The organism is Mycobacterium sp. NGS48, assembly GCF_059812585.1.
On record NZ_JCALCY010000014.1, the window covers coordinates 1 to 98,775 of the forward strand.

89 protein-coding genes and 3 pseudogenes are annotated in these 98,775 nt (G+C 66.4%); 48 read left to right on the top strand and 44 right to left on the bottom strand.

Going from position 1 to position 98,775, the window contains the following annotated elements:
- Positions 1-55 precede the first annotated feature (55 nt).
- Entirely contained in the window at positions 56-448 is a 393-nt protein-coding gene (locus AC5Y42_RS19320; RefSeq protein ID WP_499900182.1) for a VOC family protein, read from the top strand.
- Positions 449-523: 75 nt separating this feature from the next.
- On the opposite strand, the gene AC5Y42_RS19325 is transcribed toward AC5Y42_RS19320, so the two are convergent.
- The 5 genes from AC5Y42_RS19325 to AC5Y42_RS19345 all read right to left on the bottom strand — a co-directional run bounded on the left by AC5Y42_RS19325 (position 524) and on the right by AC5Y42_RS19345 (position 5,184).
- Positions 524-1,006, bottom strand: coding sequence for an Rrf2 family transcriptional regulator (locus AC5Y42_RS19325; RefSeq protein ID WP_499900183.1), 483 nt, complete (start codon positions 1,004-1,006; stop codon positions 524-526).
- Between the two features lie 27 nt (positions 1,007-1,033).
- On the bottom strand, positions 1,034-1,762 hold the full coding sequence (locus AC5Y42_RS19330; RefSeq protein WP_499900184.1) for a 3'(2'),5'-bisphosphate nucleotidase CysQ: 729 nt from the start codon (positions 1,760-1,762) through the stop codon (positions 1,034-1,036).
- Complete coding sequence (gene cysC / locus AC5Y42_RS19335) at positions 1,759-3,603, bottom strand: adenylyl-sulfate kinase (protein ID WP_499900185.1); 1,845 nt, start codon at positions 3,601-3,603, stop codon at positions 1,759-1,761. The genes AC5Y42_RS19330 and cysC overlap by 4 nt, the downstream gene beginning before the upstream one ends.
- Positions 3,603-4,559, bottom strand: coding sequence for a sulfate adenylyltransferase subunit CysD (gene cysD / locus AC5Y42_RS19340; protein WP_499900186.1), 957 nt, complete (start codon positions 4,557-4,559; stop codon positions 3,603-3,605). The genes cysC and cysD overlap by 1 nt, the downstream gene beginning before the upstream one ends.
- Positions 4,560-4,692: 133 nt before the next feature.
- Positions 4,693-5,184 (bottom strand): beta-class carbonic anhydrase, encoded by a 492-nt coding sequence (locus AC5Y42_RS19345; RefSeq protein WP_499900187.1) that lies wholly within the window; start codon positions 5,182-5,184, stop codon positions 4,693-4,695.
- A gap of 167 nt (positions 5,185-5,351) precedes the next feature.
- On the opposite strand from AC5Y42_RS19345, the gene AC5Y42_RS19350 reads away from it, so the two are divergent.
- Genes AC5Y42_RS19350 through AC5Y42_RS19365 form a run of 4 tightly spaced genes read left to right on the top strand, consistent with a single transcriptional unit; the run spans position 5,352 to position 10,774 of the window.
- Entirely contained in the window at positions 5,352-6,329 is a 978-nt protein-coding gene (locus tag AC5Y42_RS19350; protein ID WP_499900188.1) for an ABC transporter permease, read from the top strand.
- A gap of 26 nt (positions 6,330-6,355) precedes the next feature.
- Entirely contained in the window at positions 6,356-7,264 is a 909-nt protein-coding gene (locus AC5Y42_RS19355; protein ID WP_499900262.1) for an ABC transporter permease, read from the top strand.
- Positions 7,261-9,105: a dipeptide ABC transporter ATP-binding protein gene (locus AC5Y42_RS19360; RefSeq protein ID WP_499900189.1), complete on the top strand. Its 1,845-nt coding sequence runs from the start codon at positions 7,261-7,263 to the stop codon at positions 9,103-9,105. The genes AC5Y42_RS19355 and AC5Y42_RS19360 overlap by 4 nt, the downstream gene beginning before the upstream one ends.
- On the top strand, positions 9,095-10,774 hold the full coding sequence (locus tag AC5Y42_RS19365) for an ABC transporter family substrate-binding protein (RefSeq protein ID WP_499900190.1): 1,680 nt from the start codon (positions 9,095-9,097) through the stop codon (positions 10,772-10,774). Before AC5Y42_RS19360 ends, AC5Y42_RS19365 begins: the two co-directional genes overlap by 11 nt.
- Before the next feature lie 82 nt (positions 10,775-10,856).
- On the opposite strand, the gene AC5Y42_RS19370 is transcribed toward AC5Y42_RS19365, so the two are convergent.
- The 3 genes from AC5Y42_RS19370 to AC5Y42_RS19380 are packed head-to-tail and all read right to left on the bottom strand — an operon-like array spanning position 10,857 to position 16,250.
- Positions 10,857-12,440: a GMC family oxidoreductase gene (locus tag AC5Y42_RS19370; RefSeq protein ID WP_499900191.1), complete on the bottom strand. Its 1,584-nt coding sequence runs from the start codon at positions 12,438-12,440 to the stop codon at positions 10,857-10,859.
- A 43-nt stretch (positions 12,441-12,483) separates the two neighbouring features.
- Positions 12,484-15,102, bottom strand: coding sequence for an AAA family ATPase (locus tag AC5Y42_RS19375; RefSeq protein WP_499900192.1), 2,619 nt, complete (start codon positions 15,100-15,102; stop codon positions 12,484-12,486).
- Positions 15,099-16,250 (bottom strand): metallophosphoesterase family protein, encoded by a 1,152-nt coding sequence (locus AC5Y42_RS19380; RefSeq protein ID WP_499900193.1) that lies wholly within the window; start codon positions 16,248-16,250, stop codon positions 15,099-15,101. Before AC5Y42_RS19380 ends, AC5Y42_RS19375 begins: the two co-directional genes overlap by 4 nt.
- Before the next feature lie 127 nt (positions 16,251-16,377).
- Here AC5Y42_RS19380 and AC5Y42_RS19385 point away from each other — a divergent pair, with 127 nt between their 5' ends.
- On the top strand, positions 16,378-16,884 hold the full coding sequence (locus tag AC5Y42_RS19385; RefSeq protein ID WP_499900194.1) for a SixA phosphatase family protein: 507 nt from the start codon (positions 16,378-16,380) through the stop codon (positions 16,882-16,884).
- Between the two features lie 152 nt (positions 16,885-17,036).
- Positions 17,037-17,405, top strand: a complete 369-nt coding sequence (locus tag AC5Y42_RS19390; RefSeq protein WP_499900195.1) for a hypothetical protein — start codon at positions 17,037-17,039, stop codon at positions 17,403-17,405.
- Between the two features lie 6 nt (positions 17,406-17,411).
- Here the strand turns inward: AC5Y42_RS19390 and AC5Y42_RS19395 are convergent, their stop codons facing one another.
- A complete protein-coding gene (locus AC5Y42_RS19395; RefSeq protein WP_499900196.1) occupies positions 17,412-17,957 on the bottom strand; it encodes a DUF3558 domain-containing protein in 546 nt (181 codons plus the stop codon).
- 8 nt (positions 17,958-17,965) lie between these two features.
- A complete protein-coding gene (locus AC5Y42_RS19400; protein WP_499900263.1) occupies positions 17,966-18,514 on the bottom strand; it encodes a DUF3558 domain-containing protein in 549 nt (182 codons plus the stop codon).
- Positions 18,515-18,687: 173 nt separating this feature from the next.
- Between AC5Y42_RS19400 and AC5Y42_RS19405 the strand changes: the two genes are divergently transcribed.
- Both AC5Y42_RS19405 and AC5Y42_RS19410 read left to right on the top strand, forming a co-directional pair.
- Positions 18,688-20,442 (top strand): ABC transporter ATP-binding protein, encoded by a 1,755-nt coding sequence (locus AC5Y42_RS19405; RefSeq protein ID WP_499900197.1) that lies wholly within the window; start codon positions 18,688-18,690, stop codon positions 20,440-20,442.
- Positions 20,439-22,349 carry an ABC transporter ATP-binding protein gene (locus AC5Y42_RS19410; RefSeq protein ID WP_499900198.1) on the top strand — a complete coding sequence of 637 codons (1,911 nt, stop codon included), beginning with the start codon at positions 20,439-20,441 and terminating at the stop codon, positions 22,347-22,349. Before AC5Y42_RS19405 ends, AC5Y42_RS19410 begins: the two co-directional genes overlap by 4 nt.
- 14 nt (positions 22,350-22,363) lie before the next feature.
- On the opposite strand, the gene abmR is transcribed toward AC5Y42_RS19410, so the two are convergent.
- The gene (gene abmR, locus AC5Y42_RS19415) at positions 22,364-22,924 is read right to left on the bottom strand and encodes an ATP-binding transcription factor AbmR (protein ID WP_499900199.1); all 561 of its coding nucleotides are present in this window, start codon (positions 22,922-22,924) and stop codon (positions 22,364-22,366) included.
- A 304-nt stretch (positions 22,925-23,228) separates the two neighbouring features.
- Positions 23,229-24,353 carry an adenylate/guanylate cyclase domain-containing protein gene (locus tag AC5Y42_RS19420; RefSeq protein WP_499900200.1) on the bottom strand — a complete coding sequence of 375 codons (1,125 nt, stop codon included), beginning with the start codon at positions 24,351-24,353 and terminating at the stop codon, positions 23,229-23,231.
- 41 nt (positions 24,354-24,394) lie between these two features.
- Between AC5Y42_RS19420 and AC5Y42_RS19425 the strand changes: the two genes are divergently transcribed.
- Positions 24,395-24,889, top strand: a complete 495-nt coding sequence (locus tag AC5Y42_RS19425) for a DNA-deoxyinosine glycosylase (RefSeq protein WP_499900201.1) — start codon at positions 24,395-24,397, stop codon at positions 24,887-24,889.
- Here the strand turns inward: AC5Y42_RS19425 and AC5Y42_RS19430 are convergent.
- Complete coding sequence (locus tag AC5Y42_RS19430) at positions 24,884-26,275, bottom strand: amidase (RefSeq protein WP_499900202.1); 1,392 nt, start codon at positions 26,273-26,275, stop codon at positions 24,884-24,886. The genes AC5Y42_RS19425 and AC5Y42_RS19430 overlap by 6 nt on opposite strands.
- Before the next feature lie 19 nt (positions 26,276-26,294).
- On the opposite strand from AC5Y42_RS19430, the gene AC5Y42_RS19435 reads away from it, so the two are divergent.
- From AC5Y42_RS19435 to AC5Y42_RS19445, 3 genes are read left to right on the top strand one after another with little or no spacing between them, the layout of a single operon-like run.
- The gene (locus AC5Y42_RS19435) at positions 26,295-27,458 is read left to right on the top strand and encodes a MalY/PatB family protein (RefSeq protein WP_499900203.1); all 1,164 of its coding nucleotides are present in this window, start codon (positions 26,295-26,297) and stop codon (positions 27,456-27,458) included.
- 20 nt (positions 27,459-27,478) lie between these two features.
- The gene (locus AC5Y42_RS19440) at positions 27,479-27,913 is read left to right on the top strand and encodes an HIT family protein (RefSeq protein ID WP_499900204.1); all 435 of its coding nucleotides are present in this window, start codon (positions 27,479-27,481) and stop codon (positions 27,911-27,913) included.
- Between the two features lie 4 nt (positions 27,914-27,917).
- On the top strand, positions 27,918-28,364 hold the full coding sequence (locus AC5Y42_RS19445) for a nitroreductase family deazaflavin-dependent oxidoreductase (protein WP_499900205.1): 447 nt from the start codon (positions 27,918-27,920) through the stop codon (positions 28,362-28,364).
- On the opposite strand, the gene AC5Y42_RS19450 is transcribed toward AC5Y42_RS19445, so the two are convergent.
- Together AC5Y42_RS19450 and AC5Y42_RS19455 are read right to left on the bottom strand one after the other, a co-directional pair.
- Positions 28,361-29,398 carry an LLM class flavin-dependent oxidoreductase gene (locus tag AC5Y42_RS19450; protein WP_499900264.1) on the bottom strand — a complete coding sequence of 346 codons (1,038 nt, stop codon included), beginning with the start codon at positions 29,396-29,398 and terminating at the stop codon, positions 28,361-28,363. The genes AC5Y42_RS19445 and AC5Y42_RS19450 overlap by 4 nt on opposite strands.
- Before the next feature lie 20 nt (positions 29,399-29,418).
- The gene (locus AC5Y42_RS19455; RefSeq protein ID WP_499900206.1) at positions 29,419-30,267 is read right to left on the bottom strand and encodes a uracil-DNA glycosylase; all 849 of its coding nucleotides are present in this window, start codon (positions 30,265-30,267) and stop codon (positions 29,419-29,421) included.
- 109 nt (positions 30,268-30,376) lie between these two features.
- On the opposite strand from AC5Y42_RS19455, the gene AC5Y42_RS19460 reads away from it, so the two are divergent.
- The 5 genes from AC5Y42_RS19460 to AC5Y42_RS19480 are packed head-to-tail and all read left to right on the top strand — an operon-like array spanning position 30,377 to position 36,792.
- Complete coding sequence (locus AC5Y42_RS19460; RefSeq protein ID WP_499900207.1) at positions 30,377-31,954, top strand: succinic semialdehyde dehydrogenase; 1,578 nt, start codon at positions 30,377-30,379, stop codon at positions 31,952-31,954.
- 24 nt (positions 31,955-31,978) lie between these two features.
- Positions 31,979-33,346, top strand: coding sequence for an FAD-binding oxidoreductase (locus AC5Y42_RS19465; RefSeq protein WP_499900208.1), 1,368 nt, complete (start codon positions 31,979-31,981; stop codon positions 33,344-33,346).
- Positions 33,343-34,938, top strand: coding sequence for an FAD-binding oxidoreductase (locus tag AC5Y42_RS19470; protein ID WP_499900209.1), 1,596 nt, complete (start codon positions 33,343-33,345; stop codon positions 34,936-34,938). Before AC5Y42_RS19465 ends, AC5Y42_RS19470 begins: the two co-directional genes overlap by 4 nt.
- Before the next feature lie 31 nt (positions 34,939-34,969).
- Entirely contained in the window at positions 34,970-36,193 is a 1,224-nt protein-coding gene (locus AC5Y42_RS19475; RefSeq protein WP_499900210.1) for a cytochrome P450, read from the top strand.
- Positions 36,193-36,792, top strand: a complete 600-nt coding sequence (locus tag AC5Y42_RS19480; RefSeq protein WP_499900211.1) for a TetR/AcrR family transcriptional regulator — start codon at positions 36,193-36,195, stop codon at positions 36,790-36,792. Before AC5Y42_RS19475 ends, AC5Y42_RS19480 begins: the two co-directional genes overlap by 1 nt.
- Here the strand turns inward: AC5Y42_RS19480 and AC5Y42_RS19485 are convergent.
- From AC5Y42_RS19485 to AC5Y42_RS19495, 3 genes are read right to left on the bottom strand one after another with little or no spacing between them, the layout of a single operon-like run.
- A complete protein-coding gene (locus tag AC5Y42_RS19485; RefSeq protein WP_499900212.1) occupies positions 36,762-37,493 on the bottom strand; it encodes a siderophore-interacting protein in 732 nt (243 codons plus the stop codon). The two genes, AC5Y42_RS19480 and AC5Y42_RS19485, sit on opposite strands and share 31 nt — an antisense overlap.
- Positions 37,494-37,548: 55 nt before the next feature.
- The gene (locus AC5Y42_RS19490; RefSeq protein ID WP_499900213.1) at positions 37,549-38,688 is read right to left on the bottom strand and encodes an acyltransferase family protein; all 1,140 of its coding nucleotides are present in this window, start codon (positions 38,686-38,688) and stop codon (positions 37,549-37,551) included.
- Positions 38,685-40,370, bottom strand: a complete 1,686-nt coding sequence (locus AC5Y42_RS19495; RefSeq protein ID WP_499900214.1) for a DEAD/DEAH box helicase — start codon at positions 40,368-40,370, stop codon at positions 38,685-38,687. Before AC5Y42_RS19495 ends, AC5Y42_RS19490 begins: the two co-directional genes overlap by 4 nt.
- A gap of 71 nt (positions 40,371-40,441) precedes the next feature.
- On the opposite strand from AC5Y42_RS19495, the gene AC5Y42_RS19500 reads away from it, so the two are divergent.
- Together AC5Y42_RS19500 and AC5Y42_RS19505 are read left to right on the top strand one after the other, a co-directional pair.
- On the top strand, positions 40,442-41,026 hold the full coding sequence (locus tag AC5Y42_RS19500) for an LppP/LprE family lipoprotein (RefSeq protein ID WP_499900215.1): 585 nt from the start codon (positions 40,442-40,444) through the stop codon (positions 41,024-41,026).
- Positions 41,027-41,166: 140 nt separating this feature from the next.
- Positions 41,167-44,583, top strand: coding sequence for a TM0106 family RecB-like putative nuclease (locus AC5Y42_RS19505; protein ID WP_499900216.1), 3,417 nt, complete (start codon positions 41,167-41,169; stop codon positions 44,581-44,583).
- Here AC5Y42_RS19505 and AC5Y42_RS19510 read toward each other — a convergent pair.
- A complete protein-coding gene (locus AC5Y42_RS19510; RefSeq protein WP_499900217.1) occupies positions 44,580-46,571 on the bottom strand; it encodes an MFS transporter in 1,992 nt (663 codons plus the stop codon). The two genes, AC5Y42_RS19505 and AC5Y42_RS19510, sit on opposite strands and share 4 nt — an antisense overlap.
- Positions 46,568-47,173, bottom strand: a complete 606-nt coding sequence (locus tag AC5Y42_RS19515) for a PadR family transcriptional regulator (protein WP_499900218.1) — start codon at positions 47,171-47,173, stop codon at positions 46,568-46,570. The genes AC5Y42_RS19510 and AC5Y42_RS19515 overlap by 4 nt, the downstream gene beginning before the upstream one ends.
- A 181-nt stretch (positions 47,174-47,354) precedes the next feature.
- Between AC5Y42_RS19515 and AC5Y42_RS19520 the strand changes: the two genes are divergently transcribed.
- Together AC5Y42_RS19520 and AC5Y42_RS19525 are read left to right on the top strand one after the other, a co-directional pair.
- The gene (locus AC5Y42_RS19520; protein WP_499900219.1) at positions 47,355-48,110 is read left to right on the top strand and encodes a hypothetical protein; all 756 of its coding nucleotides are present in this window, start codon (positions 47,355-47,357) and stop codon (positions 48,108-48,110) included.
- A gap of 186 nt (positions 48,111-48,296) precedes the next feature.
- Positions 48,297-51,998: a multifunctional oxoglutarate decarboxylase/oxoglutarate dehydrogenase thiamine pyrophosphate-binding subunit/dihydrolipoyllysine-residue succinyltransferase subunit gene (locus AC5Y42_RS19525; RefSeq protein WP_499900220.1), complete on the top strand. Its 3,702-nt coding sequence runs from the start codon at positions 48,297-48,299 to the stop codon at positions 51,996-51,998.
- Positions 51,999-52,068: 70 nt separating this feature from the next.
- Here the strand turns inward: AC5Y42_RS19525 and AC5Y42_RS19530 are convergent, their stop codons facing one another.
- The gene (locus tag AC5Y42_RS19530; RefSeq protein WP_499900265.1) at positions 52,069-53,799 is read right to left on the bottom strand and encodes an MOSC domain-containing protein; all 1,731 of its coding nucleotides are present in this window, start codon (positions 53,797-53,799) and stop codon (positions 52,069-52,071) included.
- A 234-nt stretch (positions 53,800-54,033) separates the two neighbouring features.
- Here AC5Y42_RS19530 and AC5Y42_RS19535 point away from each other — a divergent pair, with 234 nt between their 5' ends.
- The 9 genes and pseudogenes from AC5Y42_RS19535 to AC5Y42_RS19575 all read left to right on the top strand — a co-directional run bounded on the left by AC5Y42_RS19535 (position 54,034) and on the right by AC5Y42_RS19575 (position 60,865).
- Positions 54,034-54,906 (top strand): alpha/beta fold hydrolase, encoded by an 873-nt coding sequence (locus AC5Y42_RS19535; RefSeq protein WP_499900221.1) that lies wholly within the window; start codon positions 54,034-54,036, stop codon positions 54,904-54,906.
- A 68-nt stretch (positions 54,907-54,974) separates the two neighbouring features.
- Positions 54,975-55,661 carry a TetR/AcrR family transcriptional regulator gene (locus AC5Y42_RS19540; RefSeq protein ID WP_499900222.1) on the top strand — a complete coding sequence of 229 codons (687 nt, stop codon included), beginning with the start codon at positions 54,975-54,977 and terminating at the stop codon, positions 55,659-55,661.
- A gap of 109 nt (positions 55,662-55,770) precedes the next feature.
- Positions 55,771-56,424: a TetR/AcrR family transcriptional regulator gene (locus tag AC5Y42_RS19545; protein ID WP_499900223.1), complete on the top strand. Its 654-nt coding sequence runs from the start codon at positions 55,771-55,773 to the stop codon at positions 56,422-56,424.
- A 229-nt stretch (positions 56,425-56,653) separates the two neighbouring features.
- Complete coding sequence (locus AC5Y42_RS19550) at positions 56,654-57,523, top strand: DUF427 domain-containing protein (protein WP_499900224.1); 870 nt, start codon at positions 56,654-56,656, stop codon at positions 57,521-57,523.
- A 10-nt stretch (positions 57,524-57,533) separates the two neighbouring features.
- A complete protein-coding gene (locus AC5Y42_RS19555) occupies positions 57,534-57,965 on the top strand; it encodes a VOC family protein (protein ID WP_499900225.1) in 432 nt (143 codons plus the stop codon).
- On the top strand, positions 57,962-58,225 hold the full coding sequence (locus tag AC5Y42_RS19560; protein ID WP_499900226.1) for a hypothetical protein: 264 nt from the start codon (positions 57,962-57,964) through the stop codon (positions 58,223-58,225). Before AC5Y42_RS19555 ends, AC5Y42_RS19560 begins: the two co-directional genes overlap by 4 nt.
- Before the next feature lie 14 nt (positions 58,226-58,239).
- Positions 58,240-58,509, top strand: a pseudogene (locus tag AC5Y42_RS19565) (TMEM175 family protein); the annotation flags it as partial.
- Positions 58,510-58,842: 333 nt separating this feature from the next.
- Complete coding sequence (locus AC5Y42_RS19570; RefSeq protein ID WP_499900266.1) at positions 58,843-59,928, top strand: zinc-binding alcohol dehydrogenase family protein; 1,086 nt, start codon at positions 58,843-58,845, stop codon at positions 59,926-59,928.
- A gap of 106 nt (positions 59,929-60,034) precedes the next feature.
- Complete coding sequence (locus tag AC5Y42_RS19575) at positions 60,035-60,865, top strand: SDR family NAD(P)-dependent oxidoreductase (RefSeq protein ID WP_499900227.1); 831 nt, start codon at positions 60,035-60,037, stop codon at positions 60,863-60,865.
- A 94-nt stretch (positions 60,866-60,959) separates the two neighbouring features.
- Here AC5Y42_RS19575 and AC5Y42_RS19580 read toward each other — a convergent pair whose 3' ends face one another.
- Genes AC5Y42_RS19580 through AC5Y42_RS19590 form a run of 3 tightly spaced genes read right to left on the bottom strand, consistent with a single transcriptional unit; the run spans position 60,960 to position 64,014 of the window.
- Positions 60,960-61,775: a glycine betaine ABC transporter substrate-binding protein gene (locus tag AC5Y42_RS19580; RefSeq protein ID WP_499900267.1), complete on the bottom strand. Its 816-nt coding sequence runs from the start codon at positions 61,773-61,775 to the stop codon at positions 60,960-60,962.
- A 47-nt stretch (positions 61,776-61,822) separates the two neighbouring features.
- The gene (locus AC5Y42_RS19585) at positions 61,823-63,004 is read right to left on the bottom strand and encodes an NAD(P)-dependent malic enzyme (protein ID WP_499900228.1); all 1,182 of its coding nucleotides are present in this window, start codon (positions 63,002-63,004) and stop codon (positions 61,823-61,825) included.
- A 20-nt stretch (positions 63,005-63,024) separates the two neighbouring features.
- The gene (locus AC5Y42_RS19590; protein WP_499900229.1) at positions 63,025-64,014 is read right to left on the bottom strand and encodes a malate dehydrogenase; all 990 of its coding nucleotides are present in this window, start codon (positions 64,012-64,014) and stop codon (positions 63,025-63,027) included.
- Between the two features lie 154 nt (positions 64,015-64,168).
- On the opposite strand from AC5Y42_RS19590, the gene corA reads away from it, so the two are divergent.
- A complete protein-coding gene (gene corA, locus AC5Y42_RS19595; protein WP_499900230.1) occupies positions 64,169-65,260 on the top strand; it encodes a magnesium/cobalt transporter CorA in 1,092 nt (363 codons plus the stop codon).
- A 106-nt stretch (positions 65,261-65,366) separates the two neighbouring features.
- On the opposite strand, the gene AC5Y42_RS19600 is transcribed toward corA, so the two are convergent.
- The 6 genes from AC5Y42_RS19600 to AC5Y42_RS19625 form a co-directional block, all read right to left on the bottom strand.
- Positions 65,367-65,975, bottom strand: a complete 609-nt coding sequence (locus AC5Y42_RS19600; RefSeq protein ID WP_499900231.1) for a suppressor of fused domain protein — start codon at positions 65,973-65,975, stop codon at positions 65,367-65,369.
- Positions 65,972-67,153, bottom strand: a complete 1,182-nt coding sequence (locus AC5Y42_RS19605) for an ABC transporter ATP-binding protein (protein ID WP_499900232.1) — start codon at positions 67,151-67,153, stop codon at positions 65,972-65,974. Before AC5Y42_RS19605 ends, AC5Y42_RS19600 begins: the two co-directional genes overlap by 4 nt.
- A 4-nt stretch (positions 67,154-67,157) precedes the next feature.
- Positions 67,158-67,982, bottom strand: a complete 825-nt coding sequence (locus tag AC5Y42_RS19610; protein WP_499900268.1) for a carbohydrate ABC transporter permease — start codon at positions 67,980-67,982, stop codon at positions 67,158-67,160.
- A 4-nt stretch (positions 67,983-67,986) separates the two neighbouring features.
- Positions 67,987-68,886 carry a carbohydrate ABC transporter permease gene (locus AC5Y42_RS19615; RefSeq protein ID WP_499900233.1) on the bottom strand — a complete coding sequence of 300 codons (900 nt, stop codon included), beginning with the start codon at positions 68,884-68,886 and terminating at the stop codon, positions 67,987-67,989.
- Complete coding sequence (locus tag AC5Y42_RS19620; RefSeq protein ID WP_499900234.1) at positions 68,883-70,295, bottom strand: extracellular solute-binding protein; 1,413 nt, start codon at positions 70,293-70,295, stop codon at positions 68,883-68,885. The genes AC5Y42_RS19615 and AC5Y42_RS19620 overlap by 4 nt, the downstream gene beginning before the upstream one ends.
- Positions 70,296-70,448: 153 nt before the next feature.
- Positions 70,449-70,973: a YflT domain-containing protein gene (locus AC5Y42_RS19625; protein WP_499900235.1), complete on the bottom strand. Its 525-nt coding sequence runs from the start codon at positions 70,971-70,973 to the stop codon at positions 70,449-70,451.
- Between the two features lie 75 nt (positions 70,974-71,048).
- Here AC5Y42_RS19625 and AC5Y42_RS19630 point away from each other — a divergent pair, with 75 nt between their 5' ends.
- Together AC5Y42_RS19630 and AC5Y42_RS19635 are read left to right on the top strand one after the other, a co-directional pair.
- Complete coding sequence (locus AC5Y42_RS19630; RefSeq protein ID WP_499900236.1) at positions 71,049-71,447, top strand: DUF4190 domain-containing protein; 399 nt, start codon at positions 71,049-71,051, stop codon at positions 71,445-71,447.
- A 5-nt stretch (positions 71,448-71,452) separates the two neighbouring features.
- Positions 71,453-71,941, top strand: coding sequence for a DUF4190 domain-containing protein (locus AC5Y42_RS19635; RefSeq protein WP_499900237.1), 489 nt, complete (start codon positions 71,453-71,455; stop codon positions 71,939-71,941).
- Between the two features lie 12 nt (positions 71,942-71,953).
- Here the strand turns inward: AC5Y42_RS19635 and AC5Y42_RS19640 are convergent, their stop codons facing one another.
- Positions 71,954-72,925, bottom strand: coding sequence for an HpcH/HpaI aldolase/citrate lyase family protein (locus AC5Y42_RS19640; protein ID WP_499900238.1), 972 nt, complete (start codon positions 72,923-72,925; stop codon positions 71,954-71,956).
- 24 nt (positions 72,926-72,949) lie between these two features.
- Between AC5Y42_RS19640 and AC5Y42_RS19645 the strand changes: the two genes are divergently transcribed.
- The 4 genes from AC5Y42_RS19645 to AC5Y42_RS19660 all read left to right on the top strand — a co-directional run bounded on the left by AC5Y42_RS19645 (position 72,950) and on the right by AC5Y42_RS19660 (position 77,486).
- A complete protein-coding gene (locus AC5Y42_RS19645) occupies positions 72,950-74,245 on the top strand; it encodes a magnesium transporter MgtE N-terminal domain-containing protein (protein WP_499900239.1) in 1,296 nt (431 codons plus the stop codon).
- Positions 74,242-74,787 carry a DUF1003 domain-containing protein gene (locus AC5Y42_RS19650; RefSeq protein WP_499900240.1) on the top strand — a complete coding sequence of 182 codons (546 nt, stop codon included), beginning with the start codon at positions 74,242-74,244 and terminating at the stop codon, positions 74,785-74,787. The genes AC5Y42_RS19645 and AC5Y42_RS19650 overlap by 4 nt, the downstream gene beginning before the upstream one ends.
- A 133-nt stretch (positions 74,788-74,920) precedes the next feature.
- The gene (locus AC5Y42_RS19655; RefSeq protein ID WP_499900241.1) at positions 74,921-76,267 is read left to right on the top strand and encodes a lytic transglycosylase domain-containing protein; all 1,347 of its coding nucleotides are present in this window, start codon (positions 74,921-74,923) and stop codon (positions 76,265-76,267) included.
- 70 nt (positions 76,268-76,337) lie between these two features.
- Entirely contained in the window at positions 76,338-77,486 is a 1,149-nt protein-coding gene (locus tag AC5Y42_RS19660; protein ID WP_499900242.1) for an Mrp/NBP35 family ATP-binding protein, read from the top strand.
- 59 nt (positions 77,487-77,545) lie between these two features.
- Here the strand turns inward: AC5Y42_RS19660 and tatB are convergent, their stop codons facing one another.
- From tatB to sigE, 4 genes are all read right to left on the bottom strand, one after another.
- Positions 77,546-77,941 (bottom strand): Sec-independent protein translocase protein TatB, encoded by a 396-nt coding sequence (tatB, locus tag AC5Y42_RS19665; RefSeq protein ID WP_499900243.1) that lies wholly within the window; start codon positions 77,939-77,941, stop codon positions 77,546-77,548.
- The gene (htrA, locus tag AC5Y42_RS19670; protein WP_499900244.1) at positions 77,942-79,444 is read right to left on the bottom strand and encodes a serine protease HtrA; all 1,503 of its coding nucleotides are present in this window, start codon (positions 79,442-79,444) and stop codon (positions 77,942-77,944) included.
- Positions 79,445-79,533: 89 nt separating this feature from the next.
- Positions 79,534-79,926 carry an anti-sigma E factor RseA gene (gene rseA / locus AC5Y42_RS19675; RefSeq protein ID WP_499900245.1) on the bottom strand — a complete coding sequence of 131 codons (393 nt, stop codon included), beginning with the start codon at positions 79,924-79,926 and terminating at the stop codon, positions 79,534-79,536.
- 112 nt (positions 79,927-80,038) lie between these two features.
- Positions 80,039-80,800, bottom strand: coding sequence for an RNA polymerase sigma factor SigE (sigE, locus tag AC5Y42_RS19680; protein WP_499900246.1), 762 nt, complete (start codon positions 80,798-80,800; stop codon positions 80,039-80,041).
- A 212-nt stretch (positions 80,801-81,012) separates the two neighbouring features.
- Here sigE and AC5Y42_RS19685 point away from each other — a divergent pair, with 212 nt between their 5' ends.
- From AC5Y42_RS19685 to AC5Y42_RS19705, 5 genes are all read left to right on the top strand, one after another.
- Positions 81,013-81,681 (top strand): O-methyltransferase, encoded by a 669-nt coding sequence (locus AC5Y42_RS19685; protein ID WP_499900247.1) that lies wholly within the window; start codon positions 81,013-81,015, stop codon positions 81,679-81,681.
- 71 nt (positions 81,682-81,752) lie between these two features.
- Positions 81,753-82,391, top strand: a complete 639-nt coding sequence (locus AC5Y42_RS19690) for a TetR/AcrR family transcriptional regulator (protein WP_499900248.1) — start codon at positions 81,753-81,755, stop codon at positions 82,389-82,391.
- Positions 82,381-83,316, top strand: coding sequence for an ABC transporter ATP-binding protein (locus AC5Y42_RS19695; RefSeq protein ID WP_499900249.1), 936 nt, complete (start codon positions 82,381-82,383; stop codon positions 83,314-83,316). The genes AC5Y42_RS19690 and AC5Y42_RS19695 overlap by 11 nt, the downstream gene beginning before the upstream one ends.
- Positions 83,313-84,950 carry an ABC transporter permease gene (locus AC5Y42_RS19700; protein ID WP_499900250.1) on the top strand — a complete coding sequence of 546 codons (1,638 nt, stop codon included), beginning with the start codon at positions 83,313-83,315 and terminating at the stop codon, positions 84,948-84,950. Before AC5Y42_RS19695 ends, AC5Y42_RS19700 begins: the two co-directional genes overlap by 4 nt.
- 10 nt (positions 84,951-84,960) lie before the next feature.
- Positions 84,961-85,635, top strand: a complete 675-nt coding sequence (locus AC5Y42_RS19705) for a methyltransferase family protein (RefSeq protein ID WP_499900251.1) — start codon at positions 84,961-84,963, stop codon at positions 85,633-85,635.
- Positions 85,636-85,731: 96 nt separating this feature from the next.
- Here the strand turns inward: AC5Y42_RS19705 and glgC are convergent, their stop codons facing one another.
- The gene (gene glgC, locus AC5Y42_RS19710) at positions 85,732-86,946 is read right to left on the bottom strand and encodes a glucose-1-phosphate adenylyltransferase (protein WP_499900252.1); all 1,215 of its coding nucleotides are present in this window, start codon (positions 86,944-86,946) and stop codon (positions 85,732-85,734) included.
- A gap of 125 nt (positions 86,947-87,071) precedes the next feature.
- On the opposite strand from glgC, the gene glgA reads away from it, so the two are divergent.
- Entirely contained in the window at positions 87,072-88,235 is a 1,164-nt protein-coding gene (gene glgA / locus AC5Y42_RS19715; RefSeq protein ID WP_499900253.1) for a glycogen synthase, read from the top strand.
- 10 nt (positions 88,236-88,245) lie between these two features.
- Here glgA and AC5Y42_RS19720 read toward each other — a convergent pair whose 3' ends face one another.
- The 7 genes from AC5Y42_RS19720 to log all read right to left on the bottom strand — a co-directional run bounded on the left by AC5Y42_RS19720 (position 88,246) and on the right by log (position 93,816).
- The gene (locus tag AC5Y42_RS19720) at positions 88,246-88,413 is read right to left on the bottom strand and encodes a DUF3117 domain-containing protein (protein ID WP_003406247.1); all 168 of its coding nucleotides are present in this window, start codon (positions 88,411-88,413) and stop codon (positions 88,246-88,248) included.
- 104 nt (positions 88,414-88,517) lie between these two features.
- On the bottom strand, positions 88,518-89,093 hold the full coding sequence (locus tag AC5Y42_RS19725) for a DNA-3-methyladenine glycosylase I (RefSeq protein WP_499900254.1): 576 nt from the start codon (positions 89,091-89,093) through the stop codon (positions 88,518-88,520).
- Positions 89,090-89,404: a DivIVA domain-containing protein gene (locus AC5Y42_RS19730; protein WP_499900255.1), complete on the bottom strand. Its 315-nt coding sequence runs from the start codon at positions 89,402-89,404 to the stop codon at positions 89,090-89,092. Before AC5Y42_RS19730 ends, AC5Y42_RS19725 begins: the two co-directional genes overlap by 4 nt.
- Before the next feature lie 30 nt (positions 89,405-89,434).
- On the bottom strand, positions 89,435-90,385 hold the full coding sequence (locus AC5Y42_RS19735; protein WP_499900256.1) for a glucosyl-3-phosphoglycerate synthase: 951 nt from the start codon (positions 90,383-90,385) through the stop codon (positions 89,435-89,437).
- Positions 90,382-91,206: a dihydropteroate synthase gene (gene folP, locus AC5Y42_RS19740; RefSeq protein ID WP_499900269.1), complete on the bottom strand. Its 825-nt coding sequence runs from the start codon at positions 91,204-91,206 to the stop codon at positions 90,382-90,384. The genes AC5Y42_RS19735 and folP overlap by 4 nt, the downstream gene beginning before the upstream one ends.
- 170 nt (positions 91,207-91,376) lie before the next feature.
- On the bottom strand, positions 91,377-93,134 hold the full coding sequence (fadD6, locus tag AC5Y42_RS19745) for a long-chain-acyl-CoA synthetase FadD6 (RefSeq protein WP_499900257.1): 1,758 nt from the start codon (positions 93,132-93,134) through the stop codon (positions 91,377-91,379).
- A gap of 130 nt (positions 93,135-93,264) precedes the next feature.
- On the bottom strand, positions 93,265-93,816 hold the full coding sequence (log, locus tag AC5Y42_RS19750; protein ID WP_499900258.1) for a cytokinin riboside 5'-monophosphate phosphoribohydrolase: 552 nt from the start codon (positions 93,814-93,816) through the stop codon (positions 93,265-93,267).
- 46 nt (positions 93,817-93,862) lie between these two features.
- Here log and AC5Y42_RS19755 point away from each other — a divergent pair, with 46 nt between their 5' ends.
- The 3 genes and pseudogenes from AC5Y42_RS19755 to AC5Y42_RS19765 all read left to right on the top strand — a co-directional run bounded on the left by AC5Y42_RS19755 (position 93,863) and on the right by AC5Y42_RS19765 (position 96,706).
- Positions 93,863-96,007, top strand: a complete 2,145-nt coding sequence (locus AC5Y42_RS19755; protein ID WP_499900259.1) for an AAA family ATPase — start codon at positions 93,863-93,865, stop codon at positions 96,005-96,007.
- Between the two features lie 61 nt (positions 96,008-96,068).
- Positions 96,069-96,221: pseudogene (locus AC5Y42_RS19760) on the top strand (type II toxin-antitoxin system VapB family antitoxin); the annotation flags it as partial.
- A gap of 121 nt (positions 96,222-96,342) precedes the next feature.
- Positions 96,343-96,706 (top strand): annotated as a pseudogene (locus AC5Y42_RS19765) (PIN domain-containing protein).
- Here the strand turns inward: AC5Y42_RS19765 and dapE are convergent.
- Complete coding sequence (gene dapE / locus AC5Y42_RS19770) at positions 96,703-97,776, bottom strand: succinyl-diaminopimelate desuccinylase (RefSeq protein ID WP_499900260.1); 1,074 nt, start codon at positions 97,774-97,776, stop codon at positions 96,703-96,705. The pseudogene AC5Y42_RS19765 and the gene dapE sit on opposite strands and share 4 nt — an antisense overlap.
- A 17-nt stretch (positions 97,777-97,793) precedes the next feature.
- Here dapE and dapD point away from each other — a divergent pair, with 17 nt between their 5' ends.
- Positions 97,794-98,747, top strand: a complete 954-nt coding sequence (dapD, locus tag AC5Y42_RS19775) for a 2,3,4,5-tetrahydropyridine-2,6-dicarboxylate N-succinyltransferase (RefSeq protein WP_499900261.1) — start codon at positions 97,794-97,796, stop codon at positions 98,745-98,747.
- Positions 98,748-98,775 lie beyond the last annotated feature (28 nt).

Genomic DNA, 98,775 nt, shown 5'->3' on the forward strand with positions numbered 1-98,775 from the left:
GCGGAGACACGCACGTTCGCGCGGAACGGGACAGAGTGGTTGACTGGCAAGCACAATGCCGATTGCTTTCAACCACACCATCGTCGCGGCTCGCGACAAGCGGGAGTCGGCGACGTTTCTCACCGAATTGTTCGGCCTGCCGGATCCGGTGCCGTTCGGCCACTTTTTGAGCGTCCGACTCGAGCACGGCGCCGACCTCGACTACTCCGAGGCGCCGGACGGTGCGGAGATCCATCCACAGCACTACGCGTTCCTGGTTTCCGAAGACGACTTCGACGCGATCTACGGCAAAATCCAGTCGCGGGGGCTGCAGCACTGGGCGGATCCCCGAGGCCAGCGCCCGGGCGAGATCAACCACAACGACGGCGGTCGCGGCGTGTACTTCCGAGACCCCAGCGGCCATTTTCTGGAGATCATCACTCGGCCGTACGGTTCGGGCCAAAACTAATCGCCAGGTGCGCGAGCGTGCACAAACCCGGTTATTAATGCGGCGTGTCGACCGGGGACACGCGCGCTCGCGCGGTTAGCCGGCCGAGCGTGGACCGTGGCGCTGGCTTTCCTGGTCCCGATAGTCATCGGCAAGCTGCGCGACGTGTTTGGGCAGGTTGCTCGACGCCACGTCGGCCACCGTCGTTTCCTCCAGCACCGAGCGCATGCTGGCCCGCAACGCCCGCCAGACGTCGGTGAGCGCGGCGGTCGGACCGGAATAGGGCAGATCGCCGAGCCCAATGTCGCGGACGCTGGCCAGCGGCCCGTCGATGCAGCGCAACACGTCGCCGATGCTGATTTCGGTGCCGGGGCGCGCCAATTCATAGCCGCCGTCGCGGCCGCGGTGGCTGCGGACCAGGCGATCGGTGCGCAGGTCGGACAGAATGTCGACGAGAAACTGCGAGGGAATGCCCTGCGCTTGGGCCAGCTCGTCGGTCTTGACCAGTGCGCCGTCATCGACCGTTGCTAACTGCACCATCGCGCGCACCGCGTATTCCGCCTTGGCCGACATCCGCATGCTGTGGATTCTGCCACTGCTCTGCGGTTAGCCGGTCGCAGCCAGCACGGCCTCGGCGTATTCGGGACGGCATACCACCAGGTCGGGCAACAACGGATCGGCACGGTTGTACTCCAGTGGTGTCCCGTCGATCCGCGAGGTGTGCAGCCCGGCCGCCCGGGCCACCGCGACAGGTGCTGCGGAATCCCATTCGTATTGCCCGCCGGCGTGGACGTAGACATCGGCCACACCCTGCACGACGGCGGCCACCTTGGCCCCGGCCGATCCCATCGCCACCAGGGTGCCGTCGAGGTGGTCGCGGACCTGCAGGGCAATCGCCGGCGGCCGGGTGCGGGATACCACGATTCGCGGCGGACCGGAGTATGCCGGTGGGAACGCGACGTCAGGTGTGGCCAGCGTGGCACCTTGCGCGGGCAGCGCGACCGCCCCGGCAACGATTTCCCCGGATTCCCACAGTGCGACATGAACTGCCCAGTCATCGCGGCCGAGCTCAGAGAACTCCCGGGTGCCGTCCAATGGGTCGACGATCCACACCCGGCGGGCTTGCAACCGCACCGGATTGTCGGCGCCTTCTTCGGAAAGCACCGCATCGTCAGGCCGCGCACGCGCCAGAGCATCCATCAAGAAATCGTGGGAGCGCTTGTCCCCCGCGGCCTTTCGCTCGCCCTCCGTCGCTTGGGACAGCTCGTCTCGCACGGCAAGCAGCAGCTCACCGGCCTGGCCGGCTAGTTGCGCGGCCACCTCGTGATCGTTCACGCGCCGGGCTCGAGCAGGTCGATGACTTGCTGCGCCAACTCCTCGAGGCTGTGGTCCGACGCGAGCCGCAGATCCGGCTTCTTCGGCCGCTGATAAGGGCTGTCGATACCGGTGAAATGCGTGATCAATCCGGCGCGCGCCTTGGCGTAAAGGTTCTTGGGGTCCCGTTTCTCGCAGTCCTCCAGCGGCGTGTCACAGAACACCTCGAGGAATTCGAGGCCGGCCTCGACGTGGACCTGTCGGGCCAGTTCGCGGTGCTCGACAAGTGGGCTGATCGCCGGTACCAGCACGGTGTGGCCCGAATCGGCGAGCAAGGCCGCCACGTGCGCCAGCCGACGCAGATTCTCGGCCCGGTCGGCCATGGAAAAACCCAGATCGGCGTTCAGGCCGTGCCGCAAATTGTCACCGTCGAGAACATAAGCAGGCACGTCTTGTTCGAGTAGTTTGCGCTCGACCAGCATGGCCACTGACGACTTGCCCGACCCCGACAGACCGGTAAACCACACGGTGCGACCCCGCGCCATCCGGTCCTCGGCGGTCACCAGCGACTTGTGCTGCACCGTGTTCGGGCTCGAGGTGCGGGCCGAGACGTCGCGCAGCACCATGCCCGCCGCCACAGTGCCATTGGTGGCCGGATCGATGAGGATGAATGATCCGGTGCTGGCGTTACGGCTGTATTCGTCGAGCAGCAGCGGCACCTGGGTGCGCAGTGAGATGCGGCCAAGCTCGTTGAGCTGCAACGCTGTTGCGGACTTGTCGCGGTGCAGGGTGTTGACATCGAGCCGGTAGTCCAGCTCGGTGACCCGCACCCGAGTGGTGCGGGTGGTGTGTTTGATGATGTAGTCGCGGCCGGGCTCCAGGGCCGCGGAATCGGCCATCCAGCACACCGTCGCGTCGAACTCCTGAGCCACCCTGGGCTGGTTGGTGGGCCGGGCGATCATGTCGCCGCGGGATATGTCGATGTCGTCGGCGAGGCTCACCGAAACCGCCATCGGCGGAAAGGCTTCCTCCACCGGTCCGGTCGCCCCTTCGATCGCCGTGATGCGACTGGTTTTGCCGGTCGGCAGCACCGTCACTTCGTCGCCGGGACGCATGACCCCACTGGCCACGGTGCCGGCGTAGCTGCGGTGGTCTTGATGCTCGCGAGTCTGGGGCCGGATCACGTACTGGACCGGGAACCGCACGTCGACCATGTTGCGGTCGCCGGCGATATAGACCTCCTCGAGGTGCGACAACAGCGCCGGCCCGTCGTACCACGGCGTCTGGTCGGACTTGGTCACCACATTGTCGCCGTGCAGCGCCGACATCGGAATGGTGGTTACGTCATGCACGTCAAGACGCGTGGTGAAGGCGTGGAACTCGTCGCGAATCGCCTCGAAAACTTTCTGATCCCAGCCGATCAAGTCCATCTTGTTGACCGCGAGCACAATGTGCTGGATGCCCAACAGCGACGCCAGGAAGGTGTGCCGACGGGATTGCTCCAGCAGGCCGTGGCGGGCGTCGACCAGCACGATCGCCAACTGCGCGGTGGATGCGCCGGTCACCATGTTGCGGGTGTACTGGATGTGGCCGGGCGTGTCCGCGATGATGAATTTCCGCTTGGGCGTTGCGAAGTAGCGGTAGGCCACGTCGATCGTGATGCCCTGCTCGCGCTCGGCGCGCAGACCGTCGGTGACCAGCGCCAGGTCGGTGTAGTCGTGGCCGCGCTCTTTGGAAGTGCGCTCCACCGATGCCCACTGGTCTTCCATGACGGCCTTGGAGTCATACAGCAGCCGCCCGATCAGCGTGGACTTGCCGTCATCGACAGAGCCCGCCGTGGCGATGCGAAGCAGTGTCGCCATCAGAAGTACCCCTGCCGTTTGCGGTCTTCCATACCCGACTCGGAGATGCGGTCGTCGGCCCGGGTGGCGCCGCGTTCGGTCAGTCGTGACACCGCGGTCTCGGCGATGACCTCGGCCACGGTGGATGCGGTCGATTCCACGCAGCCGGTACAGGTGACGTCGCCGACGGTGCGGAATCGCACCGTCGTCTCGAACACCTCTTCCTCGGCGCGCGGCTGCATGTGCCGGTGGACGGCCAGCAGCATTCCGTCGCGCTCGAAGACCTGACGTCGGTGGGCGAAGTAGATCGACGGCAACATCACCTTCTCGGCGCCGATGTAGGACCAGATGTCGAACTCGGTCCAGTTCGACAGCGGGAACACCCGGATGTGCTCACCCTTGTGGTGTCGCCCGTTGTAGAGGTTCCACAGCTCCGGGCGCTGGGCCTTGGGGTCCCACTGGCCGAATTCGTCACGGAAACTGAACACCCGCTCTTTGGCCCGGGCCTTCTCCTCGTCGCGCCGCGCGCCGCCGAACGCCGCGTCGAAGCGGTTCTCCCGGATCGCACGCAGCAGGGTCACCGTCTGAATGGGGTTGCGCGACGGGATGGTCTCGACGACCCGCCCCGCATCGATGTCGTCTTGCACCGACGCCACCACCAGTCGCACGCCTGTCTGCGCGACCAGCTCGTCACGGGTGGCGATGACCTCGTCGAAGTTGTGCCCGGTGTCCACGTGCATCACTGGGAACGGCAGCCGGCCTGGGCGGAACGCCTTGAGCGCCAGATGCAGCATGACAATGGAGTCTTTGCCGCCGGAAAACAACAGAACCGGACGTTCGAACTCGGCGGCCACCTCGCGAATAATGTGGATGGCCTCGGCCTCCAGCAAACGCAGATGGCTGAGCTCGTATTGCCCGGGAACCGGGCGGCGATCATCGTGTCCGGCCGCTGGGCCGGCGGTCACATGGCTGGTCATGGGCCCCCGCATGATTCTGGGTAAAGTAGGCTGGATTGGCCATCTTTCTGAGCTTTACCACGTATAAAACCAGCGGTGACCGCGGCTTGTCAATCAACTGCCGCGCGAGCCAGGTCGGCGCCCTCGTTCGCGCCTAGACGGTGACCTCGTTGAGCTTGCCGGTGGCGACGTCGAAGACGAAGCCGCGCAGCGACTCGTGCTTGGTGACGAATGGGCTGGACTCGACGCGACGTAATGACTGCCGAACGTCTTCGGCCGAGTCGGGGAACGCCTCGGCGGCCCAGGACGGTCTGATACCGGTCTCGTCGGCAATGGCGCGTTTGAAATCGTCGTCGGTGAAGGTGAGCATCCCGCAGTCGGTGTGGTGAATCAGGATGATTTCGCGGGTGCCCAGCAACCGCTGGCTGATCGCCAGGGAGCGGATCGCATCGTCGGTGACCACGCCGCCGGCATTGCGAATGACGTGCGCCTCGCCCTCCTCGATCCCGAGCATGCGATAAACGTCCAGTCGTGCGTCCATACACGCGACGATTGCTACGTGTTTGCTTGGCGGCATCGGCAGCGGCCCGTTGAAGGAATTTGCGTATTCGGCGTTGTGAGCCAGGTAGTCATCAGTAACCGTCACGCCAATCTCCTTGATTTGTTTGCTGGATCGAGCATTCAAGTGGCCGATTTTAATTAGTCGGTAGCTGGTAGTCACCGGTACAAATCACGCGGATCGCATCCGTTCGCATGAACTGGCAAGCTCATCTCTTACCCTGTGCCCATGCGACACGGGCGAGGCCGGCGGGCATGATCCGCTTTCTGGCGCGTCGATTGCTGAACTACATCGTGCTGCTGGTGCTGGCGACGTTCTTGGCGTTCTCCCTGACCTCGGTGACGTTTCACCCGCTGGAGAGTTTCATCCAGCGCCACCCGCAGCCGCCACCGGAGGCCATCCACGCCAAAGCGGTTCAACTCGGCCTGGACAAACCGGTACCGATCCGGTACGCGCATTGGATTTCCGGCGCGGTGCGCGGTGACTTCGGCACCACGGTGACCGGTCACCCGGTCTCGGCGGAGCTGGGGCGACGGATCGGGGTCAGCCTGCGGCTGGTGGTGATCGGTTCGGTGCTGGGGACGGTGATCGGGGTCGTGGTGGGAGCCTGGGGGGCGGTCCGTCAGTACCGGCTGAGCGACCGGGTGATCACCGTGGTGTCGTTCCTCGTCCTGAGCATCCCGTCGTTCGTGATGGCCAGCCTGCTGATTCTGATCGGGTTGCGGGTGAACATGGTCACCGGGTTGCGGATCTTCCTGTACACCGGTGAGACGTCCCCGATTCCGTCCGGCGGGGTGTGGGACCAGTTCGTCGACCGGGTGCAGCACATCGTGTTGCCCACCCTCACGCTGGCCCTGGGCGCAATCGCCAGCTTCAGCCGCTACCAGCGCAACGCGATGCTCGACGTGCTGAGCGAGGATTTCATCCGGACCGCGCGCGCCAAGGGCCTGACCCGCCGGCGTGCGCTGTTCAAACACGGCCTGCGCACCGCGCTGATTCCGATGGCCACGTTGTTCGCCTATGGAATCAGTGGCCTGGTCGTCGGCGCGGTGTTCGTCGAGAAGATTTTCGGCTGGCACGGCATGGGCGACTGGGTGATACAAGGGATTTCGACGCAAGACACCAACGTCGTGGTCGCGATCACGACGTTTACCGGCGCGGCGATTCTGCTGGCCGGGCTGTTGTCAGACGTGTTCTATGCGGTGCTGGACCCCAGGGTGCGGGTGTCATGACGACCCAAGAGGCCGACGCCGAATCCATGCCGGTCCGCTCCGGTATCCACCAGGCTGCCTTCACCTCGCGGCGAAACCTGGTGGCGCGCCGGTTCGTCCGCAACAAGCCTGCGGTGGCGGCATTGATTCTGCTGGCGCTGCTGTTCGTCGGCTGCTACACGCTGCCGTCGCTGCTCCCCTACGGCTACACCGCTCTCGACTACCAGGCGCTGCTGCAGCCACCGTCACTGCAGCACTGGTTCGGCACCAATGCGTTAGGTCAAGACCTGCTGGCCAGGACGTTGCGCGGTATGCAGAAGTCGATGCTGATCGGTTTCTGTGTGGCGGCGATCTCGACCAGCATTGCCGCGGCCGTCGGATCGGTGGCCGGTTACTTCGGCGGCTGGCGCGATCGCGTGCTGATGTGGCTGGTGGACCTGCTGCTGGTGGTGCCGGCGTTCATCTTGATCGCTATCGTCACACCGCGCACCAAACAGTCGGGCAGCATTCTGTGGCTCGTCGTGTTGCTCGCCGTGTTCGGCTGGATGGTCAGCTCGCGGATGGTGCGCGGGTTGACGATGAGTCTCCGGGAACGCGAATTCGTGCGTGCCGCCCGGTATATGGGGGTGCCGAGCCGACGCATCATCATCCGTCATATCGTGCCGAACGTCGCCTCGATCCTGATCATCGACGCGACACTCAACGTCGGATTCGCGATTTTGGCCGAGACCGGTTTGAGCTTCCTTGGATTCGGTGTTCAACCACCCGACGTGTCGTTGGGCACGCTTATCGCGGACGGCACTCCTTCGGCCACCACGTTCCCGTGGGTCTTTTTGTTCCCGGCCGGAGCGCTGGTGCTGACCGTGTTGTGCGCCAACGTTGCCGGCGACGGCCTACGCGACGCACTGGATCCGGGCAGCGGATCGTCACGCCGCAAGAAGCGGCGCGTGAAATGAGCACGCTGCTGGAGGTGAACAACCTCAACGTCACCTTCGAAACCGCGGACGTCAACGTGCCCGCGGTGCGCGGCACGAGTTACCACATCGATCCGGGTGAAGTGGTCGCCATCATCGGCGAATCCGGTTGTGGCAAAACCACCGCCGCGATGGCCGTCGTCGGCTTGCTGCCCGACTACGCCGAGGTGTCCGGGTCGGTGCAATTGCAGGGCGAAGAGCTGCTTGGGATGCCTGACCACGCCATGTCTCGGATCCGCGGCAAGATGATCGGCACTGTGTTTCAAGACCCGATGTCGGCGTTGACGCCCGTCTACACCGTCGGCGACCAGATCGCCGAAGCCATCAAGGTGCATACCCGCAAAATCAGCCGAGCGGGTGCCCGCAAACGTGCCGTCGAACTGCTCGAGCTGGTCGGTGTCGCCCAACCGCACCGCCGCGCACGGGCTTTCCCGCACGAGCTGTCCGGCGGCGAGCGCCAGCGGGTAGTCATCGCCATCGCGATCGCCAACAATCCAGATCTGCTGATCTGCGACGAACCGACTACCGCGCTGGACGTCACCGTGCAGGCGCAGATCCTCGACGTGCTCAGAACCGCGCGCGACGTCACCGGCGCCGGCGTGCTGATCATCACCCATGACCTGGGGGTGGTATCCGAGTTTGCCGACCGGGCCCTGGTCATGTATGCCGGCCGTCCGGTCGAAATTGCCAGTGTCGATGAGCTTTACCGTGACCGACGGATGCCCTACACGGTCGGGCTGCTGGGTTCGGTGCCCCGACTGGACGCCCCGCAGGGCACCCGGTTGATTCCTATCCCGGGCGCACCGCCGACGATGACGTCGCTGTTGCCCGACGCCTGCCCATTCGTCCCGCGTTGTCCGCTGGCCGTTGACGAATGTAGCGCGGCCGAACCAGATCTCGTCACCATCGCCGACAGCCACTGGGCGGCGTGCATCCGCACCGGCGACGTCGCGGGGCGCAGTGCCGCTGAAATCTATGACGTCTCAACGCAGCCGGCGTCCATCGATACCGCTGTCGCTGAGCCGCCGACGATATTGCGGGTCACCGACCTTGCCAAGACCTACCGGCTGACCAAGGGTGTGATTTTGCGTAGGCAGGCCGGTGAGGTACGCGCCGTCTCTGGCGTCAGTTTCACCTTGGAACAGGGTCGCACGTTGGGCATTGTCGGCGAATCCGGTTCCGGTAAATCGACGACGCTGTCGCAGATTCTCGAGCTCACCGCACCGCAGGCCGGTCGCATCGAGGTTCTCGGCACCGACGTCGCGGTCCTCGACCCGGCCGCCCGACGCAAGCTGCGGACCGAGCTGCAAGTGGTGTTCCAGGACCCGGTGGCCGCCCTGGATCCTCGGCTACCGGTATTCGATGTCATTGCCGAGCCGTTGGCCGCCAACGGGTTCGACCGGGGCCGGAGCGAGGAACGGGTCGCCGAGCTGCTGGCAACCGTCGGGCTGGACCGCGCCGACGCGAGCCGCTATCCCGCCGAGTTCTCCGGTGGACAGAAGCAGCGCATTGGTATCGCGCGGGCGCTGGCCCTGCAACCGAAGATCCTGGTGCTCGACGAGCCGGTGTCGGCGCTTGACGTGTCGATTCAGGCTGGCATCATCAACCTGCTGCTGGATTTGCAGCGGCAGTTTGGGCTGTCCTATTTGTTTGTCTCGCATGACCTTTCGGTGGTCAAGCATCTGGCTCATCGGGTGGCGGTGATGCATCGGGGAATGATCGTCGAGCAGGGCGACGGCGACCAAATGTTCGCCAACCCCCGACACGAGTACACCCGGCAACTGCTGGCCGCGGTCCCCCGGACGCATCCCGATGCTCGTTAGGATCGACCGGGTGATCGTCCGCCGGCTTGCGCTGCTGGTGCTGATGATTTGTTTGATCACCACCGGATGCTCGGGCGGTTATCGGGATCTGCCGGAGGTGCACGCGGCCCGGGTCGGCACCACCAGCGACATCAATCCCCGAGACCCCGCGACGCTGCGCGACGGCGGCGATCTGCGACTCGCCCTGACGTCCTTCCCGCCGAACTTCAACGAATTGCACATCGACGGCAACACGGCCGACGTCGGTTCGATCGTCTCGCCGACACTGCCCGGCGCGTTTATCACCCAGGCCGACGGTTCGCTGAAACTCAACACCGATTACTTCACCAGTGTCGAGTTGACCGGCACCGACCCGCAGGTCGTCACTTACACGATCAATCCGAAAGCGGTGTGGAGCGACGGCACTCCGCTCACCTGGGAAGACCTCAAATCACAGGTCGAGGCGTGCAGCGGCCGCGACAAGCGGTACTTAATCGCCAGCAGAGCCGGGTTCGAACAGGTGAAGTCGGTGACCAGAGGCGTCGACGACCGCCAGGCGGTCATTACGTTCGCCAAGCCGTACGCGGAGTGGCGCGGCATGTTCGCCGGCGGCATGCAACCCCGCAGCATGACCTCGGATCCCGATGTCTTCAACAACGGCCAACTTGACGCCCCCGGCCCGTCGGCGGGGCCGTTCATCGTGTCCACCATTGACCGGACCGCGCAGCGCATTGTGCTGACCCGCAATCCGAGTTGGTGGGGCGCCAAGCCGCGGCTGAACTCCATCACATTTTTGGTGCTCGACTCCACCGCCGTCATCCCCGCCCTACAAAACAACGCGATCGATGCCGCCGGCCTGGGCACCCTCGACGACATGGTCACCGCTCAGCGCACCCCGGGAATCGCGATCCGGCGTGCCCCGGCGCCGACCTGGTATCACTTCACGTTCAACGGCGCACCGGGATCCATTGTGGCTGAAGAAAAGCTGCGGCTGGCGATCTGCAAAGGCATCGACCGCCAGGCCATCGTCGATGTCGTCCAGCACGGCTTGACCAACCATCCGGTGCCGCTGGACAACCACATTTTCGTCGTCGGCCAGGTTGGTTACCAAAACAACAGCGCCCCAGCGGCTTACGATCCCGACCAGGCGCGTCATGACCTCGATGCGCTGGGCTGGAAGCTCAACGGAACAGTGCGCGAAAGGGACGGCAAGCCGCTGGTCATCCGGGATGTGTTTTACGACTCGCCAGCTGCTCGCCAGATCGCTCTGGTCGCTCAGCAGAACCTGGCACAAATAGGCGTCAAACTAGTGCTCGACGTCAAACCGGGCACCGGATTCTTCAATCAGTACGTGAGCGTCGGCGACTTCGATATCGTTCAATTCGGCTGGGTGGGCAACGCTTTCCCGATGTCTGCGCTGCCCCAGATATACAAGTCGGACGGTGACAGCAATTTCGGCCGGATCGGCAATCGGGACATCGACGACAAGATCGACGAAACGCTGTCTGAGTTGAACCAGGATAAGGCACTCGCGCTGGCCAACCAGGTAGACGCAATGATCTGGCAGGAAGGCTTCAGCCTGCCGCTGTTCCAGTCCCCCGGCGACATCGCGGTGCGCAGCGATCTGGCCAACTACGGCGCGCCCGGGCTGGCCGACGTGGTGTACACCGCGATCGGTTTCACGCGCTGACCCGTTCTGGCGCGGCCCAGTGGCCACTTGTTACACGTGTCCAGTGAAAAAGCGTGTCATAACTGGTCACTGGGCGCGATGACTAACCGCGGATCAAGTCCGCCGCCTTCTCCCCGATCAGAATCGACGGCGCGTGAGTATGCCCGCGGATGATGCTCGGCATCACCGATGCGTCGGCAACCCGGAGCGCGCCGACGCCGCGGACCCGCAGTTGCGGGTCCACCACGCTGGTGTCGTCGCCGCCCATCCGGCAGGTGCCGACCGGGTGATACAGGGTGTGCGAACAGGTCTCGAGCGCCTCCTCGAGGGTGTCCTCGTTGAGTTCGGTGGCATTGCGCGGTCGCGCGATCGGGCCGAGGAGGCCCTTCAGCGCTGAGGCTTCGGCGATCTGCGCGCAGATTCGCAGGCCGGCCATCATGGCGGCGCGGTCCGCACCGGCGGGGTCGGACAGGTACCGCGGCTCGATGGTCGGCTTGGCGTGTGGATCGGCCGACCGCAGCAGGATTTGCCCGCGGCTTTCCGGTTTGACCAGGATCGGTCCGAACACGACGCCGTGCCCGGGCGGTGCGGGTAACAGGCCCTCGTCGTAAAACGGTGCGGGAGCGAAGATCAACTCGAGGTCGGGCAGGGCCAACTCGGGCCGGCTGCGGACAAAGCCATATGCCTCACCGACGTTGGAGGTGAGCATGCCCCGGTGGCGGAGCAGATAGTTGATCAGCTGTTTGGGCTTCTCGGCAGCGAACAGGCTGTCCTCGGCCACCTCGAACCCCAGCGGCGTGACCAGGTGGTCGCACAGGTTCTGCCCGACTTCGGGCGCATGGCACACGGTGTCGATGCCGTGGTCATCGAGGTGGTCGCGGGGGCCGATGCCGGAGAGCATCAGCAACTGGGGGCTGTTGATGGCACCGCCGCACAGCACCACCTCCCGGCGTGCGTGCGCGACACGTCGTTGGCCGTCCTGTTCGAATTCGACACCGACAGCGCGGCCAGCCTCGATGACGACACGGGTCGCGGTGGCCTCGGTGAGCACCCGCAGGTTCTTGCGCCTCATCGCCGGCTTGAGATACGCGTCGACGCTACTGCATCGACTGCCCTTACGCTGAGTGACGACGGTCTGGCAGAAGCCCTCCGGCTCAGCGGAATTCGGGCGCGCCGCACCGAATCCGCATTCGCGTGCCGCCGCCAGCCACGCTGCCGTCAACGGACGCGAGCTGCGCTGCGGCGACACATGCTGCGGACCGGTCACGCCGCTGTCGTCACCGCTGACGAATGGCCACGCCGCGGTGACGTTCTCGATGCGACGGAAGTAGCCCAGCGCCTCGGCGTAGCCCCACTCCGGCCCGGCGCGGTCGGCCCACTCGTCGTAGTCGGCCTGGAAACCGCGCACCCACATCATCGCGTTCATCGACGACGAGCCGCCGAGTACTTTGCCTCGCGGCCAATATATTTCGCGACCGCCCAGCTCTTTCTGTGGCTCGGTCAGGTAATCCCAGTCCACTTCGCTGCGGTATAGCTTGGAGAACGCCGCGGGGATACGGATGAACCTGTTTTTGTCCGGCGGTCCCGCCTCCAAAGCCAGCACCGTGGTCGCTGGATCGGCGCTGAGCCGGTTGGCGAGCACCGACCCCGCCGAGCCGGTTCCGACGATCACGTAGTCGGCATCCATATAAACACCCCTCTTTCCGGGGAGTTTAGGGCCAGCGCGAGCGTTAAGCGCTCAATTCGATACGGTGCGCGCCCTTGACGCCGTCGTAGCGGTCGGGAGTGCAGGTCAGCACGATCACCTGTCCGTCAGCCCCCAGGGTGTCGAAGACCTCGCCCATCTTCGCCAGCCGCGCCGGGTCGGTGAACCCGAGCGCGTCGTCGATGAGCACTGGGACGGTGTCCTCCTTGGCCACCAGTGCCGCTCCGGCCAATCGCGCCAGAATTCCGAGCTGTTCTTTGGCCCCGCCCGACAGCGACTCGTAGGGCACCGTGCACCCGTCGAGGGTGCGGCTACGGATGCACAAGGCGCTGTCGACGTCGACCTCGAAACTCTGACCGAACACCGGCCGGCCGAGCCGCTCCAACTCGACGCGGAACGGCTCGACATAGCGCAGCCGCGTGGTGTCGCGGTGACGCACCATCACCGACCGCAACAGCTGTGCAGCACGGGCTCGCCGGCCTACCCGGGTGTACTCGCTGTGGGCGTGTTCGCGCTTGATTTCGGCGGCGTCAAGCTTGCCCTGACGCCCTTCGGTGCCGAATACCGTGAGTTCGACCGTGATCTCGCGTAGCGCGCGATCCGCCTCGTCAAGGCGGGTCCGCAGTGCTTCGGCCCCTTCGGTGGCGTCGGCCAACTCGGCCGCCACCGCGTCGGGCGAGGCCGCGGCCAGCTGCTCGAACAGCTCGGCGACCCGTTGCTGCGCTGCTTGCGTCGCGCATTGATCGGCAGTGGCGGTAGCCGCCAGATCGTCGTCGGCGCAGGATGCCCGTTGCTGGTCCAGCCGGTCGGCGACCGCAGTCAGCTCCGCGCGTTGGGAGGCCAGCTTGTCACGCAGAACAGTTGCCTGCGTGGTGATCTCGGTGAGCTTATGGCGCGCTGCCGCCGCGACTCGTCGATGTGTTTCGCAGTCTTTAGTAGCTTGCGTGCTGGACGCGTCGGCCGCCTCGAGGTCGGCACGGGCCGCCGCACTATCCATCGCAGCGCCGACGGGATCGGGTTGATCGGCTCGCAGTTGCGCCAATTGCGAGCGCAGCTGGTCGATCTGGTCCTCGCCGCACAGCCCGACCAGAATGGCAGCGAGCCGGTCACGGCTGTGCTGCAACTCGCGGCGACGCTGGTCGGTGTTCCGCGCGGCTGCGAGGTCGGTGACCTGCCCCGCAGCCAGTACAGCTGCCAGTTCGTCTTGTGCCGCAGCGTAGGTGGCCTGGACCTCGGCTGCGGTTATTGCCGGGCTGAACCGTAGCGTCACGACGCCGGGCAGCTCGACCTCGGTTGCGGCACTGGCTGTCAGCGACCAGCTCTGACCGGCGGTCAGCGACACCCGTTGCTCATCGACGGAGAGGTCGAGGTCGGCGGCTGCAGTGAATTCCACTCTCGTCGAAATCAAGGTGAGTTGCCCGTCGGCCCGGTCGACGGCGGCAGCGGCTTGCTCGATGCGCTGCATCGTCTCGTCGCTCAGCGCGATCGCGGCCAACTCGCCGCAGATCTGGTCATGTTCGCGCTGGGCGGCGTCGACCTTGGCCAGCCGGGCCGCCAACCGCTCGGCTTCGGCGCGGCGGGACAGCTCGTCGACGATCCGCCGGGCCGAGCCGGCCCGCTGCTGGGCAGCCGCCAGGGCCTGCTCGGCCTGTTCGACAGCGGAGTCAGCGGCCGCGACGACCTCAACAGCCGTCGACTCCGCATCGGCGGCTTCGTGCACCTCGGCTTCCAGCGCAGCGATCGTTGCGGTGCGCGTGCCGGTTTCGTTGCCCAACCGCACCCGTTCGCTGTGGGCGGCCGCCGACGCGGTGCTGGTGGCGGCCGCGGCCGCAGCGATCAGCTCGGCTTCCCGCAACTGTTCGGTGAGCCGGTCGATGTGGTCTGCCGCGGCTTGAGCCGCGATGTGCCGCTCGCCCGCGGCTTGCTGCTGCTGCGACACGTCTGCCAACTCCGCGGTCAGGGCGGCATGCCGATGCAGGCGGTCGTCGATCTCGGCGACCGCGGCCGTGCATTGGTCTACTTCCTCCTCGGCTCCGCGCAGCGCGGACATCGCGGCCGCCCACTCCCCCGTCGGCCGACCGGTCGCGGTGAAGTAGCGGGCGTATTCGGTGTCGATCCGTTCGACGAGCACCGGTTCGGTGCCTGACAGCGTGACCGCGTCGCCCGCGGCAAGGTCGAGCGCCCGGGACAACGCGTCACAGCCGGACAGGTCGACCGCCGCCGTCGAGGCTGCCTGCAGCACTCGCTGGGCCTGCCACAATTCGGTGTCGACTGTCTCGGCCAGCATGGCCCGCACCCGCTCGTGCGCCTCGTCACCGGTCAGCTGTTCGCGGCGGGGCGCCAGCACCGTCAACTGCGTCTCGGGCCTTTTGTGGAAGCGCTTGTGATAGACGAAACGGTAAGGGCCGGTGCTGATCTCGGCGGTGATCTCGGCGCCGACGTCGGCGTGGGTGGGCTTGACCTGCTTGACGTCTTTCTTCGTCGAGCGGTCCTTGGATTCCAGCAGCAGATCCAGCGCCTCGATCATCGACGACTTGCCGACCTCGTTGGCGCCGCACACCACGACCACGCCATGGTCCGGAAAGTCGACTTCGCGGTGGCCAATGCCGCGGTAATTGGTCAGGACCAGCCGATGCAACTTCATGCCGCACCTCGGTCCGCGAGCCGTAGCAGCAGCGCCAGCGCCGCCTGGGCATCCTCGGCGGCTTGGGCATCGCCCGCACGTGCCGTCGCGACCAATTCCTCGACGGCCGCCGCGGCAAATCCCCCGATCCCGAGGTCGTCGAACTCGCCGTCGCCCGGGATCACCGCCAAATCGGTGTGACGATCCCAGCAGCCCAGCCAGGCGAACAACCGCGAATATCGGTCCAGGCAGGCATCCAGGGCAGCGCGGTCGGTGACGGTCAACGAACCCTCCAGGGCCAGTCGGATCACCGTGCGGTCCTTGTCGCCGATCTGGTCGAGGTTGAGGTCCAGATCGACGATGTCGCGGTTGTTGTCGAGTTGGTGGCGCAGGGTGAGAAACCGCCACCGGCCGACCCGGCGGGCGTCGACGGTGACCGGACGCTGCGGGTCCGCTTCGTCGATGTCGACGACCAGTACGTGTCCCGGTCGCGGTTCGATGTCGTCGAAGTTGGTGACTTCCGGCGACCCGGAATACCAGACCCGACCGCTGCTGCCCACGTCGGTGACCGAATGCTTGTCACCCAATGCGACGTAGTGGATGGCGCCGCGGGCCAGCGCGTCGTCGACCCCGGCCAGCCGAATCAAGGATGGCTTTCCGGGATCCGGGTCGAGCACATCCAGGCCGCCGTGCGCAACGAGCACCCGGGTGACGCCGTCGGCCGGCAGCGGCTCGAGCACCTCGCCGGTCAGGTCGGTGGTGGGTGCTTTCGACCGCCACGGGGCGGCCACGATCTGCAGACCCGGGCGCACGTCATGAATTCCGGCCCGGTCCAGGACGACCACGTTGTCTGGACATTCGGCGGTGAAAAGTGCGCTGGTGTAAACCGATGCCGCATCCAGTGGGTCATGGTTGCCCGGCAACAGGTAGACCGGAATACCGATGGCGCGCATGGCTTCCAGGGACTGGCTGACGACCTGCGGGGCGAGCTGGTTGTGTTCGAAGACGTCGCCGGCGACAACGACGAACTCGGCGTTGGCCTCGGCGGCCAGCGCGCCGAGGCCGACCACTACGTCGCGCCGCGCTGCCGAGTATCGGGGCTGGGCTTCCCCGGCAAGGAAGTGACGGGTCATGCCGAGCTGCCAGTCGGCAGTGTGTAAGAACCGCATGTCGACCCCGTCCCCTCTGCCCTTCGTGATCAGGCATCGCGAGTGTAGGACCGGGCCCCGACAAGTGTGGGGAGGCCGATCGGCAGGTCTGAGTTCAGTAGCGGCGCGGTGCCTTATCGTTGGTCGGGTGACTGGTCGACACCACATGCTGATGCTGCTGCGGCATGCGAAATCGGCGTACCCCAATGAGGTAGCCGACCACGACCGGCCGCTGGCGCCGCGCGGCGAAAGGGAGGCGGCGCTGGCCGGTGATTGGCTGCGAGCCCAGCTGCCCGCCGTCGACGCCGTGTTGTGCTCGACCGCCACCCGTGCCCGGCAAACGCTGGCGCGAACGGCCGTCGATGCGCCGGTGCAATTCGTCGAGCGGCTCTACGGCGCCAGCCCCGGGACGGTGATCGAGGAAATCAACGCGATCGACGACGAGATCGCCACGCTGCTCGTTGTCGGGCACGAGCCAACGATGTCTGCCGCGACGGTCATCCTGGCCGGCGCCGAGGGCACCAATGCGGCGGCTGTCGACGCGGTCACGACGAAGTTCCCGACGTCGGGCATCGCGGCGCTGCAGGTCGTCGGTTCGTGGAAGGATCTCGCGCCCGGCGGCGCCGCGCTGATCGACTTTCATGTGCCCCGCTGAGGCGAGTGGCACCCGCCGATGTTCGTCGATAAGGAGAACATTAACGAATACGCACGTCCCTCAGGTTTATCTCAGCTAGTCTCCGATAAGCCGAGCATCGCCCGAGAACGCGCCTCAACGCTGAGTAGCGACTGCCGTCAGAGGACATGGTCATGGAATCAGTCGTCCGCCCGTATGCGGTGGCGACCGTCCTGCTCATCGGTGCCGGCATCGTCATCGCCAACCCGGTGAGGCCGTCCTTACCCGAAGTGCAGACGCCCTCGACCGAACTCACCACCAATGAATCAGTGTTTTTCAATCCCAGCACTATCAGTGCCGACCACGAAGTTCTCGCTCCGGGAAGCGAGGCTCTGGGCGGATCGGAGACGGGCGGCGGCATCGGCCAGGTGCCGATCCTCGACGACTTCGACCCGCTCCCGATGCAGGTGGAGGTGTTCGGCAACTCGCCGGACTCGCCGCCGATAATCGGCGACGACGAGCCCGACGATCCCGGTGCCGGTCCAACCTCTGGTGACGAGTAGCTCCCGTCAGGAATTTGTCGACAGCGTCAGCTCCATGAGCTTGATCGCCTGCGCACACGCGTCGATACCGGGCGCCTGCGGGTTGACCCACCACCCCACGACGCCGGCAGCGTCGCTGGCCACACCGCATGAACCGTTCGGGTCGTTGGGCCGCATCACGATCGATGGCACACCGTTGATCGACCGGGTTTCGATCTGGTACTTCAACCCCTCGGCGACCTTGCGCTCGTTGTCGAGACTGCCCTGCTCGAACCAGAACCGGGTGATGTCGATCAGGCCGGCCGGGTTGGCCGCCTGCCAACGGCAGATCGCACCGACGAAAGTGCTCTGGATATCGAGCGGGTCGGCGCCGACGGTCTTGGCGAGGAGGTCGGTGGTCAGCACCTCACATTCCTTGAGCAGGTTCGGGTACTGCTGTTCGGAATTGTTGTTGCGCTGGACATCGCCCGAGCCCGCCTTGACCGCGGTGCCACCCACCGACCTGGTGCAACCGGTCAGTACAGCCAGCGCGGCGAGCACAACCGCCGCAGTGACAAGGAGATGGTGCCGCACCGACCGACTCATTTCGAGTTCGCAATCGATTGTCGCGTCAGCTCTTTGGCGACGTTGCACGGGTCGGGAAAAGGCTTCTGGTTGAAGCTGACCGACCATTCGATGAAGTCGTCCTGGAACTGGATTCCGATCTCGCACAAAGAGTCACCCAACGTCGGCTCGCTGCCGATAGCGATGAAACCGCCATGGCCATTGATGTTGATGTCCTCGACGCTCGACCGCGACAACTCCTCGGTTTTGCGTTCCCGCCCGATCGGGCTGCCGCGATACCAGGAGAAGGAGAAGTGTGGGCCGAGGATGCCGCCGCCCGCCAGCCACTGGCAGCCCACCGAGTTCTGGGCGGTATTGATCAGTCCGCTCATCTCGGTCAGCTGCCCAACCGTCTCGTCGCTGATACCACCACATTGCGGGAAGAACGGGCCGTGATGTCCCTGCGCGGAGGCCGGCCGCGAGGTATCGCTCGACTGCGGCTGGTCGGAGTTGGAATCGGAACATGCGGCCACCGTCGGGATCAAAGTCGCTACCGCCAGGGTCAGCGCTGCCACATTGCGTCGCACCACTACGCGCACCTTCTGCTGATCACACGATGCACTGTAGCGGCAGCGCCGGTGGTCAACCACCGACACGCGCGCTGACCTGGACTTTGTGATCCCATCACGGGTGCGAACCATGCACCGATCCAACCGGCGGTCGTCCCGAGTCGCGTTATCGGATGTGGGACAGTTACCACATGCTTCTGGCACTGCTGCGCCAGTACGTCCGGCCGTACCGATGGCTGGTCGCGGCGGTGATGACGTTGCAACTGATCAGCACGTTGGCGTCGCTGTATCTGCCGACGTTGAACGCATCGATCATCGACGACGGCGTCACCAAGGGCGACACCGGCGTCATCGTTCGGTTGGGCGCGGTGATGCTGGCAGTCACCGGACTGCAAGCGGTGTGCGCGATCGGTGCGGTCTACTTCGGCTCCCGTACCGGAATGGGGTTCGGGCGCGATCTGCGCTCGGCGATGTTCCATCACGTCACCACGTTCTCTGACCACGAGACGGCCCGGTTCGGTGCGCCGTCGCTGCTGACCCGGACCACCAACGACGTCCGCCAGATCCAGTTCCTGGTGCAGATGAGCTGCACGGTGCTGATCACCGCACCCATCATGTGCATCGGCGGAATCTTCATGGCCATTCATCAAGACGCCGGGCTGTCATGGTTGCTGCTGGTCAGCGTTCCAGTCTTAGCCGTGTCGAACTACTGGATCGTGTCGCACATGCTGCCGATCTTCCGCAGCATGCAAAAGCTGCTCGACAACATCAACCGGGTGATGCGCGAGCAGCTTTCCGGTGTGCGGGTGGTCCGGGCATTCGCGCGGGAGCCGTTCGAACGTCACCGATTCGACGGGGCCAACCTCGCCTTGTCGAACACAGCGCTGGCCGCCGGAAACTGGCAAGCGCTGATGATGCCGCTAACAACGCTGACCATCAACTGTTCCAGCGTCGCGCTGATCTGGTTCGGCGGCCTGCGTATCGACCAGGGCCAGATGCAGGTCGGCTCGCTGATCGCCTTTCTGGCGTATTTCACCCAGATCCTGATGTCGGTACTGATGGCGACGACGCTGGTGATGGCATTGCCGCGAGCCTCGGTGTGTGCGGAACGGATCACTGAGGTGTTGGGAACCCGTCCGGCAATCAGCAACCCGTCGAATCCCGCCCGACCACCGGCAGATCTGCGCGGCGTGGTGCAGCTCGACCGGGCAACGTTCTGCTATCCGGGTGCGGATCGTCCGGTGCTGCAGGATATCTCGTTGACCGCGACACCGGGCACCACGACCGCCATTGTCGGCAGCACCGGCTCCGGCAAGTCGACGCTGGTATCGCTGATCTGCCGCCTCTACGACGTCACCACCGGCTGCGTTCGGGTCGACGGTGTCGACGTGCGTGACCGCGACATCGAACAGCTGTGGGCAGGCATCGGCCTGGTGCCGCAGCGCGGCTATCTGTTCTCCGGCACCGTCGCCGACAATCTGCGGCTGGGCGCGACCCCAGGACAGGTCGTCACTGACGAACAGATGTGGGAAGCGCTGCGGGTAGCCGCCGCCGATGGATTCGTGCGGGCGCACGATGACGGCTTGGCGATGCGGGTTGCGCAGGGCGGCATCAACTTTTCCGGCGGGCAACGGCAGCGGCTGGCGATCGCTCGCGCGGTGATTCGCCGGCCGGCCATCTACCTGTTCGACGACGCGTTCTCGGCCCTCGACGTGCACACCGACGTACGGGTGCGCGCGTCGTTACGCGAGATTGCCGCGGACGCAACGGTGATCGTCGTCGCGCAACGTATCTCCACTGTCACCCAGGCCGATCAGGTAATCGTCGTCGACGACGGACGGGTAGTCGGCACCGGCACGCATGGATCGCTACTGGCCGACTGCGCGGCCTATGCGGACTTCGCGGAGTCGCAGTCGATGTCGGCCGGAGTGGGAGATACCCGATGACCGCCGCAATGAACCGGCCGATGCGCGGTGTGGTGCAGGCGCCGACGGAGCGGTCCCGCGACTTCTGGACTTCAGCCATCCGGCTGGTGAAACGCCTGGCGCCGCAACGCGGGTTGGCGTCGGCGGTCATCGCGCTGGGAGTCTGCGGCACCGCGATAGGAGTAGTGGTTCCGCGAATACTGGGTCACGCGACTGATCTGCTGTTCAACGGCGTGATCGGCCGACAGTTGCCGGCCGGTCTGAGCAAGGCAGAGGCCGTCGCGGCGGCCCGGGCGCGTGGCAACAATACCTTCGCCGATCTGCTGTCCGGGATGAATGTGGTGCCGGGTCAAGGGGTGAACTTCTCCGCTGTGGCCCGCACCCTGGCGCTGGCGCTGGCCTTGTACCTCGTTGCGGGCGTGATGATTTGGGCTCAAGCGCGACTGCTCAACGTCACGGTGCAGCGCACGCTGCGGGCGCTGCGCTCCGACGTCGAGGCGAAGGTCCACCGGTTGCCGCTGGCGTACTTCGACGGGCGGCAGCGCGGTGAGGTGCTCAGCCGGGTCACCAACGACATCGACAACGTGCAGACTTCGCTGTCGATGACGATCACCCAGTTGTTGAGCGCGGTGCTGACCATCACGACGGTGCTGGTGATGATGCTGACAATCTCGCCGCTGCTGACCGGGATCATCCTGCTGACCGTGCCGCTGTCACTGCTGGCCACCCGGGCGATCACCCGCCGCTCGCAGCGGCTGTTCGTCGCCCAGTGGGCCAACACCGGGCGGCTCAACGCTCACATCGAGGAGACCTACAGCGGCTTCACACTGGTCAAGACATTCGGCCACCGGGCCGAGGCCGAGGACCAGTTCTGCCGTCTCAACGACGACGTGTACCAGACCAGTTTCGGCGCCCAGTTCTTCTCTGGTCTGGTGTCACCGGCCACGATGCTCATCGGCAACCTGAGTTATGTCGCGGTGGCGGTGATCGGCGGGCTACAGGTGGCGACCGGCCAGATCACCGTGGGCAGCATCCAGGCGTTCATCCAATACGTGCGTCAATTCAACTGGCCGCTAACCCAGGTGGCCGCGATGTACAACACTCTGCAGTCCGGAGTGGCCAGTGCCGAGCGGGTATTCGACCTGCTCGACGAACCCGAAGAATCACCTGACCTTTCCGCCGAGCTGCCGTCACTTAATGGCCAAAGCCCCACCGGGCGAGTGAAATTCGAGCATGTGAGCTTCGCCTACCGCCCGGGAACACCAGTGATCGATGACCTGTCGCTCGTGGCGGAACCCGGCAGCACCGTGGCGATCGTCGGGGCGACCGGGGTAGGCAAGACCACGTTGGTGAATCTGTTGATGCGTTTCTACGACGTGGACTCGGGCCGGATCCTGATCGACGGTGTCGACATCGCCTCGGTGAGCCGGCATTCGCTGCGATCCCGTATCGGCATGGTGCTGCAGGACACCTGGCTGTTCGGCGGGACGATCGCCGAGAACATCGCCTATGGCCGGCCGGGCGCCACCGAGGACGAGGTGATCGAAGCCGCCAAAGCGGCCTATGTGGATCGGTTCGTGCACACGCTGCCGAACGGCTACCAGACCCGCGTCAGCGACGACGGCGGCAATATCAGCGCCGGCGAGAAACAGTTGATCACCATCGCGCGTGCTTTCCTGGCCCGTCCGCAACTGCTGATCCTCGACGAGGCGACCAGTTCGGTGGACACTCGCACCGAGCTGCTGGTCCAGCATGCCATGCGCGAGCTTCGCCGTGGCCGGACGAGTTTCCTTATTGCTCATCGGCTTTCGACGATCCGCGATGCCGACGTCATCCTGGTGATGGAGTCGGGCAAGATCATCGAGCGCGGCAGCCACGCCGAGCTGGTGGCGCGCCGGGGTGCCTACTACGAGATGACGCAGGCCTAGCGGCGATCGCAACGCTAGAGCTCGGGACCTTCTGCGCGGAGGTCGTCGACCGCCGACATAGCGTCACGCAGCTTGGCCAGCCAGTCCTCGGTGTGCTCACCGACCAGCTTGACCGCCCACGCCAGCGCATCCGATCGGGACCGGGCCACCCCGGCGTCGACCAGGGTGTCGAGCACCTGGCGCTCCGGTTGCTTGAGCCGGGTCATGACCGGAACCGCGACGTGGGTGAACAGGATCCGCTCGCCGGCAAGCTCCACGCCCCAGGAAACCTTGCGGCCGTAGCGATCCTGCGCCTCGTCGGCGATGTTCATGCGCTCCGCGCGGGTGTCTTCGCGGAACCGCGAGACGCGGCCGGAGGAACGCGCTTCGCTTTCTTGCGTATCGGACGCCGCGGGCAGTCTGCCAATGACCGTGATTTCTTCGCGGTCGACGATGACGGCGGGATCGCCGTCGAACCAGCCTTCGGGCAGCCGTCCGGCGAACCAGTCCGCGGCGTCGCCGGCGTCCGGTTGGTTGGCCTGCTGCCAGCCGCCGGGGCGGCCGTAGCGCCGCCCGTGTACATGATGATGTCGCATACTTACATGATTACACCGTTACAGAAATGGCGGAAGGGCGTTTCACTGCCGGCGAACGTCCGCGGTTGCGCACCTCAGGCGTCACCCGAAAGGCCCGCGTCAGAACCGGTCGGAAGGCCGATGCCGATGGGCAAAAACCGTTGATATGGCGCCTCGAGAGTTGTAGCTTTAAGGGCGAAGCAGGTCCGGAAGTGGCTAATCCGAAGTGCCGGCGTAAGGGGTGACAGAGCCGGCCGCGCGGCATAAGAGAGACGCAACCCCAGTGCCCTCCGGGCCTGCCTCATGTGGTCTGGTGACCGAGGCGCTACGCCCCGTCATCAACGCCGTCGCCGCGCCGGGCGCGATACAGCTTTACTTCGCCCTTGATGCCTTTGAGGTGGCGTGCCCCGGCGAATGACCAGCTGAAACCGTTGCCATCGCCGACCGCGGTCTGCACCGACTCGGCGACCAGGACGGCACCAGCGCGCGCCACCCCGGTCACTCGGCTCGCGGTATTCACCGGGCTCCCGAACCAGTCACCGGCCCGGCTCACCGCCTGCCCGCAGGCGACACCGGCACGCAGCCGGGGCAGGCCCTCGTCGGTGTCGGTGACCTCGACCAGCTTCAGCACCGCGTCCAGCAGCGGAACCGGATCCGGGCAGACGAGCATCACCGCGTCGCCGATGGTCTTGACGAACCGCACCGGCGGCACGGCCATGTCACGAGCGAGATCGGCCAGCCGGTTGGCGAGCTGCTCCAAATCCTCGGGTGGGACCGCCTCCCCCAGCCGGGTGAAGCCAACGAGATCGGCGAATGCGATCGTGACGTCTCGGGCGCCCGGCAACGCACGACCTGCTGCACGTTCACTGGAGTTGACGGCTTCGGTTTCCATCTGGTGGCGTAGATGCATGAACAGCATGTCCTCGATCCACGGACCCAGCAACGGGGCGATCTGGCTGACCAGCGCCTCAGATCCCTTGGCGATCTCCAGTTCGGTGGCGCCGGGTCGCAGGATGGCCGCAAGCGCGGTGTAGCGCATCACCTCGGCGGCATGCGAAAGCCCCTCGGCGAGCACCCGAACGACTTGTACCAGGTGGTCTGGATCCAGCCCGGTCTCGAGGAACCGTTGCACATGGGCGGCGGCCTCAGCGTCGGCCCGCATGTGCACAGCCGCGTCGGGATCCTCGACCCTGGCCAACCCGATGGCACGTTGCACGCGCTGTAACAGATCAAGGTCGATGCCGTAGCGTTCGCTGATTTCCCGCGTCGAGACGTAGACGCCGTCGTCGCCGACGACTCGGCGCGACGCCAGCAGCATGGGCGGATCGGCGGTCCTGATCTCGTCGACGGTGATCCCCTGGTCGAGCAGCCACTCGATCAGCTCCGCGCGCTCGCTGCGCGCGGTGCCGTCAAGGCCGTCGAGCAGCGGCTCGATGTTGGGATCGGACACAGTGGCCAAGGTATCTCGCCGGCAGGCCATCATGTGAGGTGATGGCCACCGCGCTGCTGACAGGGTTTCCGCCCGTCGTCGCCGACGGCGCCCGGCTGCTGATCCTGGGATCGTTCCCCAGTGTCCAATCCTTGAGTACGCGGCAGTACTACGCCAATCCGCGAAACGCGTTCTGGACGATCATGAGTGAACTCTTCGGCTTCGACGCGAGCGCTCCGTACCAAAACCGTGTGACCGCATTGCAATACCACCGGATAGCGCTGTGGGATGTGCTGCACCGGTGCCGCCGGGTCGGCAGCGCCGACGCCAAAATCGAGCCTAAGAGCGTGGTGCCTAACGACTTTGGCGCGTTCTTCGAAGCTCACCCCGGTATCACCAGGGTGTATTTCAACGGCCAGACAGCGGCCAACCTGTTCGGCAAGCTGACCGACATCGACGTGCCGCTCAGCTACCAGCTGCTGCCGTCCACCAGTCCGGCTCGCGCGATGCGGCACGGCGACAAACTCGCCGCCTGGCGAGTGGTTGCCGCGTCATGACACCGGTGGGCGGCGCTGCGTCCAGGGCCGCGCCGCTTCGATCTGGGCGCTGAGCGCCAGCAGCGTCGCCTCATCGTAGGGGCGGCCGATCAACTGGACCGACAACGGCAGGCCGGCGGCGTCGAGATCCCACGGCACTGCGGCGGCCGGCTGACCGGTCAGATTCCAGATTTCAAAGAACGGCACCCGGGCCGAAACCAGCAGCAACGACGAAATCGCCCCGCGGCGCTGATAGGCGCCGACACGCTGTGGCCCGGTGGCGTTGGAAGGAGTGACGAGCACGTCGACGTCGTCGAAAATCGACTGGATGCGCGCGGCCAGCGCCGCCTCGCCGGCACGCACCGTCGCCATTCGCCGGTCGGAGAACAAGCGCCCGATCCGCGCCATGTTGCGGGTGCGCGCCTCCAGCCGCTCGGGATGAGGCAATGACCGAAAGTCGTTGTAGACACCCCGGAAATAGCGCGGCAAATAGTTGCCATAGATCGCCGTCGGTGGATAGTCGGGGTCGCGGGCGATGACATGGTGACCCAAGTCGCGCAGCAACGCGCCCGCCTGCTCGACCGCCGCGCGCTGCTCCTTGCCGCATCGCACCATCAACGGTGGTGGAACCTTGGTGCTCAACGCGATTCGCAGCCGGCCGGGAGTTCGTGTCGCGGCCGCGACAAATTCGCCCTCGGGGCCCGGCAGCGTCGTCGTCGCATCCAGGAACAGTGCGGCGTCGGTCACCGACCGTGCAATCGGGCCGCTGACGCTCAGGCCGCACCAGGCGTCGTCGTGCGGCGCCAGCGAGACCCGGTCGCGCTGCGGTTTGAGACCGAACACACCGCACCAACTCGACGGGATGCGGATCGAGCCGCCACCGTCGGAACCCAATGCAAACGGGGCCAGCCCGGCGGCCACCGCCGCGCCGCTGCCGCCACTACTGCCGCCCGGTGTACGAGACACCTCCCAAGGGTTGCGGGTTGCACCGAACGTCACCGATTCGGTGTAAGGCATCATCATCAACTCCGGTACCGCGGTCTTGCCGAGGATCACCGCCCCGGCCGCGCGTAACGCACCGACCACCTCGGCGTCATGGGTTACCGGCGGGCCATGCGCGCTGGTGCCGTAAGTCGTTGTCTGCCCGGCGATGTCGACGTCGTCCTTGATCGCGACCGGCACCCCGAGCATCGGCAACCGTTCGCCGGCGTCGAGGCGGCCCTGCGCCGCCAGCGCCTCCTCACGGGCGGTGTCGGCCAGTACGGCGCGATACGACCGCAGCTGTGGGTCCAGCCGTGCGATGCGGTCCAGATAGACCTCGAGCAGCGCGGGAGCGGTGACCGTGCCCGCAGCCAACATGCGCGCCTGCTCGGCCGCCCCGGCGAAGGCGAGCTCGCGAGGGTCCATGTGCAGGCAGACTACTGGGATGCAGGACAAGATGTTCGATTTGTTGACCGAGGATCAGCTGCGCGGGCGCAACACCATCAAGTGGAACTTCTTCGAACCCGATGTGTTGGCGCTGTGGATCGCCGAGATGGACTTCCCCACCGCGCCGGCGGTGCGCGACGCGGTCCGCGCGTGCGTTGACAACGAGGAGTTCGGCTATCCGCCGTTCGGCGAGGACGAACTGCCGCGGGCGACCGCCGAGTGGTGCCGACAGCGCTACGGGTGGCAGGTGGCGCCCGAGTTTGTCCGCGTCGTTCCCGATGTGCTCAAAGGAATGGAAGTCGTCGTCAATTTCCTCACCCGGCCGGAGAGCCCGGTGGTGTTGCCCGTTCCGGCATACATGCCATTTTTCGACGTGCTGCGGGTCACCGGCCGGCAGCGAGTGGAAATCCCGATGAATCAAGGGCTTTCGGGTCGCTACGAGATGGATCTGGATGCGCTTGATGCGGCGTTCGCCAGTGGCGCCGGGTCGTTGATACTGTGCAATCCCAACAATCCGCTGGGCACCGCGTTCACCGCCGATGAGCTGCGCGCCATCGTCGACATCGCAGCCGCCCACAACGCGCGGGTCATCGCCGACGAGATCCATGCGCCACTGGTCTACGGGCGACCGCACGTGGCCGCCGCCTCGGTCTCCGAAACGGCCGCCGCCACCGTGGTCACGCTGTTGTCCGCATCCAAAGGGTGGAACCTGCCCGGCCTGATGTGCGCCCAGGTGGTGCTGTCCAATTCGCGTGACATCGACGAGTGGGACCGGATCAACATGCTGCACAAGATGGGCGCCTCCACCGTCGGTATCCGCGCCAACATCGCCGCCTACACCCACGGCGCGGCATGGTTGGACGAGGTGCTGGGCTATCTGCAGAACAATCGTGATCACCTGGCCCGGGCCCTGCCCGAGTTGGTTCCCGGAGTGCGGATCAACGCTCCGGAGGCGACCTACATGTCGTGGGTGGATTTTCGCGCGCTGAATCTGCCCACTGAGCCTGCGGACTACCTGTTGGCCAAGGCCAAGGTGGCGCTCAGTCCCGGCATTCCGTTCGGGCCCACGGTGAGCTCCGGATTCGCGCGGCTGAACTTCGCGACGCCGCGGGCAATCCTGGATCGCGCGCTCGCGGCGATGGCGGCCGCCTTGCCGGCGTGATCTGTCGCTACCGTGGCCTTATGTCCTGTGTGTTCTGCGCGATCGTCGCCGGAGAAGCCCCGGCCATCCGCATCTACGAAAACGACGGCTACCTGGCGATCCTCGACATCCGCCCATTCACGCGGGGCCACACGCTGGTGGTGCCCAAACGGCACACGGCCGATCTGACCGACACTGCGCCGCAGACACTGGCCGACATGGTGACAATCGGCCAGCGGATCGCCAAAGCGGCCCGCACAACCGAGTTGGCCGACGCCACCAACATCGCGATCAACGACGGGCGCGCCGCCTTCCAGACCGTTTCCCACATCCACTTGCATGTGCTGCCGCGCCGCAACGGCGACAAGCTGGCGGTGGCCAAGGGAATGCTGCTGCGCCGCGACTCCGACCGGGACGCCACCGGGCAGATGCTGCGTGACGCGCTGGCGCGAATCGACGCCCGGCAGTCAGACTGAAGGAATGAATATCTCCGGATGGGTCGAGCAACGCGTCGGACCGCTGCTGCTGCGGGCGCACGACGCGATCTACCAGGGCACCAGCGGCCGGATCGGACACCGGATCCCCGGAGTGCCACCGATGCTGCTGTTGCACACGGTCGGTGCCAAGACCGGAAAGCCGCGCACCACGTCGTTGAGCTATGCACGCGATGGTGACTCGTATCTGATCGTCGCATCGAAAGGCGGCGCTCCACGCTCCCCGGGCTGGTATCACAACCTCAAGGCGCATCCGAACGTCGAAATCAACGTTGGGCCAAGGCGATTCGGCGTCACCGCGCGGCCGGTGCTGCCCGATGACCCCGACTATGCCCGGCTCTGGCAGGTCGTCAACGAGAACAACTCCGATCGCTACGAGGCTTACCAACGCCAGACGTCGCGGCCAATTCCGGTGATCGTGCTGACGACTTAAAACAGCTCTTTGGCCAGCAGCTCCAGCGTGGTTTCCCGGCTGGGAGCGGTCGCCGGATCGGTGCCGCGGCGGGCCGCCGCCACCGGGTTGACCATCACTTCGTCGACGTCGAACCGCTCAGCCAGCGCACGCACTTGTTCGGCGGCCTCGGCCGGTGTGCCGACGACCGCGCGCCGCAGGCCGCTTTCGACGATGTGCTGCTGTTGCGGTGTCAGGGTCGTGTTGTCCGCATCCTCGACCAACTCCAGTGGTCCCAGCGGTTGGCCGGTGCGCAACCGCGCCATCATCTGCAGGTTCGGCAGCATCAATGCCGTTGCCTCGTCGCGGGTTTCGGCGACCACGGCGTTGACGGTCAGGAACGTGACCGGCTCGGCGGCCAGCTCGCTGGGCACGAATTGCGACCTGTACAGCGCCAGCGCCTCCTCGGTCCCCTTACCTGAGAAGTGGTGGGCGAACACGTAGGGCAGGCCCTTGGCCGCAGCCAGCCGCGCCGAATACATCGACGACCCCAGCAGCCACAACCGCGGCTCGGTGGCGGCGGCCGGAGTGGCTTTGAGCAGGTAGTCGCCGTCTCGCAGCTGCACCTGCACGCCGCGGCTGCTCATCATCGCCCGCACGTGGTCGAGATAGTCCGGGAACTGCTCGATATCGCGGTCGTCGCGGCCAGCGGCGCCGCGCAGCATGACCGATGTCACCGGGTCGGAGCCGGGTGCCCGCCCGATGCCGAGATCGATGCGGCCCGGCGCGGCCGCTTCCAGCAGCGCGAACTGTTCGGCCACGGCCAGCGGCGCGTGATTGGGCAACATGACACCGCCGGACCCGAGCCGCAGCCGGGTGGTCTGGGCGGCGAGGTAGGCGATCAGCACCGGCGGGCTGGTGGCGCCCACCGACGGCATGTTGTGATGCTCGGCGACCCAGTACCGGGTGTAACCCAGCCGGTCAGCGACCTGCGCCAGCCGTACCGTGGCCGCCAGCGCATCGGCGGTGGTCTGGTCGGTGCGCACCGGGACGAGATCGAGAACGGAAAGCCGCATGTTGCCCTCAACGCCGCCGGTCATCGGGATAGTCCGGCCAGCGCCGCGGCTCGGCTGAAAACGTCGTCGAGCATCGCGGTGGTCAGCTTGCCGGTGAAGGTGTTCTGCTGGCTGGGGTGGTAGCAGCCCACCAGCGCCACCTCGCCGTGGGCGGCCCGCACCGTCGCGGTGGCGCCGTGCCCGAACTTCGGTTGCGGCCGCGGAACCTGGCCGCCGCCGGAGCGGACCATGTCCAGCGCAGATCGCCAGCCGAAGCCGCCCAGTGCGACGATGACCCGCACGTCGTCGCCGGTCAGCCGCCACTCGGCGGTCAGCCACGGCGCGCAGGTCGCCCGCTCGGCCGGGGTGGGCGCGTTGGCCGGCGGTGCGCATCGCACCGCGGCCGCGATCCGCGTGCCATGCAGCGTCAACCCGTCGGCGGCGTCGACGCTGGTCGGCGAGCTCGCCAACCCGGCCCGATACAACGTCGCATACAGCACATCGCCGGAGCGGTCGCCGGTGAACATCCGACCGGTGCGATTGGCACCATTGGCGGCCGGAGCCAGCCCGACGATCATCACCCGCGGCCGCTCGACACCCCAACCCGGCACCGGCCTGCCCCAATACGGCTGATCGGCGAACGAGCGCCGTTTAGTCAGAGCCGCCTGTTCGCGCCACTCGACCAGTCGCGGGCAGGCCCGGCACACCGACACCTCCGCGTCGAGTTGGTCCGCCGTCTCGGCGGCCTCGGCCATCGCAGCAACCTGGGCCGCCGCGGAAGCCACCGCGGTGTGGGGGGTGGCGGGATCACCGGGCCAACCGGCCCCGGGCGGCACCGGCGAACCGAAGAGAGCGCCGGTCCGGGGATGGGCGAGTTGGGCAAGGCTCACGCGTCTACTGTGCACGCCGAACGAGAATCAACGGCCGACCGGGGTCGGCTTGTTTCCCCCACCACACGAACGGCTAGTCACCGGGGATGCCGCAGACGAGGATTGATCAATGAATGCACTTCGCTCACCCGAGCTGTCCGCCCGCGACGTCGGCCCGCTGCTCGAAACGTTGGCGCGGCACGTCGAAGCTGCCGATGACAGTCGGTACCGCCAGATCACCAATGCGATGACCGGCGAGCCGCTGGGCCGGGTGCCGCACTGCTCGGCAGCTGATGTAGCAGCCGCCGCATCGCGTGCCCGCGCCGTCCGACCGGACTGGGCGGCGCGCCCGATCGGCGAGCGGGCAGCGGTGCTGCTGCGTTTCCACGACCTGGTGTTGGCACGGCAGAACGGGGTGCTCGACCTGCTCCAGTTGGAGAACGGCAAGGCGCGCCGGCACGCCTTCGAGGAGGTCATCGACGTCTGCCTCACCGCCCGCTATTACGCGCACACCGCCGAGGAGTACCTGAAGCCCAAGCGGCGCCAGGGTGTGCAATTGGTGCTCACCGAAGTCTGGGAACACCACCACCCCAAGGGGCTGGTCGGCATCATCTCGCCGTGGAACTATCCGCTGACCCTCGGCATCAGCGACGCAATTCCGGCGATCGTCGCCGGCAACGCCGTGTTGGCCAAACCCGATGACAGGACGCCGTTTTCGGCGCTGTGGGCGGTGAGCCTGCTCGAGGAGGCCGGGATGCCGAAGGGTTTGGTCCAGCTGGTGACCGGACCTGGATCGGAGTTGGGCACCCCGATCATCGAGCACGCGGATTTCTTGATGTTCACCGGTTCCACCAGTACCGGACGCCACGTTGCCAAGCAGGCCGCTGAGCGACTCATCGACTGCTCGATGGAACTGGGCGGCAAGAACGCGCTCCTGGTCCTCGACGACGCCGACGTCTCGCGGGCGGCGGCCGGGGCGGTGCGGGCCGCGTTCTCCAACGCCGGCCAACTGTGCATCTCCATCGAGCGCATCTATGTGGCCAAGTCGCTGTGGGAGGACTTCGTCGGCGCGTTCGTCACGGCAACCAAGGCCATGACGTTGTCGAGCGCACTGGACTACTCAGCGGACATGGGATCGCTGATCAGCGAAACGCAACTGCGGACCGTCACCGATCACGTCGACGACGCGGTGGACAAGGGCGCCACCGTGCTGGCGGGCGGACGCCCCCGAGCCGACATCGGCCCCTACTTCTACGAGCCCACCATCCTGAGCGATGTGCGCGAGGGCATGGACGCCTTCGCCGACGAAACCTTCGGGCCCGTGGTCTCGCTCTATCCCGTCGAGTCGGAGCGCGAGGCCATCGAAAAGGCCAACGACAGCGATTACGGATTGAACTTCGCGGTGTGGACCAGCGATGCGGCCCGGGGCCGGCGGGTGGCCGCGCAACTGCAGGCTGGCACGGTGAACGTCAACGGGGCGTACGCCGCGGCCTGGGCGTCCGTCGACGCCCCGATGGGCGGCATGAAGGACTCCGGCGTCGGACGGCGCCACGGCGAACACGGGATCCTCAAGTACACCGAGTCCCAGACCATCGCGACCGAACGGTTGCTGCCGGTGGGCGCCCCGACCTGGGCACCGGCCGACCGGTATGCGCGGGTGATGACCACCGGTCTGCGGTTGCTGCGCCGGTTGCCCGGGGTGAAATAGGCCGCGGTCCGTAGGATCGCCTGCGTGAGTGCGGATGTGCTGGCGGGCCTGATCGCCGAATTGCCGGACGGGATGGTGGTCACCGATCCGGCCGTTACCGAGGGCTATCGGCAAGACCGCGCGTTCGACCCGTCGGCGGGTAAACCGCTGGCGGTGGTGCGGCCGCGTCGCACCGAAGAGGTGCAGATCGTCATGCGCTGGGCCAGCGAGCACCGGGTTGCGGTAGTGACCCGCGGCGCCGGCACCGGCTTGTCGGGCGGGGCCACCGCCGTCGACGACGGAATCGTGTTGTCGACGGAGAAGATGCGCGACATCGTCGTCGACCCGGTCACCCGGACCGCGGTGTGCCAGCCCGGTTTGCTCAACGCCGAGGTGAAGAAGACCGTCGCCGAGTACGGACTGTGGTATCCGCCCGACCCGTCGTCCTACGAAATCTGCAGCATCGGCGGCAATATCGCGACCAACGCCGGCGGGCTGTGCTGCGTGAAATACGGGGTCACCACCGACTATGTACTCGGCGTGCAGGTGGTACTGGCCGACGGCACCGCGGTGCGGCTGGGCGGTCCGCGGCTCAAGGACGTCGCCGGGCTTTCGCTGACCAAATTGTTCGTCGGCAGCGAGGGCACCCTGGGAGTGATCACCGAAGTGACGTTGCGGCTGGTTCCGCCGCAGCAGCCGTCGTGTGTGGTGGTGGCCAATTTCGCGTCGGTGGAGGCCGCCGCCGCTGCAGTGCTGGCGGTGAGTGGGCGAATCCGCCCCGCGATGCTGGAATTCATGGATTCCGTCGCGATCAACGCGGTGGAGGACAAGCTGCGGATGGGGCTCGACCGCGGTGCGGCCGCGATGCTGCTGGCCGGCTCCGATGAAAGGGGGCACGCGGGCGCTCAGGACGCCGAGTTCATGGCCGGCGTGTTCACCGAACACGGTGCCTCCGAAGTGTTTTCCACTGACGACCCGGAGGAGGGCGAGGCGTTCATCGCTGCGCGCCGGTTTGCGATTCCGGCGGTGGAGGCCAAAGGCCCGCTGCTGCTCGAAGACGTCGGTGTCCCGCTTCCCGCGCTGGCCGACCTGGTCGGCGGGATAGCCCGGATCGCCGCCGAGCGCGAGCTGATGATCTCGGTGATCGCGCACGCCGGCGACGGCAATACCCATCCGCTGATCGTCTACGACCCCGCCGACCCGGCGATGACCGATCGGGCGCAATTGGCCTACGGGGAGATCATGGACCTGGCCACCCGGCTGGGCGGCACGATCACCGGTGAACACGGTGTCGGCCGGTTGAAGCGGCCCTGGCTGGCCGACTATCTCGGCCCGGACGCGATGGCGCTGAACCGTCGCATCAAAGATGCGCTGGACCCGCAAGGAATCTTGAACCCCGGCGCCGGGGTATGACGGCGCCGGCGCGGTCCTGGTGGGGCTGGGGCGCCGCCGCAGACGAGTTGTCGCAGACCGAGTCCGCCGACCTGGTTGCCCGGACCGCGGCCATGTTGCCCGGCCATGACTTCACCGACCATCCCCCGCCCTACCCGGCGATGCTCGGTGTCGCCGCGGCCCGGGTCCGCCCCCCGGGTGCATTGGCGCAGCTCTGCAGCGACGACCCCGTCGACCGGCTGTCTCATGCCCGCGGCAAGGCGTTTCGAGACGTCGTGCGCAACCTGCTCGGGCAGCTCGATCATGTACCAGACCTCGTCGCCCGGCCCCGCACCGAGCACGACGTGATCGACCTGCTGGACTGGTGCTCGGCCACCGCCACACCCGTGATCCCTTATGGCGGCGGCAGTTCGGTGGTCGGCGGCGTCGAACCGCGGTTCGACGGACCGGCAGTCTCACTCGATCTCGGCCGCCTCGATGGCGTCTTGGACCTCGACCGGGTCAGTCGCACCGCGCGGATCCAAGCCGGCAGCTACGGACCCGCCCTGGAGAACGCGCTTCGCCCGCACGCGCTGACGTTGCGGCACTACCCGCAGTCGTTCGCCTACTCCACCCTGGGCGGCTGGTTGGCCACCCGCGCAGGCGGACACTTCGCCACGCTCTACACCCACATCGACGACCTCACCGAGTCGATGCGGATCATCACCCCGTCCGGCGTCGTCGAATCACGGCGACTGCCCGGCTCGGGCGCCGGCCCCTCGCCGGACCGGATGTTCCTCGGCTCCGAAGGGATCCTCGGCGTCATCACCGAAGCCTCGATGCGCCTCCAGCACCGGCCCCGCTGGCAAGTCACCGCGTCGATCACGTTCGAGCAGTACGAGCACGCGGTCGCAGCCACCCGGTCGATCGCCCAAGCCGGGCTCTACCCGTCGAACTGCCGGTTGCTCGACCCCGCCGAGGCCTTCATCAATGCCGGCGTCACCGTCGGCGGGGGTGTGTTACTGGTCGCGTTCGAATCCGCGGATCATCCGGTGGACGTCTGGCTGGACCGCGCGGTGCAGCTCGCCGCCGACCACGGCGGCACCGTCACCACCCGGCGAAGCAAAGACGCCGACCGCGATCCCGACGACTCGGCGTCGACGTGGCGCTCAGCCTTCCTGCGGATGCCCTACCAGCGCGACGCGCTGGCCCGCCGCTCGATGATCGTGGAAACATTCGAGACCGCATGCACCTGGGACCGTTTCGAGTCGTTGCACCAGGCCGTCACCGCGGCCGCGCATGCCGCCATCGCCGATGTCGCCGGCGCCGGGCTGGTGACCTGCCGGTTCACCCACGTCTACCCCGACGGGCCCGCGCCCTATTACGGCATTTATGCCGCCGGCCGCTGGGGCAGCACCGTCACACAGTGGGACGACATCAAGGCCGCCGTCTCGCAGGCCCTCCTCGACAACGGCGGCACCATCACTCACCACCACGCCGTCGGCCGCGATCACCGGCCCTGGTATGACCGCCAGCGCCCCGATCCGTTCGCGGCCGCACTCGCCGCCGCCAAAGCCGCGCTGGACCCAGCCGGAATCCTGAATCCCGGCGTGCTGATCCCCGCCCAGGGTTGACACATACTGTCCATTGTCGTACCAATGAGACATGACAGCTATAGTGTCTCATCAGCCGCGGTTCGAACTGGCCACCGCCGCGACCTGGCCGGACCCCTGGCCGATGTACCAAGCCCTGCGCGATCACGATCCGGTGCACCACGTCGTTCCGGACACCAGACCCGACGACGACTACTACGTACTGTCCCGGCACGCCGATATCTGGGCGGCCGCGCGCGACCACGAGACGTTCTCATCGGCCCAGGGCCTCACCGTCAACTACGGCGAACTGGAACTCATTGGGCTGCAGGACAACCCACCGATGGTGATGCAGGATCCCCCGGTGCACACCGAGTTTCGCAAGCTGGTGTCGCGCGGCTTCACTCCGCGCCAGGTCGAAGCGGTGGAGCCCAAGGTGCGCGAATTCGTCGTGCAGCGCATCGAGCGGTTGCGCGCCAACAGCGGTGGCGACATCGTCGCCGAGTTGTTCAAACCGTTGCCGTCGATGGTGGTCGCCCATTACCTGGGCGTTCCCGAAGAGGACCGGACCCAGTTCGACGGTTGGAGTCAGGCCATCGTCGCGGCCACCACCTCCGACGGTGGGGTGGTCAGCGCCGGTGACGCGGTGGGGTCGATGATGGCCTACTTCTCCGGGCTGATCGAACGACGCCGGACCGAACCCGAGGATGACACGGTTTCGCATCTGGTGGCCGCCGGCGTCGGGGCCGACGGCGACATCGCCGGGACGCTGTCGGTGCTGGCGTTCACCTTCACGATGGTCACCGGCGGTAACGACACCACCACCGGAATGCTCGGCGGATCAACTCAATTGCTGCATCAGCGCCCCGACCAGCGTCGGCTGCTCGTCGACAATCCCGAGCTGATTCCGGATGCGGTGGACGAACTGCTGCGGCTGACCTCGCCGGTGCAAGGCTTGGCCCGCACGACGACCCGCGACGTGACGATCGGCGACACCACGGTGCCGGCCGGCCGTAGGGTCCTGTTGCTCTACGGATCGGGCAACCGCGACGAGCGCCAGTACGGGCCGGACGCCGGTGAGCTCGATGTGCGCCGGTGTCCACGCAACATCTTGACGTTCAGTCACGGCGCCCACCACTGCCTGGGCGCCGCGGCGGCCCGCATGCAGTCGAGGGTGGCATTGACCGAATTGCTGGCCCGCTGCCCGGATTTCGACGTCGACGAGTCCGGCATCGTGTGGTCCGGAGGGAGTTATGTGCGGCGCCCGCTGTCGGTGCCGTTCCGGGTCAGGTCGTGATGGCGGGCAACGACTGGCTGGCGGCGCGTCGCAGCGAAGTGGCTGCCGACAAGATCCTCGACGCCGCCGAGGAACTTTTCACCCGCCAAGATCCCGCGTCGGTCGGCATGAACGAAATCGCCAAGGCCGCAGGGTGTTCCCGAGCGACCCTATACCGCTACTTCGAGAACCGCGAGGTGCTGCGGTCGGCCTACGTACACCGTGAGACCTATCGGCTCCACCACGCGATCAAATCGCACATCGGCGGCGTCGACGACCCACGCGAACGACTGGTCGCCAGCATCACCACCACATTGCGCCTGGTTCGCGAGAGTCCTGCGCTCGCCGCCTGGTTCGCGGCTACCCAGCCGCCACTCGGTGGCGAGATGGCCGAGCGGTCCGACGTGATCACCGGCCTGGCTGCTGCGTTCGTCACCTCGTTGGGCGCCGACGCTTCAGCGGCAACCGAACGCCGTGCGCGCTGGCTGGTTCGGGTGATCACGTCGCTGCTGATCTTTCCGGGCCGCGACGACGTTGACGAGCAGGCGATGATCGAGGAGTTCGTGGTCCCGATCGTGACGCCGGCGGCTCATTCCATTGAGCGTCCGACCATCCAATAAGCCCGCGACGCAATCGATTTGCGCGGGATACCGAAGTCCTCGCGGAGCACCTTGGCGACCGACCGGGTGGTGCGAGAGTCGCAGGCGACCCAACCGAAGTGCTCGCTGGCGTCGAAGGCCGCCGACCGCACCGTTTGCACCAACGCCTCGCCCGCATTCTTGCGGTCCACCCAGTTGACGTCGGCACCACGTGCCACCGGTAGGTCCTTGTCCTCGTCGTATCCCGCCTCGAGGAACACCTGCGCCGGGGCGTCCCCGATCGCCCCGAGCAGTGAGTTGATCGCCGGCAATGAAGCGGCGTCTCCGACGATGACGTACCCGGCCGGCGGCGGCTCTGGAATGGCGAACTTACTGCCCATCACGGTCGCCTCGATGGTGTCACCGGGCTCAGCATTCCGCGCCCACTGCGACGCTATCCCGCTGTGCAGCGCGAACTCGATATCGACCGTATCGGCGGCCGGGTCGGGGTCGACCAGCGTATAACCGCGCTGGTGGGCTTTGCCGCGGTCGGCGAACCACATCCGGATCCACATCGTCGGATGCACGGAGTGGTCGGCGAGCATGCCGCCGGCGTCGAAGCTCAGACGCAGGTAATACGGGCTGATCTCGCGCTTACCGGTCACGGTCAGCCGATAGTCACCAGCGCCCATCAACTTCAGCACCGCGCCCGCGAAACCACGGGACCCCTTCTGATCGGCCATTCGCCTCAACGTCCCTTCCGTGTGACTTAGGCGAGCCTATCCTATTATGGAGTGGTCAGCGCCGCACCCGGGTAAGCCGATGCAACAGCCACGCCAGCGGAATGGTGATCACCAGCGTCGCCACGAACAGGTTCACCGCCGACCCGGTGTAGATCCGATAGCGCACGATTTCAACCATCGCGATCTCCATCGTCACCAGATGGATCAAAAAAATCTCGTAGGAGATCTCGCCCAGCCACACCATCGGACGGCTCGCCAACAACGAGCTGTACCAACCGCGGTCACCCAGCGCCAGCGGCGCGACCGCCACGGTGGCGATGGCCGCATAAAACCCCGACTTGACCAGCGCCTCGGCCAACCCCTGCGGTGACGTGGTCGGTGCGCCGGCAATCGGCGTGGAGACGATGAAGTAGCTGATCACCGCCAGCGGTATCGCGACGACGGCGTAGCAGCGCGCGCCCATCGCCTGCAGCACCGCCAGCATCATGCCGCCGATGAACCAGGCCAGGTAGCCGGGCAGCCACACTCGGGCCCCGTTGGGCACCGAGGTGGCGACATGCACGAAGGCCAACCACGCCGGGGTGATCAACGCCAGTACCGCGAGCGCGACCAGCAATCGCACCGGCTGCCATTGGCGTTTGCACAGCACCACCAACAGCAGGTAGGCCAGCAGCGGGAGGACGGCGTAGAAGGCGACTTCCACTGCCAGGCTCCACATTTGGGTGAGCCCTTGATGCAGATACGACGTCAGGTAGTTGCCGGTGTAGATCTGCGTCAGGGTGAGGTTGCGAAACAGCCCCAACCAGGTGTGCCCGGGGTTCGGACCGGCGGTGCGGAACTGATAGACCAGGTAGGCGGCCAGCACCGCGACGATGTAGGCAGGCATGATGCGCCGAACCCGATGCCACGCATAACGACTGACCGACGGTGCGGGCGCGCCTGTGGCGACCGACTGCACCCATGGACGAAACAGCAGAAAGCCGGACAGCACAAAGAAGATCGGCACACCGATCTCCATCCGCGCACCGACCAAACCGAAATAGCCCTGGACGTACTTTCCGGTGGTGTAGGCGGCGTGGGTGCCGAGCACCAGCAGCGCGGCGACCGCGCGGATGCCGGTGAGGGACGCGACCCGGTCCGGCCCGGAAGTCTGTTCCAGCCCACCCTGGGCGGTGGTGGATTCTGAGACGGTCATCCGGTCTTTTTCCGGCGTGTTTTGCCGGCACTGGGTCCACTATGGCGGTGATCGGGTCGCAGATTGATGAGCACTCCCGAAATACGGGTGCGTTCAAGGGCTTTGAGCGCTGCACGGGGTAACTTCGCGGGAAGCTCTACCAGCGAGAAGTCCGGCCCGATGGTGATGTGGCCGAAATCGCTGCGGTGCAGTCCGCCTTCGTTGGCGATGGCGCCCACGATGGCGCCGGGACCGACCTTGTGCCGCTTGCCCACTGCGATGCGGTAGGTGGCGAATCCCTCCTTCGGCCCCTGGCCCCGTTTGGATTTGGCCGGCCGGTCCCGATGTTCTTTAGCGCGCCGCTCGGCCGGTGGTTCGGGAGCCATCAGGAACGCGTCGCCGTCGCGTGACTGCAGCGCCAGCGCCGCTGCGATGTCTGCCATCGGGACGTCGTGTTCGCGTTCGTAATCCTCGACCAGACTGCGGAACAACTCGATTCCCGGCGAGCCAAGCGTGTCGGTGATGGAATCACCGAACTTCGCCACCCGCTGCGCGTTGACGTCCTCGACGGTGGGTAGTTCGGCTTCGGCGAGCTTTTGCCTGGTCGCCTTCTCGATCGCCTTGAGCAGGTGGCGCTCTCGCGGGGAGACGAACAGCAACGCCGCGCCCGACCTCCCGGCCCTGCCGGTACGGCCGATCCGGTGCACGTACGACTCGGTGTCATGCGGGATGTCGTAGTTGAGCACATGCGAGATGCGCTCCACGTCCAGTCCACGGGCGGCCACATCGGTGGCGACCAGAATGTCCAGGCTGCCGTCCCGCAGCGCGGTGATGGTCCGCTCGCGCTGGGCCTGCGGAATGTCGCCGTTGATGGCTGCGGCGGAAAATCCTCGGGCACGGAGCTTTTCGGCGACTTCCTCGGTGGCCTGCTTGGTGCGGACGAAGACGATCATCGCCTCGAACGACTCCACCTCGAGGACCCGGGTCAGCGCGTTCATCTTACGAGGGCCGGCGACCTGGATGTAACGCTGCGAAATATTCTCTGCCGTCGCGGTTTTCGTTTCGACGGTAACCTCGAGCGGCTCATGCAGGTACTTGGCCGTCAGTTTGCGGATCGCTGGCGGCATCGTCGCCGAAAACAGGGCGACCTGCTTGTATTCCGGGGTATCCGACAAGATGCGCTCGACGTCTTCGGCAAATCCCATGGTGAGCATCTCGTCGGCCTCGTCGAGCACCAGGTAGTCGACCCGGGACAGATCCAGCGTTCCCCGTTCGAGGTGGTCGATGACTCGGCCCGGAGTGCCGACCACGACCTGTGCGCCGCGTTTGAGCCCGGCCAACTGCACGGCATAGGACGACCCGCCGTAAATCGGCAACACATTGATCCTCGGCAGATGCGCGGCGTAGCGGCTGAAGGCCTCGGCCACTTGCAGCGCGAGTTCGCGGGTCGGCGCCAGCACCAGCGCCTGCGTCGCTTTGCTGCTGGTGTCGATCTTGGACAGAATCGGGATCGCGAAGGCGGCCGTTTTGCCGGTACCGGTCTGCGCCAGGCCCACCACGTCGGACCCCGCCAGTAGCGCCGGGATCGTCGCTGCCTGGATCGCCGACGGCGACTCGTAGCCGACGTCGACGACGGCCTGCAGCACCGAAGGGTGAATCTGCAGGTCGGCAAACGTCGTCGTCGCGGTGTCTGGGGAGGTCATCGGACCTGCAGTCTAGTGGTCGCGACGCGACGGGACCGCTCTCAGCCGCGCCTGCAACGCCCGCATGTCTCGTGGCGGTACGGTGCAGCGTTGTGTACAGGCATGCCGGAGGCGTAGCGGTTGTGCTGTTCGCAGCGGTGCTGGCCGGCTGCAGTCCGGGCGACTCGACGGTGTCCAAGACGCCGCAGGCGTCCACGCCGCCTGCTACTGCGCCCGCCGGCAAGCCCGGCGCCCCGGCCCGGACCGTCCCGACCAGCACCTCCGCCGGGCCGGCCGACCCGTGCGCGATCGATCTCGCCGATCCCGCGATCGCCCGGGCGGTCTCTGAGTTGCCCCGCGACCCGCGCAGCCAGCAGCCCTGGAACCCCGAGCCGCTGGCAGGCAACTACAACGCGTGCGCCCAGCTGTCCGCAGTGATTGTCAAGGCCAATACGAACGCCACCAATCCCAATACCAGAGCGGTGATGTTTCATCTCGGCAAATACATCCCGCAGGGGGTGCCCGACACGTTCGGTTTCAACGGCTTGGACACGGCGCAAAGCACCGGCGACACAGTGGCGCTGACATACTCCAGCGGCATCACCGGCTTGGCCAGCGTGGTGAAGTTCCGCTGGAACGGCAATGGGGTGGAGTTGATCGGCAACACCCCCGGCTGACCTCTGCCTCCGCGCGGGGGTCCCCCCGCTTGCGGGGGATGTGCGTGTCCCAGTGGCATGCGGAAATTTCCCGGGTTTGCGCACCCTCGGGGCGAGTTGACGGCCCGATTCTGTCGGTGGCCTCACCTACAGTTGCTGCTGTGTTCGTTACCGGCGGGGATGTCATCTACAGCGCGTCGGACCTTGCTGCGGCCTCACAATGCGAATACGCGCTGCTGCGCAACTTCGACGCAAAGCTCGGCCGCGGTCCCAAACTGGCCGTCGAGGACGAAATGCTGGCACGCACCGCCCGCCTCGGCGACGCGCACGAACGACGCCGACTCGAGCGGTTTCGTAGCCAATTCGGCGCCGGGGTCGCCGTCATCGGCCGTCCGGCATACACCGCCGCCGGGCTGACCGCCGCGGCCGAGGCCACCAAACGTGCCATCGTCGACGGCGCACCGGTGGTGTATCAGGCGGCGATGTTCGACGGGCGTTTCGTCGGGTTCGCCGACTTCCTGGTGCGTGACGGCGAACGGTACCGGGTCGCCGACACCAAGCTGGCCCGCTCGGCCAAAGTCACCGCGCTGCTGCAACTGGCCGCCTATGCCGACACGCTGGCCCGCTCGGGTGTTCCGGTGGCGCCGGAAGCCGAATTGATCCTCGGCGATGACACTGTGCTGCGCTACCGCGTCGACGAACTGATCCCCGTCTACCACGCTCAGCGTGTGTCGGTGCAGCGGTTGCTCGACGAGCACTACGCCGCCGACGGGCCGGTGCGCTGGGACGACGACCGGGTACGGGCATGTTTCCGCTGCCCGGAGTGCACCGAGCAAGTCCGCGCCGCCGATGATTTGCTGTTGGTCGCCGGGCTGCGCGTCAGCCAGCGGGCCAAGCTGCTCGACGCCGGCATCGACACACTGGCCGACCTCGCCGACCACACCGGACCGGTGCCGGACTTGGCGACGCGGACGCTCGACAACCTGACCGCGCAAGCTAAACTCCAAGTGCGGCAACGCGATACCGGTATCCCGCAGTACGAAGTCGTCGATGCTAAGCCGTTGGCGCTGCTGCCCGAACCGGACACTGGCGACCTGTTCTTCGACTTCGAGGGCGATCCGCTCTGGACGGCAGACGGGACCGAATGGGGACTGGAGTATCTGTTCGGTGTCCTGGAAGCCAACGGCGCATTCTGCCCACTGTGGGCGCACGACCGGGTCGATGAGCGGAAGGCGCTGGCGGATTTCCTCGCAATGGTGACCGACCGCCGCAAGCGTCACCCCAACATGCATATCTACCATTACGCGTCGTACGAGAAGACCGCGCTGCTGCGCCTGGCCGGACGGTACGGCGTCGGCGAGGACGACGCCGACGACCTGCTGCGCAGCGGAACCCTCGTCGACTTGTATCCCCTTGTGCGCAAGAGTATCCGGGTAGGCGCCGAGTCTTTCAGCCTCAAGGCGCTGGAGCCGCTGTTCATGGGACGCGAGCTGCGCTCCGGCGATGTCACCACGGCCACCGATTCGATCACCCAGTACGCCCGATTCTGCGACCTGCGGGCGCAGGGCCGCGCCGACGAAGCGGCAACCGTGCTGAAGGAGATCGAGGACTACAACCACTACGACTGCCGTTCAACTCGTGCGCTACGCGACTGGCTGTTGAGGCGGGCATCCGAATCCGGTATCACACCGGTTGGCGCCCAACCGGTGTCGGACGGCGAAGACATAGCACCACACGATCCGCTGACGACGGCCCTGGCGGAGTTCACCGGCGATGCCGCCGCCGCCGACCGCAGTCCGGAGCAGACCGCGGTTGCCCTGATGGCCGCAGCCCGCGGTTACCACCGTCGCGAGGACAAACCCTTCTGGTGGGCACACTTCGACCGCTTGAACTACCCGGTCGACGAATGGGCGGACGATTCCGACGTTTTCATCGTCGACGGCGGTTCGGTGGCGGTCGACTGGCATACGCCGCCACGCGCGCACAAGCCGCAGCGGCGAGTGCGGCTGACCGGCGCACTGGCGCGCGGCGAACTCAAAACGTCGGTGTTCGCACTCTACGAGGCGCCGGCGCCGGCCGGCATGGCCGAAGATCCGGATCGCCGCGCCGCCGGCAAGGCGGCGGTCATCGAGACCGACGACCCCACAGTCCCCACCGAAGTGACGATTTTCGAGCGAACGCCTAAGAACGGCGATACGTTTCACCAGCTTCCGTTCGCACTTACCCCGAGCCAGCCCATTCCGACGAAGAATCTGCGGGAATCGATCGAATCCGCGGCCGCCGGCCTTGGCGCCGCATTACCCGGACTTCCCCGCACCGCCGTCTTCGACATCCTGTTGCGTAGCGCGCCGCGAACCCGCAGTGGCGCCGCGCTGCCGCGCAGCACTGACGCGGCGGCAGATATCGCAACAGCGGTGCTGGACCTGGACGCGTCATACATCGCAGTGCATGGGCCACCCGGTACCGGCAAGACCTATACCGCCGCCCGGGTCATTACCGGCCTCGTCGCCGAACACGGTTGGCGCATCGGGGTTGTCGCACAATCACACGCCGTGGTGGAAAACCTGCTGGACTGCGCGGTCTCCGCGGGAATCGACCCACAGCGGGTCGCCAAGAAACGACACGGCCATAACGAGCCGGAATGGCAGCACATCGACGAGAGCCAATATCCCGGATTCATCGACAACATCGCCGGCTGCCTGATCGGTGGCACGGCATGGGACTTCGCCAACCGCAATCGTGTCCCGCCGGCGAGCCTGGACCTGCTGGTGATCGACGAGGCCGGCCAATTCTGTTTGGCGAACACCATCGCGGTGGCGCAAGCAGCCAAAAACTTGCTGCTGCTTGGTGATCCACAGCAGCTGCCTCAGGTCAGCCAAGGCACTCATCCCGAACCGGTCGATGCCTCTGCGTTGGGCTGGCTGGTCGACGGGCAGCGCACGCTGTCGGCCGAACGCGGATACTTCCTCGATCGCTCATACCGAATGCATCCCGCGGTCTGCGGGCCGGTCTCGAGGCTGTCGTACGAAGGCCGACTGGAGTCGTATGCCGAGCGCACCGCCGCACGCCACCTCGACGGGTATGCGCCCGGAATTCATGTCGTGGCGGTCCGCCATGAGAACAATTCGATCGAGAGCCCACAGGAAGCCGAAGCTATCGTCGCCGAGATCGCGCGACTGCTCGGCTCGTCGTGGACCGATGAGGACGGCACGCGTCGGCTGCAAGCCACGGATGTGCTGGTGCTGGCGCCCTACAACGCTCAAGTGGTGCTGCTGCGACGGCACTTGGGCGCCGCGCGTCTCGGCGACGTCAAGGTCGGAACCGTCGACAAGTTTCAGGGCGCGGAGGCGCCGGTGGTTTTCATCTCGATGACGGCGTCGTCGATCGAGGATATTCCGCGCGGAGTTCCATTCCTGCTCAACCGGAACCGGTTGAACGTAGCAGTCAGCCGTGCGCAATACGCGGCGGTGATCGTGCGGTCTGAAACGCTCACCGACTACCTGCCGACTACTCCGGGCGGCCTGGTGGATCTGGGTGCGTTCCTGGCGCTGACATCTACCGGCGCGCCGACGAGCTAATCGTCGCGGAACGAATGCCTTCCAAATCCCGGCGGCCTTTCGGGATCGGCACGGTCGGGATCGGCCCGGTAATGCTTGTTCCGCGGGGGTTCATCGTCGACGAATCGGTGGCGGGCGACGTCGCGGCGGTGATTCGGCGGCGATGAGAGCTGCGCGATCGACCGCAGGCGCCGCTCGTCGTCGACGTGGAAGCCGTTGTGGGCGAATCCAATAGGACCGGCGGTGTCGGCGAGTGAATATCGGCGATCTCCGGTGGCGGCTCTGAGCGGCGCCGTGTCGCTCTCGTCAGCATCCGGCTGTCGGGCCGGTCGCCGCGGCGCACTGGGAGCACGCGGCACCAAGTACTCCACGTAATCGTCGAAATCGTCTGAGATGTTCGGCATCGCGCGTAGCCGGCCGGCTCGAGCAGCGAAACGATCGCCGGAAACGTCGTCGGCGGCATCGCTTTGCCGAGAATCACGTCGGCTGCCAAGGGCCGAAGCGCCGAAGCCGAGCATGAACATGGCAGCGGCCACCCCGAACAGCGCGATGAAGGCGGGTAACAACATCGACTGGGACATCGCGGCCGCGAATGGACCGCGCAAAAACTCGGGCAACTGCAGGGCCCCGTCGTCCGCCGCTTCTGGGTGCAGACCGCCCGGCATCGGCGGCAACTCGGCGGTGATCCGTGAGGTCATGAACGCGGCAATGCTGGCGCTACCGAGCACCGCACCGACCTGACGGGTTGCGTTGTAGACACCAGACCCCGCGCCGGCCAGGCTGGGCGGCAGGTTTCGTGTCGCGGTGGCGCCCAGCGGTTGCCACACGAACGCCATCCCAAACCCCATCGCGATGAACACCAGTACCAGTTGCCAAATCGGGGCGGCCGGCGTCATCTCGATCGAGAGCAAGGTCAGCGCGATCGCCAACACCGAGAAGCCGAAGCCGACAACCGACCGCGGATGGGCCCGGTCGACGATCCTGCCGACGATCGGAGCGAGTAGGCCACTGGTGATCGCCATCGGCGCGGTCAGCAGAGCCGAGCGGGTCGGAGACAATCCACAAACCGCTTGCGCATAGAACATCAACGGCAACACCATCGCCGTCGAGGCGAACCCGATGACCGCTACGCCGAGATTGGACAGGCTGAAGTCACGATCGCGGAAGATGTCCAGCGGGATCAGCGGTTCGCGGGTGTTCACCGACTGCCAATACACGAACGCCACCATGAACCCGATACCTGCCACGATCACCGCCCAAATCCAGGGCGCCCAACCCGCGGACTGCCCCTCCTGCAGGGCGAAGACGATGAGGAACATGCCCACCGCGGACAGCGCGACACCGGCCAGATCGAATCGGTGAGTGTGAATGGGCAGCTGCGGAATCAGCCAAACTCCGAGTCCCAGCCCGATGATGCCCACCGGGACATTGACGAAGAAGATCCACTCCCAGCCCAGCGCATCGACCAGCAGGCCGCCGGCCAGCGGACCGACCAGGGTGGCGACGCCGGCGGTGGCGCCCCACACGCTCATGGCCATCCCGCGACGCTCGGGCGGGAAGATTCGGGTGATCGTCGACATCGTCTGCGGGGTCAGCACGGCGGCACCGATTCCCTGAACCACCCGGGCGCCGATCAGCATGCCGATGCTTCCCGACAGGCCACACAACATCGACGCAGTGGTGAACAAGGCCAGACCGGCCAAGTAGAGGTTCTTCGGGCCGAACCGGTCACCGAGTCGGCCTGCCACCAGCAGCGGCACCGCGTAGGCCAGCAGGTAGGCGCTGGTCACCCAGATCACCGTGTCGTATCCGGTTTCCAGCTTTGTCATGATGCTGGGATTGGCCACCGCGACGATCGTCGAGTCCAGCAGGATCATGAAGAAGCCCACCATCATCGCCCAGAGCGCGTTCCAGGGGTTCGGTGTGTTCGCGCGCGGCGCCGTCGCAGCGCCGCGGTACGGGCCGCCCGCGGATCGCGCCCGGACCCTCGCCCCGCTCGGCGCCGTCATATTCCCACCTCGTCTCGGATTTCCATGCTCGTTTCAGCTCGGACCGACTGCAACCACGGCAGCCGACCGGAACGCAGCGACTCGGCAAGCCCTCGTAGCCAAGCGACCTCGGCTTCCACTGTCGCCAGCAGGTAGTCGAACGCCAGTTGGTAGGCGCTGGCCGGTGCGACGCCGCCGTCACGGAGCGCCATGATTTCGGCGGCCCGGGCCTCCATCGCCCCGACGCGGTCGTCGACGGCGTTCGCCGCGGCTTCCAGATCGAGCGTATCGATCTCGGCAAGCGCGGCGACGAACTGTGGAAACTCCTCAACCGGAGTGGCCACCATGTTGCGCACCCGCTCGCCGAGCATCTCCACGCCGGCGTCGGTGATCTCATAGATGGCGCGCTCGGGCCGGTTGCCCTCGCGCCCGGCGGTGGCGCAGCGAGTCAATTTCTCCTCAGTCAACCGGTCGACAACGTGATACAGCGATCCCGGCCGGAGTTTCACGATGCGGTCCGCCTGCCGTTGGACCAAGGTCTGAAACATCTCGTAGCCGTGCATCGGGCGCTCTTGAAGCAGCGCCAACACCGCGACGCCCAACGAGGTCGGTTGGTAGGCCATTGCGTGCGTCCTGTTCGCCCGAAGTAGTCGGCCCGGATTATTCCGGGTGGAGTAATCGACCTTGATGCCTCCCCCGGCTTTGGCCGGAGCGGCGCTAACCTGAGGTGACGCCATCTCGTCCGGCAGCGATGCGGACCGCACATTGGTCCGAGGGAAGGCCGGCACTGGATTCGGAGGCACTATGAGCGCCCGACGGACCGGGTCAGCGGGGATTCCCCAGACCGCTGGCAACAACAAGCCAAAAGCATCGGTGCGCGCTTTGGCGCACGTCATCGAACGCACCGCGCGGGCACAGGAGCCGGCGGCCAGGGCGTACGTGGAACGGCTGCGCCGCACAAACCCCGGGGCCAACCCGGCCGCCATCGCCTCGAAGCTGGAGAAGCGTTACCTGGCTGCAGTCACGGCCAGCGGTGCGGCGGTCGGGTCGGCAGCGGCCTTGCCGGGCATCGGCACCCTGGCGGCGCTGTCGGCCGCCGCCGGAGAAACCGCGGTTTTCCTCGAGGCCACCGCATTCTTCGCGCTGGCGACGGCCGCGGTACACGGCATCCCCACCGAAAACCGGGAACGGCGCCGCGCCCTGGTGCTCGCTGTGCTGGTCGGCGACGACAGCAAGCACGCCATCGCTGAGCTGATCGGCCCGGGCCGCACCAGCGGAGCCTGGCTGTCCGACGGCGTCGCGTCGCTGCCGATGCCGGCGGTGTCGCAGCTGAACTCGCGACTGCTCAAGTACGCCGTCAAGCGCTACACACTCCGGCGCGGCGCTCTGCTGTTCGGCAAACTGCTGCCGGCCGGTATCGGTGCTCTCATCGGCGCGATCGGCAATCGGATGGTCGGCAAGAAGATCGTCCGCAATACCCGCAAGGCGTTCGGCGGACCTCCCGCCCGGTGGCCGGTGACGCTGCATCTGCTGCCGACCGTTCGCGACGCAGCCGGCTAGCCGGCGATGCACGATTGCCGGCTGTCCTCGGCGCGCCTGGCAGATCGTCGGCAAAGAGTTAGCCTTTATGGGGCGGAAGCGGTCGGTCCGCCGCGGGTGGCAGATGCGCCGGTACACCCGGCGCAATGAGTGGCCAGCGTCGCTTGGCGCGCGTGCCGGACAGAGGAATCGAGGCGAGCAGCTGCCGTGAGCAGTACAAGTTCACCATTCGGGCAGAACGAATGGCTGGTCGAGGAGATGTACCGCAAGTTCCGGGACGACCCCTCCTCGGTCGATCCGAGCTGGCATGAGTTTTTGGTCGACTACAACCCCGAGCCGACGATTGACACCCCGACCACGAGTGACGGTCAACCGGCCCCTTCAGCTCCAGCCGCTCCCGAGCCTGCACCCGCATTGAGCCCCAAACCGTCCGCACCACCCACCACCACCACCGCAGCGCCGGGCAACGGCGCCGCCAGCGCACCGGTCGCCCCGGCCAAGCCGGCCGGCCCGACACCGGGCGAGGGTGATGAAGTCCAAGTGCTGCGTGGCGCCGCCGCCGCAGTCGTCAAGAACATGTCCATGTCGCTGGATGTGCCGACGGCGACCAGCGTGCGCGCAATCCCGGCCAAGCTGCTGATCGACAACCGAACCGTCATCAACAACCAACTCAAACGCAATCGCGGCGGCAAGATCTCGTTCACCCACCTGCTCGGGTATGCGGTGGTGCAGGCGATCAAAGAGTTCCCCAACCTCAATCGACACTTCGCCGAGGTCGACGGCAAACCCAGTGCGGTGACACCGGCGCACACCAATCTCGGGCTGGCGATCGATTTGCAGGGCAAGGACGGTAAGCGTTCGTTGGTGGTGGCCGGCATCAAGCGCTGCGAGAGTATGCGATTTGCGCAGTTCGTCACCGCGTACGAAGACATCGTGCGTCGCGCGCGCGACGGCAAGTTGACCGCGGAAGATTTTGCCGGCGTGACGATTTCGTTGACCAATCCCGGCACCATCGGCACCGTGCACTCGGTGCCGCGACTGATGGCCGGGCAGGGTGCGATCATCGGTGTCGGCGCAATGGAATACCCGGCCGAGTTTCAGGGCGCCAGCGCCGAACGCATCGCCGAACTCGGGATCGGGAAGCTGATCACGCTGACCTCGACCTACGACCACCGCATCATCCAGGGCGCGGAATCCGGCGACTTCCTGCGCACCATCCACGAAATGCTGCTCTCGGACGGCTTCTGGGACGAGATCTTCCGTGAACTGTCCATCCCGTATGAGCCCGTGCGCTGGCGCCCGGACAATCCGGATTCGATCGTCGACAAGACCGCGCGGGTCATCGAATTGATCGCCGCCTACCGCAACCGCGGACACCTGATGGCCGACACCGATCCGCTGCGCCTGGACAACACCCGGTTCCGCAGTCACCCCGACCTGGACGTGCTGACGCACGGGCTGACACTGTGGGATCTCGACCGGGTGTTCAAGGTCAACGGGTTTTCCGGCGCGGAGTACAAGAAGCTGCGCGACGTGCTGTCGGTGCTGCGCGACGCCTACTGTCGTCACGTCGGTGTGGAGTACACCCATATCCTCGAACCCGAACAACAGCAGTGGCTGCAGGAACGGGTCGAGGTCAAGCACGACAAGCCGACGGTGGCCCAACAGAAATACATCCTGTCCAAACTCAACGCCGCCGAGGCGTTCGAGACCTTCCTGCAGACGAAATACGTTGGGCAGAAGCGGTTCTCATTGGAGGGTGCCGAGACCGTCATCCCGATGATGGATACTGTGATCGACCAGTGCGCCGAGCACGGCCTCGACGAGGTCGTCATCGGCATGCCGCACCGCGGACGACTCAACGTGCTCGCCAACATCGTCGGCAAGCCGTACTCGCAGATCTTCACCGAGTTCGAAGGCAACCTGAACCCGTCGCAGGCGCACGGTTCCGGCGACGTCAAGTACCACCTCGGCGCGACCGGCGTCTACATCCAGATGTTCGGCGACAACGACATTCAGGTGTCGCTGACCGCCAACCCGTCGCACCTCGAAGCCGTCGACCCGGTGCTGGAGGGGCTGGTGCGCGCCAAGCAGGACCTGCTCGACAAGGGCACCAGCGAAAGCGGGTTCTCGGTGGTGCCGATGATGCTGCACGGTGACGCAGCCTTCGCCGGGCAAGGCGTGGTGGCCGAGACGTTGAACCTGGCGCTGCTGCCCGGTTACCGGGTCGGGGGCACCATCCACATCATCGTCAACAACCAGATCGGCTTCACCACCTCGCCAGAGCACTCCAAGTCCAGCGAGTACTGCACCGACGTCGCGAAAATGATTGGGGCACCGATCTTCCACGTCAACGGCGACGACCCCGAAGCCTGCGAGTGGGTGGCACGGCTGGCGGTCGACTTCCGGCAGAAGTTCCACAAGGACGTCGTCATCGACATGCTGTGCTACCGCCGCCGTGGTCATAACGAGGGTGACGACCCGTCGATGACCAACCCGTCGATGTACGACGTGATCGACGCCAAACGCGGATCTCGCAAGAGCTACACCGAGGCGCTGATCGGCCGCGGCGACATCTCGATGAAGGAAGCCGAGGACGCCCTGCGCGACTACCAGGGCCAGTTGGAGCGGGTGTTCAACGAGGTTCGCGAGCTGGAAAAGCACGGCGCACTACCTAGCGAATCGGTGGAATCTCACCAGATGATTCCGGCGGGATTGTCCACCGCGGTGGACAAGTCGCTGCTGGCCCGCATCGGCGATGCGCATCTGGATGTTCCCGAGGGGTTCACCGTGCACCCGCGCGTCAAGCCGGTGCTGGAGAGGCGCCGGGAGATGGCCTACGAAGGCAAGGTCGACTGGGCGTTCGGCGAGCTGCTGGCGCTGGGATCGCTGGTGGCCGACGGTAAGCTGGTGCGATTGTCGGGCCAGGACACCCGCCGCGGCACGTTCTCCCAACGGCATTCGGTGATCATCGACCGGATGACCGGCGCGGAGTTCACGCCGCTGCAGCTGCTGGCCACTAATCTCGACGGCAGCCCGACCGGGGGCAGGTTTCTGGTCTACGACTCGCCGCTGTCCGAATTCGCCGCAGTCGGTTTCGAATACGGCTACACGGTGGGTAACCCGGACGCAGTCGTGATGTGGGAGGCGCAGTTCGGCGACTTCCTCAACGGCGCCCAGTCGATCATCGACGAGTTCATCAGCTCCGGTGAAGCCAAGTGGGGGCAGTTGTCCAACGTGGTGCTGTTGCTGCCGCACGGCCATGAGGGCCAGGGCCCCGACCACACGTCCGGCCGCATCGAACGCTTCCTGCAACTGTGGGCGGAGGGGTCGATGACCATCGCAATGCCGTCGACCCCGGCGAACTACTTCCATCTATTGCGCCGGCACGCGCTGGACGGAATTCAGCGGCCGCTGATCGTTTTCACCCCGAAATCGATGTTGCGCAACAAGGCTGCGGTCAGCGACATCAAGGACTTCACCGAGATCAAGTTCCGTTCGGTGCTCGAGGAGCCGACGTACGAGGACGGCGACGGTGATCGGAGCAAGGTCAGGCGCATCCTGCTGACCAGCGGGAAGATCTACTACGAATTGGTAGCCCGCAAGGCCAAGGACGAGCGCGACGACGTCGCGATTGTACGGATCGAACAGCTGGCGCCGCTGCCTAAACGACGGCTCAACGAAACCCTGGACCGCTATTCCGACGTCAAGGAATTCTTCTGGGTGCAAGAGGAGCCGGCCAACCAAGGTGCCTGGCCGCGGTTCGGTTTGGAGTTACCCGAGTTGCTGCCGGACAAGTTGACCGGGATCAAACGGATTTCGCGCCGGGCGATGTCGGCGCCGTCGTCGGGCTCGTCGAAGGTGCACGCCGTCGAGCAGCAGGAAATAATCGACCTGGCCTTCAGCTGACGCCGAGCGTGCGTGTCCCCGCACGACACGCCGAGCCAATCGCGTATTTTGCGCACGTTCGCGGCGTTGCTCACAGGTCGAGGACGAGGTCGTCACGCGGCGCAGCGCAGCAGATGAGCACCGTCCCGTGCGGCGGCTCTTCCAGCGGCGGTTGCAGATAGGTCGGCGTACCCGCGACGATCCCGGTGACGCAGGTGTGGCAGACGCCGCTTCGACAGGCGAATCGTGTTGGCACGTCGCAGGTTTCAGCGAGATCCAGAATGCTGCCGTAGTTCGCTGACCAGTTCACGGTGAGTCCGCTGCGCGCGAAGGTGATGGCCGGGCCCGTCCCCGGGGCGCCCGGCGGCGGATGCGGACGTGTGTTCTGCGGCGCGGCGACGACGCCGGGGTTGATGGCAGCCAATGCGCCGAACAGTTCCGTGTGGATCTGCCCGGAAGTGAATCCGCAGGCAGTCAGCCCGTCGCGCATGGCATCCATGAATGTCTCTGGGCCACAGAGGTACACAGCCGCGTCGGTAGGTAGCTTCAATGCGGCAATCGATTGCCGGTCCAGATGACCGAGGGTGACACCGTCGTCGGCCTGCATGGCGGCTGTGTAGAAAACGAATTGCCGCGCATCGGGTAACGAGGTGATCAGACCAGTGACTTCTGCTGCGAAAACGTGACTCTCGGCGTTGCGGGTCGTGTGCAGCCACCTGATGCAGCGGTTGCTGTTGGCCGCGGCCAGAGCGTGCAGCATGGCCAGCACCGGAGTGGCGCCGATGCCGGCTGAGATCAAGACGACGGGAGTGCTGGCGTCGGTGAGGCAGAAGTCGCCGCGAGGGGCGGCCGCTTCGACAATCGAACCGACTTTGACATGGGCATGCAGCCAACGACTTACCAGGCCGTGGTCTTCGCGTTTGACACTGATGCGGTAGTCGCCTGCTGCAGGGTCGCCAGATAGTGAGTAACTGCGCATCGGCGGTGGATCACCCGCGTCGGGGATCCGCACCGTGAGGTACTGCCCGGGAAGTGGCCTCGGCAGCCCTGCCTCGTCGTCGGATTCAAAACGAATCGACAACACCGAGGCGGTCTCGTGGTCGATTGCGCTGACGCGCAACGGCCGGAAACCCGTCCATCCAGGTTCGACGCCGATCGACGACATTGCCGGCACACCCGAACTCTGCGTGAGCATGTCATGGAACGACTGTTGCCAGCCCGGGCTGAGTGCCGCCACGTCGACGGCTTTGCGGAGTTGGGCCATGTCGCGGTCGGGCAGATACAACAGCGCGTCGACGTCGGCGATGCTGAGTTCGTGCGGGCCGCGCCGGGTCAACACAATCGCGTCGCCGGCCTGCACCTGCCCTTCGGTGATCACCCGGAAGTAGAAGCCGGGGCGGTGATGTGCCACCAGCAGATTGGGCATGTCAGGTTCGCCGAGGCGCATGCCGACCCGGAAGCAGGTAACGCGTGGCTGGGTGACCTCAAACTCAGCCTCGCCAATGCGGTATCGGTCGCCGATGCAGACGTCCCGGTCACTGAGCCCACTGATAGTGAAGTTTTCGCCGAAGTGGGCCGGCCGAAGGTCGTCGCGGCGCAGGTGGGCCTTCCAATAGTCGTACGACTCAAGTTGATAGACCAGCACCGCCCGTTGTTCGCCACCATGTCCGGCAAGATCGCCCTGACCGTCGCCGTCGATGTTGAGCCGGCGCACCATGACTGGGCCGTCCACGGGTGCCTTCCAGATTCCGGTGTGCACCGTCTTGCCCCGCCATTGCACGTCTTTGGGCATGCCGACATTGACCGACACAAGCCGCGCCACCGCTGGCCCCGCGGGATTCAGGGCACGCGCAAGCGCATCGTCGACCTTGAGCGCCGCCATCGGACCGCCTCCGAGCCTCGGGACAAAATTGGGATGGCTCGCCCAGAATATGCGGGATCTGGCGAATGCGTCAACAGTTACTGGCGCGGCTATTGCGAAACGCCGAGGATGGTGCATACTGGGATGCGCAACCCAGAACAATAGCTTCGCCACATCGACTCAGGAGGATCGCTCATGCCGAGCGTTCATCATCGCTACGCCGCCATCGGCGATCACCGGTTGTTCTACCGCGAGGCCGGCGACGCCGACGCCCCGGCGCTGGTCCTCTTGCACGGATTTCCTACCAGCTCCTACATGTTCCGTCACCTGATACCGACACTGGCCGACCGCTATCACGTGATCGCGCCCGATCATCTGGGCTTCGGGCTCTCCGACGCGCCGGGCGTCGCGGACTTCGACTACACCTTCGATGCGCTGACCGAGTTGACCGCCGGCTTGCTGCGCACGCGAGGCATCGATCAGTATGCGATGTACGTGCAGGACTATGGCGCTCCGATCGGGTGGCGACTGGCCCTTGATAACCCGACGGCGATCACAGCGATCATCAGTCAAAACGGCAACGGATACGACGCCGGCTTCGTGGAGAGCTTCTGGAAAACCGTGTGGGACTACCACAGTGCGCAGACTCCCGAAACCGAAGCGGCGGTGCGACAGTTTCTCACCCTCGACGCCACCCGGTGGCAATACGTCACCGGCGTTCCCGACGAGACACTGGTCGACCCGGAATCCTGGTATCACGACTATGCATTGATCTCCCGGCCGGGCAACGCCGAGGTGCAACTCAAACTGTTCCTCGACTACGCGACCAATTCCCCGCTGTATCCGCGGCTGCATGAATACTTCCGCTCCAGCAGGGTGCCACTGCTGGCGGTGTGGGGTCGCGGCGACGAGATATTCGGTCCAGCGGGCGCTGAAGCCTTCGCCGACGACCTACCCGACGCCGAGATCCACCTTCTCGACGGCGGCCATTTCCTGCTGGAGTCCGCGCGGGAACAGGTCACCGAATTGATCCGAAGGTTTCTCGCCAAACACCTACCCGCAGCCTGACGCCGGCCGGTGACGACAAGTGGGTTGGATATCCCATAGTCCCGCGTCGGAGCGGCTAGCCTGAGCACATGGTTAGCGCCGAGATGCCCGGCGGAGAACGGTTGACCGCAAAAGGCCGCGCCACCCGCGACCGGATCGTGAACGCGGCGGCCGAACTGATCATCAGCGCGGGGTTCTCGACGCTCACTATGGACAACGTACGCAAGGCTGCGTCGGTCAGCGGCTCCCAGCTGGCCCATTATTTTGCCGACAAGCAGGCGTTGGTGCGCGCAGTCATCGCCCGCCAGATCAACGTGGTGCTCGACTTCCACCGCCAACCGCGGCTGCACGGGCTGACATCGTTGCACGACTTCGAGCGCTGGATTGACCTGAATATGCGCCACTTACGGCGCATCGGCTACGCCGGGACACCGACTTACCATGCGCTTGCAGGCCAGCTCGCGAAGTCCGACGACGCGATACGCGACGAGCTGGCGGCAGGCTACCGGCAGTGGGTCACGTTGCTCGAGCACGCGATCGAACAGCTGAAGAATCAGGGCGTTCTGGTCGCCGAAGCCGACGCGCGCCAACTTGCGCTGGTGATCGTCAGCGCCCACCAGGGTGGCGCTACCTTGACCTTCACTTACCGCGAGGATTGGCCGCACGCCCACGCAGTGCGATTCGCGGTGAACTATCTGCGGATGTTCGCGACCGATCCGACGGAACGGGCGGCCCGGCCACCGCGCCGGTCCCGCGCGCGACGCGAAAGGCACTGAGCCGCCATGCCGTCGCGCGTCGCAGCCCGACGTCCGGCTGACGGGCGGTACAGTCGAGAACTCGGCGACCAGTGACAACTCCCGATTGACGCGTGCCAAAGGCGTGCCCATGGTGTCCGACGACTCGCGATTGACCCGCAAGGGACAGGCAACTCGAGCCCGCATTGTCGACGCCGCCGCCAAGCTCATGTTCGAAGGCGGTATCGCGGGCACCAGTATCGATCAGGTCCGCAGCGCCGCCGACGTGAGCGGCTCCCAGGTCGCGCATTACTTCAGGAACAAGCGTGATCTGACCCGCCAGGTCGTTGCGGCCCGCCGCAATGATGTCGTGGCGTTTCATACCGCTCCCCTCCTGGCTCCGCTGGACAGCCTTGCAGCGCTGCAGGCCTGGGCTGACACCTGCGTGGCCGACGCCGACACCGTGTACCGGCGGGGCGGATGTGTTTATGGTTCGCTGGCCGGTGAGCTGATCGAAGCCGACGAGGATGTCCACCACGACATCGCCACCGGCTACGAGCAATGGATCGCGCTGTTTTGCGCTGGGCTCACGGCGATGCGCCGCCGGGGCGACCTGCGCCCCGACGCCGACCCCCGACATCTCGCCGTCGCACTGGTGGCCGCGCACCAGGGTGGGGCGATGCTGACCTACACCACCGGCAGTGCAGAGCCGCTGCGCGCCGCAGTCAATGCCGCCGTCGACTACGTGCGCTCTTTCGCGCCGGGCCGATTGGCGGCGGCAGCGCCGCGAGCATCCGAACCCTGACTTTCGCGCCCTCGTCGCGCGTCGCTCAGACGGGATCATTCTGCTGCTGGACAACCGTCGTGCAGATAACCCATAATACTGGGTTAAGTATCCCATTCCGGGGAGGCGCACATGTCGGCCTGCGATCCGTCGCTTCCAACAGCTCGACCCGGTAATCTCCGACGCCGCATCGTTGGCGCGTTGGACACCGTTCCGCGGCAATAGCTGTCCGTGCACGAAAGGAAATGCGATGGGTTTGGCATGGCAACAGGGGCCGTTGAACACCGGTTCGTTAGGACACTTCCTCACACCGCAGCCGCTGCCGGACCGACTGCTCTATGCCGAGCCGTTGCGCCGCCGGATGCGTGTGCGGTTCGCCGACGAATGGATCGCCGACAGCGAGGATGTGGTGTTGCTGCACGAGCCGGGCCGCTATCCGGTGGCCTACTTCCCCCACCGCGACATCCGCCCCGACACGCTGGTCGATGAAGACCGGACCACTCAGCACCGCGAGTTCGGCGAGGTGCACTGGTTCTCCGTTCACGCAACGGAGCACGTGGCCAATCACGCCGCCTGGCACTACCCGGCGTTACCGGACTACGCCGATATTCTCGGCGGGCGGGTAGCGTTCGCCTGGCGGGCGATGGATGCCTTCTACGAAGAAGACGACCGCATCGTCGGGCATGCCTCGGACTTCTACCACCGCATCGACGTCCGCAACACCTCACGTCATCTGGTGGTGCGCGACGGTGATCGGGTCATCGCCGATAGCCGGGCACCGTTCGCCTTGTACGAGTCCGGTTTTGCGCCTCGCTGGTACGTGCCCCGTGCTGACATTGATGAAGCCGCGCTGAATCCCGTTGACGGGCAGACCTTCTGCCCTTACAAAGGCCTGGCCAACTACTACAACATCGGGGACCGCAAACGCGCCGCATGGTCTTATGTCAACGCCTGGCCGGAGGTAGCCGCAGTGCGCAACCTGGTGTCCTTTGAACCCGACAAGATCGACGTCTACCTCGACGGCACACAGCTGCACCTCGAGCCCGGTCAGACCGTGGTCTCCCACGGCATCGACCGCGGGCTGGACCCCGACGAAATCCTGCAGAAAAGCGCGGTCTGAGGGTCCGGCGATGAAGGCACAACTGGAAGTCGTGATTCTGCCGGTCTCGGATCCCGATCGGTCGCTACGGTTCTACCGCGACCAGGTGGGCTTCAGCCTCGACGTCGATTACGCCCCGTCAGCTGAATTCCGGGTCGTTCAATTGACACCAGCGGGTTCAGGAACGTCGATCCAATTCGGCGTCGGACTGAGCGACGCACCAGCGGGCTCGGTTCGCGGCCTTTACCTCGTGGTCGCCGATATCGAGGCGTCTCGACAGGAATTAGAGGACCGCGGAGTCACCGTCAGCGAGATCCGGCATAAGGACACCAACGGCGGCTGGCGCGGCGGCTTCCACCCCGGCATCGACCCAGGCCGCGCTGACTATGCGAGTTTTGCGGACTTCCAGGACCCTGACGGCAATGCCTGGGCCCTGCAAGAACGCGGTCACGTCCCGGCGTGACCACGTCGTCGATGCCGAGCTTGCAGGCAGTGCTGGTATTTAATGTCAACGAGACGTTGCTCGACTTCGATGCCTTGACACCGCTTTTCGCGCGGTTTTTCGGTGAGGTGCGAGTGCTGCACGACCGGATGAGTCAGCTGTTCATGTACTCGTTGACGCTGCCGGCCTACCCGGATGTGGCAGATGGCCTTGCCATGCTTCACGGCGTCGTGTCTGGCATCGGCGAGCGAGCCCAGCGTCTGGCCATCGCACCAGGATGAAGCCGGAGACTGCGATGACTGAGCGAAGAATCAGCCCAGACCGGCTCAGGCTGTTCTCCGATGCCGTGTTCGCGGTCCTCATCACGATCCTGGTTCTAAAGCTCAGGCCGCCGGACAGCGCCACCTTCGGTGCCCTATTACCGCTATGGCCAAGAGGTTTGAGCTACGTGGTCAGTTACCTTTTCATCGCGATCGTCTGGGTCAACCACCATCACCTGCTCAGCTACGCGGAAGTGGCGACGCCCCGGTTGGTGTGGTCGAACTTCGCCCATCTTTTCTCCGTCTCGCTGATTCCCTTCACCACCGAATGGATCGCGGACAGCAGGCTGGCCGCGGCCCCAATGGTCCTCTACGCGGCTGTGTTCGTGTTCGTCGATGTCACCTACCTGGCACTCTGCTGGGAAGCCATCGATCGACCCGCTCGTGACGATGTGCTGGCGCGTATGCGCCGGTTACTGCGCATGCGATCGTTTATCACCATCGGCGTTTTCGCCGCCGCGGCAGTGGTCGCGGTCAGATGGCCAGTGGTAGCGATGGGAATGGTTTGCCTGTGTCTGGCCGGATACTTGCGACCGGATTTTCCAGTACCGAAAGCCACCCCGACGAGAGGAAAACCAATGGAGATTGCCGGCAACCACGGGTCGCCGACGCCGGACCAACTGCCAACGGCCTCGGGCCAACTGCCGACGGCGCCGGCGGTGGTGCGCGAGCGATCGGGCGGTGCCACCATGCGGGCGATCATCCTGGCGAAGTTCGGCGGAGTCGACAGTTTGGTCTACGCCGATATCCCCAAACCATTGCCGAAGGACGGCGAAGTCGTCATCCACGTCAAGGGATTCGGTATCAACCACGCCGAGATGCACATGCGTCGTGGGGAATGGGCCGAGGCCGCAGAAGTCAGCGGCATCGAGTGTGTCGGCGTCGTCGAGTCGTGCCCCGGCGGGGAGTTTCCGGTCGGAGCCAAAGTCGCTGCACTCATGGGTGGCTTAGGGCGAACCATCAATGGCAGTTATGCCGAATACACCCGCGTGCGTGCCGGAAACGTCGCGCTCATCGAGTCTGACCTGCCGTGGTCCCAGCTGGCCGCGCTGCCCGAAACCTACGCGACCGCGTGGACATGCCTGTTTCGCAACCTCAATCTCGCCGCCGGGCAAACCCTGATGATCCGGGGTGCGACTTCATCTTTTGGTCAGGCCGCACTCAAAATGGCTGTCGCCGCCGGTGCGCGGGTCATCGCCACCACCCGCAGCCGCGAGCGTTTTGGCCTGCTCATGGGACTCGGCGCTGAACGCGTGGAATTGGAACGGCGCGACCTGGCTCAGCACATCGCCGAAGCCAAACAACTCGACGCGGTCCTTGATCTGGTCGGTAACAGCACAATTCTTGACTCGCTCGATATGTTGCGCCGCGGTGGCACCGCCTGTCTGGCGGGATGGTTGGGTGGCCTGGCTCCCATCGCAGACTTCAATCCGCTCCTGCAGATGGCCAGCGGCGTGTACCTGTCGTTCTTCGGTAGTTTCGTCTTCGGCACGCCCGGCTTTCCGCTGTCCGACGTGCCGTTGGCCGACATCGCACAGCAAGTCGTCGACGGCCGTCTCGAGGCGACGCCGGCGCGGGTGTTCTCGTTCCACGAGATCCACGAAGCGCACCGGGTCATGGAGGCCGGCGGAGCCATCGGAAAGATGGTGGTCGTCGTCGAATGAGTGGCGCCTGGCCCGATCAGCCTGTGAAGTTCAGCACCCAGGCCCGCACAGGCCGTACCGGGGGTACCGACTAGCCTCGACGGCAATCAACGAACAAGGAGTATCCATGGAGGGTTTTGCCGGCAAGGTCGCCGCGGTCACGGGCGCCGGATCGGGCATCGGCCAGGCGCTGGCCATCGAGCTGGGCCGTTCGGGCGCCAAGCTGGCGATCAGCGACATCGACACCGAAGGCCTGGCGCAGACCGAGGAGCGGCTGAAGGCTATCGGCGCACCCGTCAAAGCGGACCGCCTCAATGTCGCGGAACGCGAGTCCTTCCTGACCTACGCCGACGCCGTCAACGAGCATTTCGGCACGGTGAACCAGATCTACAACAACGCCGGCATCGCATTCACCGGGGATATCGAGGTCAGCCAGTTCAAGGACATCGAACGGGTGATGGACGTCGACTTCTGGGGAGTCGTCAATGGCACCAAAGCGTTTCTGCCGCATCTGATCGCCTCCGGCGACGGGCACGTCGTCAATATCTCCAGCATCTTCGGGCTGTTTTCGGTTCCCGGCCAAGCTGCCTACAACTCCGCCAAGTTCGCTGTCCGCGGCTTCACCGAGGCCTTGCGCCAGGAGATGGCACTCGCCAAGCATCCGGTGAAGGTGACCACCGTGCACCCCGGCGGCATCAAGACCGCAATCGCGCGCAACGCCACGGCGGCCGAGGGGGTGGACGCCAACGAGCTGGCCCACTTTTTCGACACCCGACTTGTCTTCACCAGCCCGCAGCGAGCGGCGCGGATCATCCTGGCCGCGGTTCGCAAGAACAAGCCACGGGTGCTGGTCGGCCCGGACGCCAAGGCGCTGGACCTGATCGTGCGTGCGACCGGCTCGGGATACCAGGGGCTGTTCTCCGCGGTAGTGAGCCGGATGATGCCGTCGACACGTTAGCCGCCCGTCGTCCTAGCCGCCGCGAGCGTGCGCAAAACACGTGATTTCCGCGGCGTGTCGGCCGGGGACACGCACGCTCGCGGCAAACCGAAGGTTAGCGGCCGAGGGGGTGTTCGCCCAGCCACGTGTCGGCCACTTGTTGCGGGTCGGCGCCGTGGGCGGTTTGGCGGCGCATGTCGACCAGCGCGGCGGTGTCCAACACGCCGGCCACCTCGTTGATCGCCAGCAGCTGCCGGTCGGTCAGCACGTTGCGCCGGTAGAGCGGCACCACGTTTTCCGCCTGCACCAACGCCGGCTTGCCGTCGGCCAGCACCACCACGTCGGCGGGCACGTCGGGTGCGGCGGTGGTGGTCCACGCCACGGTGATTCGCCCGTCCCGCAGTGCGGCGAACAACGATGCGGAGTCAGGGAATTCGCGCGCTGCGGGCAATTGGCACCGGCTCACCTTCGCCGGCGTGTGGATGCCGCGGATCGCCCCGATGACGAGACCAGCACAGTGCCGCGGCAGTGCGCTGAGCTCGGTGCCGCCCCACGCCTTGGCGGTTGCCGGCGTCACCGCCAGCGCGGGTTTGTCCTCGGCTGCCGTGGCGTAGTCGCCGGCGGCGATCCCCTCCGGCAGCACGCCGATCATCGCCCGGTAGACCTGCTCGTCTGATCGCACCTTCGCGCCCGGCTGAAAGACCTGTAACACCTGCCCGGTGAAGTCCGGGACGACGGTGAACGCTCCGGAATCCAATCCGGTCAGCGGATCGGAAGCCAGCTCGTTGCGCGCCGGGAAACCATACGAACGCAGCGCCCCGACATAGATGTCGGCGAGCAGCACCGAGTCGGGGTGCGAGCCGACCACCAGCTCGCGCGGGTGATGTTGGGCGTCGCCGCATCCGGCCAGCGCCAATGCCGCGACGAGCATCAGTGCGCAACACGCAGCGGCTCGCCGCCGGAAAACAAGCCGGGCGCTCACTCCGCGGTGTCTGCGGCGGCCGCCACCGCGGCGGCAACCGTCGCGCCGACCTTTGGCTCCAGCGGGCTCGGGACGATCCGGTCGGGTGCCAGATCGTCGGCGACGACGGAGACGATCGCCTCGGCCGCGGCCACCTTCATCTTCTCGGTGATCTTGCGGGCGCCGGCATCCAGTGCGCCGAGGAACACCCCGGGGAAAGCCAGCACATTGTTGATCTGGTTGGGGAAATCACTTCGGCCGGTGGCGACGATGGCGGCGTGCCGGGCGGCCACATCGGGATGGACTTCGGGGTCGGGGTTCGACAGCGCAAACACGATGCCCTCCGGTGCCATCGACGCGATCAACTCCTCGGGCACCACACCGGCGGACACCCCCAGGAACACGTCGGCGCCCTTCAGCGCCTCCACCATGCCACCGGTCAGACCCTCGGGATTGGTGCGCCGCGCCAAGTCGGCTTTGACGGTGGTCAGGTCATCGCGCCCGGGATGCAGGATACCGCGCGAGTCCAGCACGGTGATGTGCGAAATGCCCGCGGCCATCAGGATTTTCGCGCAAGCTACCCCGGCCGCGCCGACACCGGAGATCACCACACGCAATGAGGACATGTCCCGGCCGAGCACCTTGGTTGCGCCGATCAGCGCCGCCAGCACCACGATCGCGGTGCCGTGCTGGTCGTCGTGCATCACCGGGCAGTCCAGCGCGTCGATGAGGCGCCGTTCGATCTCGAAGCAACGCGGCGCGGAGATGTCCTCGAGGTTGACCGCGCCAAAGGTGGGCCGCAGCCGCACCAGCGTCTCGACGATTTCGTCGGGATCCTTGGTGTCCAGCACGATCGGGATCGAGTCCAGACCGGCAAATGCTTTGAACAGCGCGCTTTTACCCTCCATCACCGGCAGCGCTGCCGCCGGCCCGATATCGCCGAGGCCCAGTACCGCGCTGCCGTCGCTGACCACGGCCACCAGCCGGTTCGCCCAGGTGTAGCGGGCGGCCAGAGTGTGATCGGCGGCGATCGCGCGACTGACCTGTGCCACCCCGGGGGTGTAGGCGATCGACAGTGCGCGCTGGGTGTCGAGCGGAGCCCGCAGCTGCACGGCGAGTTTCCCGGCTACATGGGCCTCGAAGATCTCCTCGTCTTCCAAGACGATGTGCGGGCTGTTCGCAGGGTTGCTTTGGGACACTGCCTCAGGGTACTGCCAGCTCAGATCAGCCCCAGATCGGTGACCGCCTTGCGCTCGTCGGCAAGCTCAGCGGTCGACTTGTCGATCCGGCCGCGGGAGAACTCGTCGACGTCCAGGCCACTCACGATGCTCCAGTTGCCGTCTTTGGTCGTCACCGGGAACGACGAAATCAAGCCTTCCGGCACGCCGTAGGAGCCGTCGGAGAGGACCGCCATCGACACCCAGTCACCAGCTGGGCTGCCCAGCAGCCAGTCGCGGGCGGCGTCCACGGTTGCCGAGGCTGCCGAAGCCGCCGAGGATGCTCCGCGCGCGTCGATGATGGCCGCGCCGCGCTTGGCGACGGTCGGGATGAAGTCGTTCTCAATCCAGCTCTGGTCGTTGACCACCTCGGCGGCGTTCTTACCGTTGATTTCGGCGTGGAAGATGTCGGGGTACTGGGTGGCCGAGTGGTTGCCCCAGATTGTCATCTTCTTGATGTCGGTGACCGCCGCACCCGTCTTCTGGGCCAGCTGCGAGATCGCTCGGTTGTGGTCGAGGCGGGTCAGCGCCGAGAACCGCTCCCGCGGAATGTCGGGGGCGTTGCTCATCGCGATCAGCGCGTTGGTGTTGGCCGGGTTACCGGTGACACCGATGCGAATGTCGTCGGCGGCGACTTCGTTGAGGGCTTTGCCTTGGGCGGTGAAGATCGCACCGTTGGCCTCCAGCAGGTCGCCGCGCTCCATGCCCTTGCTGCGCGGACGGGCCCCCACCAGCAGCGCGAGGTTCACGCCGTTGAAGATCTTGTTCGGGTCCGCGCCGATCTTGACGCCGGCCAGCAGCGGGAAAGCGCAGTCGTCGAGTTCCATCACGACGCCCTCGAGCGCCTTGAGGGCAGGCTCGATCTCGAGCAGGTGTAGCTCGATCGGGCGGTCAGGTCCCAGCAGCGAGCCGCTCGCGAGGCGGAACAACAGGCTGTAACCGATCTGACCGGCGGCACCGGTGACGGCGACCTTGAGGGGAGTTGTGCTCACGTCGTTGGCTCCTTGTGCAGGGTTGCGTCGGGTCGAAACTAGCGCACCGAAGCCGGCCGGCAATCCCCCGGTCCCCCGAGCGACTCACAGGCAGTGCCACGCTGCGGCGCGTAGCATTGCCGACGCTTGGTCAGCTGCGGCGGGAGGTGACCCGATGCCATCGTTTCGTGGGTTGTCACCATCACTGCGGCCCGTCGCGCGGCCTAAAGTCACCGATTCCGGCACGCCGCCGGTTACCCAGGTGATGGTCGACTGCGGTGTCTATGTCGACGGGGTGCGACTGGCCGGCACCTACACCCACGCCGAGGCGCTGGCCAAGGTGCACGAGGTCGAGCAGGCTGGCCAGAACGCATTCGCCTGGATCGGACTGCACGAGCCCGATGAACGCCAGATGCAAGATGTGGCCGATGTTTTCGGGATCCACCCACTGGCCGCCGAGGACGCGGTCCACGCCCATCAGCGACCCAAACTGGAGCGCTACGACGAGACCCTTTTCCTGGTTCTCAAGACGGTCAACTACGTTCCGCACGACTCGGTGGTGCTGGCGCGCGAGATCGTCGAGACCGGCGAGATCATGATCTTCGTCGGCAAGAATTTCGTGGTCACAGTCCGACACGGCGAACACGGCGGGCTTTCCGAGGTGCGCAAGCGAATGGATGCCGAGCCCGACCACATGCGGCTGGGGCCCTACGCGGTGCTGCACGCGATCGCCGACCGGGTGGTGGACCACTACCTAGCGGTCACCAACCTGATGGAGGCCGACATCGACACGATCGAGGAGGTGGCGTTTGCGCCGGGCCAGCAGACCGACGTCGAACCGATCTACCACATCAAACGCGAGGTCGTCGAGTTGCGCCGATGCGTCAACCCGCTCTCGATTCCGTTCCAGCGGATGCAGACCGAACACAAGGACTTGATCTCGAAAGAAGTACGGCGCTATCTGCGGGACGTCGCCGACCACCAGACCCACGCCGCTGACCAGATCGCCGGCTACGACGAGATGCTCAGCTCGCTGGTGCAGGCCGCACTGGCCCGGGTGGGGATGCAACAGAACACCGATATGCGCAAGATGTCGGCCTGGGCCGGCATCATCGCAGTGCCCACCATGATCGCCGGGATCTACGGCATGAATTTCGACTGGATGCCCATCCTGCACCGACCCTGGGGCTATCCGGTGGTGCTTGCGGTGATGGCCACGTTTTGCGTTGTCTTGTACCGCACCTTCCGCCGCAACCGCTGGCTGTAACGGCGAGTGTGCGCTGCGGGCTTCGAGTGTGCGGATCGATACGCACTCCGCGGCGTGTCGCGTACGAAACCGCACAGCCAGCAGGTGTTTTCGACGGTGCCTGAACTCAGCTGGGCTGGGCGGCGCGACGGTTGGGGTCCAGAATGTCGACGCCGTCGGTCTGCCAGGCCTCCCGCATGGCGTCGGCGCCCTTCAGCCGCACCCAGGCGGCCTCGGTCGCGGTGATCGGCGTCGCGGTGACGAAGCTCACCGGGTCGCGGGGCGGATCCAGCGGTAACTCGGCAATATCGCTGCGACCCAACAACATCGCGGTGAACGGTGCCCGCCCGGAGGACCGGGTCCACAGCGGCGAGCCGAGGTCGATGAGGGCGTCTGGCACCAAAACCACACCCTCGACCGCTGGAGTGGCCGCTACCACCGCCAGGCTGCGGGCCAGCCCGGTGGCCGGCCCGGGATCCCGAAGCTGCAGAACGACTTCGGCGCGCGGACCACGCAGCGGATCGGTCACCAGCGCCGTCGGATCGACCATCGGATGCCGCGAGCAGCCCAGCGACACATAGTGCACCACACCGTCTGCGGCGGCACGGAAGCGCAGCACCTCGATGGGCTGAGCACCCAAAAACGTCACACTGGCGACGTCGGGTTCCACGTCGTTACCTGCTGCGGCAAAGTGGGCGCGCACATGCGCACGCACTGTGGCCAGCTCCGGTGTCACTCGACTTCGGGTGGTGGCGGAACGGTGAGGTTGACGCCCGAATCGGCATCGAAGATCGCCAATTTCGAGGTGTCGAACGCCAATTCGATGGGCTGCCCTTTAGCCGCCTTGGACTCCGACGGGACCCGCGCCACGAATTCGTGTTGGTCGCTGCTGGATTCGGCGTCGTCGTCGGCCAGCTGGTCTGAGTGCACTGCGGCGTCCTCGGTGGTGAAGTACACGTATTTGTCCGCTCCGAGCGACTCGACCAAGTCGACCTTGGCATCGAAGACCAGCGCCCTGATGCGCTGATAGCCGTCGATCAGGGCGGCATCGGCCAGATGCTCCGGACGGATACCCACGATCACATTGTCCGGCGCAGGGTGCTGCGCAAGCACATCGTGTACCGGTTGGGTCAGCGTCACCTCACCGAACGGCAGGTTCAGTCCGGTGGGCGTCAGTGTGGCCGGGAAGAAGTTCATCGCCGGGGAGCCGATGAAGCTGGCGACGAACAAGTTGGCCGGTCGCTCGTAGAGCTCGTCGGGGGTGCCGATCTGCTGTGCGAGCCCGCCGCGCATCACCACCACCCGGTCGCCAAGTGTCATCGCTTCGGTCTGGTCGTGGGTGACATATACGGTGGTGGTGCCCAGTCGCCGCTGCAATCTGGCGATCTCCCCGCGCATCTGTACACGGAGTTTGGCGTCCAGGTTCGACAGCGGCTCGTCCATCAGAAATGCCTTGGGATGACGCACGATGGCCCGGCCCATCGCGACCCGCTGCCGCTGACCGCCCGACAATTGGGACGGCTTGCGATCCAAAAAGTCAGTCAGGTCAAGGATTTTCGCGGTCTCCTCGACCTTCTGGGCGATCTCCGCCTTCTTCATCTTGGCCAACGTGAGCGGGAAGGCGATGTTCTGCCGCACCGTCATATGCGGGTAGAGCGCGTAGGACTGGAACACCATCGCGATATCGCGGTCCTTGGGAGCCTTCTCGTTGACTCGCTCGCCGCCGATTCGCAACTCGCCGGATGAAATATCTTCCAGTCCGGCAATCATATTCAGCGTCGTGCTCTTACCGCAGCCGGACGGCCCGACCAGAATGACGAACTCGCCATCGGCGATGTCAAGACTCAGTCCCTTCACGGCCGTCGCGCCGTCGGGGTAACTCTTGGTCACCCTGTCCAACACAATTTCGGCCATCGAATTACCCCTTCACCGCGCCGGAGGTCAAGCCAGCAACTATTCGTCGTTGGAAGATTAGAACAAAGACGATGATCGGGACGGTGATCACGATCGCCCCGGCCGCGATCGAACCGGTCGGTTCTTCGAATTGCGAACTTCCGGTGAAGTTGGCGATCGCCACCGGCGCGGTGATCGCGGCCTTGGTCGCCGTCAACGACAACGCGAGTAGCAGGTCATTCCAGGCGAAGATGAACACCAGGATCGCGGCGGTGACGATCCCCGGTGCCGCGAGCGGGGCGATCACCTTGCGGAAGGCCTGACTCGGTGTGGCGCCGTCCATCTTGGCGGCCTTCTCCAGATCCCAAGGTATTTCCCGGAAAAAAGCCGATAGTGTGTAGATGGCCAACGGCAACGCGAACGTGATGTAAGGAATGATCAGCCCCGGCCACGTATCGAACAGGCCGAGGCTACGTTCGATGTTGAAAATGGGTGTGACGAGCGAGATCTGCGGGAACATCGCGATCAGCAGGGCGGCACCGATCAGCAGATTCTTGCCCGGGAACGCCAGCCTCGCCACCGCGTAGGCCGCCATCGCGCCGATCACCACCGCAATCGCCGTCGTGATCACCCCGATTCCAATGGAATTGACCAGCGCCGAGCTGAAGAAGTTCCCGTGGAAGATCCCTCGATAGTTGTCAAAGGTCACCGATTCCGGAAACAGCTTGCCGTCCTTCACCGTTGCCGTCGGCTTGAGCGACAGCGACAAGATCCACAGCACCGGAAACAGCGCGTAGAGCACCACCAAGGTGTCGATCACCACCCAGCTGGCGGCCCGCCGGGCACCGATCTGCTCAGCCATTGCCGTCACCGCCGGGGGCCGAGGCGCCGAACACCTTGACAAACAGCAACGCGATGATGGCCACGCACAGGAAGATCAACACCGAAATCGCTGACCCCAGGCCGACATTGAAGCCTTTGAACAAGTTGTCGTAGCCCAGGATCGACACCGAACCGGTGTCGTTGGAGCCACTGGTGAGCACATAGATGTTGTCGAAGATCCGAAACGCGTCCAGGGTGCGGAACAGCAACGCGACCAGGATCGCCGGTTTGATCAACGGCAGGATGATCTTGACCAGCCGTCGCCACGCGCCGGCACCGTCGACTTGGGCGGCCTTCAACAGGTCATCGGGCACCAACGCCAGCCCGGCCAGCAGCAACAGCGCCATGAACGGCGTCGTCTTCCAGACCTCGGCGAGGATCACGATGCCCAGCGACGGGATCTGTTGAGTCAGTGGGGCGCTGCCCTGCGGCAGCAGGTTGGCCAGGTAACCGGTGCCCGGCGTCCAGGCGTAGTACCAGCTGTAGGAGGCAGCCACCGTGACAATGCCGTAGGGAATCAGCACTGCGGTGCGCACCAGACCTTTACCGACCAGACTTCGGTGCATCACCAGCGCCAGCGACAAGCCCAACACGAACTCGACCGCCACCGAGATCACTGTGATCGCCGACGTCACGGCCAACGCCGTCCACCACAGCCGGTCGGAAAGGATGGTCTGGTAATTCGCCAGCCCGACGAATGCGGTCTGGCTGGGTGTCGTGAAGTTATAGCGCTGCAGGCTCAGCCACACCGCGTAGCCGATCGGGTACGCCGTCACCGCCAGCATCAGGATCACCGCGGGGGCGACGAGGAAGAACGCCAACCGCCGCTCCGCCGTGCGGTTCTCGGTGGGAGCGGCAGCGGTCGCGGTCACGGGATCAGCCCCTTGCCGTCGACGGCTTTTTGCACCTGCGTGGTGAGCTGGTCGGCGGTGTGCTCGGGGTCGATCCTGGTGATCGGAGCCAGCGTCGCCGAGATCCGGGTGGACACCGCCTGATAGACCGGCGTCACCGGCCGGACCGCGGCGTTGGTGAGCTGCCGGCGAATGACGTCATACATCGGAAACTTTGCCTGAAACTGCGGATCGGAGTACAGCGACGTGCGCACCGCCGGCAACCCGCCTTCGATCGAGACGTACTTCTGGTTGGGCAGGCTGCGCAAGCAGCGCACCGCCTCGAAAGCTTCCGCCCGGTGCCGTGTCGTCTTGGCCACTGCCAGGTTCAGCCCGCCGATCGTCACCTTGGCCGGCCGGCCGGGCTGCACATCCGGATAGGGAGCGAACCCGAACACCGACTTGGCGGCTTGGTAAGCGGCGCGGAACTGCTGATCGGTCGGCGCGAAGCCGCCCAGCCTGTCGATGCTCCCCCTCAACTCCGGTCGCTGGTTCAGCGGTAAAAACCGCACGCCGCCTTTGACCGCGTTCTCCAGCAAGGACGGCAGCACGAACGGCCAGTTGACCTCCAACGCGGCCTTGCCTTCTTCGAACGCCAACCGTGCGGTGCCCTCGTCGGTCTGGGTGATCGACGGGTCGGTGCCCGGCGCGGTGGCCACCGACTTCAGAATCTGCAACGCCTTGACGGTCGCCGCCCGGTGGGCGGGCGTGTCGGTCAACGTGACGGTCTTGCCGTCATCGGACAGCACCTGTCCCCCGGCGCTGACCAGCAGCGTGTTGAACCATGCCACCAGGCCCTCATACTGCTTGGCCTGAACAGCAATCCAACTGGGTTCATCGGCGGCGTGCAACCGGGTCGCCTCAGCCACCATGGCGTCCCAAGTGGTCGGCGGCTTGTCCATCAAATCCGCCCGATACCAGAGCAATTGGGTATTCGTCGTCATCGGTGCGGCGTACAGGGTGTGCTGGCGGCGGGCCGTGGCCAGCGGACCCGGCAGCGTGTCGGACGTGGCGTCGGTCTCCGCCCGTCCGGCCGGATCGTCGGACAACGGCAGGGCCCATCCCGCGTCGGCGAACTCCGCGGTCCACACCACGTCAAGGGCCATCACGTCCAACGTGCGGTCGTTACCGGTGAGCCGACGAGCCAGTTGCAATCGCTGGTCGTCGGCTGAGCGGGGCAGGCTGAACTGCCGAATGGCGAATCGCCCGCCAAATTGGCCGGTGCAGCGCTGAGCGATCTCGGTGAACGTCGCGCCTTCGTTGGCCGGGGTGTAGAGGCTGATCACCACACCGCTGTCAGCCGATCCGCACGACGACAACACCGACGCGGTGGTCAACGCCGTCAGCGCAGCCGCAGCCAGCCTGCGTGGGCGCCAGCGACGCTTCGCCACCACACCTGCCTCTCGTCCTACCCCTAGCGATCGCCAGCCCGGCTGCGCCGGGCGCAGCGGGTCGCCACCGATGTCCCGCGCCAGAACGGTAGAGCGAGGTGCGCGTGAGATGCAACACGTCGGCGGACGCATCGCGCTCGTCGGCGCTGCTATTCAGATCGCCAGGTGTGCGAGCAGATCGCGGGCCTTCTCGGCATTCTGCGGATCGCACAGCACGTCGTAGCGACCGGCGACCAATTGCATCGTCGAGCTGAAATCCCGGGTGCCGCGCGCCATCGCATAAGGGACCGCGGAAGTGATCAAGCCGAAGAACACCCCGGCAACAAGAGCGGTGCCCAGCGCGGCCCAGGGATTACCGAAGAAGCCGAGTATCAAACCGATGAACAGGCCCAGCCAGGCGCCCGTCAACACGCCACCGCCGATGACCTTGGGCCACGTCAGCCGGCCGGTGACCCGCTCGACCTGCATGAGGTCGACGCCGACGATCGTCACTTGCTGCACCGGGAAATCTCGCTCGGACAGGTAGTCCACCGCTCGCTGCGCCTCGGCGTAGGTGGGATAGGAACCGACCGGCCAGCCTTTCGGCGGGGTCGGCAATCCGGGCGCGCCGCGGCGGCCCGCGGCCGGGCCGGCGGGTGTGGCACCGGGCACCTGTCCCGGCTGGTACGGGCTGGTCATGCTGCCATTCTCCTCTGCCGACGCGTTGACGGGCGGTGCGGCCGCCAACCGCCCGCATCGTTTAGGTTCAACAGCATGACAGTTCCCGGCGGCGACTCCGGCGAGAAGCCGCAAGGCGGACCAGACCAACCTTCACAGCCTGGACAAACGCCGCCCGGCCCGCCGCCGTCTGGCTACCCGCCGCCCTATCCGCCGACGCCGCCGCAGTGCGGCGCGACACCACCGCCCGATCACGCGGGCGGTTACGGCCAGCGGCCCGGGACCAACACCCTCGCGATCAGCTCATTGGTGGCGTCCTGCCTGGGGTTGTTCTGTTTCATCGGCGGCATCATCGGCATCGTGTTGGGATCCATGGCACTCAGCCAGATCAAGCAGCGGCGCGAGGGAGGTTATGGCCTGGCAGTCTCCGGCATCGTCATCGGGGCCGCTGTCGTGGTGATCTACCTCGTCGTGGTCGCCGTTCGGCTTTACTAGCGACCATGTCTGGCCCCGATCAGCCGTTCCGCGACCCAGGCGGAGAGCAGCCTCCCCAGTGGGCGAACCCGTCGTCGCCGGACGGACCGCAGGCCCCGTTCAACTACCCCGGATACCCGCAGGGCTATCCCCCGGCGCCGGATGGCTACCCGCCGCCGGGTGGCCCGGGCGGCTACGCCGGACCTCCGCCGCCTTGGTATCCCGGCCCGTACGATCCCTACCGCGCAGTCGCGCCGACGGGTACCAACCCGTTGGCGATCGCATCGCTGGTTGCCTCGATTGTGGGATTTCCGCTGCTGCTCGTCTGCTACATCGGGATCGGGAGCTGGATCGCCGGGATCGTGCTGGGCATCGTCGCGCTCGGTCAGATCAAGCAGACCCAGCAACCCGGATACGGCCTGGCCGTGGCGGGCATCGCTGTCGGAGCTGTCGCGCTGCTGCTGTCGGTGATCGGCCTGATCGTGTTCTTCGGCCTGGTCGCCGCATCGGCCTGAGCCGGACGGGCTTCAGCCGCCTGGCGGCACGAAAGACTCCGATTGACGCCGCATGCCGGCTGCGCGTCCCTTGGCCGCGATCACCAGCGCCATCTTTCGGCTGGCTTCGTCGATCATCTCCTCGCCGAGCATGACCGCGCCGCGGGCACCGCCCGCGCTGGAGGTGTGCCATTCGTAGGCTTCCAGGATCAGCTCGGCGTGGTCGAACTCGTCTTGGCGGGGGCAGAAGATCTCGTTGCCGGCGGCGATCTGGTCGGGATGCAGTACCCATTTGCCGTCGTAGCCCAGGGCCGCCGAGCGGCCCGCCACCCGCCGGAACGCCTCGATATCGCGGACCTTGAGGTAAGGCCCGTCGACGGCGGCGATGCCGTGTGCGCGCGCTGCCACCAAGATCGTCATCAACGCATGGTGGTAGGCGTCGCCGACGTCGTAGCCCTCCGGCTGTTCGCCGACGACCAGCGTGCGCATGTTGAGGCTGGCCATCAGATCAGCGGGACCGAGCACCAGCGCCTGCACCCGCGGCACGGCCGCGATCGCGCCGACGTTGCACAGACCCCGGGCGTCTTCGATCTGCGCGTCGATACCGATGCCGCCGACCGGAAGGTCATGAAGCGTCTCCAACTGGGTCAACAACAGGTCGAGCGCCTGGACATGCGAAGCATCGGAGACCTTGGGCAGCACAACGACATCGAGTTTCGCATCGGATGCAGCACCGACGGCCGACACCACTTCGATGATGTCGGCATGGGTCCACGGCGTGGTCCAGCCGTTGACCCGGACGCCGCGTAGTTGTCCGGCCCAGCCCGGCTCGACGAGCGCGGCGGCTACCCGGGAACGGGCCGGCGCCTTCGCTTCCGGCGCAACAGCGTCCTCCAAATCGAGAAACACCTCGTCGGCCGGCAGTCCTTTGGCCTTATCGATCATCTTCTGGCTGCTGCCCGGAACCGACAGGCAGGTCCGGCGGGGCCGATAGGCGTTATTCACCGTTCCACTCCTACAGTTTGAACCATGACGTCGATCAACCGGGTGTACGCGGCGCGGCTGGCGCGAATGCTGGTACTCGGCCCGATGGGCGAGTCGCTCGGCCGCGTGCGCGACGTCGTGGTCAGCATCAGCATCGTGCGCCAGCAGCCACGTGTGCTTGGCCTTGTCGTCGATTTGCCTTCCCGCCGAAGGATTTTCGTGCCGATCGGTCGAGTGTCGGCGATTGAGCCCAATGCGGTGACGCTCAATACCACCAGCCTGTCGTTGCACCGGTTCGAGCAGCGTCCCGGCGAGGTGCTGGCACTGGGTCAGATTCTCGACACCAAAGTGCGGGTCAACGACCCGGAGTTGCCGCAGCTGGCCGACACCGAGGTGGTGATCACCGACCTCGGCATCGAGCAAACCCGAACCCGCGACTGGATGGTGACCCGGCTCGCCGTCCGCAATCAGCGCCGGCTGGGCCGCCGGGCGAACGTCTACGTCGTCGACTGGCACAACGTGGTGGGCCTGACGCCGTCAGCGCTGGCGATGCCCGGCCAAGGTGTGGCGCAGTTGCTGCACCAGTTCGAGGAATGGCGGCCGATCGAAGTGGCCGACGCTCTGCGTGAACTGCCGCCGAAGCGGCGCTACGAGGTGGTCACGGCGCTCGACGACGGCCGGCTCGCCGACATCCTGCAGGAGCTGCCCGAAGACGATCAGGCCGATGTGCTCAGGCACCTGGGCACCGAGCGCGCCGCCAGCGTGCTCGAGGAGATGGATCCCGACGATGCCGCCGACCTGCTCGGCGCGATGAATCCGACCGATGCCGAGCTGTTGCTGGGCCGGATGGACCCCGGGGAGTCCGATCCGGTGCGACGGCTGCTGAAGCATTCACCCAACACCGCCGGGGGCTTGATGACGTCGAATCCGGTGGTGCTGGGACCCGACACGTCGGTCGCTGAGGCGCTGGCCCGGGTCCGCGATCCCGACGTCACGCCGGCGTTGTCGTCGCTGGTGTTCGTAGTGCGCCCGCCCACTGCCACGCCGACCGGCCAGTATCTGGGTTGTGTGCCGCTGCAGCGGCTGCTGCGTGAGCCGCCGGCCGCGTTGACCGGCGGGATCATCGACACCGACCTGCCGTGGTTGGCGCCGGAAACCTCGCTGGCCGCGCTGACCCGCTACTTCGCCGCCTACAACCTGGTCTGCGGGCCGGTCGTCGATGAACAGAACCACCTGCTGGGTGCGGTGACGGTCGATGACGTGCTTGACCACTTGCTGCCGCACGACTGGCGCGAAAGTACCGAGGAACCCGCGCTGAATGCGGCCGGAGGACCGCCGTGAGCAAATCATCGGCACGGCAACGGCTGTACACGCCGCGGACCTCACGGATATTCGCGCCACGGGTGGACCCCGAAACCGTCGGGCAGGTCACCGAATCGGTCGCGCGCTTCTTCGGCACCGGCCGCTACCTCCTCATCCAGACCCTCGTGGTGGTCGCCTGGATCATGCTCAATGTGTTTGCGGTCCGGCTGCGCTGGGACCCGTACCCGTTCATCCTGCTGAACTTGGCTTTCTCCACCCAGGCCGCCTACGCGGCGCCGCTGATTCTGCTGGCCCAGAACCGCCAGGAGAACCGGGATCGGGTGACCTTCGAAGAGGATCGCCGACGCGCCGAGCAGACCAAGGCGGATACCGAGTATCTGGCCCGCGAGCTGGCCGCACTGCGGCTGTCCATCGGCGAAGTGGCGAAAACGCGCGATTACCTGCGTCACGAGCTGGAAAGTCTGCGGGCCCTGTTGGAGGAGCGGCAACCGGAAAGCCCGGGCACCGCCGCGGTGCGCGCCGGCGACGGCAGCGACGGTCACGCCACGAAATCGAGCTAGCCCGAATACGGGATCACATACTCCGCCAATGTTGCCACTGGCGTCACAACTGTTATGTATGGTGACTTAGTTCACGGGGCCGACATGGCGTCGGGAGCACCCGGAAACGACTCGAATACTCAAGGACGGTCGAGTGCGCATAGGGGGACGCTGGGATGCACGCCCGGCCATAGCCCGGCGTGCCGCCCACCTGCGTGAGGCGGTGCAGCGGTCCGCTACCCGTGTAGCCGGCACTCCGGCCTTCGGCCTTGCGGTGATCATCCCGCTGGTGCTCGCCGGGGCGGTTGGTGGTGCGCCGCCGTTCCCCGCAGCCACACACACAGTTCGCGACGCCGGCATCACCCCGGTCGCGGCCGTGGCACCCGCGCCGCGTGACCTTTCCGGCCCATCGGTCATCGCTGTCGCCCGTCCGCCGGACGCCTTCCACATCGCGGCGGCCACCGTGACGGCTCCACCGCCAACCGTGGTCGTGAATGCGCCGGGCGCGCTGCGCATCCCGACAATGGCGCTATCGGCATACCGCAATGCCGAGCAGATGATGGCGAGCTCCTACCCAGCGTGCGGCATCAGCTGGAATCTGCTGGCCGGGATCGGGCGCATCGAGTCGATGCACGCCAACGGCGGCGCCACCGACGCCCGCGGCACCGCGGTACGGCCGATCTACGGACCCACGCTGGATGGCACCCTTCCCGGTAACGAGGTCATCGTGCAGGGCAACGCCGGCGGTCGGGTCACCTACGCCCGCGCCATGGGGCCGATGCAGTTCCTGCCCGGCACGTGGGCGCGGTATGCCTCGGACGGCGACCGCGACGGCGTGGCGGATCCACAAAACCTGTACGACTCGACGCTGGCAGCCGCCCGCTACCTGTGCAGCGGCGGACTGAACTTGCGGGATTCGGCGCAGGTGATGTCGGCGATCCTGCGGTACAACAACTCGATGCCGTATGCCCGCAACGTGCTGGGCTGGGCCGCGGCGTACGCCACCGGCGTCGTGCCGGTCGACCTGCCGCCGCTGACCGGGCCGGCGCCGCCGATCGCCGACCCGCGTCTCGAGCATCTCGAGCATCCGGAAGGCCTTGGCCCCGGCTTGCCGCTCAACATGCACGGCCTGCCCTCCACCGACCCGCTGTCACGGACGCCGCTGATCGATCTCAGTCAGTCCGCCGCGCCGAACCAACAACCGATGTGGCCGTGGCAATCGCCCGCACCTCGCCCCTCTACGTGCACAGTGATCTGCATCGGGTCACAAGAGGCGGCGCCGGCACAACAGCCGTCGATGCCGCCGGGGCTTGCGCCGCCGCCAGCTGAGCCGCCGGCCCCCGCTGCCGTACCTCCGGCGCCCGCTGCCCCGCCGGGGCCGCCGGCCGCGCCCGCACCCGCAGCGCCTGCTGCGGCCGGCGCACCAGCCGTGCCACCACCGGCCGCCGCACCGGCAAACCCGCCGTCCGGACCGGGGCCACTGCCTGGGCCAACCGGCTGACCACGGGGCGGAGTGACCCCCGTCTCACACCGTCTCGATCCGCGTCGTCGCGGCACTACACTCGGCCGTAATGTCCGGAACCCATGATGACGCCGAGCTGATCGCGGCTATCCGCGCCGCGTTAGGCAAGGTGATCGACCCTGAACTGCGACGGCCCATCACCGAACTCGGGATGGTCAAAGGTGTCGAGATCACCCCGGATGGCGGGGTACACGTCGAGATCTACCTGACCACGGCTGCCTGCCCGAAGAAGACCCAGATCACCGAGGAAGTCAGCAAAGCCGTCTCCGATGTCCCGGGAACCGGCGCGGTGAAGGTCAGCTTGGACGTGATGAGCGACGAGCAGCGCACCGAACTGCGCAAGCAACTGCGCGGCGACACCCGCGAGCCGGTCATCCCGTTCGCCCAGCCGGGGTCGCTGACTCGGGTCTACGCCGTCGCCTCCGGCAAAGGCGGCGTCGGCAAGTCGACCGTGACAGTCAACCTGGCCGCCGCGATGGCGGCGCGCGGGCTGTCGGTGGGGCTGCTCGACGCCGACATCCACGGCCATTCCATCCCGCGGATGATGGGCACCACCGACCGGCCCACTCAGGTCGAGTCGATGATCCTGCCGCCTATCGCCCATGAGGTGAAGGTCATCTCGATCGCCCAATTTACGCAGGGCAACACCCCGGTCGTGTGGCGCGGACCCATGCTGCACCGCGCGTTGCAGCAGTTCTTGGCTGACGTGTACTGGGGCGACCTCGACGTGCTGTTGCTTGATCTGCCGCCGGGAACCGGTGACATCGCCATCTCGGTGGCCCAGCTGATTCCGAGCGCGGAGATCCTGGTGGTGACCACGCCCCAGCACGCCGCCGCCGAAGTGGCCGAGCGCGCGGGCAGCATCGCGCTGCAGACCCGTCAGCGGATCGTCGGCGTGGTGGAGAACATGTCGTGGCTGATGCTTCCCGATGGTTCGCAGCTGCAGGTGTTCGGCGAGGGCGGTGGCCAGCAAGTGGCTGAGCGACTCTCGCGTGCCGTCGGCGCCGATGTGCCGCTGCTGGGGCAAATCCCGCTGGATCCCTCGCTAGTCGCCGCCGGCGACTCGGGCGTGCCGATCGTCCTCAGCGCACCCGACTCGGCCGGTGGCAAGGAACTGCGCAGCGTCGCCGACGCCTTATCGTCGCGGCGCCGCGGACTGGCCGGAATGTCGCTGGGCTTAGACTCCACGCGGCGGTAAGTCCGCGAGATTGCACGTAGGGCTGTAATTTCTCGAAAACCACGACCCTGGAAGCATTCTCACGTCGCGTCGGCATCGAACGGAGCGGGCCCGTCGGCGGGCGGCTGCGGCTCGGGAGCCGGCGGGTGGGCGGCCGGCTCGGGCACACCTTCCTCCACCCGGTCGAATTTTCCGGTGAACAGCGAATCGTCGCCGTCGAGTAGGTGCTTGGTCAGCGCCGCCCGCGGCGTCATCCCGCGCAGCTTCTGCAGTTCGCGCAGCGGCTCCCGCAGATCTTCGAACTCGGGGCCGATGTCCTCGCGCAGCTGTGTCGTCATTCCGCTGAGGTAGTCGCGGGCCTGGCGCAACGCGTTGGCGCTCCACCTGATGGCACCCGGAAGCCGCTCGGGGCCGAGCACCACCAGCCCGACCACGACGAGGACGAGCATTTCCCCCCAGCCGACATTGGCGAACACTTAGCCGTTGTCCGGACCGGGTTTCACCGTCAGCGTGACATGCCGCCCGTCGCGCACCACCTCGATCGGCGCATCCTGCCCAATCGTCAACTGCCGCACGGCGACCACCATCTCGTCGGCGTCGGCGACGGAACGGTTGCCGACCTTGACGACGACGTCGTTCTCCAGGATGCCGCCCTGCTGCGCGGGGCTGCCCGCCTTCACGTTGGCGACCTGCGCGCCGGAGGCGATCGCGTTGCTCACCGACCGGGTGCTCAACCCCAGCGTCGGGTGCACGATCTTGCCGTCCTTGATCAGCGTCTCGGCTACCTGTTTCGCCTCGTTGACAGGGATCGCGAAGCCCAGCCCGCTGGCGCTGTCCGACAACGACTTCCCCGCGGTGTTGATGCCGATGACCTGCGAATCCATCCCGATCAGCGGGCCACCGGAGTTGCCGTGGTTGATCGACGCGTCGGTCTGCACCGCATCGATCACGGTGTCGGTGTCCGAACCGTCACCCGACAACGGGATCGGGCGGTGCAGGGCGCTGATGATGCCGTGAGTCACGGTGCTCCGCAGTCCCAGCGGCGCGCCGGCCGCCAGCACCTCGTCGCCGACACGCACCTTGTCCGAGTCGCCGAGCCGGGCCACGGTCAAGTTGTCGACGTTGTCCACCTTCAGGACAGCCAGATCGGTTTTGGGATCGCGGCCGACCAGGTTGGCGGGCACTTCCTTGCCGTCGTTGAAGACAACGCTGGTCTTGAATTGGCTGGGGTTGTTGGCCGCCTCGGAGATCACGTGGTTGTTGGTGACGATGTAACCGCGACCGTCGATCACCACCCCGGAGCCCTGCATGCCCTCCTGGTCGCTGACCGACTCGACAGTCACCACGGAGTCCGCCACCGCAGCGGCGACCTTGGCGAACCGGCCGGCCGGCGCTTCGCCGTTGTCGCCGGTGGACAGCGTGACCTTCGACGTGGTGAACGCCTCGGCAACCTCGGCGGTCTTGTTGCCCACCCAACCGCCGAGGACTCCGATCGCCAGCGCGATGGCGGCGAGCAGCGCCAATGCGCGGTAGGAGACTTTGCCGCCGAACAGCACGTCGCGGGCGCCGAGCTTGCCCTGAAACCGGCCGCCGCCGCGCGGGGCGGACGGCGCCAGCGCTGGGCCGCCGAGCGCGGCGGCCGCTCCCGGGTCGCGCCAGGGGTCGTCGCCGTCCTCGGACTGGTCTTTGTCCTTTTCGCCGTCCAGCGCGCCGGCGTCGGTGGGATGACGCTGCAGCGAGTCGGCGCCCGGGAACGGGCGGCCGAAGGCTTCGGCCATCACCGGGTCGGCCGGCTCGTCGTGCGGCATGAAATCGCGCTGGTCGCGGTACTTCTGCGGACGGACCAGCTGGGAGATGAACGATCCCCGCACGCCCTCGGGACGGCCGAAGGTCTGCTGCGAAGCGGGATCGACCGACGGCCGCGAAACGGGCCGCGGCGCCAGGCGGTGGCCGCCGTACTTGTCCTGGTCGGAGGTCACGTCATCCTCTTCCGAGCAGTTGGGAAATACGCGCTATGACAACGAGCGCGGCGTCAGACACCGGCTTAACCAGCCTAGTATCCACCAGGCTACCGGCGCTTACGCCGGTCAGGCATGGTGTCGTCGGCCAATTGGTCCGAGAAGGCCGCGGCGTCGTCGGGCGGCGAGTGCGGAATCTGCGACAGCATCCCGAGCAGGGTGCTGGGGATGCTGATCGGGCTGGAGTCGCGCAGCGCGGCACGTGCTCGGCCCTGATCCTCGACTTCGGTGGCGCACTGCGGGCACAGCGAAATGTGATGGGCGGCGCGCAGGTGGGCGTTCATTCGCAGCTCACCGTCGACGAATGCAGCGATGGCCTCGGTGGACAGGTGCTCGGTAGAGCCGAACTGGCGCGGCGCGCCAACCGGCGCGTCGCTCTGCGAGGCGAACTGGGAGGGGAGCCAGGAGAACGCACGGCGGAACACATGTCCCCGGTCGGGCATCACCAGCTCCTCTCGACACTGCGTTGTGTATGCATGGCGGCACTATCTTGAATGTAGCGCGCTGGCCGCGACGCGACAGCACTGAACAGCCGAGAAGCCCGAGTGTCGCCAGTTAGGCGCTCGCGCCGTCGGATCGCTCGGTGTGCTCAGGATGCGCCGCCAGGTAGTCGCGCAGCGCCTGCCGTCCGCGGTGAATCCGGCTGCGCACGGTGCCGAGCTTGACGCCCAGCGTCGCGCCGATCTCCTCATAGGACAGACCCTCGATGTCGCACAACACCACCGCGGCCCGGAATTCCGGCGGCAACGAATCCAGCGCCGCCTGCAGGTCAGCCCCCAGCCGTGCATCGTGGTAGATCTGCTCGGGGTTGGGCTCGTCGGCGGGCACCCGGTCGTAATCCTCGGGCAATGCCTCCATCCGAACGCGGCTGCGCCGGCGCACCATGTCCAGAAACAAGTTGGTGGTGATGCGGTGCAGCCAGCCCTCAAAGGTCCCCGGCTGATAGTTCTGCACCGATCGGAACACCCGGATGAAGGTCTCCTGAGTCAGGTCCTCGGCGTCGTGCTGGTTGCCCGAGAGGCGGTAGGCCAGCCGGTACACCCGATCCGCGTGCTGACGCACCAGCTCGTCCCAGGACGGCATCGCCGCCTTGTCTCCGGTTGCGTCGAAGACCGCAGTTCCGTACGGCTCGTCAGCCGGCTCGACCCAATCGGCGTCGCGGTACCGCTCGGGGTGCGACATGCTCGCCGGGCTCGTCAATGTGGTGATGTTCAGATCCTCCGGATTGATCTTGCCGTCAAAGGTGGGCAGTGCGTCACCGCGGGCAACACGCAGACACCCGGCTGTATTCCCGGCCCAGCGCTCTCCGCGTTCCATATAGCTACCGTCGCTTATCGGCGTGTGGCCGATATGTGACGGCACTGTGCATTCACTGAGAAACCGGGCAGGCAACCGTTTGCGCTGCGGGTTTAGCGCGCGATGTGACATTGTGCGGCTTGGACTTCCGGGCGTGTCGCGGCTCACCGAGCGAGACCGTCGTTCGGGCGCGCCTGCCCGCGTGGAGCATAGGTTGGACTTACGCTGCGGGCATGGCCAGCACCGACGACGCAACCGGCCGGACGGCCCAAACCAGTCGGGCCGCAGCGATCTCCGCGCACGCCGAGGGGTCGATCTCCGAGGATGCGGTTTTGGCGGCAGCGCGAGACCGCGCCGTCGAGATCGGCGCCGGCGCCGTCACGCCTGCCGTCGGCGCGCTGCTGAGCTTGCTGGCCAGGCTGAGTGGCGGCAAAGCCGTCGTCGAGGTCGGCACCGGCGCCGGGGTCAGCGGACTGTGGCTGCTCTCGGGTATGAGCGACGACGGTGTGTTGACCACGATCGACATCGAGCCCGAGCATCAGCAGACCGCCAAGCAGGCGTTCAGCGACGCCGGGATCGGTCCGTCGCGCACGCGGCTGATCAGCGGTCGTGCCCAAGAGGTGCTGACCCGGCTCGCCGACGAGTCCTACGACCTGGTGTTCATCGACGCCGACCCGATCGACCAGCCGGACTACGTGGTCGAAGGTGTACGGCTGCTGCGCTCGGGCGGCGTGATCATCGTGCACCGCGCGGCGCTTGGTGGTCGGGCCAATGATCCGGCGGCCCACGATGCCGAAGTCACCGCAGTCCGCGAAGCCGCGCGGCTGATCGCCGAAGACGAACGCCTCAACCCCGCGTTGGTGCCGCTCGGCGACGGCTTGCTTGCCGCTGTCCGCGACTGACATCTTCCAGCACTGTTGGTGCGACGAGTCACGCTTGACAGCTGGCTGAACGCGCGTTTAGTGTACTGAACATGCGTTCAGCCGACTTGACCGCAGCCGCGCGAATCCGTGATGCGGCCATCGAGCAGTTTGGTGAGCACGGTTTCGGGGTCGGACTGCGCGCGATCGCCGACGCCGCCGGCGTGAGCGCGGCCTTGGTCATTCATCACTTCGGATCCAAAGACGGCCTGCGCAACGCGTGCGACGACTACGTCGCCGAAGAGATCCGCAGCGGCAAATCGGAGGCGATGCGGTCGACCGACCCGGGCACCTGGTTTGCCGCGATGGCCGAAATTGAGTCGTACGCGTCGATGATGGCCTACCTCGTTCGCTCCATGCAAATGGGCGGCGGTCTCGCAAACACATTGTGGCGCAAGATGATCGACGATGCCGAGGAATACCTCGACGAAGGTGTGCGGGCGGGCATCCTCAAGCCCAGCCGAGACCCCAAGGCACGGGCAAAATATCTGGCGATCACCGGCGGGGGCGGCTTCCTGCTGTATCTCCAGATGCACGACTCCCCGACGGATTTGCGCGCAGTACTGCGCGACTACGCCCGCGACATGGTTCTACCCGCTCTGGAGATCTACACCGACGGCCTGCTGACAGACGACACCAGGTACAACGCATTCCTCGCCGAAGCAGAACAGGGAGAATCCAATGCCAGTTGACAACGGCCAGGCGGCAATCGAAATCAGCCACCTGACGAAATCCTTCGGCGCGGTGCGGGCGCTGGACGGCCTCGATCTGACGGTGCGCCAGGGTGAAGTGCACGGCTTTCTCGGACCCAACGGCGCGGGGAAATCGACGACGATCCGCATCCTGCTCGGTGTGGTGAAGGCCGACTCCGGTACGGCACGACTGCTCGGCGGTGACCCGTGGGCCGACGCTGTGGACCTGCACCGCCAGATCGCCTACGTGCCTGGGGATGTGACGCTGTGGCCCAACCTCACCGGCGGGGAGACCATCGACCTGCTCGCCCGCATGCGCGGTGGTATCGACGAGAAGCGCCGAGCCGAACTCGTCGAGCGCTTCGAGCTGGACCCGCGCAAGAAGGCGCGCACCTACTCGAAAGGCAACCGGCAAAAGGTCTCCCTGATTTCGGCCTTCTCGTCGCGGGCCCGGCTACTGCTGCTCGACGAGCCCAGCAGCGGCCTGGATCCGCTGATGGAAAACGTGTTTCAGCAGTGCGTTGCCGAGGCCCGCGATCGCGGCGCCACGGTCCTGCTGTCGAGCCACATCCTGGCCGAAACGGAGGCACTCTGCGAACGGGTGACGATCATCCGGGCCGGCCAGACCGTGGAGAGCGGGTCGCTGGATTCGATGCGCCACCTCAGCCGCACCTCGATCAAGGCTGAAATGATCGGCGATCCCGGCGATCTCACCCGGATCAAGGGTGTGGAGGACCTCAGCGTCGAGGGAACCACGCTGCGCGCCCAAGTCGACGGCGAGAGCCTCGGCGAACTCATCCGGGTGCTCGGCGACGCCGGAGTGCGCAGTCTGATCAGCCAGCCCCCCACACTGGAAGAACTTTTTCTGCGCCATTACGGCACCGATGGCCAGGATGTGCACAGCGGAGAACAGGTGCCCGCATGAGCACCGCCACGCTGGGCCAGCCGGCTCATCAAGCGCCGCAGCGTAGTTCAAGCTTCTCAGGCACTGTAGGGATGCTGCGGCTCTATCTGCGCCGCGACCGGGTCGTGTTACCGCTGTGGGTGCTGTTGCTTTCGGTGCCGCTTGCCACCGTTTACATCGGCAGCATGGCGAAGGTGGCGCCCACCCAGGCAGAGCGCGCGACGTTCGCGTCGTCGATCATGGCGAGCCCGGCTCAGCGCGCGCTCTACGGCCCGGTCTACAACGACAGCCTTGGCGCGGTGGGCATTTGGAAGGCCGGCATGTTCCATCTACTCATCGCGGTGGCGGTCATCCTCACCGTGATGCGCCACACCCGTGCCGACGAGGAGACGGGACGCGCCGAATTGATCGACTCGACGGCGGTGGGCCGCTACGCGAGTTTGACGGCCGCACTACTCCTGTCGTTCGGCGCGTCGATCAGCACCGGCGCGATCGGCGCGGCCGGACTGCTCACGACCGACGTCGCACCCGGCGGATCGCTGGCATTCGGGGCGGCGCTGGCCGCCTCCGGGTTGGTGTTCACGGCGGTGGCCGCGGTTGCGGCGCAACTGTCGCCGAGCGCCCGATTCGGCCGGAGCGCGGCATTCACTGTGCTGGCCGCCGCGTTCACCTTGCGCGCCGTCGGTGACGCCGGCTCGGGCACCTTGTCCTGGCTCTCACCCCTGGGCTGGTCGCTACAGGTCCGGCCGTATGCCGGGGACCACTGGTGGGTCCTGGCACTGCATCTGGTGACGGCCGTGCTGCTCACCGCGCTGGCCTACCGACTGCTCGCCGGCCGCGACGTCGGCGCGGGGCTGATCGCCGAACGCCCGGGTCCGGCGCGAGCGGCAGCGATGTTGAGCAGCGTGTCGGGGCTGGCGTGGCGCCTGGACCGCGGTGCGCTGCTGCTGTGGACGGTCGGACTGTGCCTGTATGGCTTGCTGGTCGGCAGCGTCGTGCACGGGATCGGCGATCAACTTGGCGATAGCACCGCCGCGCGTGACATCGTGACCCGGATGGGCGGCACCAGCGCCTTGGAGCAGGCGTTCATCGCGATCGCGTTCGCGATGCTGAGCATGGCGGCCGCCGCGTTCGCCATCTCGCTGTCGTTGCGTTTGCACCAGGAGGAGACCGGCCAGCGGGCTGAAACGCTGCTAAGCGGTGCCGTGAGCCGAAGTCGTTGGTTGGCAAGCCATCTGACGACTGCGCTGGTGGGGTCTGGCGCCGCGATGCTGGTTTCCGGACTGGTCGCCGGGCTCACCTACGGCGTCGCCGCCGGCGATATCAGCGGCAAACTTCCCGCAGTTGTCGGCACCGCGGCCGCGCAACTGCCCGCGGTGTGGCTGCTTGCCGCCGTGACGGTGGCGTTGTTCGGGCTGGCGCCACGGTTGACCCCGGCGGCTTGGGGCGTGTTGGTTGGATTCATCGCGTTGTACCTTGTCGGTTCCTTGTCGGCTTTGCCGCAGTGGCTGTGCGACCTCGAGCCGTTCGCACACATTCCCCGAATCGGCGATGGTACCTTCACGGCGGTTCCGCTGCTGTTGCTGCTGGTGATCGATGCGTCACTGATAGCACTCGGCGTGGCGGCCTTCCGGCGCCGCGATCTTAGAAGCTGAGGAGGCTGCTATGAAAACTGTTGTCAAAGCAGCACTTTCGAGTGTGTGGGGACTTGTGGTGTTTGGGTTGGTGGTGTTTCTGCCGGCCGGCACCTTCCATTACTGGCAGGCGTGGGTTTTCCTCGGCGTATTCGTCGTGTCCACCTGGGTTCCCGGCATCTACCTACTGCGAACGAACCAGGACGCCCTTGATCGGCGGATGCGCGCGGGACCGTTGGCCGAGGACAGAACGCTGGAGAAGGTCATCATCTCCGTCGCACTGTTTTCGCTGGCGGCCATGTGCGTGGTCAGCGCCCTGGACCACCGGTTCGGGTGGTCATCGGTTCCGAACGCGGTGTGTTTGGTAGGCGACGTTTTGGTCGCGATCGGCCTTGGCCTCTCGATGCTGGTGGTCATCCAGAACGCTTATGCGGCCGCCAATGTCACGATCGAGGAGGGGCAGCGGGTCGTCTCCACCGGCTTATATGGGATGGTGCGACACCCGATGTACACCGGAAACCTGATCATGATGCTGGGCATCCCGCTCGCGCTCGGCTCGTACTGGGGGCTGGTTTTCGTCATCCCGGGCCTGATCGTGTTGGCTGTCCGCATTCGCGACGAAGAACAGCTCCTGCAAGAGGATTTGAGCGGCTACCGCCAGTACACCGAGCAGGTGCACTACCGGCTGCTGCCTTACGTGTGGTGACCGAGCGCCGCACTCCCGCCGCGACCGTGCGCAAACCCGGGAAATAGGTCGGCATGTCGACCGGGGACACGCACGCTCGCGAAGAAAGGGCGCGGGTTAGATCCAGATGCCTTTGCCCACCGCAACCACCCCGCCGGCGCTGATCGCGAAGCGTTCGCGGTCCTTCTCCAAGTCCACCCCGACCATCTCGCCCGGTCCGACGACCACATTTTTGTCCAGGATCGCGTGACGCACCACCGCACCGCGACCGACCCGGGTGCCCGGCATGATCACGCTGCCCTCCACGATCGCGCCGTCGTCGACGACGACGTTCGACGACAGCACCGAGTTACGCACCGACGCCGCCGAGATGATGCTGCCCGCGCCTACCACCGACTCCTGCGCGGAGCCGCCGTTGACGAATTTCGCCGGCGCCAGGTTCTCCGTTGCACCGTGGATCGGCCAGCGCCGGTTGTACAGGTTGAACACCGGATGCACCGATACCAAGTCCATGTGGGCGTCGTAGAAAGCGTCCAGCGTTCCCACGTCGCGCCAGTAGCCCCGATCGCGGTCGGTGGCACCGGGCACCTCGTTGTCGGAGAAGTCGTAGACGGCGGCCATCCCGTCGGACACCAGCCGCGGAATGATGTCACCGCCCATGTCGTGGTCGGAGTGGTCATCTTCGGCGTCGGCGCGGATGGCGTCGATGAGCACCTTGGTGGTGAAAATGTAGTTGCCCATCGAGACGAATGTGGCCTCGGGATCGTCGGGGGTACCCGGTGGCTCGGTCGGTTTCTCGACGAAACTGCGGATGCGGCCGGACTCGTCGGCGTCCAGACACCCGAACGCGGTGGCCTCCGCCCGCGGCACCCGGATCCCGGCCACCGTCGCGCCCGCCCCGCTGCGAATGTGGAATCGCAGCATCTGTTCGGGGTCCATCCGGTAGACGTGGTCAGCGCCGAAAACCACGATGTATTCCGGGTCTTCGTCGAAGATCAAGTTCATCGACTGATAGATCGCGTCGGCGGAACCGGTGTACCAACGCGGGCCGAGCCGCTGCTGCGCCGGAACCGGGGTGATGTACTCGCCGGCCAGGCCGCTCAGTCGCCAATTCTGTGAGATGTGCCGGTCCAGCGAATGCGACTTGTATTGAGTGAGAACGCAAACCCGCAGGTAGCGGGCGTTGACAAGGTTGGACAGCACGAAGTCGATCAGTCGGTAGGCGCCGCCGAAGGGAACCGCGGGTTTGGCCCGGTCTGCGGTCAGCGGATACAACCGCTTGCCCTCCCCGCCGGCCAGGACGATGCCCAGCACGTGTGGCGCTTCCCTCATGGTTTCAAACCTATCGGCCGCTGAAGACCGTCGCCACGTCAATCGGCTGATTACCCTGCGTGGACGGGCTGTCCGTCAAGGTATTTGGTTCGGCGCGACGCGCCCCAACCGTTACCGTGCGGTGTATGCGGGTGGCGATGATGACTCGGGAGTATCCCCCTGAGGTGTACGGCGGCGCCGGGGTGCATGTCACCGAACTGGTCGCGCAACTGCGCAACCTGTGCCGCGTCGACGTGCACTGCATGGGCGCCCCCCGGCCGGGGGCGTTCGTTTACCAGCCCGATTCGCGGCTAGAGGGCGCAAATCCGGCGCTGGCGACGCTGTCGTCCGATCTGGTGATGGCCGGCGCCGCCCTGAACGCCGACGTGGTGCACAGCCACACCTGGTACACCGGCCTGGCCGGGCACCTGGCCGGCTTGCTCTACGACATTCCGCATGTGCTGACCGCGCATTCGCTGGAACCGTTGCGGCCGTGGAAGGCCGAACAGCTCGGCGGTGGCTACCGGCTGTCGTCCTGGGTGGAACGCACTGCCGTCAGCGCAGCCGATGCGGTGATCGCCGTCAGCTCTGGGATGCGCAACGACGTGTTGTCCACCTATCCGGCTTTGGATCCGTCCCGGGTACATGTGGTGCACAACGGCATCGACACCGACGTGTGGTATCCCGTCGAGCCGAAACCGGGCGAGTCGCTGCTGGCCGAATTGGGGGTCGACCCGCGCCGGCCCACCGTGGCCTTCGTCGGGCGGATTACCCGCCAGAAGGGCGTCGGTCATCTCTTAGCCGCCGCCCACCGGTTCAGCCCCGAGGTGCAGTTGGTGTTGTGCGCTGGGGCTCCCGACACCCCTGAGATCGCCGCCGAAGTGTCGGCGGCCGTGGCCGAATTGGGTCAGCGGCGCCACGGCGTGTTCTGGGTCCGGGAAATGCTCCCCATCCGGAGACTTCGTGAAGTTTTCTCGGCGGCAACGGTTTTCGTGTGCCCATCGGTATACGAGCCGTTGGGGATCGTCAACCTCGAGGCAATGGCTTGCGCGACGGCCGTGGTGGCCTCCGACGTCGGCGGGATACCCGAGGTGGTGGCCGACGGCGTCACCGGCTCGCTGGTGCACTACGACGCCGACGATTCAGCCGGTTACCAGAGCCGTCTGGCCGAGGCGGTCAACGCTTTGGTCGCCGACCCCGAGCGGGCAAAGCGCTACGGTCAGGCCGGACGTCAGCGGGCTATCGCGGAGTTCTCCTGGGCGAACATCGCCGAGCAGACGTTGGAGATCTATCAAAAGGTGGGTAGCTAGCGGCGGGCGCTCAGCTGGTGACGCCCTTGAGTTCGTCGCCGAGTGCGGCGGCTTCGTCGGGCGTCAGCTCGACGACGAGTCGGCCACCGCCCTCCAGCGGTACCCGCATCACGATGCCGCGCCCCTCTTTGGTCGCTTCCAGCGGACCATCACCGGTCCGGGGCTTCATCGCCGCCATCGAGTGCTCCCTCCAGGTTCGAGCTGGCCCGCCGTCAACTGCCAATTCACTCCCCCATTGTTCCCTATCGACACCGGAGGGGTGTACAAGACCCGGGTGCGGGCCTACGCGGGCGTGTCTGACCGGGTAGCCGACGGCACCCAGCAGGTGCGCAGGTGGTCGTCGACCATCCCGGTCGCCTGCATCAAGGCATAGGCGGTGGTAGGTCCCACGAACCGGAATCCGCGCCGCTTCAATTCCCGGGCCATCGCGGTGGATTCCGCGGTCGCCGACGGCACTTCGGCGGAGTCGGCGGGCCGTCGCGACAGGGGTCGCGGCGGCGGCGCGAACGACCACAACAGCTCGGAGATATCAACCCCGACGGCGGCTCGCGCGTTGGCGATCGTCGCCTCGATCTTGGCGCGGTTGCGCACGATGGACTCGTCAGCCATCAGGCGGGCCACGTCGGCATCGGTGTAGCGGGCGACCGACTCGATGTCGAAACCGGCGAAGGCCCGCCGGAAGTTGTCCCGCTTCTTGAGGATGGTCAGCCAGGACAGCCCGCTTTGAAACGCTTCCAGGCTCAGCCGCTCGAACAGCGGCACCCGGCCATACAGCGGCCGGCCCCATTCGTTGTCGTGGTAGTCGCGGTAAAGGTCACTGGTCGCCCAACCGCAGCGGCTGCGCCCGTCGTCGGTCATTCGGGGTCCTCGTCGGCCTCAGGTTTCCCGGTCTGCACCGACGCGAGTTGGCCGCGCAACTGGTCGAGCTCCCGGCCGAGCCGATCCAGTACCCAGTCGACCTCGCTGGTCTTGTAGCCGCGCAGCACCTGGCTGAACTTCACTGCGTCGACATCGGCCCCGGTGACACCGGAGGCCGGCAGCACCGTCGCGGTCGTCGCGCGGGGTAGCGGCGGCAGCTGCTCGCCGCGGCCGTACAGCATGCTGGCCACGCCGAACAGCACGATCGCCACCAGGATCAGCACCACCAGATACAGCAACACCAACGCCACGTCACCGATCCTGCCTTATCCCGCCCCCGATCAACGCGGCCGCAGCGTACTCATCGGTGGGCGGTCGGACAGCGACACCGGCGACGTGCGCGGCGTGAACCCGTCACCGTCGACGAGGAACTGCGTCAGGCCCACCCCGGAGTCGGGGATGCCGCAGCGGGACAGCAGCGTGGCCACCACCTGCCGGCTCATCGGGCCCAGTTCGGCAAGCGGCCGGTTGCGGTGCGCCCGTACGCCGAGGTTGACCTGAGCGATCGCTTCGAAACCCAGCCTGTCGTAGGTGTCGACCAGCAGGCCGATCTCCACCCCGTAGCCCGGCGCGAAGGGCAGCGACATCAGCAGTTCGCGAGTGGCCGCGTATTCGCCGCCCAGCGGTTGCAACACCCGGCCCAGCTCGGGCCGCAGTGCCGCGAGCAGCGGCCGCGCCACCAGTTCGGTGACGCGGCCCCCGCCGGTGCCGTCCGTGTTGAATGGCCGCCGGTAGAAGCTTTTGACCAGGTGGGTGCCGTCGCCGGCGAGCAGCGGACCGACCAGCCACGGCACGAACATCGGGTGCGGGTCGATCAGGTCGGAGTCGACGAACACGATGATGTCGCCGCTGGTGGCCGCCAGCGAGCGCCACAACACCTCACCCTTGCCGGGACGCGGGGCGACGTCGGGCAGCGCTTGTTCGCGGGTGACGACGCGTGCGCCGGCGGCGATGGCGCGGATCTCGGTGTCGTCGGTCGAGCCGGAGTCCAGCACGATCAACTCGTCGACCAACCCGCCGAGCACCGGCGAGATGCTGTCGATGACCGATTCGATCGTGCTTTCCTCGTTGAGGGCGGGCAGCACCACCGAAATGGTGCGGCCTGCCTTTGCTGACACCAGTTCGTCGACCGTTTTCGGGTGACTCCAGCTGCGGTCAGGCAGCCAGGTGTCGCCGGGCAGCGCGGCCAGGATTCCGTCGCCGACGAGATCGACCAGCTCTGATGCTGTCATGCCAGCCCTCTCACCGTGCGCGTCGGCGGTCGTCGCCCTTGAATCGACGCCACCATCTCCAGCACCCGTCGGGTGGGACCGACCTCGTGCACCCGGAACATCCGGACACCGGCCGCGGCGGCCAGCGCGGTGGCGGCCAAGGTTCCCTCCAGCCGTTGCGTCAGATCCACACCCAGAGTCTCCCCGACGAAATCTTTGTTGCTCAACGCCATCAAGACCGGCCAACCGGTGTCAACAAGATCTTCCACATGACGCAACAACGCCAACCCGTGGAAGGTGTTCTTACCGAAGTCGTGGGTCGGGTCGATCAGTATCCGATCGCGGTCCACCCCGGCGGCAACAGCTCGTTCGGCGGCCGCGGTGACTTCACCGATCACGTCGTCGACCACGCCCCGGGTGCTCAGGCCGTAGCTGACCCGAAAGGGCCGGGTGCGCGGGGACATGCCGCCGGTGTGTGAACAGACCAGGCCCGCGCCGAATTCGGCGGCCACTCCGGGCATCTCGGCGTCGACGCCGCCCCAGCTGTCGTTGATCAGGTCGGCGCCCGCCCGGCAGGCCCGCCTGGCCACCGTGGAACGCCAGGTGTCGACGCTGATCAGTTGGTCGGGGTAGGCCTCGCGCAGCCACTCGATGAACGGCACCACCCGGGCGGTCTCGGTTTCGGTGTCGATGCTCTCCCCCGGGCCGGCCTTGACGCCGCCGACGTCGACGACGTCGGCCCCGTCGGCGATGACCCGGTGCGCGGCGGCCTTGGCCGCCTCGTCGCTGAAAGTGGCGCCGCGGTCGTAGAACGAATCCGGGGTGCGGTTGACGATCGCCATGATCAGCGGACGATCGGCCGCGACCGGGCGGCCGCACAGGGTGGACTGCACCCGTCTATGGTGCCCGCCCTGCTCATCGAGACTGCGCTCAGGGCGACCAGATCCCCGGCAGGCTCAAGTGATCGCTGTGCGCAGGATCGATGCTGTCAGCGCAGTCTCGACTGGAACACTCAGCCTTGCGGTCGCTTACCGGCCGCGACCTCGTCGGGGTAGTCACCGTAGAACGGGACGTAGCCGTCGTCGCGGCCGGCCAGCACGTACAGCGGGTCGTCGATGCCGGGACCGTAGGCCTGCTCACGCAAATCCACCTTGCGGCTCTTGAAGGTCGTGGTGTGCTCCATGGACTCCACCACCCGCACGAACAGCGGCAGCGCATACACCGGCAAATGCTCGTAGAGCGTGCCGGCCAGCGCCTGCCCGTCGAACTCGGTGCCGTCGCGCAGCTTGACCGCGGCCATCCCGGCGCGGCCACCGGTGCGCGGGATTTCCACGCCGAAGACTGCGGATTCCTCGACAGACGAGTCGAGTCCCAGCGCCGCTTCCACCTGGGTGGTGGCGACGTTCTCACCCTTCCACCGGAACGTGTCGCCGAGCCGGTCGACGAACGCGGCATGTCCCATGCCCTGCGGACTCATCACGTCACCGGTGTTGAACCAGCAGTCGCCCTCGCGAAAAGCGTTGCGCACCAACTTCTTCTCGCTGGCAGCGGGGTCGGTGTAGCCGTCGAACGGCTGCAGTTTGTTGACCGGGCTGATCAGCAGACCGGGCTCGCCGGGAGGAACCCGGCGCACCCGGCCGTTGTCGTCGCGCAGCGGGGCACCGGTGTCGGGGTCGTACTCGACGTAGGCCAACGGCAGCGGCGAGATCCCGGTCGTCTTGGGCACGTTGAAGATGTTGATGAACGCGGTGTTGCCCTCGCTGGCGGCGTAGAACTCACAGACCCGCTCGATGCCGAACCGGGTGGTGAACTCCTCCCAGATCTCTGGGCGCAGGCCGTTGCCGGCGATCAGCCGAACCTTGTGCGAGCGGTCGGTTGGCTTAGGTGGCTGGTTGAGGAGATAGCGGCAGACTTCGCCGATGTAGATGAACGCCGTTGCGTCGTAGGCAATCACCTCGTCCCAGAACTGCGACGCTGAAAACTTCTTACCCAGCGCCAGTGTCGCCCCGGAGTTGATCACCGACGACACCGCGACGGTCAGCGCGTTGTTGTGGTAGAGCGGCAGGCAGCTGTACAGGGTGTCGCTGCTGTGCAGCCGCAGGCCCAGCCCGCCGAAAGCGGCCAGCGCGGCCAGCCACCGCCGATGGGTCATCACACTGGCCTTGGGGTGCCCGGTGGTGCCGGAGGTGAAGATGTAGAAGGCGGTGTCCTTGGCCAACACCGCCGAGGCCGACGGCGGATTGGTCGTGGGTGCGGTGGCGGCCAGTCGCTCCAGTTCCTCGATGGTCAGCGGCTCAGCGCCGGGAGCGCCGCATTCCCTGATGACGTCGACCAGGTCGGATTCGGCGACCAGCACCTTGGCGTCCAGCAGACTCAGGCTGTGGGCCAGCACTTCGCCGCGCTGGTGGTAGTTGATCATGCCGGCGACGGCGCCGCATTTGACCACGGCCAGCATCATCAGCACCGCGTTGGGCGAGTTGCGCAACACGATCCCGACGACGTCGCCGTGGCCGACACCGCGGGCGGCCAGCACCGCGGCGTAGCGATTGGCCGTCGCGTTGGCCTCGGCGTAAGTCAGTTGCTGCTCACCGAACCGGAGGAACACCCGGTCGCCGTAGCGGGCAGCCCGGTCCTGAAACACCTTGCCGATCGACGCCTTGGAGGTGGGCCGGGCCAGCAGCCCGGTCAGCGCTCCGCGCACCATCACCGGCACGTCGGCTATGAGACCGGGCACCCGGCTTGCGATATCGACCAGCCCGACTTCGGACACTTGGCACCTCTCTAAGGTCCGCCATTCCCACTGAACTTGGCGGCCAGCCTAACGCCCAGCGTGAACCTGAGTTCACACTCGTCGACGAACGTGAACCTGGCTTCACGCTCGCAAGGTGGTCCGGCCGCGCTCAGCCGGGTGCGCAGGCGTCCAGCGCCGTGCTCACCTCGTCGGCCACGATCAGTCGGTCCAGCGCGGCCTGAGCGACGTAGCCGGGATCGATCAGTCCGTAAAGCCAGGCCCGCAGCCCGTCGAAGTGCCCGCTCGGGTCGAGCATCACCACGGGTTTGTCGTGCATACCGAGGTATCCGCCGGTCCAGGCCTCGAACAGTTCCTCGAGTGTGCCGATACCGCCCGGCAGGGCCAGGAACGCGTCGGCGCGGTCTTCCATCACCTGTTTGCGCTCCCGCATGGTGTCGGTGACGATCAGCTCGTCGGCGTCGGTATCGGCCAGTTCACGGTGGACCAACGCTTTGGGGATCACGCCGACGGTCCAACCGCCGCGGGCTCGGGCCGCGGTGGCCAGCGCGCCCATCGCCGAGACGTTTCCGCCGCCCCACACCAGCGTCCAGCCCCGCTCCGCGATCGCCTCGCCTACCTCGGCGGCCAGGGCCAGCAATTCGGGGTGCGTCGGTCCGGAAGCGCAATACACGCACACCGCCCACGCTCCGGACCGCCCCATGCCGGAAAGGCTATCCGGCGGTGGCCGGGCACCGTAAAATCCGGCGGTGCCGATTCGGTGGAACGTCCCCCAACACGCGGCCGCATTGGAGCAGTTGGAGACGGCACTGGCCCGCGACGTTCCCGGTGCTCAGTCCGGAGCGGTCGTGCTGGGGCTCGACGGTATCGGCAAATCCACCCTGGCCCGGTTGGCGGCCGAGCATGTCGTCCAACAGCACCCGGCCACACTGACGCAGTGGGTCACCGGCACGCCGACCGAGCGCGTCGTGCCGTTCGGAGCATTCAGTCATCTGGTCGAGATCGCCGACATCGGCAAGCCGGCCGCGCTGTTGCGCGCGGCCCGGCAATCGTTGACCCGCGGCGCGCAGGAAAGCGATCTTTTGCTCGTTGTCGACGACGCGCACCACCTGGACGTCCTCTCGGCCACGTTGGTCTACCAGCTGGCCCTGGCCGGTATGGCCCGGATGGTGGTCACGGCCCGTGCCGATGCCGCGCCGGCGGCGATCGCCGCGCTATGGACCGACAACCTGCTCGGTCGCATCGACATCGAGGCACCCGCCGGTGCCACGTCTTCCGCGGAGGTCGACGCATACCTCCATGAACTGCCCGCCGGCTCCCGCTCGGTGCTCGACTATCTCGCGGTACAAGAGCCGCTGGCGCTCACCGACCTCACCGCCCTGACCGGCGACGACGCTGTCGAGCAGGCCATCGAACTCGGTGGGGCCGAGACCCGGGTGCGCGGCGGGAAGAGCGCGGACCCTGTCGTGTACACCGCTCACCCGCTGTTCGCCGAACGTGCGCTGATCGCGCTCGGCAGCGAGGGCATACGGCGACTGCGCACCGAGGTGGTCACGCTGCTGTCGCGACAGCCGTCGACGCATGTCAGCGACCGGCTGCGGCTGGCCTCGCTGGCGGTGGACAGTGATGCGCCGCAGCCCGCTGACGAGGTGGCAGCTGGCGCGCAGCAGGCGTTGCGGCTGGGCGATCTCCCGTTGGCCAGGCGGTTGGCCGCCTCGGCCGTCGACCGCGGCGCCGGCTTGCCGGCGCGGCTGGCGCTGGCCTATGCGCTGGCCTGGCAGGGCCGGGGACGGGAGGCCGGCGCGGTGCTGGCCGCAGTCGATCCGGACACGTTGTCGGAGACCGAGTTGATGGCCTGGGCGCTGCCGCGGGCGGCGAACCAGTTCTGGATGCTCAGCGAGCCGGAACGGGCGACCACCTTCTTGCAGACCACCCGTAACCGGATCACGACGCCGGCGGCGCAGGCCATGATCGACGGGCTGGCGGCCACCTTTGCCATGAATGCGGGCACCCCGCTGCGGGCGTTGCGCCTGGCCGACGAGGTGCTGGCTTCCCCGCATGCCGGGGACATCGGGGTGGGGTGGGCGGCTTCGGCTGCGGCACTGTGCTCGGCCCGGATCGGCCGCTTCGGCGACGTCGAGGCGCTGGCCGCCCGGGCGGTGGCCGCCGAGCACCCGGGGTTGTTGAGGTTCACCAGCGGGTTCGCCCGGGTCACGGCGCTGCTGATGGCCGGGCGGCTGGACGCGGCGCGCTCCTTGGCGCAGCGCCATACCGATTTCGCCGAGCTGCAGCAGCCGGGACGGGCGATCGGCGAGGTGCTGGTCGGGTATGTGGCGATTGCCCAGGGCGACTTCGACACCGCGGTGACGCTGCTGGAACCCGCTGCCGCGGCGCTGGAGCGCACCGGCTATTCGTGGGGCCCGCTGTCGCTGTCGCTGCTCGCGCAGGCGCTGGGCCAGCAAGGCGAACAGCTCGCGGCGGCAAAGGCTTTCAGTCGAGCGGAGTCGCGACATGGTCTGAAGTCGGCACTGTTCGCTCCGGAGCTGGCCTTGGCCAGAGCGTGGTCGAAGGCGACTCGCGGCGATACCACCGGCGCCATCGTCGCCGCCCGGGAAGCCGTGCAGGCCGCCGAACGCGGCGGGCAGTCAGCGATCGCGCTCCGGGCGCTGCAGGACGCCGCCCGACTCGGCGACACCAGCGCGGTGTATCGCGCCGAACGCCTGGCGCTCGAGGTGGACTGTGTGCTCGGCCGGCTCACGCTGGCTCATGCCCGCGCGCTGGCGGCCGGTGATCCGGTCGCGCTGGCCGACGTGTCCGCCGACCTGGCCGATGCCGGATTGCGTCCGGCGGCCGTCGATGCCGCCGGGCAGGCCAAGCGCGCTGCCAACGAATAGAGGCGAGTATGTTGGCGATGTATGCTTGCTCGATACATCACCAACAACAGCGGAGGTTGCCGTGTCGGTGACACAGATCGACCTCGACGACGAAGCGCTGGCCGAAGTTATGCGGATCGCCGGGGTGCACACCAAGAAGGAAGCCGTGAACCTCGCGATGCGTGGTTACGTCGAGCAGTTCCGGCGCATCGAAGCGCTGGCGCGCTCGCGTGAGCAGGCCAAGGACTGGGACTACGAGGGCTGGCTCGCGGCGCGGGCCGACGAGAAGTCCGTCGGAACTTGATCCACTTCCTGGTGGACTCCTCCGCGGTCTGGCGTCTCCAACGACAACCTGAATTCACCGCGGCCTGGAACCCGTTGCTTCTCAGCGGGGCGGTCGGCTCGTGCGAACCCCAACGAGCCGAGTTTCGTCGATCGGCGCGGAATACGGACGAATTCGATCAGATGAACCAGGCTTTTCGTGACATTTACCCTGATGTGCCGGTGCCCAAATCCGTGTGGCGGTGGATCGATTCGGCGCAGCATCGACTTGCCGGCGTGGCTGCGGTGCGTGCCCTCTCAGTCGTCGACCTTCTAGTCTGCGGCACCGCGGCGGCCCGGGGTCTGATAGTCCTGCACGACGACACCGACTACGAACTCGCCGAGCGCCACTTGCCCGACGTCAGAGCGCGACGGGTCGTGAGCACCGGCGCCCTCTAGCTCGTCAAATAGCGGCGCAACATGTCCACCGCGGCGCTGATCTGCCCAACCGGCACCCGCTCGTCGCGACAATGCGCCAAATTGGGGTCACCGGGGCCGTAGTTGACCGCAGGGATACCGCGGGCCGCGAATCGTGAGACGTCGGTCCAGCCGTATTTCGCCCGGACCTGCCCGGCCGCCGCCTCGACCAACGCCTTGGCGGCAGGCTTGGCCAGGCCCGGCAGCGCGCCGGCGGCGGAGTCGGTCTGTTCGATCCGCACATCGAGCCCGTCGAACACCTCGTGCACGTGTTGCAGCGCGGCCTCCGGCGAGCGGTCGGGTGCAAACCGGAAATTGACGGTCACCGACGCCGCGTCTGGGATGACATTGCCGGCCACACCGCCGTCGATGCGCACTGCCGAAAGGCCCTCGCGGTAGGTGCAGCCGTCGATGTCGACGTCGCGGGCCCGATAGGCCGCGAGCCGGTCCAGCACCGCGCCCAGCTTGTGAATCGCGTTGTCGCCCAACCACGATCGCGCCGAATGGGCGCGTGTTCCGTTCGCGTGGATCACGACGCGCAGCGTGCCTTGACAGCCGGCCTCGATGTAGCCGGCGGTCGGCTCGCCGAGGATCGCCACATCGGCGGCCAGCCATTCCGGCAACTCACGCTCGATGCGGCCCAAACCGTTTGAGGCGGCGTCGATTTCCTCACAGTCGTAGAACACCAGGGTCAGGTCGTGCGCCGGGTCGGTGACGGTGGCCGCCAGGTGCAGAAACACCGCGTCACCAGACTTCATGTCGGCGGTGCCGCAACCGTAGAGCAGGTCGCCGTCTCGATGGCTGGGCAGGTTGTCGGCGCTCGGAACGGTATCGAGATGGCCGGCCAGTAGCACCCGTGTCGGGCGGCCGAGATCAGTGCGGGCCAATACGGCATCGCCGTTACGCACGATCTCGAACCCGAGAGACGGAGGAGTCTGAGCGCGTAGCGCGGCCTCGACCTCGTCGGCGATGCGTGCTTCGTGCCGCGACTCGCTGGGGATGTCGACCAGTGCCGCGGTCAGCTCGATCGGGTCCCCGGCTAAGTCCAGCACCGGTCCAGCCTAGTAGCGTGGGCCAGGTGACTGCAGCTTCGGGTATTGGGCTGGCGACACTCGCCGCCGACGGGTCGGTGCTCGACACTTGGTTCCCCGCACCGGAACTGATCGATGCCGGCGAAAGCGGCACCGTACGGCTGTCGGTAGCCGAGGTTCCCGACGAGTTCGCCGCCCTGGCGGGCCGCGACGACGACCGCGGCACCGAGACCGTCGCGGTGCGCACGGTGATCGGTTCGCTGGACGACAAGCCCGCCGACGCCTACGACGCCTATCTGCGCCTGCATTTGCTCTCGCACCGGCTGGTCGCGCCGCACGGGCTCAACGCCGACGGTTTCTTCGGCGTGTTGACCAATGTGGTGTGGACCAATCACGGGCCTTGCGCCGTCGAGGGTTTCGAGATCGTGCGGGTGCGGCTGCGCAGTCGCGGACCGGTCACCGTCTACGGCATCGACAAATTCCCGCGGATGGTCGACTATGTGGTGCCGGCCGGGGTGCGGATCGCCGACGCCGACCGGGTGCGATTGGGCGCGCACTTGGCGTCCGGCACCACGGTGATGCACGAGGGATTCGTCAACTACAACGCGGGGACGCTGGGCGCGTCGATGGTGGAGGGCCGCATCTCGGCGGGCGTGGTCGTCGACGACGGCTCCGACATCGGCGGCGGCGCCTCGATCATGGGCACGCTGTCCGGCGGCGGCACCCACATCAACTCGATCGGCAAGCGCTGTCTGCTCGGCGCCAATGCCGGGCTGGGCATCTCGTTGGGCGACGACTGTGTCGTGGAGGCCGGCCTGTATGTCACCGCCGGCACCAAGATCGCGATGCCCGACGGAGCCGCGGTCAAGGCCGGTGAACTCTCCGGCGGCAACAACATGCTGTTCCGCCGCAATTCGCTGACCGGCGCGGTCGAGGTGGTCTCCCGCGACGGCCAGGGCATCGCGCTCAACGAAGACCTGCACGCCAACTAATTTTCGCCGCGAGCGTGCGTGTCCCCGC

Excerpts from the sequence above, each read along its gene's own strand:
- AC5Y42_RS19320 (WP_499900182.1), top strand. The coding sequence starts at position 56 with ATGCCGATTGCTTTCAACCACACCATCGTCGCGGCTCGCGACAAGCGG.
- AC5Y42_RS19325 (WP_499900183.1), bottom strand. The coding sequence starts at position 1,006 with ATGCGGATGTCGGCCAAGGCGGAATACGCGGTGCGCGCGATGGTGCAG.
- cysC (WP_499900185.1), bottom strand. The coding sequence starts at position 3,603 with ATGGCGACACTGCTTCGCATCGCCACGGCGGGCTCTGTCGATGACGGC.
- cysD (WP_499900186.1), bottom strand. The coding sequence starts at position 4,559 with ATGACCAGCCATGTGACCGCCGGCCCAGCGGCCGGACACGATGATCGC.
- AC5Y42_RS19350 (WP_499900188.1), top strand. The coding sequence starts at position 5,352 with ATGATCCGCTTTCTGGCGCGTCGATTGCTGAACTACATCGTGCTGCTG.
- AC5Y42_RS19355 (WP_499900262.1), top strand. The coding sequence starts at position 6,356 with ATGCCGGTCCGCTCCGGTATCCACCAGGCTGCCTTCACCTCGCGGCGA.
- AC5Y42_RS19360 (WP_499900189.1), top strand. The coding sequence starts at position 7,261 with ATGAGCACGCTGCTGGAGGTGAACAACCTCAACGTCACCTTCGAAACC.
- AC5Y42_RS19365 (WP_499900190.1), top strand. The coding sequence starts at position 9,095 with ATGCTCGTTAGGATCGACCGGGTGATCGTCCGCCGGCTTGCGCTGCTG.
- AC5Y42_RS19370 (WP_499900191.1), bottom strand. The coding sequence starts at position 12,440 with ATGGATGCCGACTACGTGATCGTCGGAACCGGCTCGGCGGGGTCGGTG.
- AC5Y42_RS19375 (WP_499900192.1), bottom strand. The coding sequence starts at position 15,102 with ATGAAGTTGCATCGGCTGGTCCTGACCAATTACCGCGGCATTGGCCAC.
- AC5Y42_RS19380 (WP_499900193.1), bottom strand. The coding sequence starts at position 16,250 with ATGCGGTTCTTACACACTGCCGACTGGCAGCTCGGCATGACCCGTCAC.
- AC5Y42_RS19390 (WP_499900195.1), top strand. The coding sequence starts at position 17,037 with ATGGAATCAGTCGTCCGCCCGTATGCGGTGGCGACCGTCCTGCTCATC.
- AC5Y42_RS19405 (WP_499900197.1), top strand. The coding sequence starts at position 18,688 with ATGCTTCTGGCACTGCTGCGCCAGTACGTCCGGCCGTACCGATGGCTG.
- AC5Y42_RS19410 (WP_499900198.1), top strand. The coding sequence starts at position 20,439 with ATGACCGCCGCAATGAACCGGCCGATGCGCGGTGTGGTGCAGGCGCCG.
- abmR (WP_499900199.1), bottom strand. The coding sequence starts at position 22,924 with ATGCGACATCATCATGTACACGGGCGGCGCTACGGCCGCCCCGGCGGC.
- AC5Y42_RS19425 (WP_499900201.1), top strand. The coding sequence starts at position 24,395 with ATGGCCACCGCGCTGCTGACAGGGTTTCCGCCCGTCGTCGCCGACGGC.
- AC5Y42_RS19430 (WP_499900202.1), bottom strand. The coding sequence starts at position 26,275 with ATGGACCCTCGCGAGCTCGCCTTCGCCGGGGCGGCCGAGCAGGCGCGC.
- AC5Y42_RS19435 (WP_499900203.1), top strand. The coding sequence starts at position 26,295 with ATGCAGGACAAGATGTTCGATTTGTTGACCGAGGATCAGCTGCGCGGG.
- AC5Y42_RS19440 (WP_499900204.1), top strand. The coding sequence starts at position 27,479 with ATGTCCTGTGTGTTCTGCGCGATCGTCGCCGGAGAAGCCCCGGCCATC.
- AC5Y42_RS19445 (WP_499900205.1), top strand. The coding sequence starts at position 27,918 with ATGAATATCTCCGGATGGGTCGAGCAACGCGTCGGACCGCTGCTGCTG.
- AC5Y42_RS19450 (WP_499900264.1), bottom strand. The coding sequence starts at position 29,398 with ATGCGGCTTTCCGTTCTCGATCTCGTCCCGGTGCGCACCGACCAGACC.
- AC5Y42_RS19460 (WP_499900207.1), top strand. The coding sequence starts at position 30,377 with ATGAATGCACTTCGCTCACCCGAGCTGTCCGCCCGCGACGTCGGCCCG.
- AC5Y42_RS19470 (WP_499900209.1), top strand. The coding sequence starts at position 33,343 with ATGACGGCGCCGGCGCGGTCCTGGTGGGGCTGGGGCGCCGCCGCAGAC.
- AC5Y42_RS19475 (WP_499900210.1), top strand. The coding sequence starts at position 34,970 with ATGACAGCTATAGTGTCTCATCAGCCGCGGTTCGAACTGGCCACCGCC.
- AC5Y42_RS19480 (WP_499900211.1), top strand. The coding sequence starts at position 36,193 with ATGGCGGGCAACGACTGGCTGGCGGCGCGTCGCAGCGAAGTGGCTGCC.
- AC5Y42_RS19485 (WP_499900212.1), bottom strand. The coding sequence starts at position 37,493 with ATGGCCGATCAGAAGGGGTCCCGTGGTTTCGCGGGCGCGGTGCTGAAG.
- AC5Y42_RS19490 (WP_499900213.1), bottom strand. The coding sequence starts at position 38,688 with ATGACCGTCTCAGAATCCACCACCGCCCAGGGTGGGCTGGAACAGACT.
- AC5Y42_RS19495 (WP_499900214.1), bottom strand. The coding sequence starts at position 40,370 with ATGACCTCCCCAGACACCGCGACGACGACGTTTGCCGACCTGCAGATT.
- AC5Y42_RS19510 (WP_499900217.1), bottom strand. The coding sequence starts at position 46,571 with ATGACGGCGCCGAGCGGGGCGAGGGTCCGGGCGCGATCCGCGGGCGGC.
- AC5Y42_RS19515 (WP_499900218.1), bottom strand. The coding sequence starts at position 47,173 with ATGGCCTACCAACCGACCTCGTTGGGCGTCGCGGTGTTGGCGCTGCTT.
- AC5Y42_RS19520 (WP_499900219.1), top strand. The coding sequence starts at position 47,355 with ATGAGCGCCCGACGGACCGGGTCAGCGGGGATTCCCCAGACCGCTGGC.
- AC5Y42_RS19535 (WP_499900221.1), top strand. The coding sequence starts at position 54,034 with ATGCCGAGCGTTCATCATCGCTACGCCGCCATCGGCGATCACCGGTTG.
- AC5Y42_RS19540 (WP_499900222.1), top strand. The coding sequence starts at position 54,975 with ATGGTTAGCGCCGAGATGCCCGGCGGAGAACGGTTGACCGCAAAAGGC.
- AC5Y42_RS19545 (WP_499900223.1), top strand. The coding sequence starts at position 55,771 with ATGGTGTCCGACGACTCGCGATTGACCCGCAAGGGACAGGCAACTCGA.
- AC5Y42_RS19550 (WP_499900224.1), top strand. The coding sequence starts at position 56,654 with ATGGGTTTGGCATGGCAACAGGGGCCGTTGAACACCGGTTCGTTAGGA.
- AC5Y42_RS19555 (WP_499900225.1), top strand. The coding sequence starts at position 57,534 with ATGAAGGCACAACTGGAAGTCGTGATTCTGCCGGTCTCGGATCCCGAT.
- AC5Y42_RS19570 (WP_499900266.1), top strand. The coding sequence starts at position 58,843 with ATGGAGATTGCCGGCAACCACGGGTCGCCGACGCCGGACCAACTGCCA.
- AC5Y42_RS19575 (WP_499900227.1), top strand. The coding sequence starts at position 60,035 with ATGGAGGGTTTTGCCGGCAAGGTCGCCGCGGTCACGGGCGCCGGATCG.
- AC5Y42_RS19580 (WP_499900267.1), bottom strand. The coding sequence starts at position 61,775 with ATGCTCGTCGCGGCATTGGCGCTGGCCGGATGCGGCGACGCCCAACAT.
- corA (WP_499900230.1), top strand. The coding sequence starts at position 64,169 with ATGCCATCGTTTCGTGGGTTGTCACCATCACTGCGGCCCGTCGCGCGG.
- AC5Y42_RS19605 (WP_499900232.1), bottom strand. The coding sequence starts at position 67,153 with ATGGCCGAAATTGTGTTGGACAGGGTGACCAAGAGTTACCCCGACGGC.
- AC5Y42_RS19625 (WP_499900235.1), bottom strand. The coding sequence starts at position 70,973 with ATGACCAGCCCGTACCAGCCGGGACAGGTGCCCGGTGCCACACCCGCC.
- AC5Y42_RS19630 (WP_499900236.1), top strand. The coding sequence starts at position 71,049 with ATGACAGTTCCCGGCGGCGACTCCGGCGAGAAGCCGCAAGGCGGACCA.
- AC5Y42_RS19635 (WP_499900237.1), top strand. The coding sequence starts at position 71,453 with ATGTCTGGCCCCGATCAGCCGTTCCGCGACCCAGGCGGAGAGCAGCCT.
- AC5Y42_RS19645 (WP_499900239.1), top strand. The coding sequence starts at position 72,950 with ATGACGTCGATCAACCGGGTGTACGCGGCGCGGCTGGCGCGAATGCTG.
- AC5Y42_RS19660 (WP_499900242.1), top strand. The coding sequence starts at position 76,338 with ATGTCCGGAACCCATGATGACGCCGAGCTGATCGCGGCTATCCGCGCC.
- rseA (WP_499900245.1), bottom strand. The coding sequence starts at position 79,926 with ATGCCCGACCGGGGACATGTGTTCCGCCGTGCGTTCTCCTGGCTCCCC.
- sigE (WP_499900246.1), bottom strand. The coding sequence starts at position 80,800 with ATGGAACGCGGAGAGCGCTGGGCCGGGAATACAGCCGGGTGTCTGCGT.
- AC5Y42_RS19685 (WP_499900247.1), top strand. The coding sequence starts at position 81,013 with ATGGCCAGCACCGACGACGCAACCGGCCGGACGGCCCAAACCAGTCGG.
- AC5Y42_RS19690 (WP_499900248.1), top strand. The coding sequence starts at position 81,753 with ATGCGTTCAGCCGACTTGACCGCAGCCGCGCGAATCCGTGATGCGGCC.
- AC5Y42_RS19695 (WP_499900249.1), top strand. The coding sequence starts at position 82,381 with ATGCCAGTTGACAACGGCCAGGCGGCAATCGAAATCAGCCACCTGACG.
- AC5Y42_RS19700 (WP_499900250.1), top strand. The coding sequence starts at position 83,313 with ATGAGCACCGCCACGCTGGGCCAGCCGGCTCATCAAGCGCCGCAGCGT.
- AC5Y42_RS19705 (WP_499900251.1), top strand. The coding sequence starts at position 84,961 with ATGAAAACTGTTGTCAAAGCAGCACTTTCGAGTGTGTGGGGACTTGTG.
- glgC (WP_499900252.1), bottom strand. The coding sequence starts at position 86,946 with ATGAGGGAAGCGCCACACGTGCTGGGCATCGTCCTGGCCGGCGGGGAG.
- glgA (WP_499900253.1), top strand. The coding sequence starts at position 87,072 with ATGCGGGTGGCGATGATGACTCGGGAGTATCCCCCTGAGGTGTACGGC.
- AC5Y42_RS19720 (WP_003406247.1), bottom strand. The coding sequence starts at position 88,413 with ATGGCGGCGATGAAGCCCCGGACCGGTGATGGTCCGCTGGAAGCGACC.
- AC5Y42_RS19725 (WP_499900254.1), bottom strand. The coding sequence starts at position 89,093 with ATGACCGACGACGGGCGCAGCCGCTGCGGTTGGGCGACCAGTGACCTT.
- AC5Y42_RS19735 (WP_499900256.1), bottom strand. The coding sequence starts at position 90,385 with ATGACAGCATCAGAGCTGGTCGATCTCGTCGGCGACGGAATCCTGGCC.
- folP (WP_499900269.1), bottom strand. The coding sequence starts at position 91,206 with ATGGCGATCGTCAACCGCACCCCGGATTCGTTCTACGACCGCGGCGCC.
- log (WP_499900258.1), bottom strand. The coding sequence starts at position 93,816 with ATGGGGCGGTCCGGAGCGTGGGCGGTGTGCGTGTATTGCGCTTCCGGA.